This is a genomic window from Cytobacillus sp. Hz8 (genome assembly GCF_042263505.1).
In the GTDB taxonomy this organism is placed as follows: domain Bacteria; phylum Bacillota; class Bacilli; order Bacillales; family Cytobacillaceae; genus Bacillus_BE.
The window spans coordinates 1-115,343 of sequence record NZ_JBHKFI010000006.1 but is presented as its reverse complement, the minus strand read 5'-3'; the positions used below and the strand labels follow the sequence as shown (position 1 = coordinate 115,343).

Annotated in this window: 112 protein-coding genes, 1 pseudogene and 1 riboswitch (1 of these 114 running past the window's edge); of the genes and pseudogenes, 82 read left to right on the top strand and 31 right to left on the bottom strand. The window is 36.2% G+C overall.

The genetic code is table 11. The annotated features are described in order from the left end of the window. Together pflB and ACE38V_RS09895 are read right to left on the bottom strand one after the other, a co-directional pair. A protein-coding gene (gene pflB / locus ACE38V_RS09900; protein WP_375841085.1) for a formate C-acetyltransferase crosses the window boundary here: on the bottom strand, window positions 1-1,735 show its 5' portion. Its footprint begins 491 nt before the window's first position; the window shows 1,735 of its 2,226 coding nt (coding positions 1-1,735); the start codon lies at window positions 1,733-1,735; its stop codon lies beyond the left edge, outside the window. A 371-nt stretch (window positions 1,736-2,106) separates the two neighbouring features. Then, on the bottom strand, window positions 2,107-2,559 hold the full coding sequence (locus tag ACE38V_RS09895; protein WP_375841083.1) for a cupredoxin domain-containing protein: 453 nt from the start codon (window positions 2,557-2,559) through the stop codon (window positions 2,107-2,109). Window positions 2,560-2,780: 221 nt separating this feature from the next. Between ACE38V_RS09895 and ACE38V_RS09890 the strand changes: the two genes are divergently transcribed. Then, on the top strand, window positions 2,781-3,050 hold the full coding sequence (locus ACE38V_RS09890; RefSeq protein ID WP_375841081.1) for a hypothetical protein: 270 nt from the start codon (window positions 2,781-2,783) through the stop codon (window positions 3,048-3,050). Between the two features lie 105 nt (window positions 3,051-3,155). Here ACE38V_RS09890 and ACE38V_RS09885 read toward each other — a convergent pair whose 3' ends face one another. Beyond that, window positions 3,156-3,398 carry a YkuS family protein gene (locus tag ACE38V_RS09885; RefSeq protein ID WP_375841079.1) on the bottom strand — a complete coding sequence of 81 codons (243 nt, stop codon included), beginning with the start codon at window positions 3,396-3,398 and terminating at the stop codon, window positions 3,156-3,158. A gap of 104 nt (window positions 3,399-3,502) precedes the next feature. On the opposite strand from ACE38V_RS09885, the gene ACE38V_RS09880 reads away from it, so the two are divergent. After that, window positions 3,503-3,640 carry a YuzL family protein gene (locus ACE38V_RS09880; protein WP_375841077.1) on the top strand — a complete coding sequence of 46 codons (138 nt, stop codon included), beginning with the start codon at window positions 3,503-3,505 and terminating at the stop codon, window positions 3,638-3,640. A gap of 325 nt (window positions 3,641-3,965) precedes the next feature. Here ACE38V_RS09880 and ACE38V_RS09875 read toward each other — a convergent pair whose 3' ends face one another. After that, window positions 3,966-5,585, bottom strand: coding sequence for an ABC-F family ATP-binding cassette domain-containing protein (locus ACE38V_RS09875; RefSeq protein ID WP_375841075.1), 1,620 nt, complete (start codon window positions 5,583-5,585; stop codon window positions 3,966-3,968). A 354-nt stretch (window positions 5,586-5,939) separates the two neighbouring features. Here ACE38V_RS09875 and ACE38V_RS09870 point away from each other — a divergent pair, with 354 nt between their 5' ends. After that, entirely contained in the window at window positions 5,940-6,074 is a 135-nt protein-coding gene (locus ACE38V_RS09870) for a hypothetical protein (protein WP_375841074.1), read from the top strand. Between the two features lie 176 nt (window positions 6,075-6,250). Here the strand turns inward: ACE38V_RS09870 and ACE38V_RS09865 are convergent, their stop codons facing one another. Beyond that, window positions 6,251-6,859 carry an SCO family protein gene (locus ACE38V_RS09865; RefSeq protein WP_375841073.1) on the bottom strand — a complete coding sequence of 203 codons (609 nt, stop codon included), beginning with the start codon at window positions 6,857-6,859 and terminating at the stop codon, window positions 6,251-6,253. A 307-nt stretch (window positions 6,860-7,166) separates the two neighbouring features. Then, window positions 7,167-8,651: an aldehyde dehydrogenase family protein gene (locus ACE38V_RS09860; RefSeq protein ID WP_375841072.1), complete on the bottom strand. Its 1,485-nt coding sequence runs from the start codon at window positions 8,649-8,651 to the stop codon at window positions 7,167-7,169. Between the two features lie 245 nt (window positions 8,652-8,896). Here ACE38V_RS09860 and ACE38V_RS09855 point away from each other — a divergent pair, with 245 nt between their 5' ends. Continuing rightward, a complete protein-coding gene (locus ACE38V_RS09855; RefSeq protein ID WP_375841071.1) occupies window positions 8,897-9,610 on the top strand; it encodes a response regulator transcription factor in 714 nt (237 codons plus the stop codon). On the opposite strand, the gene ACE38V_RS09850 is transcribed toward ACE38V_RS09855, so the two are convergent. Continuing rightward, on the bottom strand, window positions 9,595-9,756 hold the full coding sequence (locus ACE38V_RS09850; protein WP_375841070.1) for an anti-repressor SinI family protein: 162 nt from the start codon (window positions 9,754-9,756) through the stop codon (window positions 9,595-9,597). The two genes, ACE38V_RS09855 and ACE38V_RS09850, sit on opposite strands and share 16 nt — an antisense overlap. A 184-nt stretch (window positions 9,757-9,940) precedes the next feature. Here ACE38V_RS09850 and ACE38V_RS09845 point away from each other — a divergent pair, with 184 nt between their 5' ends. From ACE38V_RS09845 to ACE38V_RS09820, 6 genes are all read left to right on the top strand, one after another. Then, the gene (locus ACE38V_RS09845; protein ID WP_375841069.1) at window positions 9,941-10,312 is read left to right on the top strand and encodes a hypothetical protein; all 372 of its coding nucleotides are present in this window, start codon (window positions 9,941-9,943) and stop codon (window positions 10,310-10,312) included. A 1-nt stretch (window position 10,313) separates the two neighbouring features. Further along, window positions 10,314-10,415, top strand: coding sequence for a YjcZ family sporulation protein (locus ACE38V_RS09840; protein WP_375841068.1), 102 nt, complete (start codon window positions 10,314-10,316; stop codon window positions 10,413-10,415). 22 nt (window positions 10,416-10,437) lie between these two features. Next, window positions 10,438-10,557, top strand: coding sequence for a YjcZ family sporulation protein (locus tag ACE38V_RS09835; protein ID WP_375841066.1), 120 nt, complete (start codon window positions 10,438-10,440; stop codon window positions 10,555-10,557). Between the two features lie 132 nt (window positions 10,558-10,689). Then, on the top strand, window positions 10,690-10,899 hold the full coding sequence (locus tag ACE38V_RS09830) for a YozQ family protein (RefSeq protein WP_375841065.1): 210 nt from the start codon (window positions 10,690-10,692) through the stop codon (window positions 10,897-10,899). 37 nt (window positions 10,900-10,936) lie between these two features. After that, on the top strand, window positions 10,937-11,098 hold the full coding sequence (locus ACE38V_RS09825) for a hypothetical protein (protein WP_375841064.1): 162 nt from the start codon (window positions 10,937-10,939) through the stop codon (window positions 11,096-11,098). A gap of 120 nt (window positions 11,099-11,218) precedes the next feature. After that, window positions 11,219-11,470 (top strand): cold-inducible protein YdjO-related protein, encoded by a 252-nt coding sequence (locus tag ACE38V_RS09820; protein WP_375841063.1) that lies wholly within the window; start codon window positions 11,219-11,221, stop codon window positions 11,468-11,470. Between the two features lie 332 nt (window positions 11,471-11,802). Here the strand turns inward: ACE38V_RS09820 and ACE38V_RS09815 are convergent, their stop codons facing one another. Then, entirely contained in the window at window positions 11,803-12,003 is a 201-nt protein-coding gene (locus ACE38V_RS09815; protein WP_375841062.1) for a hypothetical protein, read from the bottom strand. A gap of 178 nt (window positions 12,004-12,181) precedes the next feature. After that, window positions 12,182-12,361, top strand: a riboswitch (Lysine riboswitch). 121 nt (window positions 12,362-12,482) lie between these two features. Between ACE38V_RS09815 and ACE38V_RS09810 the strand changes: the two genes are divergently transcribed. Continuing rightward, window positions 12,483-13,910 (top strand): amino acid permease, encoded by a 1,428-nt coding sequence (locus tag ACE38V_RS09810; protein WP_375841061.1) that lies wholly within the window; start codon window positions 12,483-12,485, stop codon window positions 13,908-13,910. Between the two features lie 93 nt (window positions 13,911-14,003). On the opposite strand, the gene yhfH is transcribed toward ACE38V_RS09810, so the two are convergent. Then, entirely contained in the window at window positions 14,004-14,138 is a 135-nt protein-coding gene (yhfH, locus tag ACE38V_RS09805) for a protein YhfH (RefSeq protein ID WP_375841060.1), read from the bottom strand. Between the two features lie 265 nt (window positions 14,139-14,403). Between yhfH and ACE38V_RS09800 the strand changes: the two genes are divergently transcribed. The 7 genes from ACE38V_RS09800 to ACE38V_RS09770 all read left to right on the top strand — a co-directional run bounded on the left by ACE38V_RS09800 (window position 14,404) and on the right by ACE38V_RS09770 (window position 20,615). Continuing rightward, window positions 14,404-16,557 carry a PAS domain S-box protein gene (locus ACE38V_RS09800; protein WP_375841059.1) on the top strand — a complete coding sequence of 718 codons (2,154 nt, stop codon included), beginning with the start codon at window positions 14,404-14,406 and terminating at the stop codon, window positions 16,555-16,557. 122 nt (window positions 16,558-16,679) lie between these two features. Next, window positions 16,680-16,883, top strand: a complete 204-nt coding sequence (locus ACE38V_RS09795; RefSeq protein WP_375841058.1) for a DUF1657 domain-containing protein — start codon at window positions 16,680-16,682, stop codon at window positions 16,881-16,883. Window positions 16,884-16,961: 78 nt separating this feature from the next. Then, window positions 16,962-17,168 (top strand): DUF1657 domain-containing protein, encoded by a 207-nt coding sequence (locus ACE38V_RS09790; protein WP_375841057.1) that lies wholly within the window; start codon window positions 16,962-16,964, stop codon window positions 17,166-17,168. Window positions 17,169-17,182: 14 nt separating this feature from the next. After that, the gene (locus ACE38V_RS09785) at window positions 17,183-18,043 is read left to right on the top strand and encodes a DUF421 domain-containing protein (RefSeq protein WP_375841056.1); all 861 of its coding nucleotides are present in this window, start codon (window positions 17,183-17,185) and stop codon (window positions 18,041-18,043) included. 199 nt (window positions 18,044-18,242) lie between these two features. Next, window positions 18,243-18,971, top strand: coding sequence for a LysM peptidoglycan-binding domain-containing protein (locus tag ACE38V_RS09780; RefSeq protein ID WP_375841055.1), 729 nt, complete (start codon window positions 18,243-18,245; stop codon window positions 18,969-18,971). Between the two features lie 162 nt (window positions 18,972-19,133). After that, window positions 19,134-19,706: a YkoP family protein gene (locus ACE38V_RS09775; RefSeq protein ID WP_375841054.1), complete on the top strand. Its 573-nt coding sequence runs from the start codon at window positions 19,134-19,136 to the stop codon at window positions 19,704-19,706. A gap of 84 nt (window positions 19,707-19,790) precedes the next feature. Next, window positions 19,791-20,615 carry a metallophosphoesterase gene (locus tag ACE38V_RS09770; protein ID WP_375841053.1) on the top strand — a complete coding sequence of 275 codons (825 nt, stop codon included), beginning with the start codon at window positions 19,791-19,793 and terminating at the stop codon, window positions 20,613-20,615. Window positions 20,616-20,666: 51 nt separating this feature from the next. Here ACE38V_RS09770 and ACE38V_RS09765 read toward each other — a convergent pair whose 3' ends face one another. Further along, window positions 20,667-20,918 (bottom strand): sigma-G-dependent sporulation-specific acid-soluble spore protein CsgA, encoded by a 252-nt coding sequence (locus ACE38V_RS09765; RefSeq protein ID WP_375841052.1) that lies wholly within the window; start codon window positions 20,916-20,918, stop codon window positions 20,667-20,669. Window positions 20,919-21,402: 484 nt separating this feature from the next. Between ACE38V_RS09765 and ACE38V_RS09760 the strand changes: the two genes are divergently transcribed. Further along, a complete protein-coding gene (locus ACE38V_RS09760) occupies window positions 21,403-21,606 on the top strand; it encodes a YbxH family protein (RefSeq protein ID WP_375841051.1) in 204 nt (67 codons plus the stop codon). Window positions 21,607-21,642: 36 nt separating this feature from the next. Here the strand turns inward: ACE38V_RS09760 and ACE38V_RS09755 are convergent, their stop codons facing one another. Both ACE38V_RS09755 and ACE38V_RS09750 read right to left on the bottom strand, forming a co-directional pair. Then, window positions 21,643-21,834: a hypothetical protein gene (locus tag ACE38V_RS09755; protein ID WP_375841050.1), complete on the bottom strand. Its 192-nt coding sequence runs from the start codon at window positions 21,832-21,834 to the stop codon at window positions 21,643-21,645. A 125-nt stretch (window positions 21,835-21,959) separates the two neighbouring features. Then, the gene (locus ACE38V_RS09750; RefSeq protein ID WP_375841049.1) at window positions 21,960-22,292 is read right to left on the bottom strand and encodes a winged helix-turn-helix transcriptional regulator; all 333 of its coding nucleotides are present in this window, start codon (window positions 22,290-22,292) and stop codon (window positions 21,960-21,962) included. Window positions 22,293-22,442: 150 nt separating this feature from the next. On the opposite strand from ACE38V_RS09750, the gene ACE38V_RS09745 reads away from it, so the two are divergent. The 3 genes from ACE38V_RS09745 to ACE38V_RS09735 all read left to right on the top strand — a co-directional run bounded on the left by ACE38V_RS09745 (window position 22,443) and on the right by ACE38V_RS09735 (window position 24,164). Next, the gene (locus tag ACE38V_RS09745; RefSeq protein ID WP_375841048.1) at window positions 22,443-23,210 is read left to right on the top strand and encodes a DODA-type extradiol aromatic ring-opening family dioxygenase; all 768 of its coding nucleotides are present in this window, start codon (window positions 22,443-22,445) and stop codon (window positions 23,208-23,210) included. A gap of 129 nt (window positions 23,211-23,339) precedes the next feature. Continuing rightward, window positions 23,340-23,642: an iron-sulfur cluster assembly accessory protein gene (locus tag ACE38V_RS09740; protein ID WP_375841047.1), complete on the top strand. Its 303-nt coding sequence runs from the start codon at window positions 23,340-23,342 to the stop codon at window positions 23,640-23,642. An 81-nt stretch (window positions 23,643-23,723) separates the two neighbouring features. Further along, window positions 23,724-24,164: a peptidylprolyl isomerase gene (locus ACE38V_RS09735; RefSeq protein ID WP_375841046.1), complete on the top strand. Its 441-nt coding sequence runs from the start codon at window positions 23,724-23,726 to the stop codon at window positions 24,162-24,164. 60 nt (window positions 24,165-24,224) lie between these two features. Here ACE38V_RS09735 and ACE38V_RS09730 read toward each other — a convergent pair whose 3' ends face one another. Together ACE38V_RS09730 and ACE38V_RS09725 are read right to left on the bottom strand one after the other, a co-directional pair. Continuing rightward, the gene (locus ACE38V_RS09730) at window positions 24,225-25,760 is read right to left on the bottom strand and encodes a solute symporter family protein (RefSeq protein WP_375841045.1); all 1,536 of its coding nucleotides are present in this window, start codon (window positions 25,758-25,760) and stop codon (window positions 24,225-24,227) included. 2 nt (window positions 25,761-25,762) lie between these two features. Further along, window positions 25,763-26,113: a DUF485 domain-containing protein gene (locus ACE38V_RS09725; protein WP_375841042.1), complete on the bottom strand. Its 351-nt coding sequence runs from the start codon at window positions 26,111-26,113 to the stop codon at window positions 25,763-25,765. Window positions 26,114-26,600: 487 nt separating this feature from the next. Between ACE38V_RS09725 and ACE38V_RS09720 the strand changes: the two genes are divergently transcribed. Further along, on the top strand, window positions 26,601-27,134 hold the full coding sequence (locus tag ACE38V_RS09720; RefSeq protein WP_375841041.1) for an HD domain-containing protein: 534 nt from the start codon (window positions 26,601-26,603) through the stop codon (window positions 27,132-27,134). A gap of 47 nt (window positions 27,135-27,181) precedes the next feature. On the opposite strand, the gene ACE38V_RS09715 is transcribed toward ACE38V_RS09720, so the two are convergent. Continuing rightward, entirely contained in the window at window positions 27,182-28,225 is a 1,044-nt protein-coding gene (locus tag ACE38V_RS09715) for a lactonase family protein (protein WP_375841040.1), read from the bottom strand. Window positions 28,226-28,453: 228 nt separating this feature from the next. On the opposite strand from ACE38V_RS09715, the gene ACE38V_RS09710 reads away from it, so the two are divergent. Together ACE38V_RS09710 and ACE38V_RS09705 are read left to right on the top strand one after the other, a co-directional pair. Then, on the top strand, window positions 28,454-28,858 hold the full coding sequence (locus ACE38V_RS09710) for a hypothetical protein (protein WP_375841038.1): 405 nt from the start codon (window positions 28,454-28,456) through the stop codon (window positions 28,856-28,858). Window positions 28,859-28,871: 13 nt separating this feature from the next. Next, window positions 28,872-29,159, top strand: coding sequence for a YxcD family protein (locus ACE38V_RS09705; protein WP_375841037.1), 288 nt, complete (start codon window positions 28,872-28,874; stop codon window positions 29,157-29,159). 73 nt (window positions 29,160-29,232) lie between these two features. Here the strand turns inward: ACE38V_RS09705 and ACE38V_RS09700 are convergent, their stop codons facing one another. Further along, on the bottom strand, window positions 29,233-30,114 hold the full coding sequence (locus ACE38V_RS09700) for a VanW family protein (protein ID WP_375841036.1): 882 nt from the start codon (window positions 30,112-30,114) through the stop codon (window positions 29,233-29,235). Window positions 30,115-30,327: 213 nt separating this feature from the next. Here ACE38V_RS09700 and ACE38V_RS09695 point away from each other — a divergent pair, with 213 nt between their 5' ends. From ACE38V_RS09695 to ACE38V_RS09685, 3 genes are all read left to right on the top strand, one after another. Further along, window positions 30,328-31,104 (top strand): hydroxypyruvate isomerase family protein, encoded by a 777-nt coding sequence (locus tag ACE38V_RS09695; protein WP_375841035.1) that lies wholly within the window; start codon window positions 30,328-30,330, stop codon window positions 31,102-31,104. A gap of 15 nt (window positions 31,105-31,119) precedes the next feature. Next, window positions 31,120-32,007 carry an NAD(P)-dependent oxidoreductase gene (locus tag ACE38V_RS09690; RefSeq protein ID WP_375841034.1) on the top strand — a complete coding sequence of 296 codons (888 nt, stop codon included), beginning with the start codon at window positions 31,120-31,122 and terminating at the stop codon, window positions 32,005-32,007. 100 nt (window positions 32,008-32,107) lie between these two features. Further along, window positions 32,108-32,860 carry an exodeoxyribonuclease III gene (locus ACE38V_RS09685; protein ID WP_375841033.1) on the top strand — a complete coding sequence of 251 codons (753 nt, stop codon included), beginning with the start codon at window positions 32,108-32,110 and terminating at the stop codon, window positions 32,858-32,860. 55 nt (window positions 32,861-32,915) lie between these two features. Here ACE38V_RS09685 and ACE38V_RS09680 read toward each other — a convergent pair whose 3' ends face one another. Next, on the bottom strand, window positions 32,916-34,469 hold the full coding sequence (locus ACE38V_RS09680; protein WP_375841032.1) for a glycosyltransferase family 2 protein: 1,554 nt from the start codon (window positions 34,467-34,469) through the stop codon (window positions 32,916-32,918). Window positions 34,470-34,609: 140 nt separating this feature from the next. Beyond that, window positions 34,610-35,542 carry an endonuclease I family protein gene (locus ACE38V_RS09675; protein WP_375841030.1) on the bottom strand — a complete coding sequence of 311 codons (933 nt, stop codon included), beginning with the start codon at window positions 35,540-35,542 and terminating at the stop codon, window positions 34,610-34,612. 150 nt (window positions 35,543-35,692) lie between these two features. Between ACE38V_RS09675 and speD the strand changes: the two genes are divergently transcribed. From speD to ACE38V_RS09655, 4 genes and pseudogenes are all read left to right on the top strand, one after another. After that, entirely contained in the window at window positions 35,693-36,502 is an 810-nt protein-coding gene (speD, locus tag ACE38V_RS09670) for an adenosylmethionine decarboxylase (RefSeq protein WP_375841028.1), read from the top strand. Window positions 36,503-36,951: 449 nt separating this feature from the next. Continuing rightward, window positions 36,952-38,943 carry an acetoacetate--CoA ligase gene (locus ACE38V_RS09665; protein WP_375841027.1) on the top strand — a complete coding sequence of 664 codons (1,992 nt, stop codon included), beginning with the start codon at window positions 36,952-36,954 and terminating at the stop codon, window positions 38,941-38,943. A gap of 234 nt (window positions 38,944-39,177) precedes the next feature. Beyond that, window positions 39,178-41,418, top strand: a complete 2,241-nt coding sequence (locus ACE38V_RS09660; protein ID WP_375841025.1) for an AAA domain-containing protein — start codon at window positions 39,178-39,180, stop codon at window positions 41,416-41,418. Between the two features lie 132 nt (window positions 41,419-41,550). After that, window positions 41,551-41,964 (top strand): annotated as a pseudogene (locus tag ACE38V_RS09655) (ATP-binding cassette domain-containing protein); the annotation flags it as partial. 178 nt (window positions 41,965-42,142) lie between these two features. Here the strand turns inward: ACE38V_RS09655 and ACE38V_RS09650 are convergent. Continuing rightward, window positions 42,143-42,523 (bottom strand): cytochrome-c oxidase, encoded by a 381-nt coding sequence (locus ACE38V_RS09650; RefSeq protein ID WP_375841024.1) that lies wholly within the window; start codon window positions 42,521-42,523, stop codon window positions 42,143-42,145. Window positions 42,524-42,731: 208 nt separating this feature from the next. Between ACE38V_RS09650 and ACE38V_RS09645 the strand changes: the two genes are divergently transcribed. The 5 genes from ACE38V_RS09645 (at window position 42,732) to ACE38V_RS09625 (ending at window position 49,676) form a co-directional block, all read left to right on the top strand. Then, window positions 42,732-43,982 carry an ATP-binding protein gene (locus ACE38V_RS09645; protein WP_375841023.1) on the top strand — a complete coding sequence of 417 codons (1,251 nt, stop codon included), beginning with the start codon at window positions 42,732-42,734 and terminating at the stop codon, window positions 43,980-43,982. A 1,147-nt stretch (window positions 43,983-45,129) separates the two neighbouring features. Beyond that, entirely contained in the window at window positions 45,130-46,620 is a 1,491-nt protein-coding gene (gene dacB, locus ACE38V_RS09640) for a D-alanyl-D-alanine carboxypeptidase/D-alanyl-D-alanine endopeptidase (RefSeq protein WP_375841022.1), read from the top strand. Window positions 46,621-46,802: 182 nt separating this feature from the next. Then, window positions 46,803-47,825, top strand: a complete 1,023-nt coding sequence (desA, locus tag ACE38V_RS09635; protein ID WP_375841021.1) for a Delta(5) desaturase DesA — start codon at window positions 46,803-46,805, stop codon at window positions 47,823-47,825. 122 nt (window positions 47,826-47,947) lie between these two features. Beyond that, the gene (locus ACE38V_RS09630) at window positions 47,948-49,057 is read left to right on the top strand and encodes a sensor histidine kinase (RefSeq protein WP_375841020.1); all 1,110 of its coding nucleotides are present in this window, start codon (window positions 47,948-47,950) and stop codon (window positions 49,055-49,057) included. 19 nt (window positions 49,058-49,076) lie between these two features. After that, on the top strand, window positions 49,077-49,676 hold the full coding sequence (locus ACE38V_RS09625; RefSeq protein ID WP_375841019.1) for a response regulator: 600 nt from the start codon (window positions 49,077-49,079) through the stop codon (window positions 49,674-49,676). A 254-nt stretch (window positions 49,677-49,930) separates the two neighbouring features. Here the strand turns inward: ACE38V_RS09625 and ACE38V_RS09620 are convergent, their stop codons facing one another. Together ACE38V_RS09620 and ACE38V_RS09615 are read right to left on the bottom strand one after the other, a co-directional pair. After that, window positions 49,931-50,128, bottom strand: a complete 198-nt coding sequence (locus ACE38V_RS09620) for an alpha-isopropylmalate synthase regulatory domain-containing protein (RefSeq protein WP_375841173.1) — start codon at window positions 50,126-50,128, stop codon at window positions 49,931-49,933. 11 nt (window positions 50,129-50,139) lie between these two features. After that, window positions 50,140-50,928: a hypothetical protein gene (locus ACE38V_RS09615; RefSeq protein ID WP_375841018.1), complete on the bottom strand. Its 789-nt coding sequence runs from the start codon at window positions 50,926-50,928 to the stop codon at window positions 50,140-50,142. 147 nt (window positions 50,929-51,075) lie between these two features. Here ACE38V_RS09615 and pepF point away from each other — a divergent pair, with 147 nt between their 5' ends. Further along, window positions 51,076-52,866: an oligoendopeptidase F gene (gene pepF, locus ACE38V_RS09610; RefSeq protein WP_375841017.1), complete on the top strand. Its 1,791-nt coding sequence runs from the start codon at window positions 51,076-51,078 to the stop codon at window positions 52,864-52,866. Between the two features lie 176 nt (window positions 52,867-53,042). Beyond that, window positions 53,043-53,960 carry a class I SAM-dependent methyltransferase gene (locus ACE38V_RS09605; RefSeq protein WP_375841016.1) on the top strand — a complete coding sequence of 306 codons (918 nt, stop codon included), beginning with the start codon at window positions 53,043-53,045 and terminating at the stop codon, window positions 53,958-53,960. A gap of 60 nt (window positions 53,961-54,020) precedes the next feature. Here the strand turns inward: ACE38V_RS09605 and ACE38V_RS09600 are convergent, their stop codons facing one another. Beyond that, window positions 54,021-54,302, bottom strand: a complete 282-nt coding sequence (locus ACE38V_RS09600; RefSeq protein WP_375841172.1) for an acylphosphatase — start codon at window positions 54,300-54,302, stop codon at window positions 54,021-54,023. Between the two features lie 1,030 nt (window positions 54,303-55,332). Here ACE38V_RS09600 and ACE38V_RS09595 point away from each other — a divergent pair. From ACE38V_RS09595 to ACE38V_RS09580, 4 genes are all read left to right on the top strand, one after another. After that, window positions 55,333-58,032 (top strand): glucosaminidase domain-containing protein, encoded by a 2,700-nt coding sequence (locus ACE38V_RS09595; protein WP_375841015.1) that lies wholly within the window; start codon window positions 55,333-55,335, stop codon window positions 58,030-58,032. 182 nt (window positions 58,033-58,214) lie between these two features. Next, a complete protein-coding gene (locus ACE38V_RS09590; RefSeq protein ID WP_375841014.1) occupies window positions 58,215-58,409 on the top strand; it encodes a DUF2281 domain-containing protein in 195 nt (64 codons plus the stop codon). Window positions 58,410-58,872: 463 nt separating this feature from the next. Next, window positions 58,873-60,753: a molecular chaperone HtpG gene (gene htpG, locus ACE38V_RS09585; RefSeq protein ID WP_375841013.1), complete on the top strand. Its 1,881-nt coding sequence runs from the start codon at window positions 58,873-58,875 to the stop codon at window positions 60,751-60,753. A gap of 312 nt (window positions 60,754-61,065) precedes the next feature. Further along, on the top strand, window positions 61,066-61,869 hold the full coding sequence (locus ACE38V_RS09580) for an HAD family hydrolase (RefSeq protein WP_375841012.1): 804 nt from the start codon (window positions 61,066-61,068) through the stop codon (window positions 61,867-61,869). Window positions 61,870-62,661: 792 nt separating this feature from the next. On the opposite strand, the gene ACE38V_RS09575 is transcribed toward ACE38V_RS09580, so the two are convergent. Next, window positions 62,662-64,158 carry a S8 family peptidase gene (locus ACE38V_RS09575; RefSeq protein ID WP_375841011.1) on the bottom strand — a complete coding sequence of 499 codons (1,497 nt, stop codon included), beginning with the start codon at window positions 64,156-64,158 and terminating at the stop codon, window positions 62,662-62,664. 377 nt (window positions 64,159-64,535) lie between these two features. On the opposite strand from ACE38V_RS09575, the gene ACE38V_RS09570 reads away from it, so the two are divergent. The 5 genes from ACE38V_RS09570 (at window position 64,536) to glgA (ending at window position 71,690) form a co-directional block, all read left to right on the top strand. Continuing rightward, window positions 64,536-65,540 carry a glycoside hydrolase family 15 protein gene (locus ACE38V_RS09570; protein WP_375841010.1) on the top strand — a complete coding sequence of 335 codons (1,005 nt, stop codon included), beginning with the start codon at window positions 64,536-64,538 and terminating at the stop codon, window positions 65,538-65,540. A 486-nt stretch (window positions 65,541-66,026) separates the two neighbouring features. Beyond that, entirely contained in the window at window positions 66,027-67,967 is a 1,941-nt protein-coding gene (gene glgB / locus ACE38V_RS09565; RefSeq protein WP_375841171.1) for a 1,4-alpha-glucan branching protein GlgB, read from the top strand. Beyond that, window positions 67,957-69,102 (top strand): glucose-1-phosphate adenylyltransferase, encoded by a 1,146-nt coding sequence (locus ACE38V_RS09560; RefSeq protein ID WP_375841009.1) that lies wholly within the window; start codon window positions 67,957-67,959, stop codon window positions 69,100-69,102. Before glgB ends, ACE38V_RS09560 begins: the two co-directional genes overlap by 11 nt. Window positions 69,103-69,126: 24 nt before the next feature. Then, window positions 69,127-70,233 (top strand): glucose-1-phosphate adenylyltransferase subunit GlgD, encoded by a 1,107-nt coding sequence (gene glgD, locus ACE38V_RS09555; protein WP_375841008.1) that lies wholly within the window; start codon window positions 69,127-69,129, stop codon window positions 70,231-70,233. A 14-nt stretch (window positions 70,234-70,247) separates the two neighbouring features. Further along, the gene (gene glgA, locus ACE38V_RS09550) at window positions 70,248-71,690 is read left to right on the top strand and encodes a glycogen synthase GlgA (protein WP_375841005.1); all 1,443 of its coding nucleotides are present in this window, start codon (window positions 70,248-70,250) and stop codon (window positions 71,688-71,690) included. Between the two features lie 52 nt (window positions 71,691-71,742). On the opposite strand, the gene ACE38V_RS09545 is transcribed toward glgA, so the two are convergent. Further along, window positions 71,743-72,492 (bottom strand): glucose 1-dehydrogenase, encoded by a 750-nt coding sequence (locus tag ACE38V_RS09545; RefSeq protein ID WP_375841004.1) that lies wholly within the window; start codon window positions 72,490-72,492, stop codon window positions 71,743-71,745. A 187-nt stretch (window positions 72,493-72,679) separates the two neighbouring features. On the opposite strand from ACE38V_RS09545, the gene ACE38V_RS09540 reads away from it, so the two are divergent. The 7 genes from ACE38V_RS09540 (at window position 72,680) to ACE38V_RS09510 (ending at window position 79,839) form a co-directional block, all read left to right on the top strand. After that, window positions 72,680-73,423 carry a prolipoprotein diacylglyceryl transferase gene (locus ACE38V_RS09540; protein WP_375841003.1) on the top strand — a complete coding sequence of 248 codons (744 nt, stop codon included), beginning with the start codon at window positions 72,680-72,682 and terminating at the stop codon, window positions 73,421-73,423. Beyond that, window positions 73,416-74,825: a radical SAM protein gene (locus ACE38V_RS09535; protein ID WP_375841002.1), complete on the top strand. Its 1,410-nt coding sequence runs from the start codon at window positions 73,416-73,418 to the stop codon at window positions 74,823-74,825. The genes ACE38V_RS09540 and ACE38V_RS09535 overlap by 8 nt, the downstream gene beginning before the upstream one ends. Window positions 74,826-74,850: 25 nt before the next feature. Next, window positions 74,851-75,120 carry a hypothetical protein gene (locus ACE38V_RS09530; protein WP_375841001.1) on the top strand — a complete coding sequence of 90 codons (270 nt, stop codon included), beginning with the start codon at window positions 74,851-74,853 and terminating at the stop codon, window positions 75,118-75,120. A gap of 496 nt (window positions 75,121-75,616) precedes the next feature. Beyond that, window positions 75,617-76,384 (top strand): 3-hydroxyacyl-CoA dehydrogenase, encoded by a 768-nt coding sequence (locus ACE38V_RS09525; protein WP_375841000.1) that lies wholly within the window; start codon window positions 75,617-75,619, stop codon window positions 76,382-76,384. A gap of 58 nt (window positions 76,385-76,442) precedes the next feature. Further along, window positions 76,443-77,594, top strand: coding sequence for a thiolase family protein (locus ACE38V_RS09520; RefSeq protein ID WP_375840999.1), 1,152 nt, complete (start codon window positions 76,443-76,445; stop codon window positions 77,592-77,594). A gap of 548 nt (window positions 77,595-78,142) precedes the next feature. Beyond that, complete coding sequence (locus ACE38V_RS09515; RefSeq protein ID WP_375840998.1) at window positions 78,143-79,048, top strand: ADP-ribosylglycohydrolase family protein; 906 nt, start codon at window positions 78,143-78,145, stop codon at window positions 79,046-79,048. A gap of 98 nt (window positions 79,049-79,146) precedes the next feature. After that, window positions 79,147-79,839, top strand: coding sequence for a Crp/Fnr family transcriptional regulator (locus tag ACE38V_RS09510; RefSeq protein WP_375840997.1), 693 nt, complete (start codon window positions 79,147-79,149; stop codon window positions 79,837-79,839). 32 nt (window positions 79,840-79,871) lie between these two features. Here the strand turns inward: ACE38V_RS09510 and ACE38V_RS09505 are convergent, their stop codons facing one another. Then, complete coding sequence (locus ACE38V_RS09505) at window positions 79,872-80,120, bottom strand: hypothetical protein (protein WP_375840996.1); 249 nt, start codon at window positions 80,118-80,120, stop codon at window positions 79,872-79,874. A gap of 377 nt (window positions 80,121-80,497) precedes the next feature. Here ACE38V_RS09505 and ACE38V_RS09500 point away from each other — a divergent pair, with 377 nt between their 5' ends. From ACE38V_RS09500 to ACE38V_RS09480, 5 genes are all read left to right on the top strand, one after another. After that, the gene (locus ACE38V_RS09500; protein ID WP_375840995.1) at window positions 80,498-80,872 is read left to right on the top strand and encodes a hypothetical protein; all 375 of its coding nucleotides are present in this window, start codon (window positions 80,498-80,500) and stop codon (window positions 80,870-80,872) included. Continuing rightward, on the top strand, window positions 80,872-81,375 hold the full coding sequence (locus tag ACE38V_RS09495) for an aminodeoxychorismate lyase (protein ID WP_375840994.1): 504 nt from the start codon (window positions 80,872-80,874) through the stop codon (window positions 81,373-81,375). The genes ACE38V_RS09500 and ACE38V_RS09495 overlap by 1 nt, the downstream gene beginning before the upstream one ends. Before the next feature lie 704 nt (window positions 81,376-82,079). Continuing rightward, entirely contained in the window at window positions 82,080-82,967 is an 888-nt protein-coding gene (locus ACE38V_RS09490) for an NAD(P)-dependent oxidoreductase (RefSeq protein WP_375840993.1), read from the top strand. A gap of 387 nt (window positions 82,968-83,354) precedes the next feature. After that, a complete protein-coding gene (locus ACE38V_RS09485; protein ID WP_375840992.1) occupies window positions 83,355-83,741 on the top strand; it encodes a VOC family protein in 387 nt (128 codons plus the stop codon). Window positions 83,742-83,989: 248 nt separating this feature from the next. Next, window positions 83,990-85,570: an acetate--CoA ligase gene (locus ACE38V_RS09480; protein WP_375841170.1), complete on the top strand. Its 1,581-nt coding sequence runs from the start codon at window positions 83,990-83,992 to the stop codon at window positions 85,568-85,570. Window positions 85,571-85,650: 80 nt separating this feature from the next. On the opposite strand, the gene ACE38V_RS09475 is transcribed toward ACE38V_RS09480, so the two are convergent. Further along, a complete protein-coding gene (locus tag ACE38V_RS09475; protein WP_375840991.1) occupies window positions 85,651-85,836 on the bottom strand; it encodes a hypothetical protein in 186 nt (61 codons plus the stop codon). Window positions 85,837-86,034: 198 nt separating this feature from the next. Between ACE38V_RS09475 and ACE38V_RS09470 the strand changes: the two genes are divergently transcribed. Continuing rightward, the gene (locus ACE38V_RS09470; RefSeq protein WP_375840990.1) at window positions 86,035-87,075 is read left to right on the top strand and encodes a DUF2332 domain-containing protein; all 1,041 of its coding nucleotides are present in this window, start codon (window positions 86,035-86,037) and stop codon (window positions 87,073-87,075) included. A 138-nt stretch (window positions 87,076-87,213) separates the two neighbouring features. Here the strand turns inward: ACE38V_RS09470 and ACE38V_RS09465 are convergent, their stop codons facing one another. Continuing rightward, the gene (locus ACE38V_RS09465; protein WP_375840989.1) at window positions 87,214-87,396 is read right to left on the bottom strand and encodes a spore germination protein; all 183 of its coding nucleotides are present in this window, start codon (window positions 87,394-87,396) and stop codon (window positions 87,214-87,216) included. A 397-nt stretch (window positions 87,397-87,793) separates the two neighbouring features. Here ACE38V_RS09465 and ACE38V_RS09460 point away from each other — a divergent pair, with 397 nt between their 5' ends. Continuing rightward, complete coding sequence (locus ACE38V_RS09460) at window positions 87,794-88,300, top strand: GNAT family N-acetyltransferase (protein WP_375840988.1); 507 nt, start codon at window positions 87,794-87,796, stop codon at window positions 88,298-88,300. A 113-nt stretch (window positions 88,301-88,413) separates the two neighbouring features. Here ACE38V_RS09460 and ACE38V_RS09455 read toward each other — a convergent pair whose 3' ends face one another. Next, a complete protein-coding gene (locus tag ACE38V_RS09455; protein WP_375840987.1) occupies window positions 88,414-88,866 on the bottom strand; it encodes an AraC family transcriptional regulator in 453 nt (150 codons plus the stop codon). Between the two features lie 372 nt (window positions 88,867-89,238). Here ACE38V_RS09455 and ACE38V_RS09450 point away from each other — a divergent pair, with 372 nt between their 5' ends. The 6 genes from ACE38V_RS09450 to ACE38V_RS09425 all read left to right on the top strand — a co-directional run bounded on the left by ACE38V_RS09450 (window position 89,239) and on the right by ACE38V_RS09425 (window position 96,826). Then, window positions 89,239-90,504 (top strand): MFS transporter, encoded by a 1,266-nt coding sequence (locus ACE38V_RS09450; RefSeq protein ID WP_375840986.1) that lies wholly within the window; start codon window positions 89,239-89,241, stop codon window positions 90,502-90,504. 355 nt (window positions 90,505-90,859) lie between these two features. Next, window positions 90,860-91,288: a pyridoxamine 5'-phosphate oxidase family protein gene (locus tag ACE38V_RS09445; protein ID WP_375840985.1), complete on the top strand. Its 429-nt coding sequence runs from the start codon at window positions 90,860-90,862 to the stop codon at window positions 91,286-91,288. Window positions 91,289-91,490: 202 nt separating this feature from the next. Beyond that, entirely contained in the window at window positions 91,491-93,143 is a 1,653-nt protein-coding gene (locus ACE38V_RS09440) for an AMP-binding protein (RefSeq protein WP_375840984.1), read from the top strand. Between the two features lie 14 nt (window positions 93,144-93,157). Continuing rightward, complete coding sequence (locus ACE38V_RS09435; protein WP_375840983.1) at window positions 93,158-94,705, top strand: acyl-CoA carboxylase subunit beta; 1,548 nt, start codon at window positions 93,158-93,160, stop codon at window positions 94,703-94,705. A gap of 335 nt (window positions 94,706-95,040) precedes the next feature. Next, window positions 95,041-95,244, top strand: a complete 204-nt coding sequence (locus ACE38V_RS09430; protein ID WP_375840982.1) for a hypothetical protein — start codon at window positions 95,041-95,043, stop codon at window positions 95,242-95,244. A gap of 337 nt (window positions 95,245-95,581) precedes the next feature. After that, window positions 95,582-96,826, top strand: coding sequence for an MFS transporter (locus ACE38V_RS09425; protein WP_375841169.1), 1,245 nt, complete (start codon window positions 95,582-95,584; stop codon window positions 96,824-96,826). A 195-nt stretch (window positions 96,827-97,021) separates the two neighbouring features. On the opposite strand, the gene ACE38V_RS09420 is transcribed toward ACE38V_RS09425, so the two are convergent. After that, window positions 97,022-97,594, bottom strand: coding sequence for a TetR/AcrR family transcriptional regulator (locus tag ACE38V_RS09420; RefSeq protein ID WP_375840981.1), 573 nt, complete (start codon window positions 97,592-97,594; stop codon window positions 97,022-97,024). Window positions 97,595-97,826: 232 nt separating this feature from the next. On the opposite strand from ACE38V_RS09420, the gene ACE38V_RS09415 reads away from it, so the two are divergent. The 9 genes from ACE38V_RS09415 to ACE38V_RS09375 all read left to right on the top strand — a co-directional run bounded on the left by ACE38V_RS09415 (window position 97,827) and on the right by ACE38V_RS09375 (window position 109,736). Then, complete coding sequence (locus ACE38V_RS09415) at window positions 97,827-98,453, top strand: FMN-dependent NADH-azoreductase (RefSeq protein WP_375840980.1); 627 nt, start codon at window positions 97,827-97,829, stop codon at window positions 98,451-98,453. Window positions 98,454-98,938: 485 nt separating this feature from the next. Further along, window positions 98,939-99,601 carry a 7-cyano-7-deazaguanine synthase QueC gene (gene queC / locus ACE38V_RS09410; RefSeq protein WP_375840979.1) on the top strand — a complete coding sequence of 221 codons (663 nt, stop codon included), beginning with the start codon at window positions 98,939-98,941 and terminating at the stop codon, window positions 99,599-99,601. Between the two features lie 2 nt (window positions 99,602-99,603). Further along, window positions 99,604-100,086: a 6-carboxytetrahydropterin synthase QueD gene (gene queD, locus ACE38V_RS09405; protein ID WP_375840977.1), complete on the top strand. Its 483-nt coding sequence runs from the start codon at window positions 99,604-99,606 to the stop codon at window positions 100,084-100,086. Continuing rightward, window positions 100,079-100,807 carry a 7-carboxy-7-deazaguanine synthase QueE gene (gene queE / locus ACE38V_RS09400; RefSeq protein WP_375840975.1) on the top strand — a complete coding sequence of 243 codons (729 nt, stop codon included), beginning with the start codon at window positions 100,079-100,081 and terminating at the stop codon, window positions 100,805-100,807. The genes queD and queE overlap by 8 nt, the downstream gene beginning before the upstream one ends. Window positions 100,808-100,856: 49 nt before the next feature. Next, window positions 100,857-101,423, top strand: coding sequence for a GTP cyclohydrolase I FolE (gene folE, locus ACE38V_RS09395; protein WP_375840974.1), 567 nt, complete (start codon window positions 100,857-100,859; stop codon window positions 101,421-101,423). Between the two features lie 665 nt (window positions 101,424-102,088). Beyond that, window positions 102,089-103,120, top strand: coding sequence for a Wadjet anti-phage system protein JetD domain-containing protein (locus ACE38V_RS09390; protein ID WP_375840973.1), 1,032 nt, complete (start codon window positions 102,089-102,091; stop codon window positions 103,118-103,120). Next, window positions 103,093-104,607, top strand: a complete 1,515-nt coding sequence (locus ACE38V_RS09385) for a replicative DNA helicase (RefSeq protein ID WP_375840972.1) — start codon at window positions 103,093-103,095, stop codon at window positions 104,605-104,607. Before ACE38V_RS09390 ends, ACE38V_RS09385 begins: the two co-directional genes overlap by 28 nt. Next, on the top strand, window positions 104,594-105,337 hold the full coding sequence (locus ACE38V_RS09380) for a DUF6063 family protein (protein WP_375840971.1): 744 nt from the start codon (window positions 104,594-104,596) through the stop codon (window positions 105,335-105,337). Before ACE38V_RS09385 ends, ACE38V_RS09380 begins: the two co-directional genes overlap by 14 nt. After that, the gene (locus tag ACE38V_RS09375; RefSeq protein ID WP_375840970.1) at window positions 105,321-109,736 is read left to right on the top strand and encodes a hypothetical protein; all 4,416 of its coding nucleotides are present in this window, start codon (window positions 105,321-105,323) and stop codon (window positions 109,734-109,736) included. Before ACE38V_RS09380 ends, ACE38V_RS09375 begins: the two co-directional genes overlap by 17 nt. 360 nt (window positions 109,737-110,096) lie before the next feature. Here ACE38V_RS09375 and ACE38V_RS09370 read toward each other — a convergent pair whose 3' ends face one another. Then, the gene (locus tag ACE38V_RS09370) at window positions 110,097-110,447 is read right to left on the bottom strand and encodes a tRNA-binding protein (protein ID WP_375840969.1); all 351 of its coding nucleotides are present in this window, start codon (window positions 110,445-110,447) and stop codon (window positions 110,097-110,099) included. A gap of 249 nt (window positions 110,448-110,696) precedes the next feature. Between ACE38V_RS09370 and mug the strand changes: the two genes are divergently transcribed. Next, window positions 110,697-111,227 carry a G/U mismatch-specific DNA glycosylase gene (gene mug, locus ACE38V_RS09365; RefSeq protein WP_375840968.1) on the top strand — a complete coding sequence of 177 codons (531 nt, stop codon included), beginning with the start codon at window positions 110,697-110,699 and terminating at the stop codon, window positions 111,225-111,227. 55 nt (window positions 111,228-111,282) lie between these two features. Here mug and ACE38V_RS09360 read toward each other — a convergent pair whose 3' ends face one another. After that, window positions 111,283-111,414 carry a hypothetical protein gene (locus ACE38V_RS09360; RefSeq protein WP_375840967.1) on the bottom strand — a complete coding sequence of 44 codons (132 nt, stop codon included), beginning with the start codon at window positions 111,412-111,414 and terminating at the stop codon, window positions 111,283-111,285. A 550-nt stretch (window positions 111,415-111,964) separates the two neighbouring features. Here ACE38V_RS09360 and ACE38V_RS09355 point away from each other — a divergent pair. The 4 genes from ACE38V_RS09355 to ACE38V_RS09340 all read left to right on the top strand — a co-directional run bounded on the left by ACE38V_RS09355 (window position 111,965) and on the right by ACE38V_RS09340 (window position 115,175). Next, complete coding sequence (locus ACE38V_RS09355) at window positions 111,965-112,789, top strand: transporter substrate-binding domain-containing protein (protein WP_375840966.1); 825 nt, start codon at window positions 111,965-111,967, stop codon at window positions 112,787-112,789. A 56-nt stretch (window positions 112,790-112,845) separates the two neighbouring features. Beyond that, window positions 112,846-113,508: an amino acid ABC transporter permease gene (locus ACE38V_RS09350; RefSeq protein ID WP_375840965.1), complete on the top strand. Its 663-nt coding sequence runs from the start codon at window positions 112,846-112,848 to the stop codon at window positions 113,506-113,508. Window positions 113,509-113,526: 18 nt separating this feature from the next. Then, complete coding sequence (locus ACE38V_RS09345) at window positions 113,527-114,270, top strand: amino acid ABC transporter ATP-binding protein (protein ID WP_375840964.1); 744 nt, start codon at window positions 113,527-113,529, stop codon at window positions 114,268-114,270. A 308-nt stretch (window positions 114,271-114,578) separates the two neighbouring features. Beyond that, complete coding sequence (locus ACE38V_RS09340; RefSeq protein WP_375840963.1) at window positions 114,579-115,175, top strand: HAD-IA family hydrolase; 597 nt, start codon at window positions 114,579-114,581, stop codon at window positions 115,173-115,175. Window positions 115,176-115,343 lie beyond the last annotated feature (168 nt).

The window sequence follows — 115,343 nt, the reverse complement described above, 5'->3', positions numbered from 1 at the left end:
TATGTTTACGAAGCTTTTTCATGAAGCTCTTAACAATTCCTACAGCGATGCTATCTACGCGATCATCGTTGTTTCCGTATTTAGGGAAGTCGCCTTCAATTTCGAAATCAACTGCAATACCGTTTTCATCGCGGATAGGTTTAACTTTTGCATACTTGATTGCGCTTAATGAGTCAGCTACAACGCTGAGTCCTGCGATACCAGTTGCCATTGTACGAAGGATCTTTGTATCATGAAGAGCCATTTCAATGCTTTCATAGCTGTACTTATCATGCATATAGTGAATGATATTTAAAGTGTTGATGTAAAGTCCAGCCAACCAATCCATGGATTTATCAAATTTTTCCATAACTTCATCGTAATCTAATACATCAGAAGTAATAGGGGCATATGCTGGTCCAACTTGAATTTTATGTTTTTCATCAACATTACCATTGATTGCATATAATAAAGTTTTTGCAAGGTTCGCACGAGCACCGAAGAATTGCATTTGTTTACCGATTTCCATTGCGGATACACAGCAAGCAATTCCGTAGTCATCGCCATATTCTGGGCGCATGATATCATCGTTTTCATATTGAATTGAGCTTGTTTCAATCGAAACATTCGCACAGAATTTCTTAAAGTTTTCAGGTAGGCGAGAAGACCAAAGAACTGTTAAGTTTGGTTCTGGAGCTGGTCCTAAATTGCTTAATGTGTGTAAGAAACGGAAAGAGTTCTTCGTTACAAGAGCACGACCATCTTCGCCGATACCACCGATTGATTCTGTTACCCAAGTTGGGTCACCACTGTAAAGTTCGTTGTACTCAGGAGTACGAGCAAATTTTACAAGGCGAAGTTTCATGATGAAGTGGTCAACGATTTCTTGAACTTCTTGTTCAGTTAAGACACCATTTTGTAAGTCTCTTTCAATGTAGATATCTAAGAAAGTAGATACACGGCCTAAGCTCATTGCCGCACCGTTTTGTTGTTTAACTGCTGCTAAATAACCAAAGTATAACCATTGGAAAGCTTCTCTTGCATTGGTTGCTGGTTTAGAAATGTCGAAACCATATGAAGCAGCTAATTGTTTAAGTTCTTTTAATGCGCGATATTGTTCACTTAATTCTTCACGAAGACGGATAACATCTTCAGACATTACATCGCCAGTGACAGCGAAGTCTTTTTGTTTTTCTTGCATTAAGAAGTCTACACCGTATAATGCAACACGACGATAGTCACCGATGATACGTCCACGACCATAAGCATCTGGAAGACCAGTGATAATACCCACGTGACGAGCAGCTCTCATTTCTGGAGTATAAGCATCAAATACACCTTGGTTATGAGTTTTACGGTAGTCAGTAAAGATGCGTTCAACTTCTTTATCAAGTTCAAAGCCATATTCGGCAAGAGCTTGTTTTGCCATTCTTGTTCCACCGAAGATTTGAAGTGAACGTTTGAATGGTTTATCAGTTTGGAAACCAACAACTTTTTCAGTTTCTTTATTTAAATAACCAGGGCCATGAGAAGTAATGGTTGAAACGATTTCAGTATCAGCATCAAGAACGCCGCCATTTTCACGTTCTTTTTTAGATAGTTCTAAAACTTGTTTCCATAATTCATTTGTAGCTTCAGTTGGTCCCTCTAAGAAAGAATCATTACCTACATAAGGAGTAAAGTTTTTTTGGATGAAGTCACGTACGTTAACTTCTTCTTGCCAAGGTCCATTAATAAAACCTTTCCATTGTTCCATGTTCATACACCTCTATAAATGGATTTTGTAATCTATCTGTTTACATTTAAATCTTAACTCGATTATAACAGATTGCATGTGATAAAAATCACATTAATTGTGAATAAATGAACAAATTATGTGAAAGAATTATGAACACTTGATATAAAAGGGATTTCAAGTGTTCATAATAATCATTATAAATTTATCAGAAATACTAATAATTGGATAAAATAAATCTGTACTATAATTATTTTGATAAAAAGCCAAACTGTTATATAATATAAATCACCATTTATATCTCTTTCTTCATCATAATAGAAAAAGACATAGTTTTCATCAATTTCTTCGTGAAAATGATGAAAACTATGTCGGATTGACACAATTTCGCCTTAATCGACCACAATATAGCCAATCATAGGGCCGTGTTCTTGTGAATCATGGTGTGTTAAACAAATAAGTCGATATATTCCTTCTTTTTTAAATTGAACTTCTAGAACAGTTTCTTCTCCTTTTGAAACCGTCCCTTTATAATCCGTTCCTTCTATTATAAAAGGGTGTTCTTTGCCATTGAATCCTAATAAACGCAACCGAACTTTTTCCCCTTTTTCTACAAAAATCGTACCGGGATCCCAACGGTAGGACTCAAGTTCCTTACCATCCGCTGAAGTTGTTTTGAATTCGGTTGTTACAATATGGTATTCTTGAATTTCTTTATCTTCTGTGTTGTTAAAGGCTGTGACAGAGTCAGAACTAAAATAAAACCAGCAAGACAAGAAAATTATGGCGAAAAAAGCGACTATTGACATAATAACTGTCCTTCTTTTAAAAACCAAAAACATCATTCCACCTCCAATAAGTTGTCCACTATTAACCTATGCAGAAATTGGGCAAAACTGTCCAAATCCCGATAAAAAGCCAATTATATACTTGATATTTTCTTAAAAAAGACTTTACGCAATCTTCATAGTAGATTCATATTTTTCCTATAAAGTGAAATTGAGGTGAAAATAAGAAGAAATTTTTAAAAGAAGATTTGTTTTTTAAATAGGAAAGGGGGAAAACAATGAAGAGAATATTGGTTTTATTTTGCTTGGTGTTTTTATTCTTTTTATCAAGTTGTTCGCAGGCGACCCCAGAAAACTCATCTTACTTTAATTCACGAGAAACTAAGATGGAAGTAAGTACGCTATTAAAGGAAGGAAATGAAATGGATATGATGACGAGTATAAATCCACAAGTAACAAATAATCACCTTTTACAAAAAATGGGTAGCTCCGTTATAGAAAACAATTCAGTTTTATCAAAAGAATTGAACGACATTAGTAAGAAATAGCTGACTCAAAAAGATTATCTACCAACCGTTTTCAAAATGCTTTTTATTTTTATAGATACCTGATAGAAATAACCTTAATATTTGAGTCAGCAGGAAAATGGTCTATTAGCTTAATTTGCTTTCGACTTGCTGACAAACATCTTCTGCTGATAAACCGTTAGCATCGATTACAGATGCAGTAGTGGAGATTGTTTGCATTCCCATAATATTAGAATCAACCCCTGTAACCACACAACAGTCGCAGTCCTTTACATCTTGTTCAGACTTTAATTCAACGACGTCATAGCCTTTTTGCCGTAATGCATCTTGAACATTTGTTAATGATTGCTCTACACCAATTTTCGCCATCATACACACCTCCTCCGAAATTAGCATGTGTTTTTAACAAGAATTTATTCCCAAAGTATAAAAGCAATAATGGAAAGAAAAAGTAATCAAAGGAGGTGTATTTAATGTCAAAAAGAAAGAAAGATCCATCTACTATTGGTTTAGGTTCCTCGCAAGTGGAAGGGCAAGGGACGACAAATATGGAAATCGATGGAGTAAGCAAGTCTTCTGCTAGGAAGAAAACGAAAAAGCAGGACGTGTAGTTGCGTAAGTTAAGAAGCGTAATCCGGCTTTAGGGTAGCCGGATTATTATTATCGCTTTCGTGTCAAAAAGCAGAGTTACAAAGTGAGAAGGATCATAATTTGTGGGAAGTTGCAAGGAGGGGTAAAAATGCAGAAAAAGCATTGCTTAGTTTGTTAGTTCGAGATTAGAGGAGCTGATAAAAAAGTGAATGTAAAATTTTCCTAATTACAACGTCAAAAAACAACCAATTCCAATTATCACTTAAAAACTCCCACCAACCAAAAAAGAACCCCAAAAAGCCACTCTCTAAGAGTAACTTTCTGAAGTCCATAAATATTAGTAACCTATAAATACATCTCTGCAACCTGCTTTTGTAGCTCTTCATTATCCAAATACTCGTCATAAGTCATCGTTTTATCCATTAGACCAATAGGCGTGAGTTCCATAATGCGATTTGCAATCGTTTGGATAAATTGATGGTCATGTGATGAGAACATAAGCGAACCTTTGAAATGGATGAGGCCATTATTCAACGCTGTGATGGATTCTAAATCTAAGTGGTTGGTCGGTTCATCTAATAGAAGAACATTCGCTCCGCTTAGCATCATCTTTGAGAGCATGCAACGAACTTTTTCTCCACCGGATAGAACACTTGCTTTTTTAAGAACTTCTTCTCCAGAGAAGAGCATTCTTCCTAAAAATCCGCGTAAAAAGCTTTCACTATCATCTTTTGGTGAAAATTGACGGAGCCAGTCTACCAAAGTCAAATCGCAATTTTCAAAGAAACTGGAGTTATCCTTTGGAAAATAAGCTTGAGAAGTGGTTACCCCCCATTTAAAGGTGCCGCTGTCTGGTTCCATTTCCCCCATCAAAATTTTAAAAAGCGTCGTTTTCGCAAGCTCGTTTGTACCGACAAGGGCGATTTTATCATCCTTATTCATTACGAAGCTGATATTATCTAACACTTTTTCACCATCAATTGTTTTCGTTAGTCCCTCAACACGAAGCAGGTCATTCCCAATTTCACGATCTGGGGTAAAGCCAACATAAGGGTATCTGCGAGAGGATGGTTTTATATCGTCTAAGTTAATTTTATCAAGTAGCTTTTTCCGAGAAGTGGCTTGCTTAGACTTGGATGCATTCGCACTAAAACGAGCAATGAAGGATTGAAGTTCCTTGATCTTTTCTTCTTTTTTCTTATTGGCATCTTGCGCCATTTTCAATGCTAATTGACTGGATTCATACCAGAAATCATAGTTTCCAACGTAGATTTGGATTTTCCCAAAGTCTAAATCCGCGATATGGGTACAAACTTTGTTCAAAAAGTGCCGGTCATGGGAAACAACAATGACGGTATTCTCGAAGTTAATTAAGAATTCCTCTAACCAGCCAATTGCTTTAATGTCTAAGTGGTTAGTCGGCTCGTCAAGGAGTAAAACATCTGGTTTACCGAATAAGGCCTGAGCAAGAAGTACTTTCACTTTTTCTGCCCCAGAGATATCGGCCATTTTTTTCGTGTGAAGATCTTCTCCAATCCCTAAGCCTTTTAAAAGAATGGCAGCTTCGGATTCGGCTTCCCATCCGTTTAATTCAGCAAATTCTCCTTCTAATTCTGCAGCACGCATGCCATCTTCATCGGAAAAATCTGCTTTCAAATATATGGCATCTTTTTCTTGCATAACCTCATACAATCTTGTATGACCCATGATGACAACCTTTAGAACTTCTTCCTCTTCATATTCAAAGTGATTTTGTTTTAAGACTGCGAGACGTTCATTAGGTCCTAATTGAACGCTACCCGTTTGAGGTTCAATTTCTCCTGAAAGGATTTTTAAAAAGGTTGATTTTCCAGCACCATTTGCACCAATGAGCCCATAACAGTTACCAGGTGTAAATTTCATATTGACTTCTTCAAAAAGCTTGCGGTCACCATATCGTAAACTTATATCATTGACAGTAATCATGTAATATCCTCCAAAAAAACAATATCTGTTTGATTATAACATTCAACGGGGTCAAAGTGGAATCTTTTTGGAATGCATTCATAAATAAGGTTGATGAAAAAAATTAATTATGGGAGGATATTCCAAGTTTGAAAACGAATATTAACATGGAAGGAGGTAGAAAATTTGGAAAGGGAAAACGTTATGGTTAAAGCCTGAAAAATAGGAATGTATTATATTGACAAATTTCGTCAAGCTTAAAAATGATGTCGATATTTTTCTAGATAAATTTATCATTTGTTCATACTTTATTAATAATTGTAGGATACAATGAATTTAAATGAAAAGAGTTTGTTCAATAAAGGAGTTTTTATGATGCCAAAAAAACAGCTCGTTGATTTAGTGAATCGATTAAAAAATTCAGGAATACAAATAGGATTTACGAAGCCAAAAGCAAACATTTTAAATATTCTTCAACCAGCACAAAAACTATCTTCGTCACCAAATTAACTTTTATAAATCAAGGGAAAAGATGAGTGATTTCGATTACTCATTTTTTTTATTAAAAAACATCCACTTAAAATCAAAATCTGTTTTTAAGGTGGATGTTTTTATTCTGTGATTATTCATTATATTTCTGATAAACAGCTATCTAAAAAGAATGAATATACAAGTACCTTGGGTGATTAATCAATATCTTTCATGATTTTATCAAAAACATCTTTTCGATTAAATTTATCGCCCATTGGGAACTTTTTAATATAACGATTGTTTTCATCTACAAGATAGACAAAAGTTGTATGGATGAAGAATCCGTCACCTGGGTCACGAAATTGAAATTGAAATGGTTTTCCGATTCTTTCAACTTGTTTAATATCTCTGCGGATATGATTCCGGTCACCGGTGAGAAGAATCCAGTTACCGTCATCCTCAATATTAAAATCCTTCATATATTTTATTAGTCTATCAGGTGTATCACGATATGGATCAATTGAAATGGTCAAGAATTGAATTTTATTACCATAAACCCCCGCTTTAATTAGATCATTTCTAAGAAGATTCATTTTCTGTGTTGTCGTTGGACATAGATCAGGACAATAAGTATAAGCAAACTCAACGAGTTTTAGCTTTTTATCAGATTTTGCAAAATCATAAACCTGATTATGCATGGTGACAAGCTTAATGTCATCAGGTATTTTTGCCATTTGATCGCGAATGACAAAGAAAGAAATACCCGCTGCAACCCCAATTGCCACTATAATTGAGCAAATGATATAGATCTTTTTCATGTTCATATGGATTCCCTCCCATAATAAAGATAAATAATAACAGAAGAAAATCATATGGACAATATGTGAACATATTAAACTATGCAAAAGAAGCGAGAACCTTTGAAAAGTTCTCGCTTCTTTTGTATTTAAAAACGCAGACTAGATGCACTTGTGCTTCGTGGAAATACGGTGAAATTCAACAAAAGCAAATGCTTCTGTTGGGTCTCACCTTTCTCCTGCTTCTACAGGAATACATGTGTATTCACCTGCTTATTCATTTTAAGTTAATTAACTACAAGGTTAGAGAAAATAGCCAATGTTCAAACACTTATTAATTTGTTGCTATCCAAACGCTTTTAACTTCAGTGTAGTTGTTTAGTGCGTATGAACCCATTTCACGACCCATACCAGATTGCTTATAGCCACCGAACGGAGAAGCCGCATCAAAGGCGTTGTAGCAGTTAACCCAAACTGTACCAGCCCGAAGATTATTGGCAATATAATGAGCTTTCGTTACGTCCTGAGTCCAAACACCTGCAGCAAGTCCATATTGAGTATTGTTTGCCCGAGCAATCAATTCGTCTAAATCTTCATATGGTAATGCGGAAATAACAGGGCCAAAGATTTCCTCTTTAGCAATCGTCATTTCATCACGGACATTGGCAAAAATGGTAGGGGAGACGAAATAGCCCTCTTCCCGAGGATTAATTCCACCAATAAGTAGCTCTGCTCCTTCATTTATTCCTTTTTCAATATAGCCAAGTACTCGATTTTGTTGTTCAGTAGAGACCAGTGGTCCGATTTCTGTATCGGGTTGTGCACCTGCCCCTTGTTTTATTTTTTTTGCATGACTCACCATATCGGCAACGACGTAATCAAATTGTTTCTTTTGGATAAATACGCGGGAGCCAGCGCAGCAAACTTGGCCTTGGTTAAACATAACTCCGTTAAGCGCTCCAGGAATTGCTTTGGATAAATCCGCATCCGGTAAAATAATATTTGGGGATTTACCGCCTAATTCTAGTGTAACCCGTTTCAGTGTTTTTGCTGCTTTTTCCATTATGAGTTTTCCGACTTCAGTTGAACCCGTAAAAGCAATTTTATCGACAAGTGGATGATCCACTAAAGGTTGACCAGCTGTTTCCCCAAATCCTGGGACAATATTAATAACTCCAGTAGGGAATCCAGCTTCTTCAATTAATTCGGCAAGATATAGGGCAGATAGAGGGGTTTGTTCTGCTGGTTTTAACACAACTGTACATCCTGTAGCAAGCGCCGCGCCAAGTTTCCACATCGCCATTAATAGCGGGAAGTTCCATGGAATGATTTGTCCAACAACACCAACTGCTTCGTGGCGAGTGTAATTAAAGAATGGGCCATTTACCGGAATGGTTTGACCGACGATTTTCGTTGACCAACCGGCATAGTAACGCATATGTTCTATTGCTAAAGGTACATCAGCAGCTGTTGTTTCCCTGATTGGCTTTCCATTATCTAATGTTTCTAATAATGCCAGTTCATCTTTATGCTCTTCCATTAAGTCTGCGAGCTTATACATAAGTCTTGAGCGTGCGGCAGATCCAATTTTAGACCAAGGACCTTCATCAAATGCCTTGCGAGCAGCCTTTACCGCTTTATCTATGTCTTCAGCTCCAGATTCAAAAACAACCGCTAATACTTCTCCAGTGGCAGGATTATACGTTTCAAAAGTCTTTTGTGAAGCGCTTTCAACAAATTTCCCGTTGATATAAAGCTTTTTCTTTCCAGCTAAAAACTTTTCCAATCTTTCACTCACTTGCACTGCAACTTGACTCATCTAATTCCTCCCTAAAAATAGTATTATATGTAACTCAAAAGATGGAAGGTGTAAACTCTAGGAAGTTTACAATTTTATCCTAACATTAATAAAAACTGGGAATCAATGAAAAATAGAGTAAATATTCTGATAATAAGCGACAGCGTTTTTCGACAAGTAAAAATATTGTTAAATTATCAGAAAAATTGCAGGAAATTCATTTTTTTATCGTAATATAAAATTTACTGAAAGTTAGGAGGATAAAAATGATAAGCGACAAAATACTTATCGTGGATGATGATGCTGATTTAGTCGAAGTCATAAAACAGTATCTATTAATAGAAGGTTTCAAAGTTGAATGGGCATCCGTTGGAACGAAGGCTATTACGTTCATCGATGATTTTCAACCAGACTTAATCATTTTAGATGTGATGATGCCTGGTTTCGACGGTTATGATACTTGCCAAGCCATTAGAACAAAATCAAACGTGCCAATCCTATTTTTAAGTGCCAAAGAAGAGGATATTGATAAGATATTGGGCTTAAGGATTGGTGGAGATGATTATATGACCAAGCCATTTAGTTCAGGAGAATTGATCGCACGCATCAAGGCTCATTTACGAAGAGGACGAATGATGTCTCAATCTTTAGAGACTCGTGTGAGAAATTCTTTATTAGAGTTTCCAGGGCTGTCCATCGATTTGCAAAGTTGTGTTGTAAAAGTAGATGGAAGACCTGTGAATCTTCCTGTTAAGGAATTTCAATTGTTAAAGATTTTTGCAGAGAATGTAGAGCGAGTATACAGTGTTGAGCAATTATTTCAACTCATTTGGGGAGAGGATAGTCTAGGTGATAACCGAACAGTAATGGTCCACATTAGCAATTTACGAAAAAAAATTGAACCGAATCCGGCAAAGCCAAAATATCTACTTACCGTAAGAGGGATTGACTACAAATTTAATGGTCATTTAACAAACTGATGTGGTTGTCTAATAAATTGTAATATATCCTCTTTAGCCAATCCTATTTGTTTTGATTCTGTAATAAGCTCTACCCATTCTGGATCGGGAGAATTTGTTTTTTTGGTAGAGATGGCTTCTTTAGAGTTTTTTTGAAACTGGTTCATCTTTTCGTACACCCGCCTTCATTAATTGTTGTCATTTAAGTATATTAAAGTTCGTTCTATAACTTTCATTCAATTTTATTTAAAGTTTCATTAAATATTTTTAAATAGTCTGAAAAAATTATTTTATTGCACCTAAAATTGGTGATGGATTTGTTCCATTTTAATGAGGTAGGTGATTTTTTTTATGCTGCCAAGGTACCATATTACTCGTTTAATTGAGAAAAATAATTTTTGGATATTAAATGAGAGGATTTCAATTGCTGAGCAAAAGCATGTTTTAATTGCGGTTATTAATATTAAAACGAAAAATGCGAGCACGATTGAAGCTATTTTGAAGGCTTATGGAGAGATAAGGAATTGGAACTTTAGAGGTTTTCTTGTTCCAATCGAAATCGAAAGAAAAGAGAAGGATATTTATCTGATTTTTCAACAGACAGGGATTGTTTCCTTTGGAAGGATTCATTTTTTTATACAAAACTTTTTTATTGGATATGAGCCCATACCAAAACACCTTTACCCACATACAATACGGATAGATGTCATGGGAGGTGGATAACATGAGTGCAGGTGTAGGATACGGCGGCGGCTTCGCTTTAATTGTAGTTTTGTTCATTCTTTTAATCATTGTGGGTTCCGCATATGTAGGTTGGGGATTCTAAACTAACGAAAGGAAGTGCTTATATGCCGTACGGTTATGGATATGGTTGTGGCTATGGCGGTGGATATGGATACGGCGGTGGCTTTGTTTTAATCGTCGTCTTATTTATCCTGTTAATAATTGTTGGAGCTGCATGGCTCTAATTTGAAAATAGTAATGAAATGGAAACCCTTTGATAAATGATGATCAAAGGGTTTTTCTATCTGTACCTCTTCGTATGATATTTCCTTTTTTGTATAAAATAACATTATTCCAACATGAAAGGGGCTGCTGTTTTGAAGGGGAAAAATCAAAACAATGACTACCCAGTTGCAAATCGAGTGTATCAATCGGAAGATTATCAACGGAAGGACGAGGTATCTTCAGGTTTAGCGACAACCCATGAGCAAGTGAGCGATACCTTTACAGAGGGTGAAATTCAATCGGTAATAGAGAACGTAAATGGAAAGGAAATGGGAATACCAAGAAAGGGCTCTGAAGAATAATGTAATAACAAGAAAATGGAAAGGAAGGTGATGGAAAATGACGCCAAGGGATGCCCAGGATGATATGAGTCAATATCAAATGCCTGAAGCCTTAAGAGAAAAAAGACACGCGAGCTACCGAGTAGGCTATAATGCTACCACTGGCAATCAAACTCCAGGTGAGCCTGATTTAGGTAAACGTTCTGATTTAAAAAATTAGGAAGAAGCAGTCATAGGACAAGCTTCTTTTTCATTTGCTCCACTTTTCGAGGGATTCAATTCCGATAGGCGGCATAGGTTGGAATTTATAAGCATATCATTATAATTGGATGAATTAGTAATGTTTTTCCTTATTTTGGTTTATACTATTAGTAGAGGTTTTGAAGCTAATAAGGGGGCGTTGTCGATTTTTTTTAATAAAAAAGGTCAAGATGATAAACCGGAAATGATCATGATGGATGTTGAAGTATATTCTTGTTTGGATGAAAATTGTAAAGGATGGATGAGAAAAGATTTCGCCTCTAATGATTTAAGATGTCCGCTATGTGGAAATGAAACTTCCGTGGAGATACGAGAACTTCCGAAAATTTAATGGAATTATTTTTTTGATTGAACCCACCAGGAGCTTTATAGCTTTGGTGGGTTTTTAGTGTTATAAGGGAATGGGGAGTTTCCATTTATCATAAAAGCTCTAATATCAGGCTATTAGCTAGCAAAGAGACAGAATATAAATTCAAGTGAAGAGGATAGAGGAATCATTTTTTTGACCTTCCATTTTTTTATCAACTACCTTAATACAAGATATTGCAATCTAATTTAAGCTGTATACGTCAATATTTGTACGAACATATTCACTGCAAAATTTATGATAAAATTCTATTTAGGAACGAACAAAAGTATAATGAAACATTTACTAAGCCCCGTCTACAAGGCATTATTTTCATTCTGCTGTCCCAATTCTTTTTTCGTAAAAATAGCATTAGCTTCCTCTAGGTTTTTGTGGGCATTGACAGAATCTCCGGCGATTGCTTTTAGATTGGGAAAATGCCCATCGGTATCGACGGTGAAATTTGTTTCCTTTGGTGCTTTTGTAAGAAATTTCTTTTCATCAGACCACGCAACCAATTTATTCACTCCTTTTGTTTATTAAGTTTATTCTCTCACCATTTTTGGATTTTCATGGAGGAAATGAGTGGAAATAACGTTATATTTTACTTTTTTAGAATACTTTTATTCATTGACAATGCCCCGCCTTTCTAGTAAGCTAGCCTCGTAACTGAATTGATAATTCCTCATCAGCTAAAGATGAGTTAGAGGCGCAATGCATTAAGAGTATGTTAAATGAGAGTCAGAGAGCTCTAGGACTTTAACAAAAAGGAATCATTGCCGAAGCACTAAGAATTCTCTGATGATTAGTAGCTGGGTCTGTCTTTGAATAGGAGCAGAACTGTCATAGCTTTTGTTATGATGAACTATCCATTTCCCCTGATGCGGCAGTTTAAAAGTACACCGTTAAGTGGTGTGCTTTTTTGTGCTTTTACAAATCATTGAATATTATCTCTAATTTCTAAAGCTCGAGGAAAGAAACGAGAGGAGTACTATAGATGGGTCAAAATAAAAAATTTGGACTGTGGATACTTACAGCTTTGGTTGTTGGGAACATGGTGGGATCAGGGATATTTATGCTACCGCGATCCCTTTCTGAGGTGGCGAGTCCCCTTGGTGTGTTGGGAGCTTGGTTATTAACCGGTTTGGGTGTTTTAGTGACTGTTTTAGTATTTGGAAATCTGGCGATACGAAAACCGGAGCTTTCAGGTGGACCGCAAATTTATGCAAAAGAATTATTTAAACCAGGTTCTAATGCGTCTACCCTTTCAGGGTTTATGGCAACCTGGGGGTATTGGATTGGTAACCTTGCAGGAAATATTGCGATTATTACTACCTTTGCAGGCTATCTATCCACTTTTTTCCCAATCATGACAAGTAGTGCAGAGCTTTTTAAAATTGGATCATTTACTTTAAAAGTAGGGAACGCCATTACTTTTTTAGTTTGCACATTGTTATTATGGGGTACAACAATGATTATTTTACATGGGATGGAAGGGGCAGGAAAGTTAAATTTCGCAGCAACAGCGGCAAAAGTTATTGGTTTTCTCTTGTTTATCATTATTGGTTTGTTTGCTTTTCAAAAGGCAAATATTCTTCCATTAGCTGCAGCAAGAGTAGATGATGCAGGGAATAGTATGAGTATTTTTTCTCAAATTAATAAAGCAGCGATTACGACGCTTTGGGCATTTGTTGGGGTTGAATCAGCGGTTGTTTTCGCCCCGCGTGCTAGAAAGCAAATTGATGTAAAAAGAGCATCGATTCTTGGACTTTTCATAGCGTTAGCAATTTATATTGGCATAAGCACCCTTGTGATGGGAATGCTGCCACAGGATCAATTAATTGCCTCTGATAAGCCGCTAATTGACGCGATTGAAACGATTTTAGGACCAATTGGAGCAAAATTATTGGCTGGACTTGGTCTGATTAGTTTATTTGGCTCTTCTCTTGGTTGGGTCATGTTAACTGGGGAAATCCCTTTTCAAGCAGCAAAGCACGGGATTTTTATTCCTCAGTTTGGAAAAGAAAACCAAAAGGGAATTCCAAAGTTTTCTATCATTGTTACAAATATGATTGGACAATTATTTATTTTTTCTACGGTCTCCAATTCTATTTCCCAGGCCTTTGATTTTATTATTTATATTGCAACCTTATCTTATCTTGTTCCATATTTCATATCTTCAGTGTTCCAGCTTAAATTAGTTGTCACAGGAGAGACGTATCATAATAGTAAGAAGGCAAGATGGATGGACGGAATCATCGCATTCTTGGCTACGATTTATTCAGTTTGGGTCATTTATGCAGGGACGGCCGATATTAAGATATTTACTTTTGGTGTCGTTTTAATTGCAAGTGGCATTATCTTTTCTCGTCAAGTGTTGAAAAAGGGGAATGAAAAGATGAAGAAGGAAAATTCAAAAGTTTAATCCACATAAATATAAAAAGAAAATGAGCCTCTTTCAGTGAAATGAAAGGGCTCATTTTCTTGTGTTCATAGGCATAAAAATTTCGTCCAATCTTTACTCGGATTTTTTTGCAAGACAGCGTTCACATTCTAAAAGGTATGATTCTGCTTGTTCTTCAATGGGCTGACCACACTCAGGACAAACCTTTTTTGGTAATGTGCGGAAAAACTCAACTGGACTCTGAATCATTTGTAAATCCCCCTTTGTTTTTATAATACAGTTTTTATTATTCCCTTCTGTTATAGTACAGTATACACGATTAATTTTTATTTGTGTAGACTTTTTTTGAAAATTTTCAAAAAAAATCTAATCCTTAATTTGAAGATGACAAACTTGAATAGATATGAAAGAATAATCCTATTCAAAATGAATTTATGAAGATTTTTCTTCCATATAGAGGCAGTTTCCATTACAATCATAGTAGAAACTATTGCGATAACTGGGGTGATCGTCAATGAATGAGCTCGTGTTTTCTTATAATCCTTTATTATTATTAACTGCAATTATTTTGACTTTTATTTCATCTTATACAGCGATAGATTTATTTACATTAATTGATTCTTCAGAAAGAAATAAACGTTTTTTATTTTTTGGTGGATCCTTTTCTTTAGGAATTGGAATCTGGGTGATGAATTTTATTGGGGTTTTAGCTTTGAGTCATTTTGATTCTATCATTTATAATATCCCGATTATTATTCTATCTGTTCTGTTTGGAATTTTATTAACGTGTTTTGCTTTCTATTTTGTGATCAATCGTCAGGTTAATCTGCTTCATTTAATTATTGGCAGCTGTTTTATGACAGCTGCGGTCTTTTTCATATATTTTATAGGTATGTATGGAATGAATGTTCATATCGTCTTTCATTCACTCCTGCTAGTAGTTGGGGGAATACTCATTTTTTGTTCTTCTTTTTTTGTTCTTTGGATGCTCTTTCATTCCAAAAGCTTTCTAAACTCTCATCAAGCATGGTTAAAGCCAATAAGTGCAATTATCAGTGCGGGGTCCATTATCGAGTCCCACTTTTTATTAATCAAATCATCCACTTTTTATAAGAAAGATAACTTTTTGAATAGTTCACAGACAACTGAGATCATGTATTTTGTGTTAATGCTTCTTATGATCATTATTTCGGGCATCGTTATTTCCAGTACAATCAAGAGTAAACGCTGGGCTGTATCCGATATGTATCTTAAGGATATCCAATTTGCCTTAGATGAAGCGGCCATTGTCATTATTACCAATCCTAAGGGAGTTATTATATATGCTAATGAGAAGTTTGAGGAAATTTCCAAATATAAAAGAGAAGAAATTCTTGGACAAACTCATCGCTTAGTGAATTCAGGCTACCATAATAAAGAATTCTTTCGTGAGATGTGGGATAAGATCTCAGCAGGAAAGGTTTGGAAGGGAGAAATTCGTAACCGAGCAAAAGATGGGAGCTTTTATTGGGTGAACACAACGATAGTCCCTCTTTTGAACGCAAAAGGGAAGCCTTATCAATATGTTTCCATTCGGACGGATATAACGAAAAAGAAAGAGAATGAGGAAAGTTTAAAAAATACCTTAAAAGAAATCAGTGATATAAAATTCGCTTTAGATCAAGCTTCCATTGTAGCTTTCACAGATGCATTGGGAGTCATTACAAATGTAAATGCTAAATTCTGTGAAATATCCGGTTATACACGTGAAGAGTTAATCGGGAAAAATCACAATATTCTTAATTCTGGGTTCCATACTAAGGCCTATTTTAAGGAGCTATGGAAAACAATTGGAGAGGGTTATGTTTGGAGAGGGGAAATTCGGAATCGGGCCAAAGATGGTCACAATTACTGGGTCGACACCACGATAGTCCCTTTTCTAGATGATGCAGGGCGCCCTTATCAATATCTAGCTATTCGAAGTGACATTACGGAAAAAAAGAAAACAGAGGAAATTCTGCATCGGCAGGACAAGCTCGCTGCAGTGGGCCAATTAGCAGCAGGCGTTGCCCATGAAATTCGTAATCCTTTAACCTCTATGAAGGGCTATGCAGAGTTTTTACTTGATACGGAAGTGGATGATCAGCGAAAAGAATTTATCGATATTATTTTAGATGAAATTGACCGGGTCAATCAGATCGTCGAGGATTTCATGGTGCTTGCTAAACCGAAAACAGCTCAATTGGAAGAAAAAAATATTATTCCGATTATCCAAAATGTGCTATCACTATTAGAGTTTGAAGCACGGAAGAAGAAAGTGGAGGTTTTTTTTGAAGCGGATCATGAAATTATCATGATTGAATGTGATGAAGATCGTTTAAAGCAGGTTTTTCTTAATTTTATCAAAAATGGAATAGAAGCGATGCCAAATGGCGGGCAATTAACTGTTAAAGTCAATATCCATGAAAATCAAGTTCAAATCTTGATTCAAGACACTGGGGTAGGGATTCCTCAGGAAAAATTAAAGAATATAGGAGAGCCATTTTTTACTACAAAGGAAAATGGCAATGGGCTCGGACTTATGGTGAGTTTTAAGATAATTGAAAGCCATCATGGTAAGGTATTCATTGAGAGCGAACAAGATAAAGGAACCACCTTTAGTATTATTTTACCAACGAAAACAGCCTAATGTTTAAGGTAAATAATCGCTTTTGGAAAAAATTACAATTTTATTCTTGCACATTGAACCCATCTTTTTAGAAATAATATGTTCTGTACGATGTACATTATTATTGAAAAGAGGGAAAATACATGACAGTTGGATCACAAGTAAAACAAACGATTGCAGGTTTGAAAAGTGCACAAGCAAATTTTGAAACCTTCGCCCTAGGAACGGAAAATAAAAATGCAAAGCAAATTTATCAACAGGCTGCTAAGCAAACTCAGTCAATTATTGACAGTATTCAACCACGTTTGCAAGAAATTGAGCAAGAAGAACCACAATATAAACAATAGTTGAATAAGACCGATGAGAAGACTCTAGTCCTGAGTCTTCTTGTTACCTATTACGGAATACATAAAGGAGAATAGGACATGACAATTGCTTCAAATGTGAATCAATGTATTGCAACTTTAAAAGGAATTGAAGCGCAATTATCAAGTCTTGCCATGAATGCGCAAGTGGATGAGGTTCAAAAGGTATTTCACGAGACAATGCTTGTCATTCATGAAATCCAAAGAGACATGAATAAACGGAAAACGGAACTTGAATTAGAAGAGCCGCAATATAAACCATCATAGATAGAGGTGATGAGATGTCAGATTGGTATGAGGTTACCCTGCGATCCTTTCTTTATTTGATTACTTTACTTATCATGACAAGAATCATTGGGAAGAAACAGCTATCTGAATTATCCTTATTCGAATATATTTCAGGAATCACAATGGGTAGTATTGCAGGAGAAGTCATATTAGGGTTAGATGGCAATATCTTTCATGGAGTTTTGGCCATAGGAATTTTTGGAATTGTGACCGTATTGGTGGATATTTTAACGATGAAAAGTAAAAAAATGCGTGAGCTTATTGATGGAAGAGCAACTGTATTAATTAAAGATGGTAAAATCATGGAAGATAATCTAAAGAAGGAAAAATATACCATTGATGAATTAACCTCCCTTCTAAGACAAAAAGATGTTTTTCGAGTGGCTGATGTCGAATTTGCCGTCCTTGAACCTAAAGGCGACTTAAGTGTCCTTCTAAAAAGAGAAAAGCAACCGCTTACACCAAAGGATATGAATATGTTAGTTGCAGAAGAGAAAGAACCGCACACTGTTATTATGGATGGGGCTATCCTTGATGAACCACTATCTGCCTCTGGTAAAACAAGAAAATGGCTAACTCAAGAATTAGATAAATTGGGTGTCACTCTTGATAATGTTTTTTTTGCACAAATTGATTCGTACGGTGAGCTGACCATTGATATATACAATGATAAATTAAAGGTTGCAAGTCCAGTGCAAAGGCCATTACTTCTTGCGATGATGAAAAAATGTCAGGCAGATTTAGAGCTATTCGCTTTAAGTACGAATTCTGAGCAAGCCAAACAAATGTATAATAAAAATGCTGAAAAATTGACGGAATGTATTAGACGGTGTAAGCCATTTTTAACCTCTTAACTAAAAAAGCATATTTGGAAGAGCATCCATAATGATGCTCTTTTTCTAATATATGGTACAGAAAGCAGCTGTAGTAATAGAACTGTAACATATCTGTTATATGCGTCATGGAATTAATATATGCCTGTTCTTTAAATGAAATATATATTTGCTATGATTAATCTTGAGATAGCGAAACAAGAATCGGGAGGTTTTTCAAGTGAAGAAAGCTTTACTAGCGATTTTGGCAGCCGCTACCATCACCAGTTCCTTTGCAGTGTCGGCACAAGCAGCAGAAGTTACAGTGAAGAAAGGAGACACACTCTCTGGTTTTTCAAAGAAATATCATGTCTCTGTTTCTGATTTAAAAAAATGGAACCATCTAAAATCGGATAAAATTATCATAGGTGAAAAATTAGAAGTTTCACCAGTTCAAAGATACATAGTAAAGTCTGGGGATACGATTTCCGGCATTGCTAAGAAATATCACGTGTCTTCAAGTTCTATCATGAAATGGAATAAATTAAAGTCTGATAGAATTTATCCTGGACAAAAATTGATTGTGAATTCAAGTCAAGTAATCACTGTATCAAAAGCTGCAACAGCAACTTCTGCCAAAAAAGCAACAGCAACAAAAACCGCTGTTACAAAAAAATCATCTAAAGAAATTGTAGTGACAGCAACTGCTTACACTGCTTCATGTAAAGGATGCTCCGGGTTAACAGCGACAGGTTTTAACCTTAAGAAAAATCCTAATGCCAAAGTCATTTCTGTAGATCCAAAAGTGATCCCATTAGGCTCTAAAGTATATGTGGAAGGCTACGGCTACGCTCGTGCTGAAGATACTGGTGGTGCCATTAAAGGAAAGAAAATTGATGTCTTTGTCAAATCAAAAAAACAAGCACTTCAATGGGGACGAAAAAAAGTTAAAATAAAAATCGTCAATTAATCCTCATTTTTCATGAACAAAACTCCAGCAGTGAATCTGCTGGAGTTTTTTAGTGGAATTTGTTTGTTACAGTCAGAATGGTAATGGAAAACAAATCTGTCCTTGAATAATGACAAGTTTCTCAGGATAGAGTAACTATGAAAGGAGTTGAAAATCATTGACATGAGCCTTCGTCCTTTAATAATTATTCTATGGAACATGTTTGATCCCATTTACTTCTTGTTTACTCGGCTACACTATATTCCATCAACAACTGAGAAACCGTGTGTTTTTCGTGTACGCATCACGAAATATCGTGGCAAGGATGTAATCCTCTCCGATGGAACATCAATTAAAAAGAACGATCTACTCTTAAAAATTCATCTTCATAATTCAAAAATTCTCAAGGAATCTTTAATTATTCGTCATTCACTGAAAAAGGGAAGAATGATTTATAAAATGGTTTTGAACTCCATGCCAATGCTTGCTGAATACATTGAAAAGCATCCAAAGCGAACAGATATAAAAGGAATTATCGGTGTCACAACCATTAATAAAGGAGTAAAAACATTGGGATTTGATCTTGTATTTCCATCAAATAAATTTTATCAAATTATGAAAAGATTGATGCAATTTCCTATTTATTTGCTTTCGTCTTCATCCTTTTCCATTGAACAGTTAAAGAAAAGTAAACCAGTTTATCTTTTTATGTCAAAAGATAAACTTAGTCATAAATACTTAAAATTTAAAGTCTAATCAAATAAAAGGAAAAGGGAAATTCTCCATCAACTCCCACTATCCAATCCCCCCAACACCTAATATACTTTAAAGGGAGGGGGGATGAACGTGTTATTTTTTTGTTTGATTGCAGCCATTCTACTTTTCAGTCTACTCTTGTTTAGGGCATATCAAAATACAAAAGATGTTGTGATAAATACGATCACAATGTTCCATTCAAAAATCGAGCTGAACCAAAATCATTTCACCATTTTGCACTTATCCGATATCCATCTTGAAAATATATCCATCACTCCAGAAGAACTGTATGAAAAAATTTCCAATCAAAAGATCGATTTCATAGCCCTAACTGGAGATTTTCTTGACCGTAAAAGAAGTATTCCCAAAATAGTTCCATATCTAAAAGTATTAAAAAAAGCAAATCCAACATATGGAATCTTTGCAGTATTTGGGAATCATGATTATTTCTTACGAACGGCGAATTTTCAACGTTTGCAGCAAACACTTGAAGAAAATGGTTGCCATACTTTGAGGAATGAACATTTGTCACTTGAAATTAATGGAGAACTAGTCAATATTATTGGAATTGATGATTATAGCACGAACCGAAGTGATATTCAAAAGGCCTATAAAGAATTGCCAAAAGGATACAACTTAATCATTACACATGATCCAAATATCGTGTTAGATCTAGAAGATTATCATTATGATTATCTATTATCCGGCCATTTCCATGGGGGACAAATTCATTGGCCGAAACCTTATCATTTATTGAAAATGGGTAAACTTGTCCGTAAAAACATGGTTAAAGGATTGCATTATCATGATGGAAAGCCTTTTTATATTAGTGAAGGTTTAGGGCAAACAGGGGTTAATATCAGGGTTGGAAGCAGACCTGAGATTACTATCCATGATATTTCCGTGTAAAAAAAAAGAGCAGGTTATGAGAGATATGACAACCTAGCTCTGTTTTTTTAATCATATTAATAATTCATATACCTCATTTAGCTGATATGCCCTTTTCCTATCATTTACCTCATTTGCATGTTTAATTTCATCAGGCAAGATTTTATTTAAAAAGGCAATTTCTTCTTCTTGTAGATCACGGATAAATTCATCCTCTGAATGATAGGAATATTTTTGGATTCTTTTGTAAATATGTTGGGATATTGAATCACGATCCATGTAATTTGATAAAATTTCCCTTAAATATCCAAGCGTACGGTCCATGTTTATCTACTCCTCAAAAAAGTCTTTGATGGCTTTCTTATACTTAAAAAAAGTATAAATTGGCAGCAATGATGAAAATTCGACGTAGAAGCCAATTTTAGGAATAAAGTATAAGCGCAACTACGCCTCTGTCTTCGCCTGAAGGCTTGCCAATCGGCGAGTTTTCTTTATCTGCATGGTTGGTTTGAAAATAAGGATTTTCTTCTGTTGGATCCTTTGTGTCAAGATTGGTTTTAATGACAAGCCTTGGTTCAAGTGAAGGTTAAGCTATGATCCGGTCATTTAATGAATCAAAATCTGGAATTGATTTTTTTCCAGAGCTTTGTGGCTCCATCATCTACACCTCCTCATTTTAGATTGGGAAAAACAATCAGAAATATGTATCACCTGACAAGTTGCAGATAAGGAAAATTTTGCATAAATGATTTTGCTGCAGAAAGCTGATAATAAAGATGATTGGATATGAGTGATGGGGGAGAGTCAAATGGGTGCAATTGAAAAAAATGGGCTTCGTTTTGAACCAGAGTATAGTGTCATTAAACAAAATGGGGCCATTCATGTTTATCGGGAAGGGAAATTTATTGAGGAAATTTCATTTTCTTTTCATGGGAAGTTTCCAGAACTAGGGAAAATCGAACAGCTAGTTGAGGATTATTGTGAGAAGCATGAAATAAAAAAGGAACCTTGAACCTGATTAGGGATTAAGGTTCCTTTTAGTTAGGAATTATCTTTCATAAGGGTAATCAATATGAATGCCATCTATGGATGCCGGCCTATTTTGAATATGTTCTAGTGATTCCATATAGGAATGAAATTCCTGAATTAATTGTTTAGATGCTCCTTCTTTTAAATGCCAATTTCCTGGTTCATCGACGAAATATGGACTATCCATAAAAGTTGGACGAATCCTGGGCAAGAGTCTCACCTCACTTCCTCATCAATTACTTGTAGTATGAGGCAAAAATGGTTTTGACATTCTTCTTATTGACAGTCTTTTTGTAATGATCCATTACATGCATTTTGCAAGATTTACGGCTGGATTTAGTGACTATTTTCAAGGCTGTCAGTGGAAATCCATTGGTTAGACCATTTTTCAAGTTCACGAAGAACCGGCTCAAGTGATCGCCCTTTTTCCGTTAAGGAATATTCAATTCGCACGGGCGTTTCTGGATAGACATCCCGTTTGACAATACCTTCCTTTTCTAAACTTTTTAATCTCTCCGAGAGTAATCTTCCGCTGATAGGAAGAGAAGATTCAATATGGCAAAACCGTTGCGGTCCAGAAATTAATTGATAAATAATGAGTCCTGTCCATCTCTGACCAAGAATATTCATGGCCTTTTCAAATCTAGGACATAATAAATGATGTTTCATTTGTTGCAACACCCCTTACTCTTTTATTATATATGAAATAATAGTGAAGTAACAAATTTATTAATAGGAAAAAACTTATTTGACATAAACTATTAATAAAAGTATATTTACTTACATAAAGTAAGTAAATGATTTTTGGGGGATGGAAACATGTTACCTTCTTTATTTTTAGCACATGGCTCACCCATGTTAGCGATAGAGGAAACAGAATATACAAATTTTTTGAAGTCCTTAGGGCAAAAATATCAACCAAAGGCTATTGTCATATTTAGTGCCCATTGGGAAAGTGAGCTGCATTCAATTTCTTATACCAATGATGGATATGAAACCATTTATGATTTTTATGGTTTCCCTGATGAACTTTATGCAATCAAATACCCAGCTAAAGGTTCAAAGAAAATTGCTAAATTAGTGGAAAAAAGATTTAAAGATGTAGGAATTCCGCTTCAAAGGGATACCTCTAGAGGATTGGATCACGGCTCGTGGACCCTTCTCTCAAAAATGTATCCTCATGCGGATATTCCTGTCATTCAACTTTCAATCAATCCTTTCCTAATTCCTGAAGCTCAGTATATGATAGGTGAGGCATTAAAAGGGTTGGGCAGAGAGGATATACTAGTCATCGGTAGCGGAGTAACGGTTCATAATCTACGAATGGTAAATTGGAATCAAACCACTCCAGAACCTTGGGCAGTGAAATTTGATGATTGGTTAATTGAAAAATTAGAAAAAAAAGAGCTCGCAGATTTATTCCAATATCACAAATTTGCACCGAATGCGGATTTTGCCGTTCCACGTCCTGAGCATTTCGTTCCCTTTTTTATTGCATTAGGCAGCGGATATGGTTTGGAACAAGCAAAAGTTATTCATCGAAGCTATGAATTTGGTTCACTTAGTTATCTATGCTTTGAATTTTAAAAATATCCATGTGTATCTAAGTAATTGAGATTGTTTTATCAATTTAGGATATCCAGATTTTCATTTTTTCATGATTAATGAGATAATGATACAGTAAAATTGCAAGTAAGAGGTAAAGGAGAAGACTTCATGAAAGTGAAAATGAATCGTAATGCAGCCAAAGTGTTGGCAAAAATGCTAGAGAGTGAAGCAGCGAAAGGGAAAATGATTCGTGTATATGTAACAGAAAAACATGGCGATCATGCACATTATGCAATAGATTTTGATACTCCTAATGAACATGATGAGATTGTTAAAACGGATAAGGGAATTGAAGTTATTCTTGATAAGAGAGATCCATTCCTTGATGGCGTATGGATTCAATACTTTTATGTTCCACAAGAGGAGTTCGTTGTAACGAATCCTTCAATGGGACATCATCATCACCATTAATCAAAAGAGAAGTTTTACTTTTCTTTCTAAACATACTCATGTATGATAAACATGATTTTCGATAAAAAGGAGATGTGAAGAATGGCAAAAAAAGGATACATACAAATGCAATCTGGAGATCGAATCGAATTTGATTTATTTCCTAATGAAGCACCTGGCACGGTGGCTAACTTTGAAAAATTAGCAAATTCAGGTTTTTATAATGGAGTTACCTTTCATCGTGTAATCCCTGGTTTTGTTTCTCAGGGAGGTGACCCAACAGGAACAGGTATGGGTGGCCCCGGTTATACCATTAAATGTGAAACAGAGGGAAATCCTCATAAGCATGTTGAAGGCTCTCTTTCTATGGCACATGCTGGGAAAGATACAGGCGGAAGCCAATTCTTTATTGTTCATGAACCACAACCACACTTAAATGGGGTACACACAGTGTTTGGCCAAGTAACAAAAGGAATGGAAGCTGTAAAAGCAATGAAAAATGGAGATGTAATGGAGAAAGTCGAAGTATTTGATGAAGAGTAATTATTCATGAATACATGTAAAAAACGAGATTGCTTTTTGAAAGCAATCTCGTTTTTGTGATTAGATTCCTTCGCGATAACCAGTATTGGCGCGAACTTCCACTTCGGCAAAACGCTTGGCATCGGCCTTTCGTGAAAGTACAGTGCCTATAAAGGCCCCGATAAATCCAACAGGAACAGAAATGATGGCAGGATTTGTTAATGGGAATATTGGCTCGCCAACAAATATTGCTGCCCCTTCCACTGGAGAGAAGACATTTGGACTTAAGATGACGAGAATTAATGCAGATAATAAGCCTGTTACCATACCAGTAATGGCACCAGCTGTATTGAATTTCTTCCAATAAATTGTATAAATGATGATTGGGAGATTTGTACTAGCTGCTATACAGAAAGCGATGGAAACAAGGAAAGCAACGTTCATTTTTTGAGCAAATAAAGCAAGCAGGATAGAAAAAACAGCTACGCCTACAGATGCCCAACGAGCAGCTAACATTTGTTGTTTTTCTGTTACTTTTCCTTTTTTAATAATTTGACCATAGATATCATGGGCAAATGCGGAAGCTCCTGATAAAACAAGTCCTGCAACAACGGCAAGAATGGTGGCAAAGGCAACGGCTGACACAAATGACATTAAGAAATCTCCACCTAAAGCTTTCGCCAGTAGGGGCGCAGCCATATTTCCAGCCGCATTAGCACCAACGATGGTATCTGCTCCAACAAATTTTGCAGCTCCGAAGCCGAGGAAAATCGTCATAATATAGAAGATCCCAACAATCCAGGTAGCCCAAATGACAGATGAACGAGCTGTTTTTGCATCACGAACGGTAAAGAAGCGCATTAAAATATGAGGTAAACCAGCTGTACCCAAAACGAGGGCAATCATAAGTGAAATCGTATCAACCGGATTCTTGTATTTGACTCCTGGATTGAGGTATGCCTCTCCTAATGGTGTAGCCGTTTTCATATCACTAAACATGTCAGCAATATTAAAATTGAATTTTAATAGTACTAAGAATGAAATAATAACGGTTCCAGCCATTAATAGAATGGCTTTAATAATTTGCACCCAGCTTGTTGCTGTCATACCTCCGAATAGTACGTAAATCGTCATCATCACACCAACTATTAAGACGGCCATCCAATAATCAATTCCAAATAAAAGTTGTATAAGTGCACCTGCACCAACCAATTGGGCAATCATATAGAAAATAACAATAGTGAGTGTACTTACTGCAGCCGTGGCTCTTACCTTCTTAGCGTCGAATCTGGAGCTAATCATATCAGCTATGGTATATTTTCCGAGATTTCTTAATGGTTCTGCGACGAGATAAAGAACGACTAAATATGCTACTAAATAACCTATACTGAAAAAGAAACCATCAAAGCCCGTAAGAGCAATCGAACCGGCAATTCCTAGAAAGGAAGCAGCTGATAAGTAATCTCCTGAAATGGCAATCCCGTTTTGCCAACCTGTTAAGCCTCCACCTGCCGTGTAGAATTCATTAGCCGTTTTCGTTCTTTTAGCTGCTAGATAAGTAATATAAAGAGTGATTCCAACAATAATTAAAAATAAAACAACGACCGTTGTATTCAACCCTATTCACCGCCCTTTAGATGATTCTCATTTAAAACTTCTTTTGCTGCTTCATCGAATTTGGCAGCCTTTTTAACATAAATTCCGCATAAGATCCAAGTTAAAATAAAAAGTGAAAGCGCATACAACCAAACCCAAGAGATAGAGCCAAATGCCGGTTGATGTAAGATTTTTGTGTAAGATGTGAGAATGGGAAGCAAGATGTAAACCGCGAGAAAAAAGATCGTGAGGGGAACAATAAATTTTGCTTTCTCCTTTTTTAATTGTTGGTACTTTTCGCTACTGGCAATTTTTACGAAGTCTACCTCATTCCCCTTTTTTGCAGAGTTTACAGATTCTGCAATATGTTGCATTGAAACATCCCCTTTCTAATTTCGAAATATTTTACATTTTTAGAATATATTGAAATGTATCATAAAGTCAAACAACTTTTCACAAAATCTCCAAAAAAAATTCACATATTGTTCTTAATATACTGTTTATAAATATTGCAAAATAATAAAGTTCCTATAGGGAATTCGTATTATATAATATTTTGCACGTTAGAAAAAATGTTTGTGGTACAAGGTATGGATAAGGAGATCATTTTTGTGAAAAAATAAATCTTGTCTGTATGACAAGGAACGTGGTTTTCAATGTGTTTGTATTGTAAAATAGAAATTTAAGATTTATAAAAAATGATAAACGAAATAGATGTTAGAAAATCTAACATAGAAAATGAAAATTTCCAATATTCTTCCCTTATACCTATTGAAATCTATAAAAAATCAGGCTATTATACAAATTAAATAAAAATACGGAAGGAAATATTACGCAAATATCAATAAGGGGGAGGATTTGATGAGAGATGTAACATTATTGGATATTTTTGAACATCATATTGCCCAAAAATATTTAAATCGTTCTGGTCTTTCACATGCAATTGCTGTCAGTTACCATGCTTTTAACTTAGCGAAGGAATACCATATTGATGTGGATGTGGCAGCTAAAGCGGGATTGTTACATGATATTGGTCATTACTCCTGGTATAAAAATGGGAAATGGGACTACGATTTATATCGCAGGAATGATATTCATCCGATTAAAGGGGCGGAAAGAGCCCATAAACTTCTAATCCGACTTGGGGAAAATCCAGTAAAAGCCAAAGAAATTTCCTTAGCGGTACTATTTCACACTGATTCCTTTTTACCAACGAATCAAATCAGGCGCACAACCCTTCAGCAAATTGTTAAATGGGCAGATGAAAAGGATGAAGAGGAGGGAGGATTGCATCATTATCGGACCATACATTACGAAAAGGCAAGACAAAGTATATTGCGTTTAGATGAATGGATTGATAATGAGCAAGCATTGAAAATCAAAAATATCCATTAAGATTAGCAAAAAGGGGTGAGATATTTGAATCTCATCCCTTTTTGCCCTTATAAAAATTTGACACAAACCGGATCTGGAACTATTACATCTGACTGTAATAAGGTTAACAATCCAGTCTCTTCCTCTCTAGCAAACAGGACAAGATTACTTGATTCTTGATTGGAAGCAATCAAGAAATTTTCGGTAGGATCTAATACAAAATCTCGCGGCCAATGTCCTTCTGTAGAGATTCTGTCGATAAAAGTCAATTCGAACGTTTCCTCGTGTACCTTAAAAACCGCAATACTATTGTGTCCACGATTCCCAGCGTAAACAAATCTTCCATCTTTCGAAATGTGAATAGCGCTTCCTTGATTGTTTTCATGATAATAAGAAGGAATGGTGGAGAGGGTTTGACGAATAGTGAAAAAGCCACTTTCAGAATCAAAGTCTAACACCAATACTTCAGAACTAAATTCTGTCATTACATAGGCGATACTTTGTGATGGGTGGAAAACAAGATGACGTGGACCACTTCCTGGTTTAACTGATAAAACATTCTTTTCTTCTAATTTGTTGTTTTCCAATGAAAAGGTAATAATTTTATCCGAACCTAAATCCGTCGTGACCACAAAGCGTTCATCTGGTGAAAAACTAGCATAATGCGCATGAGCTTTTTCTTGACGTGGGTCAGGACCTGTTCCCTCAAATTGAATGACTGAAGCAAGAGGCATAATTTCACCATTTTTTTGGAAAGGATAAACTTCAATCGTACCCTTATGATAATTAGCAGACAGAAGGGTGTGATTTTGTTTATCGACACTGACATGGCATGGAGGCGAACCAACAGATGTTTGATTATTTACCTTGGATAATCTCCCTTGTGAATCAACATTAAAGCTAAAAACTCCTCCATGATCACCATATTTTCCAACAGAAAAAAGGAGGTTTTTACTCTGATTAATGGTTAAATAGGTTGGGTTTTCAATTGTCGCCGCTACCTTCACATCCATGATTTTTTTTTCCTTAGTATCAAGCAAGAAGGAATAGATACCTTCACTTTTTCCTTTTGTATATGTACCTACATAGCCAATAAATTTCGTATCTGTCATGATTCATGTCCTCCAAAGAAGTGAAATGGTTTCTTTCCTATCATAAAGGAAAATGAAAATAAATCCAAGCAACTGATATTGAAAGACACTTAGAGTTACTTTAGAAACATTTCTTATAAAATGTTTAGGAAAATGATAAAAAAATGAAACTCTAGGTCTTTATATTCGTATAATAATCATTCCCCAAAAAATTCATAATTTTTTCCGAGAAAGAGGAGGATTTTTTTCATGTTTAAAAAGATAATCACAGCTATCTTAACTTGTACCATTCTATTTTCACCGCTGGGGAGTAGCTTGGTACATGATCAACAAACGGTAAGTGCAAAGGGATATAAATCGGGCATTAAGAAATTTAATGGCGGATCAAATTTTCAATTTAACAAAAAACAAAGTACAACTATCAACAAGAAGAATAGCTACTTTAATAATAAAAGTACAACCTCAATGAAAAATCGCGGCTTTATGAAAGGGATGCTTTATGGTGGACTTTCTGGCTTCCTTCTTGGTGGATTATTAAGCCATTTTGGGCCATTTGGGGCAATGCTAGGTTTTGGTGTTAACCTCATTGGTATTATTCTTTTATTCGTTATCATTCGTTTCTTGTTTACTTCGATGAGACGAAAACGTTATTAAAAAGGAGAAAAGAATGGAATCATTTGTTATTTCAGAACAGGATATTATCAACGCCATTTGTTTATATATCGCTGGTAAAAGGCAGATTTCTCCACAAGAGGTAGAAGTGGAATTGATGTACGATGATGATTATGGATTTTCAGCAGAGGCATTTGTGAACGGAAGAAAACAAGTGCTTATTACTCAAAATTTGATTGAAGCACTTCGACATTGGCTTGACCAAATTCTAAATATGGATCCCTTTTCACCAATTGAACTCCAATTGGACGATGAGGAGGGAATTATTGCACTTGTACGATAAAAAAAGATCAACTCAAATTTAGGGAAGTCCCTTTGTTGAGTTGGTCTTTTTTGATTAAAGAGTCTGTATAATTTTATGCCCCTGGTACCTTTCTTGGTTTAAAATTAATGGAATCGGAAGAATAAATACTAATGCTCACTTTTCCGTTTGAGGCTTTTGTGCGAATCAGGATGGGTTGATTGTATTTATTCTGAAAACTAAAATCGGGTCCATACCAGCTGACAGTGGCGTCTCTTCCAGGAGGAACATATGGAACCTGCTTACTATGGGAATAACGTTTGATGATTTTTAATCCCGCATTATCAACCGCATTAAATAAAGTAGAGGATACTTGACAAATCCCTCCGCCAATTCCCTCAGATAATTCACCTTTCACAATGACTGGAGCTGACATATAGCCTTTTTTGACTGTACGAATGCCAACCACTTTATTGAATGAAAAAGTTTCACCTGGAAACACAATATAATTATTAATGGCACTTGAAGCTAAATGAATATTATTCGATCGTGCGGAATTAATCGCATTGTAAAAGGTTGCATAATGACCAATTTGTTGGAAATGAATTTGAGATAACAACTCACTGTCCACCCTAGGGTAGATGGTTTGAACTGGAACCTCAAATTGACTTGAACCTTTTGAAAAATAATAGTTATAAAATTGTTCGTAGAACTTAATGCGGTTTAATTGGATTCCAGCTTTTTCCTCAATTATTTGGCCATGTTCATTTAAACTTGCATTTTCTGGAGCACGGTAAACGATTTTCTCTATTTTATTAGCTAAGTCTTGGAGCATTTCTAATTGAGTAAAGGGCTGAGGGTGCCCTTGATACGGAATTGAGAAAAAAGTGCGATTGACAGAAGTAATCGGTGTATGATCTTGGGTAATCAATAAGCTATCATCTACATCAGGTGTATTGGCAAATAGTAAGATGGCTGAAAACCATAATAATTTCATTTAATCATTCAACCTCCCATCGTTAGCTTTTGCAAAACACTCATTAGTATGAATTAAATTTACAAAATTCACGTGATTTTAGAAGGAAAATGAATCTAGCAAATTTTTTCTTTGATGATATACTTGAATCATATGGGAAATGTTTATTTTTTTAAATATAAAATACAGAATATTTAGTTATCTTTCTGTAATATAGAGATTAAGGAGAGAAAAATGAACCAGTTTGCAGTTAATATCTCAACTATTTTTACGGAATTCCCATTTATAGAGCGATTTCAAAAAGCAAGGGAGGCAGGGTTTTCTTTAGTGGAATGCCAGTTTCCTTATGCATATCCACTTAATCAAATACGATCTGCATTAAAAGAAAACAATCTAACACTTGTTTTGATTAATCTTCCTCCTGGTGATTGGGAAGAAGGAGAGAGGGGGATTGCCATTGATCCAAACAAGGTGGAGCTTTTCCGCGAATCCGTTTTAACTGGAATTGAATTTGCCAAGACATTGCATGTATCGAGGTTGCATTGTATGGCTGGAATTTTTTTAAACAAATTTGAGAAAAAGGTGGCTCGCAGCACTTATATAGAGAATTTGAAATTTGCTGCTCAAAAATGTAATGAGTTCGAGCTGACACTTTTAATTGAACCAATCAATCAAGAGGATATGCCTAATTACTATTTATCTGATCTTCAGGATGCAGCTGATATCATCGAAGAAGTGGGGGAGCCAAATCTTAAGCTTCAATTTGATTTTTATCATATCCAGAAAACAAAAGGAAATTTGCTTTCCAATTTTGAAAAATACTTTGAAAAAATTGGACACGTTCAGATTGCTGATGTTCCAGGACGACATGAGCCGGATACAGGGGAGATTCACTACAAAAGAGTATTAGAATATTTAGAGGAACAAAAATACGAAGGTTATATTGGACTTGAATATACGCCTAAGAGTTCCAGTTTAGAAAGCTTTGAATGGTTAAAAATCTATAAATAGTGGAGGTTTCGAGGAATGAAAATTGGATTTATTGGGACAGGAGTCATGGGGTCAAGGATGATTATCCGCTTGCTTGATGCCGGTTTTAACGTCTTGATCTACAATCGTTCCCAACAAAAATTGGAGCCACTCCTCGCTCGTGGGGCAAAAGGTTCAAAGGATATTGCCGCACTTGCTGAGGAATGTGATTATATATGTACATGTCTTTCTATGCCAAAAGATGTACTGGATGTCTATTCAAATGCAGGGGGCATCTTAGAAAACGCAGGTCCTGATACAGTTTGTTTAGACTTTACGACAATTGGGGTAGAAACCAGTCGGAGCATTTATCAATTGGCAAAAGAAAAGAAGATTCATTATCTTGATGCTCCTGTTAGTGGTGGACCAGAAGGAGCAGAACAAGGTTCATTAACGATTATGGTTGGCGGGGAACGAAGTGATTATGAAAGGGTTTATCCTATTATTGAAGTATTAGGCTGTAACATTGAATTTTTAGGCGAGAGCGGCTCGGGAAGCGCTGCTAAGCTGATTAATCAGTACTTAGTTGCGGTTCATTCGGTCGCTGCTTCCGAAGCGATGGTGGCGGGGGCAGCATTTGGCTTAAATTCAGATCAACTATATCAACTATTAAAGGTGAGCTATGGAGATAGCCGTATGCTAGAAAGACATATGGAGCAATATGTTTTAGAGCGCCAGTTTGAACCAGGTGGAGCGGTGAAATATGTACATAAAGATGTTGTATTAGCGAATCAATTATTTGAGAAGACGGGAATGGAACGATATTTAGGACAATATGCTGAACAAGCCTTTTCTTTGGCAATGGAACAAGGGTTGGCGAATTTGGATATGTCCGCCGTAATTCAACCTCTTGAAAAGACTTGTCGGGTTATTGTGAAAAAATAGGTTATTCTCCTTATTCATGCTAAATAAGTGATTTTTCGAATATGAATTGGTATAGTAAAAAAGAAATCATTTTTATACAGGCAAGGAGAAATTTCAATCTATGAAACTAGTATCTTGGAATGTGAACGGGCTAAGAGCGTGTGTTCGTAAAGGATTTTTAGATTATTTTCACAAAGTCAAAGCTGATATTTTTTGTATACAAGAAACGAAACTACAAGAGGGGCAAATTGATTTAGAATTAGATGGCTACCATCAATTTTGGAATTATGCCGAAAAAAAAGGTTACTCCGGAACGGCTATATTTACGAGGGTTAAGCCCATTTCAGTCAGTTACGGAGTTGGTGATCGGGAAGAGGAAAGAGAGGGGAGGATTATAACTCTTGAATTTGAGGATTTTTCCCTCGTAAATGTATATACCCCTAATTCACAACGAGATTTGGCCCGCCTTGATTTTCGCCTCGATTGGGAGGATGAAATTCGTTCGTATTTGCTAGGATTAGACCAGAATAAGCCAGTTATCCTATGCGGCGATTTAAATGTTGCCCATCAAGAAATTGATTTACGCAATGCAAAATCAAATCAAGGAAATTCTGGATTTACGGATGAAGAACGGGAAAAGATGACCAGATTACTTTCTTCCGGTTTTATCGATAGCTTCCGATATTTTTATCCGGAAAAAGAGGGAGCTTATACCTGGTGGTCATATATGAACAAGGTACGGGAAAGAAATATCGGATGGAGAATTGACTATTTTATTGCCTCAGAGAGATTTGCATCTAAACTGAATGGCGCAGAAATTCACACTGATATTTTAGGGAGCGATCATTGCCCGATTGTTTTACACCTTCAATAAAAAGTGAAAAAACTCGCGTTTCATTTTAGAAAAGGCGAGTTTTTGGTGTAGGGAATTAATGAATCTTAAAGCCAATATTGGAATGAGCCGTTGTATAAAAGGAAAAGTTGCGATTATCATAATGAAGCTGATTTTCATTGAGCTTCCGAATATTGATTTTGCGATAATCATTGTATCGTAAAAACACGATATAGTTTGAGGTAGGAAACTGATTCAATAGATCCACGCTGACGGCAAATTTTCCATACCCATTTTTATCCACCTGAACAGGGAGGGAGTATTCTCTTGTGACTTCCTCTCTGTCGCGAATCAAAACATCTGTAAAGTTATCAATATGATCCCCATAGGCTTGAAACTCTAAATTGTAATCATGATTGGAAAAATACCCCTTTTTATAAACAGCAAGCATCGGCATCCGAATGAGCCGGTGTTCCCCTTCCAAAACTGGTGTAATCATATAAGGGAGTTGATCCTTGATTACAAAATCCTTGATTTTTTCGTTTTTATTCCATTGATAAAGCTCAGCGATTTTATTTGCTTGACCTTTTTTTATAAGTTCGTATGCGGCTTTATTAATTGGCTCAAAAAAGTTGTCTGAAAACTCATATCGTAAATCTTCAGTGGTTTTGAGAATTTCCTTGAACTTTTGCAAGTAAAGGTCTTTCAACACCGTTTTATGGAAGTGGTTGGTATTGAAAAGCCGGCGTATCGAATCAAATTCGTATAAACGATTAAGAATGACCTTTTCCTTTTCGACCTCTAGATTTTTGCTTTTCACATATTGAATTACCTTAATATTGCTATCGGTTTTCTCCATAATGTTGGTCTGCTTCGTTAAAGACTGATTATTATCCGAAAGCCGATTTAAATAATAAATCACATTGCAAGTCGTTGAAATGGTCTCACAATGAATCAAAACATCGATAAAAAACTGTTTATCTTCTGCAAACTTCATCTCCGGAAAAGTTAACTGATTGTCCTTTATGATGGCTGATTTCATCATGCGTGAGCGTGGACCTAAATGCTGAAAAATATGTGGAATCGAAAAAGGAGAAACATTTCTCCGTTCTTTGCATGATTCGTGCTCACCGACAATTTTTTTGCTATTGTTCTTCACTTCGATTGTTCTTCCTACGGCGTAATCATCACCGGTTTCTTCTAGGATTTCATACAAGACTCTAAGCCCGTCTTCGGCAAGCCAATCATCTGCATCTAAAAAAGTCATATAATTCGCTTGAGACAATTGAATTCCCAAATTACGCGGTGCTGCTGGTGTTCCTGTGTTTTCTTTCAAAAATACTACTTTTATGTTAGAAAAATGATTTGCATAATCCAGCAAAATACTGCGTGATGCATCGGTTGAACCATCATCGACTAAAATATATTCAACATTCTCAAAACCAATCGTTTGCTGGCGGACAGAATCAATGGTTTTATGTAGATTGCTTTCAGCATTGTAAACTGGGGTGATGACGGAAACTAAGGGTGTTAAGTCATTTTCGCCGGTTGGTCCTTTATGAATGTAAAAGCCTTCTTTATTATATTTGAACTCGATTTGATTTTCATTTTTTGATATTTTTTTACGCGTGAATCGTTTAAAATTAAACATGTTCATTACCCCAATTTTCTCTAAACTCTTTTATACGTTCATTTATTACCCATTTTTTTCATTTTTATGTGTGAAATTGGAGGATTTATAGATTTATTTCAAAAGAAAACACCCTGCACGGATAGATGCAGGGTGTTTTCTTATAGATGAAATTTAATTTCTTCAATGAGTTCGGGAAAATCAATAAACGGATTTCGATTTCCTTGAATTTGAAAAATCGCTTGATTGCGGTGTTTTTCATGTAATGTAACTGGAAACTTTTGATGCCAGTCTGTTAGAAGAGGAATGCTAATTTGTACGCGAAAAGCCTTGCGAATAGATTTGGGATAACGCAAAAGGAAATACAACATTGCCCTCGCAACGGCTCCTTTCCCGTTCTCAGGCTCAAAACGACCATTGCTCGTAACACCACAATGATTATGAATTTTTTCATTCTTAGAGTCGGGATCATAAAACTGGAAATCTTCAAACGGATAGTTTGAACGTGCTATATTGCATTCAGGCTGACAAATAAAAAGATGATGCAAATCGCCCTTCATAGGTTCCAATCCCCCAAACCAAGATTGTGGTACAATATGCTCGGTATTCAGTTTTAGCTTTGATTCAATCATTTTTAATTCTTTGACAAGCTCATATTCTTTTTTATGAATACGCTGCAAGCATCGTTGAAATTCTTCATAACGTTGTCCAATGGTCACATAATCTTCCAAAATCATAGATTTTGGATCCTTCGTATCACCGGTATAGATGCTACTTACCGTTCCATCTGGTTGTAAATCTACCCATGTATATAAGTATAAATCCTTACTAATAAAATAAGGAACACGATTTTTATGTGTTTTATCAATGAGTTCATGATATTGAAAAAATAGATGATCCTCTATTTCTGCTTTTTGAATTTTGTGATAATAATGTTTCATATCAAAGAGGTCCTGTTTTTCGTTATAATATAGAACCTCATCCTCTGTGATTTTTCGGCGATTTTCTCGAAGAATGGTTAATTGTTTATTTAAGTTTAATAAATCAGTTGAATCCTCCCAAAGTGTTTTCACATTTTTGTTCTTTTTGGTCATTCAAAATTTCTCCTCAAGTAAACGTTCAGCTATTTTTTTCATTATATCAAATTGAACGATGAGCAGATAACAAAAATAATTCATCCGAAATTGGTAAAAATATTAAGAAAGGAAAATTAGAAGGTCAAAAGATATAAGGGGAAATGAAACATGACATTGACTCCGGAACAACGCATAGAATTACATGGGTTTAATAATTTAACGAAAACCTTAAGCTTCAATATGTATGATATTTGTTACACCAAAACAAAAGAAGAGCGCGAAGCTTACATTGATTATATTGATGAACAATATAACGCAGACCGCTTAACAAAAATTCTAAAAAATGTTGCCGAAATTATCGGAGCTCACGTTTTAAATATTGCAAAGCAAGATTATATCCCTCAAGGAGCCAGTGTAACCATGCTGGTATCAGAGGGGCCAGTTGTTGAGGTACCGTCAGAATCCTATGAAGAATCACCAGGTCCCCTTCCGGAATCAGTTGTTTTTCAACTGGATAAAAGTCATTTAACGGTCCATACCTATCCAGAATATCACCCAGATGAAGGAATTAGCACCTTCCGCGCCGATATCGATGTATCGACATGCGGAGAAATTTCTCCACTAAAAGCGCTTAATTTCTTAATTCATTCCTTTGATGCAGACATCATGACCATTGACTATCGCGTAAGAGGATTCACAAGAGATATTCACGGAAAAAAGTTATTTATCGATCACGAAATCAGTTCCATTCAAAATTACATTCCTGACGAGGAAATTGAACTGTATGATATGATTGACGTCAACATCTACCAGGAACACATCTTTCATACAAAATGCAAATTAAAAAAGTTTGATTTAAACAATTACTTATTTGGTTACACAAAAGACAAGCTCAAGCTACATGAAGTCCGTGAAATCACAGAAAGATTGAAGACTGAAATGGATGAGATTTTTTATGGAAAGAATATTGGGGGATAAAGGATATTTCTGAGCCACCATAGGGATTTGATGGTGGCATTTTTATTTGGCAGGGGTAAGAAGTTCTGGATGGAATCGGCGAATTCATGAAGACCAGAAATAACTAAACTCAACAAAAATAAAATAGTGTTTCTAGAAAAAAATGCTCTCTGAAAGCAAACAACTAGGAAACTTCTCTCAATTTAAGTAATTGATCGAAAAAATCCAATAAGAAACAATTTTGAGAATAAAACGCTAAGAACTGAAGCTATACAGTTTAAGGAAAACCGAATCTTGGCAAATACCCTTCAATTTAAAATTGTCTGAACAAATATTGAAAGAAGGATTTTCACATTATCTTTAAAGTCCCTAAAAAAAGTTCTTTATCAGAAAAGGAAATTCCTGCAATTATATGGAATAGAGTATATATTATGGAACAAATATACATATCAAAAGGGGAGGACTGTTTATTGAAACCGGTAACAGAAGGGAAATTGCTTTGGAGTCCGACAGAGGAACAAATTAAGCAAACGAGTCTTGTGAATTTTATGAAATGGGTAAATGAACAACAGGGCACAAAGTTTGAGACTTATCAAGATTTGTGGAAATGGTCGGTTTTGGAGTTAGAGGATTTTTGGGAGTCAGTTTGGAAGTTTTGTCAGGTAAAGGCATCTGCACCATATTACTCCGTCTTAAATATGCGACAAATGCCTGAGGCGAAATGGTTTCAAGGGGCAAAATTAAATTATGCTGATAATGTCTTTAAAAATTATAAGGAAGACAAGACAGCATTATTTTTCCGTTCAGAACGGGTTGCAAAAAGAGAAGTCTCTTGGAAGGAATTACGTGAAAAAACGGCATCCATTGCCAATTCTCTTAAATCCATGGGCGTCAAACCTGGGGATCGCGTGGTAGCGTATATGCCGAATATTCTGGAAACGGTGATTGCCTTTCTTGCTTGTGCAAGTATTGGAGCGATATGGTCTAGCTGTTCCCCTGACTTTGGTGCAAGTAGTGTGGTTGATCGCTTCAAACAAATTGAGCCTGTCGTACTTTTTACCATTGATGGATATCAATATAATGGCAAAACCTTTAATTGTCTGCCAGTTGTTACGAAGCTTCAAGAAGAACTTACATTCGTCAAACATACCATTCTTGTTCCTTATTTAAATCAAATAACACCAATTGACACTCTGCAAAATTTCACCTCTTGGGACTCGCTTCTTTCAAATGAACAAGAACTCCAATTTGAACAAGTACCTTTTGATCACCCTTTATGGATTTTATATTCATCTGGCACAACCGGACTTCCGAAACCAATCGTCCAAGGCCAGGGTGGGATTTTATTAGAACATCTAAAAGTGGTCAACCTTCAGCAGAATTTATCTGCAGAGGATGTCTTTTTTTGGTATACGACAACTGGCTGGATGATGTGGAATTTTCTCTTAGGAGGATTGCTCGTTGGCTCGACAATCGTTTTGTATGATGGAAGTCCATCTTATCCATCGATTGATATCTTATGGAGTTTAATAGAAGAATCTGGTACGACCTTCTTTGGTACAAGTGCAGGATATATTAGTAGTTGTGTGAAGGCAGGGATTATTCCTAGGGAAACCCATAATCTATCTAAATTAAAGGGAATTGGTTCCACAGGTTCTCCATTAATGGCAGAAGGTTTTTCGTGGACCTATGCAAACGTTAAGGAAGATTTGTGGCTGGTATCGACAAGTGGAGGAACGGATGTTTGCACAGCCTTTGTTGGTGGATGCTCCATTTTACCCGTTAGAGCAGGTGAGCTGCAAGCCCGTGCCTTAGGAGCAAATGTTCAGTCCTTTGATGAAGAAGGAAATTCTCTTGTAAATGAAGTTGGGGAACTAGTGATAACAGCACCGATGCCATCAATGCCGTTATTTTTCTGGAATGACGAGAATCAGGAGCGCTATCTTAATAGCTATTTTGATATTTTCCCCGGAATATGGCGCCATGGGGATTGGATTAAAATCGATGAAAAGGGGAGCAGTGTGATTTTTGGACGCTCCGACTCCACTATCAATCGTCAGGGGGTTCGCTTAGGGACAAGTGAAATTTATCGTGTGGTCGAAGGGCTAGAGGAAATACTTGAGGGCTTAGTGATTGATTTGGAAATGCTCGGAAGGAACTCGCATATGCCATTATTTGTTGTTCTAAAAGAAAACGCATATTTAGATGACCAACTCAAACAGAAGATTAAGAATGAAATTCGCCATAAAATTTCGCCGCGTTTTGTTCCAGATGAAATTTATGAGGTGGAAGAAATACCGAAAACCATCAGCGGCAAAAAGTTAGAGGTGCCAATTAGAAAAATCTTGCTTGGTTTTGAAGTCGAAAAGGTGGCAAATCCAGACTCGATGTCGAACCCACATACCCTTCATTATTATCAAAAGCTTGCTGAACAACTAAATCAGGAGCATCAAAACAAATAAGTAAATGGGAATATCTTTGGATCTATAATTTAGAAAAAGAGGAAATAACAGAAATAAAAATAGAACTCTTTCTAAGCAAAATAGGGTTGTTTTCTTTATGAAACACCCTATTTTTTTAGTATCATATCATGTATATTTATCATGCAAAATAAATTTTCTCTAAAGAAGGATTCATGAAAATCCCACCTTATTAGAAAAAACTGATTTAAAAGCGTTAGCAAGAAAGGATCCATCATGACTTCAACCCTTTTCTTAATTAAATCATGGCAAAAAGCGTTACAAATAGAAATTTCGTATCTAAAGAAATATGGTAGTTCTCGCTATCATCTTTTCAATGGACGATTAGTTAACCAACAATTAACTTTTACTTATTATTTTGATAGTAATGAAAGGATGAACATTCCAAATGGATCGAGTGTAAGAATCCTTTGGGGTTCTATCAAAGCAGATGGGAAAGTCCTCTCCTCTGAAGGTGAAGGTATGATGGTCTCTTTAGAAGAGTCACTAGGAGATTTGGTAGAAGAGGCTTATCTTCAACATGATCCTTGGGAACTGTTAGAACATTTAAGCGATCGTCTTGAGGATATGAAGAAAAGCAAACAGAAACGAGTCAGAATGAAGAAACTTATCAACCCTATTATGGAGACCAAACATCCAACAGACAACATCAAAAACAGTTTACATGAGCTCATCCTTCGTTCAAAGTACAACCCCGTCACCTATGTTTGGGGTCCACCAGGAACAGGAAAAACGTATACCCTTGCACGAGTGGCGGCGAATAAATATTTAAAAGGGAAGCGTGTCTTAATATTATCGCATAGTAACCAAGCGGTTGATGTCTTAATGTCGGAAACGACAGCTTTTATTGAAAAAAAAGGAAAGTTCCATGAGGGCGACATCCTTCGTTATGGTTCACAAATGAGTGAAATGATCTTAAAGCATGAGGGGCTCACCGCCCATCAACTTTTAAAAAAGCACTATCCAGAGTTGGCTTATGAAAATGAACAACTTTCAAATGAACGTCGTTTATTAAAAAATGATTTAACTCAGTCCTTTAGCATTCGTGATTCAGAACACTTGCTGAAATTAGAAACAAAGCTTGCAAGGCTGATGGAGAAAATAAGGCAAAAGGAATTAGAATTTGTCAAAGAAGCAATGATCATCGGAACCACATTAGCGAAAGCAGCTAGCGATCCAGCTATCTATGAAAATAATTTTGACCTTGTTATTTTAGATGAAGCGAGCATGGCCTATGTTCCACAAGCGGCCTTAGCAGCTTCATTAGGGAAAAGAGTTATTATTTGTGGAGACTTTAAGCAGCTGCCTCCGATTGCTTCTTCTAACCATTTGTTGGTGAATCAATGGTTGAAAGAGGATATTTTTCATCATTCAGGTGTGGCGGATTGGGTCAAAAAAGGTAGTCTTCATCCCCAACTGTTTCTTTTGAAAGAACAAAGAAGGATGCATCCCGATATTTCTTCTTTCACCAATAAATATATCTATCAATCATTTGTTACCGATCACAAAAGTGTTACAACAACCAGAAATCATATTACAGAAAGCTCTCCGTTTTCAAATCAAGCTGCTGTTTTTCTTGACACCAGTTATATGGGAAACTATTGCATCACTGCAGGTCAAAGTCACTCAAGAATAAACCTTTGGCAGCTTTTCCTTGGATTTCAATGCATTCAAGAGGCATATATGTCCGGGAATCGCTCTATTGGTTATGTCACCCCATATCGTGCACAGGCAATATTTATGGAGAAATTATTATTCGATCTATATCAGGTGGAGTTAGCAACTGCAGATATCATTGCCGCAACGGTTCATAGGTTCCAGGGGAGTGAACGCGATGTGATGATCTTTGATACGGTTGATGGTGATCCAGAGGGACGGGCAGGTATGCTTTTAACAGGAAAGGATAGTGAAAGACTCATAAATGTTGCGATTACGAGAACGAAAGGGAAGTTCATTCATATAAGCAATGGCTCATTTGTTCAACAGCATGTCTATCAATCGAAAGCATTACGAAAACTGGTGGAACATCAAAGGCAGGAAAATCAAGTGATTTGGCCGCGTGATATTGGCAAATGGATTAAGTATCAGCATCCACGTCTTCAATGGATGTATGCTAGGAAGCTCGAGCCTGTTCAACAGGATATTCAATCTGCCAAAAAATCAATCGTGATTTCCATTGTGAATACTGGTGGACTTTCAAATGAATGGTTGAATATCATCCATCTTCGAAATAGAGAAGTAAAGCTAACCTTGATTGCATCAGAAACAATCCCAGCTATTCAACATAATCAACTGGTCCTTCAAAACTTTCCATTTCCCTTTATTTGCATTGATGAACAAATATTATGGCTTGGAACTCCATTAGATGAAACAGAGAATATTCGCCCTCCCTTTGTCGCTGCGAGATTAAACTCAAAGCTGATTAGTGAATATTTTCTCAGACAAATTCAAAGTTAATTTTACGGGACAAGCACGGATCAATTATAAGATTCGTGCTTTTTTTTGAAAAAATGACATTTGTCACCTCATTTTCATGACATCACTTACTAAAAAGTATTTACATTCCTTTTACAATAAAAGCATGCAAAAATGGAGGTGTTTTCATTGAGTGTCGTAGTGAATGTTAAGAATGTGTCTAAAAGCTTTCAAAGGAATCAAGCAGTTAATGATATTTCCTTTACAATCCATAGTGGAGAAATCGTGGCGTTGCTTGGACCAAATGGGGCTGGAAAAACTACAACAGTATCCATGCTTCTAGGTCTATTAAAGTAGACAAATGGTGAAGTTCAACTTTTCAATCAACAACCTAATCATATAAAAGTCCGGCAAAGAATCGGAGCCATGCTCCAGGAAGTAAGTGTACCAGAAGGGTTAAAGGTAAAAGAATTGTTGGAACTCATTAGAGCTTATTATCCAGCTCCTTTAAAGTTGGAGGAATTAATTTCAATTACAGGATTAACAAATCAAGAATTAAAAATGAGGGCTGAAAAGCTTTCATGTGGGTAAAAAAGAAGATTAAGTTTTGCTTTAGCTGTTGTGGGCAATCCGGATAGTCAAAGGAAATAAATAACAATGGCCATGATAACCGTCTGGCCATTGTTTTAATTTAGGGTGAAAATTGATTTATCAGTACAATAGGAAATGTAGCCATTTTACGAAGCACCCATTTTTTTAAATATCCTTATAGTGTTTCGTCTTTTGATTTTAAATGAATAAGAATATTTAAACCAAATAGAATTATGGCTATTACTAATACCGTCCCGCCCGCAGCAACTACTGAGACAAAGTCTTCATTTTCATTGACAACAAAGGCTAAGCCAATCATCATGACGGGAAGTGCGATATTATGCAGCCAAAAATGGGTTTTTGCAAGGACGGTTGTAGCCAATTTTGGAAAAAGATGATAAATAATACCAGCAAGCGTTAATGCAGTCCAACCTAATAAATTGATATGAGTATGAACTGGTGCTAATGTATAGGAATGAGCGATGGACATATAAAGTCCAATGCAAATTCCAATTATAAAATAGACAACGGAAATTTTGATAAGGCGAATACCCATAACAATATCACCTCCTTTATTTGAAGATGTATTTCCTTAAATTATATGTATGGTCTATATAGTGGAATGACATTTTTACCGAAAATTTATCAATCTAAAATATTTTTGTTAGAAAAGAAAGAAAATTTGTAATATTGCCAAGATATATACAGAACCCTTACAATAGAAGAAGGAACTTAGTCCCAAAAGTTACATGGAGGATGCTTGAATGTGGATGCTGAATGGCCTATTAATCAATCTATTGTATATTCTCATCTTTATTTTAGTTTGTAATATGTTTTTGTGGTATAAATATAAAGTTTTTCGATTTCCTACTAAGAAATGGTCGATCTTCTTTGTGTCATCGGCACAAATTATCATCTGTTTACTTCAGTCTGTTCCAGTTGATCATGGTTTTATCTATGATTTACGATTTATTCCTTTTTTGTTGGGAGGACTATATGGGGGCAAACGAGTAACGATTGGGCTTGCTTCATTCCTTCTTATCACCCGATATTTCTTAGGTGGCAATGGATTTTCGGTTTCCTTAATAATCACGATTTTTGGAGCTGCTATCATTATGGGGATTCACCATATGTTCTTAAAAAGCTCCTTAAAAATGAAAATCGGGTTGGTGACTCTATTATCCTTTGTATATTCTCTCTTTGGCTATCTGACCCCATCCATTATTTATGGATTTCATGGAATAAAATATTTTCTTATTTATGCCTTAGTCCTAACCATTTCGACATTTTTTGTTTCTTATCTGATAGAAATCTTAAGAACGACGCATATTTTGCATTTAGAAGCGCTGAAATATGAAAAGATGGAAATTGTGAGCCATTTAGCTGCCAGTATCAGTCATGAGGTTCGTAATCCATTGACGGCAGTTATTGGATTTCTGCAATTGATACATGAGCATGACCAAGTGAGCAAGGATTGTAAGGTTTATGCAAATTATGCAATTGAAGAGGCGACAAGGGCATCGGATATTATAAATGATTATTTAACTTTTGCTAAGCCTCATTCTGAGGAAGAGTGCTTGATGAATATTGAGGACGAAGTGAAAAAATGTGCGGAAATTCTTCGTCCTTTAACCTTAAAAGAAAATATTGTGGTTGAAAAATCCTTTACCCATCATGGGAAAATTAATGGGGATCCTCATAAGTTTCATCAGGTGCTGTTAAATATTATTAAAAATAGCATTGAAGCTATGCCAGATGGGGGAAAACTCACGATCGGTACTTCAGAAACAAATGGATACATTCGTATTCAAATTACCGACACGGGCCATGGCATGAAAGAAGAGCATTTAGCTAGACTAGGGGAGCCTTATTTTTCTCTAAAAGAACATAAGGGAACGGGGCTTGGAATGATGGTTGTTTTTAAGATTGTTGCCAGCATGAAGGGAATGGTGAAGGTAACCAGTCAATTGCATTTTGGAACAACCATTACATTAAAGTTTCCGAGTATTACGTAAGAATCGTTAAAAGCCCAGCTTATTTAGTCAGCATGTAAAAGTGTCTTTTAACTTGATGAGTTGATACATCAATTTTGCCTTTCGACCTTTTGAAGTGTGGCGATTGATTTTAGGGCGTAAGCATTTTAAAAATTGTCGATCACAATAACAGATTGGATGACCTTTCTTAAGACACCGATCATGATAATAACAACAAGCATCCACATCATTAATAGGTTTACCAGGACCACTACAGCCAGGTCCGCACCATCTGTATCCAGGGAAGACACAAAGAGAAAAGTGTTTTCTCCTGTGTTTATAATGGGACATATCTTGACCCCCAATCATCATTTTCTATTAATTTATGCTTGTCTTTTCATTGATGATTTGGCAATAACCTATGAGAAGAGAGAAGAGGAAGCTGAATACTCTCAGGCTTCCTCTTGGACTTAGTTTGATGGATGTACTTTCACCTTATCGAAATAGAATTCAGTCGCTATTTTTTTATTCGTGACCACGGAGACGTCGATTTGCTGTTTGTTTGAAGGAGAATATCCAGCTTCAAGGTTTGCCAGTTATCAGAAAGCTGTATTGGTTGTGATACGGTCTCTTTTAAGAAAGTACCTCGGGCGTCCGTTTCTGAGATTTTTAAAAGGACTTCTCCTTTTCCTTTTAAATCAACAGAAACGAAGTTTTTTCCCTACCCTTGATATTTTGCGGGGTGAAAACGAATCCTTCGTTTTTTTTATTTCCTTGATTTTTCACCGTATATCTAGAATCATCAGTTGATTTATGTACCTCTGATCCGATTCCAAAAAACTTATACTCCGTTTTTTCAGCAGCGTATCCGAAGCTTACTGTCAGGAAAAACAATATACAAAAACTAATCATATCGAAAAATTCTTTTTCATTCTTTCATCCTCTGTTAACTTCTGCAACTTCTACCTTTTGAAAAAGACTTTCTTCCATCTCACCACCTCCTTGGACATCGATAAATCCATATACTCGACTACATTCCTTACATCGTTAATGTTACACAAACTGATAAATCATACATAAAGAAGGATGGAATTATAAAATGGGAGTTTTTGTGGAGAATATAAATAATCGAAAATGATTTTTGGTTCTAATCTTAAAAAAGTTAAAAGTATGAAAAGAGGTTCATTATTTGAAAAATAGATTCCATTTTATTATCTGTTTTCAGCTCCTGTTGTTTTTTAGTTTTATTCCAGTTAATGCAGTTAGTGAAAAACAGGCTAAACCAGTAGCATCGACAGGTAGTTGGAAGGAGGAACTGGACCAACTCATTCAAACGAAACCAACTTTAAATGGGGCGTCTATAGGTATAAGTGTTCGTTCTGGAATAACAGGAGAACTATTATATCAGCATCAAGGTGCAGATCGCTTTATCCCAGCCTCCAATTTAAAGCTTATAACGGCTGCAACAGCATTATCAACGCTTGGAGAAGAACATACCTTTTTTACTGAACTACATACAGATGGAAAAATAAGAAACAATCAGCTTCATGGAAATCTATATTTAAGAGGACGAGGAGATCCAACAATATTATTTCAGGATTTTCAGAGACTTGCTAAAGAGTTGCATCAAAAAGGCGTGCACGAAATAGAAGGAGACATCATCGGGGATGATACATGGTTTGATGATATTCGTTATTCTATAGATTTACCTTGGAGCGATGAGGGGACGTATTACGGCGCACAAGTATCTGCATTAACAGCTTCACCTGATCAAGATTTTGATGCAGGAACGGTGATTCTTACCATTTCTCCAGCAAAGTGGATCAGAGGGAGAGCAAAAATAACTGTTTCTCCAGAAAATCATTATGTCAAAATCATAAACAAGGCAAAGACTGTTTCATCCGATCATAAAACGACTATCAAAATCCATAGAAAGCATGGCTCAAACGCAATTGAAATAATCGGGAACATTCCGATAAAACGGAAGTCAATCAAAGAGACGATTGCGGTTTGGAATCCGACCCAATATGCCCTTTCATTATTTAAGCAAGCTCTATATAAAAACGAAATCAACATTAAAGGAAAAATAAAGGTTGAAAAAACACCTGTCAAATCACAAATTCTTGCAACTCGAGAATCAATCCCTTTAAAACAATTGCTTATCCCGTTTATGAAATTAAGCAATAATGGTCATGCGGAAATTTTAACAAAGGAAATGGGAAGGATGGTTCATAAAGAAGGGAGCTGGAAGGCAGGAATAAATGTAATGCAAAATGAATTACATCAATTTGGTGTCCATCCAGAGAATCTCATTCTTCGTGATGGCTCAGGTATATCCCATATTAATGCGATACCGCCGAATGAGATAACGCAATTACTCTATTCAATTCAAAAGGAGAAATGGTTCGATTCCTTTAAAAACGCTTTACCAGTGGCGGGTGAAAGTAAAAGAATGGTTGGAGGAACGTTAAGAAATCGGATGAAAGCCTTCCCCTTAAAGGGAAATGTTTTTGCGAAGACGGGTTCTTTAACATCGGTTAGCTCATTATCCGGCTATGTGTTAACTCAAAGAGGGGATACTCTAATCTTTTCCATTCTAATGAATCAATTAAAGGACGAATCAACTGGAAAAGTGATTGAGGATGAAATCATCCAGATTCTCTCTAAACTGAGCTCATAATGATCATACAATTTTAAGAAACATACAAAATGAGGATACTCTTAAGTACCATGAGAGGGTCCTCATTAGTCATTTAAAAGGAAAACATGACATTTATCATATAACGTTCATGACATGTATGTCTACAAAGCTATCGACCACTGAAGTATATTTAGTACAACAAAGAGGAAGGGAAATAACCGATGACAAAACAAAAACAAATCGCATTGCGGAAGCAAATGTCGCCATATGAGAAAACGAATACAAAGAAAAGTATATGGCAAATGGTCAATACAATAATTCCTTTTATTTTATTATGGATGTTAGCTTATTATTGCTTATCAGCTTCAGTTTTCTTAACAATTCCCATTTGTATTGTAGCAGCTGGATTTTTGGTGAGAATTTTTATCATTTTTCATGATTGTTGTCATTATTCTTTTTTTCGCCATCGAAACTTGAATAATGTAATCGGTACGATTACCGGAATTCTTACCTTTTTCCCTTATCGTCAATGGCAGCATGATCATGCTGTCCATCATGCAACAAGTTCGAATCTTGATAAAAGAGGAACTGGAGATATCTGGGTTCTAACTATTAAAGAATATGTTTCTGCTCCAATAGGAGTAAAAATTGCTTATCGATTATATCGTAATCCCCTTATTATGTTTGGATTAGGACCTATCTATCTTGTTTTACTTAAAAATCGCTTTAATCGCAAAACGGCAAAGTTAAAGGAACGGATAAATACCTATATGACAAACCTTGTCATCGGTTTGGGCATCTTCCTATTAGGGAGCCTACTAGGTTGGGGACCATTTTTAATCATTCAAGGGATAATCATCTATGTTGCAGGTGTTGCCGGGATTTGGCTATTTTACGTTCAACATACTTTTGAAGATTCCTATTTTGAAGAAGATGAATACTGGGATTATGTGAAAGCAGCAGTGGAAGGGAGCTCCTTTTATTACTTACCGAAAATGCTGCAATGGCTAACTGGAAATATTGGATATCATCATGTTCACCATTTAAGTCCAAGAGTGCCCAATTATCAGCTGGAAGAGGCACATAATCAGACAATTCCTTTACAAAATGTGCCCACCATTACATTAAAAACATCATTAAGCTCTTTAAAATTTCGACTTTGGGATGAAACAAACCATAAATTTGTCGGATATCAAGCGGTTAAGGAGTTTGATATAAAATCTAAAAAACGGGTATCCTTTTAGCAGAATCAGTCGAATTTATTGAACTTCAAAAAATAGTTCGACCTTAAAAATTATTTACGATAAAATGCTATAAAGGGAATTTTGCTGATTTGATTTTTGAATAAATATTATTGGGGTTAATAATGAGAAGAAAATGGATGATCCTTCAAAAGCATTCAGGGATTTCTCCCTATATTTGGAGTGTTTTTAGTATATTACCGTTTTATTTTGTGTTTCAATCTTCGACAACGAAGGAAATTATTATTGGGATTACTTTAACGATTTTGTTTTTAATTTTTTATCGGTTAGCTTTTATTTCAAGAAAATGGTTTGTTTATATATGGACTGGGATCCTCATAGCAATATCGTTAACCATGTCCATATTATATAACTTTGTATATTTTGCCTTTTTTATTGCCTATTATAATGGTTATATTAAAAATCGTGTTGCCTTTTTAACGCTATATATCATTCATTTGGTCTTTACTACGTTCTCGATTAATTATCATTTTGTGCTCCAGGATACAGAGTTTTTTAAGCAATTACCTTTTGTCATAATTATTTGGATTAGTGTGATTCTTCTCCCATTCAATCTTTATAATCGGAAAAAACAGGGCAAGCTTGAAGAACAGCTGGAAGATGCAAATAAACGAATATCGGAATTAGTGAAACAGGAGGAAAGGCAAAGGATTGCTCGAGATTTGCACGATACGCTTGGCCAAAAGTTATCCCTGATTGGCTTAAAGAGTGAATTGGCACGAAAGCTGATCGATAAGGATCCTGAACAGTCAAAGGGAGAGTTAGCAGATGTTCAGCAAACGGCAAGAACGGCGTTAAAAGAATTACGAACCCTTGTATCGCAAATGCGTGGAATTAGAATTAAGGAAGAAATGAAGAATGTTCAGCAACTATTAGAAGCAGCTAATATTGAAGTAACTCATTCTGATATGAAAATCAGCAATCTCTCCATTTTTCTCGAAAATATTCTCAGTCTTTGCATAAAAGAAGCAGTTAATAATGTCGTAAAACATAGTCAGGCTTCCCGATGTACGATTCAATTTGAACAGGATGAAAATGAGATAAAAATTATTGTTCAGGATAATGGGAAAGGGATTCCTGAAGAGGAAGAAATAAAAAAGGGAAACGGATTGTTAGGAATGAAAGAGCGGCTTGAGTTTGTAAATGGCAGTCTAGATATTTGTAATCAAGCTGGTACAACTATTACTATGAGGGTACCAAATATCGCCAAATAAAATGAAGGGTGGAGTTCAGATGATTCGAATCGTTATTGCCGAGGACCAACGAATGATGCTAGGCGCACTTGGATCATTGCTTAATCTTGAAGAGGACCTCGAAGTGGTTGGAAAAGCAAGCAACGGTAAGGAAGCTGTTTCCCTCGTTCACCAACTCCATCCGGATGTTTGTATCATGGATATAGAAATGCCTGAAAAAAGTGGATTAGATGCTGCAGAAGAGTTAAAGGGATTGGATTGCAAAGTCATTATCTTAACAACTTTTGCAAGGACGGGTTACTTCCGGAGAGCGATTAAGGCAGGAGTAAGCGGTTATTTATTAAAAGATAGCCCAAGTGATGAACTGGCAAGTACGATTAGAAGTGTTATTTCAGGAAGGCGAATCTATGCACCAGAATTGATGGATGATGTATATAATGATGAAAATCCGTTGACCGATCGAGAGAAGGAAGTGCTCGAGCTTGTCGCAGATGGGAAGAACACAAAGGAGATTGCGGATCAATTAAGGATTAAGACGGGTACAGTGCGAAACTATATTTCAACTATTTTAGATAAACTTGAAGTTAAAAATCGAATTGAAGCCATTACACAATTCAAGGAAAAAGGATGGTTCAAATAGGGACAGCGATCATTCCATCTAACAAGCGAAATTGGATTATGATTTCTAGATTTTTATATTTACCAAGTCAATATATGTTTCTCTTGAAAATTTGAGTGATACATTTTAAAAATACGAACTATTTGTTTAATCTAGGAATTAGTTTAGTAACAGTATAGAAAGTAATGGTTTTCGATAAAACAAAATGGGCATGAACGGTTGGATGGGGTTCATATCCATTTTGCATTAGGTTACATAATATAATTATAGTAAATTTACTGTTTAATTTTTAAATATTTTCTACCTGTGACCTTCAAACGATTTATCGTATCGATATAGGCATTGGCACTGGCAACAATGATATCCACATTAATGGCTCTTCCTTGAACAAAGGATTCTTCATTACGAACTTTTACAAAAACTTCACCGATAGAGTCCTTTTCTTTAGAAATCGAATTAATTTTATAATCGATAAGAACGTTCTTTAGTTTTTCTTTATTTTAGATGGGTTGTTGATTTTATAAGAAACAGGCAACTCGATAAGAAGTTCTTCATCATCGACGTCTTTTCCTTTTGGTAATTTCTTTTTGATGATTTTTCCGTCGAATTCAATGATTTCACCTGGAGTGAGTTCGAATTTTTTCAAGGTCTTGGAATGGGAGCAGAAGGCAAGTCCCACTTCAATCGGTTCTTCCTGTTCGATGATGACATCCTGCAAAACAACTACTTCATCATTTTCTTCGTTAAAATGATTCCAACTTAGGGCAAATTGCTTGACGACAGCGGTAAAATGAACTTTTTCCTCTGGAAGCACGAGTTTTGGTGCTTTCTCTTTCTTATCTTTTGCCTGCTTTGATGGTGCTTTTTTTTCTGAGACAGGTTTCTCGTTACCTTTCGTTTCCTTTACAGGTCCAGTTATTTCCTTTTTTGTGTTCTCAAGATTAGAGGAAATTCCTTTACTAAAGCTTGGTGATTGCATTTCTTTTAAATAGGCAGGATGAATGCAGCTTAAATGGCCATCCTGAAATTTGATCACGATGGTATCATATTCACCCGTTATTCCATAAGCTTCATAACCTTTAATGATGACAAGCCTTTGCTGGTTTGCTTCCTTGTACCAAAATTGTGTTTTCACCTCTTTCGTTGTCGATAAGCCCCATTCACGAACCTTTTCTGCATAATGGGCATCGTCAATAAAGGTGATAAAATCTCCTTTTGGCGGGAGATATAGCGTGTTTTGAGCATTTTCTATATGTGGTAAAGTGTTGGCCATATTTTCACTGCCTTTCTGTTTCAATTAATATTATCGACTCTTGAACCTTGAAGGGTTTAGGATAAGACATAGGAAATATATTTAGTATAATAAGTTTATCATGCCAATGGAAATTTTTACTCAACCTATGAAAAGGAGTTTTTGTATATGAAAATCTACCAGTCAAGAAGCGAAGTGCCCAAAGAAGAAAAATGGGATCTCACGGATCTTTATATTGATTTTAACAAATGGGAACAGGATTATCAGCAAATTGCTGAAATTGGGAAAAAATTAAAAGCCTATGATGGAAATATACATGATGGTTTTTCCCTCTGCCGGTATTTGGAAATGAGCGAAGAACTGGAATTTTTACTCAACAAGCTTTTTGCCTACGCAATGCTTTTGGCTGATGAGGATACACGCGAGACAAAGGCGCAATCCTTACTTGACCGTGCCCGTCAGCTCAGTGTCAAGGTGAATGCCTCTACCTCCTTTTTTATGCCATTTTTATTAAGCTTAGAAGAAGACACTTTGAAAAAATACATAAGAGAGGAGCCTAGTCTTCAATATTTTGAAAAGGATTTATTGGAATCTTTTCGCTATAAGCCACATGTCTTAAGTAAAGATCAGGAAGGGATCCTTTCCCAGCTTGGAGAGGCACTTTCCGCACCTAATAAAACGTATGGAATGATCAATAACGCAGATATTCGCTTTGGTGAAGTAACGAATGACAATGGGGAAAAGGTTGAATTAACGAGAGGAATGTATTCGAAATTAATCGAGGATGAGAATCGAAAGAAGCGTAAGGAAGCTTATAAGGCTTATTATCAGCCATATGTTCAATTGAAAAATTCGATAGCTTCAACACTGAGTGCGGCCATTAAAAATAATGTGACACTTGCAAGACTCAGAAATTATCCTTCCGCACTCGAAAAAGGATTGTTTGGGGATCGAGTGCCGAAGAAGGTTTATGTAAATCTCATCCAGACGACAAAGAATCATCTTGAACTCCTTCATCGCTACACAGAGATTCGTAAAGAAAAGCTTGGCCTTAATGAGCTGCGGGCTTATGATATGAGTGTTCCGTTGGTGAAAGGGGTAAAACCTGTTATTACTTATAACGAGGCATATGCAACCATGCTTAAGGCATTAGCCCCACTTGGGGAAGAATACCTCAACATTTTAAAGGAATTCCGCAATGGGAGGTTTCTTGATGTGCGTGAAACACCAGGAAAACGTTCAGGTGCCTATAATCTTGGGGTTTATGGCGTTCATCCTTTTATTCTTTTAAATCATCATGATGATCTCGATAGCTTATTTACATTAGTACATGAATGTGGTCATGGGGTGCATAGCACACTTAGTTCAAAACATCAGCCGCAAATTTATGCAGGCTACAGCATCTTTGTGGCGGAAGTGGCTTCTACGGTGAACGAGGTTCTCCTTATTCTCTATTTATTAAAAACAGAAACCAATCCATCTATACGTAAGCACTTACTTAATCATTTCATTGATCAATTTAAGGGAACGTTTTTTACTCAGGTTATGTTTGCTGAGTTTGAAATGATAACGCATGAAATGGTCGAACAGGGAGTACCGCTGAATGTAGAGGTATTCAATCAAGTGTATGAAAGATTATTTAGAGAATATAATGGGAACGAACTGGTTTTTGAGGATGAAGTAAAATATGGATGGTCACGGATTCCGCATTTTTATCGTCCATTTTATGTCTATAAATACGCAACGGGATATGCTTCAGCCATATATATAGCCACAAAAATATTTGAAGGAGACCAACAAACGCTGAATGCCTATATTAAATTTTTAAAGAGTGGAAGCTCGGATTATCCATTGGAATTATTAAAAAATACAGGGGTTGACTTAACCGCCCGAGAACCGCTTGATAATGCATTAACGAAATTTGGCGAATTAATAGAAGAATTTGCACAACTTCCATAAACTCAGTTCTGGCCTACAAAAGAATAATATATAAATTGCAAAAAAAACATATTGACAAATATTGATATTTGTGTTATAATGAAATTTTATTTGACTGATAGCTACTTCTGCTTTAATATAACTCTCTAGAGAAAAAACTCTAGGGAGTTTTTTGCTATTTGAAAGGTGGAGAGCTGATGGAGAATTACGAAGAAAGTTTAACGGCATTTGTTAGCTGTTTTGCTCGATCTTATCATGCGACAAATAGTGTCAAGCCAATTTTTAACGATTTTGCTGCAAAGAAGCTTTTAAGACCAGAAGAAATCAGCTTTTTGACAAGTATATGGACGAAAGCAATTTACTTTTTCGATCCAGAAAGGGCTGCATTTTTTTGCAATGAAGAGGAAAAATTAAATTGGGTGATGAATACACAATGTGTGCCCCAGCTTGTTAGTCGAGCAAAATACGCAGAGGATCAGCTTCTTATGGCTATTCAACGCGGTGTTAGACAATATGTGATTTTAGGTGCTGGGTTGGATACGTTTGCATTAAGGCAGAAGAATTTTCCACAGGATTTTCGGATTTACGAAATAGACCTTCCACATACACAAACCTTTAAAATCGAGCGGTTAAAGGAAATGGGAATAAGCATTCCAGATAACTTGAAGTTTGTTCCTGTTGATTTTTCAAGTGATTCTTTGCAGGATGAATTGAAAAAGGCGGGGTTTGACGAGCAGGAATGGAGCTTTTTTAGTCTGCTAGGGGTGTCCATGTATTTAGATAGTAAGGATTTTCTTCAGCTGTTAACTCTTGTTTCGAAGATTTCTCCAAGGGGGAGCTCATTTGTTTTTGATTATCTGGACGAGACTGCCCTTACCCAATATGCTTCAAAGAAAATGCTGCAAATGAGAGAAATGACAGCTCAAACAGGGGAGAAAATTAAAACAGTCTTTGATCCACTAAAGTTAGATTATGAAATTCAAGCGACCAATATGTTATTGTATGAAAATCTTTCACCTGAACAAATAGAGGAATTATATTTTTGGAATCAAGATAACGATTTACATGCGTTTGATCATTTTCATTTCGCTCATCTCGTTAATAACAAAGAGTAAATCTTAATTATCCATGTCTTTGAAAACACAAAAGCAGGAACCGACTGATTCCTGCTTTTGTTAATATTTTATTGTGAAAGAATGATAGATATTCTTTTCTTCGATTCGCTTTATTTGGATGTCGACCACTTCGGAAAAGGGATTGCCTTCGCGCAATTCATTTACAAATTGATTTAAATGATGGTCTGTCCCGCTGGCGATAATTTCAACACCGCCATCATCCCGATTTTTTGCCCATCCTGTAATTTCATACTGCACCGCTTTCATTTGCGCGAAATATCTGTATCCTACCCCTTGGACACTACCAGAAACGATAATGTGTAACTGGTTCAAATCATTCACCTCTAATTCATTGTTGAACATCAATCCTAGACTTCTACATTAATCGTCCCATAAACCATTTAAAATTGCAACCAATGATGAATTCTATAAAGTATTTATCCCACTCTTAACGGACATTTTGACTCCCACTTCAAGATTCTGAGAATACGAAGAAGATAAGTGGGAGATCAACTGTCCGTAATGGTCCGACGACGGACAGGAGGTCCTAGTCAGGCGAAAGCCACAGGACGTGGCGTTATTGAGCGTGATAAGTGAAATAAGATTTTTCTTTGGGCTTCAGCCCTTAGAAAAATCAATCAGGCTTTGCGTGACTAACCATCAGTGGGGGATGAATGGCAGACTAAAAGCGCGACGTCAATCGCTACGTCTGCACGCTTCACGTCCTGTGCGTCGAAAACCCCCACTGATGGAAGTTTCACTTTATAAAGGTTTACACAATCTGTATTTTAATTACATTATATCAGGAAAATTTATTTTCGCTAATATCAATTTTGTTTAAAAGAGAATTTCTTTTTGTTAAAAAAGAAGGAGAAATTCAGCCTTTTTGTCAAAATCGAAGATCAATCAGCTTTGATAAGGCTATGATAACGATTTGATTACAGATATTTCATTTCATTATTTTAAGTAATTCTGCTATTTAGACAGGAAATTTTGTAAAAAAATTTCGCCATACGAAGGATACCCTATTAAGCCTATTGAAGATACTAGGAGAATTTGATAGAGTTGTAATGAATGAGATAAAGAGGGAGGGATCAAAATCATAGAAAGTGAGAAGGAAATAGTACTTAAAAATACGTCCTGAAATCATTTGGTTTCTCGTATTTGAAAAAGCCTTTTGAGCGGAAGTTAGTCCAATTGGTTTTTTCAAGATATCAAAGCCTTCAACAATTCTATATGTATGAAAGTTACTACTGTTTTATAACTTTACTCACAAACACAAGCTTAGCTTTGTTATTTTAACATGCTATACTGTTATGCTTGATCAAGAATTCGTTGAAAAGGCTAAACGTTATGGGAGGTCCTTTTTGTTGTGATTAAAGTCAAAAAAACAAGTGTGTATATTCTAATTCTTCTATTAGTCATGCAGTATCTTCCTGTTAAAGCAGCTGCAGAAACTAGCTTGCCAGATTCTGTGGAGCAATCAAATGTTGAAATAGCATTTGCTTTTTCACAAGAAGTGGGTGGAGAGATCCCACTCTATCAAGAGCAAGCTGAAACGAGTACAGTGTTTACGCAAATTCCTGATGATTCAGAGGTAACAATCCTTGACAAAGGGACGGAATTTACGAAAGTATCTTATAAAGAAAATCAAGAGAAAATATGGATTGGTTATGTTTGGAATGATCGATTAGTTGATGCTTCTTTAGCGGATAAGTATCGTAATGAACGACTGAACCAGCCTGCTGAACAAAATCAAGGAACAGATAATGAAGCAATTGAAGAACCAATTGTTCCTGAAGATGAAACTAGCACTATTCCGGATCAAGAAAATCCTTCCCAACCTTCAGATGAAATAGGAACGGAAGAAGAGCAACCAGTTAAGCAGTTTCAAATTCTCGCGACACAAACAACTAATGGAATCGCTCTAAAGGATCCAACTCATGTTTATGAGAGTCCTTCTACTAGCTCTACTATTTTAAAAAGCTATGATCAAGGAACAATATTAAAATTTAAAGCCTTAGCTGGATCTTGGTATGAAGTTACAGTGTATGTTAATGGAACGGCCAAAACTGGCTATATCCTTGTTAGTGATACAGAGAGTATTGTGAGCGTTCAGGAAACACAAGTGGGAATCGGTATTCAAAACCCAACCAAAATATATTCAAAGGCAACCACAAATTCGGAGCCAATTAAAGAATATAATCAAGGAACTTTGTTGAAATATAAGACTTTTTCAAAAAACTGGTATGAGGCAACCGTATACGTAGGTGGAATCCAAACAACCGGTTATATCCATGCAAGTGATATTACTCAAGAAATACAAGGGATTGCTTTAAAAGATCCAACCCATGTTTATACCAGTGCTTCCACAAGCTCTAGTATTCTTAAAAGCTATAATCAAGGAATCATCTTAAAGGTGAATACCTATTCTGCAGATTGGTATAAAGCGACTGTTATTGTGAATGGATCAGCCAAATCTGGCTATATCCGTACGGCAGATCTTCAATTTGTTGTCCAAGCCCAAGAAACTCTTCATGGTATTGGAATGAAGAGTCCAACGAATATCTATACCAAAGCTTCCAAAACTTCAAAGGTTTTAAAGGCCTATGCGGAAGGAACCATCTTAAAATATCGAACTCTATCAAAAGACTGGTATGAAGCTACTGTGATGGTCAAAGGAACTGCGAAAAAGGGATACATATCTGCAAATGATGTCCAAAATATCGTCCTTGATCAAGAAACGCTTCGTGGAATTGGAATGGAAAGTCCAACTAAAATCTATTCAAAAGCAGCAACTAGCTCATCTGTTTTGAAAAGCTATGCTCAAGGAACAATCCTCAAATACCGTACTCTTTCAAGGGATTGGTACGAGGCAACGGTGATAATCAGTGGAAAAGCAAGATCTGGTTACATTCATGCTGCGGATGTTCAGAACATTGTAGCGGTACAAGAGTCATTAAGAGGAATTGCTGCTAAAAGTCCGACAAAAATGTATGCAAAAGCTTCTAAAAGCTCAAAGGTAATAAAATCCTATAATCAAGGGATTGTGTTAAAATACAAAACTTTATCGAAGGACTGGTATGAAGCAACAGTTGTTGTAAATGGGAAAAAAACAACTGTTTATATCGCGAAGGGTGACGTGGAAACAGCAACTTCCACTCCGACTACGCAATATGTATTAGGTTTATTGAAAAGCGTGAATGTTTATTCCTATGCGTCCACGAATGCAAAAGTACTTCGATCCTATGGAAAAAACAACGTGTTAAAAGTAAAAACTTTTACTTCTTCTTGGTATGAATGTACTTTCTATATAGATGGAAAGGAAAATATCGGTTACATTAAGAAGTCAGATGTTAGAGGTTCTTACTCAACTGTCCACTATGATATTAGCTTAGAGGATGCTATTAAGAAGCAATTAGGTTATAATCCACAAACCGATTTAAGTGGTTCATGGTCAAAAGCTTCAACAGATGATGTGAAATATTATTTGAATCCTCTTAATTTCCATATTGGGACCGATGCTTACTTTCAATTTTTGTTATTATCTTCTTATGCAGGAACTAATGCAACTGAAGTTAATCAAAAAATTCTAAGCGGTAAAGGAATTTTAGCTGGAAAAGCCAGCTCCTTTATTTCTGCTGCTAAGGAACACAAAATTAATGAAATTTACTTAATAAGTCATGCTTTATTAGAAACCGGAAACGGAACGAGTAGATTAGCTAATGGAATCACAGTCAATGGTAAAACCGTTTATAACGTATACGGAATAGGAGCTGTAGACAGTAATCCTGAAACGCAAGGTGCACAATACGCTTACGACCATGGTTGGACGACAGTTGAAAAAGCTATCATTGGTGGAGCAGAATTTGTTGCTGAAAACTATATTCATGCAGGTCAGGACACCCTTTATAAAATGCGGTGGAATCCAGATGCTATGGTGGATGGTGGCACACCACACCAATATGCATCAGATATTGGCTGGGCCGTTAAACAAACAGCTCGTATTGCGGAAATGTATGGACTATTATCAAAATATGCATTATTCTTTGATGTTCCAGATTATATATAACTATGAATTTACCCTAGCAGTTGCTAGGGTATTTTTTTCGGGATAAAAGGAAGAAAAGGGAGAAATAAATATCAATTCTGCTGGAATTAAATTTGTGAAGAATTTATTAAATTAATTTTAATAACAGTTTTCGTAAAATTTGCAATGCTATAATTATAGTAGAGTTAGTTAGGAGGGATATCATGGATGAAATTAGAGAGAAATTAATTCAAATGATTAACGAAATTCCTGTAAGTGACTTACCCCAACTATTAGAAACCGCAGAATATCTAAGAGACCATCATGGTAAAAGTTTTAAAGAAATGCTTATGGAAAACGAGAAAAAAATGGACCTCTGGGATAACGATATCGACGATGAAATCTATATGTATGTGTAGGTTATTCCAAATTGACGAGAATTGATCCCTTTACTTATATAATTTCAAATTGCAGATTCTACCTTAATATTGGCAGTGAATAATACGAAAGAACAAGGTTAGAGAGGTCATTTCTGATTGGTACAAACGAAAAATCCACCAGACAGGGGTGGGTTTTTTGTTCGTTTTTGGGGTATGAATGACAATAAGTGAAAGGAATTTTGCAATCAGTTGTTCATAAGGGCAATGAACGACAAATTAAACGATTAGTCTGTCGCCCTCCCAAACTCTTCATCAAAAAAAACTTTCTCCATCTCATATAAGAATAATCTTTAAACAAGTGAATCAATTGACACACTCGCAAGAATATGATATTAAAAAAATAGTTGTTAGCACTTGAGTTGAATGAGTGCTAAACAATATACGATCTTCTTCTATTTATGCTATCATTCTTATAGTTCAAGTTTTGAAAGGAGTAATTATAATGGCTAAAATGGAATTTCAAGCAGAATCAAAACGAATCTTGGAAATGATGATTAACTCGATTTACACCCATCGTGAGGTATTTCTTCGTGAATTGATATCCAATGCAAGTGATGCAATTGACAAAATTTATTACAAAGCGTTAACAGATGATATGCTAAGTTTTGATAAAGATAGTTATTACATAAAGGTAAAGGCTAATCAGGAGAATCGAACTTTAACGATTACTGACACTGGTATCGGGATGACTAAAGAAGAATTGGAAAACAATTTGGGGATTATTGCGAAAAGTGGTTCTCTTGCCTTTAAACGGGAAAATGAATTAAAGGATGGCTTTGATATCATCGGTCAATTTGGGGTCGGTTTCTATGCTGCCTTTATGGTTGCTGATGTAGTAACCGTTATAAGTAAACCATTAGGAAGCGAAGAAGCGTACAAATGGGAATCAGAAGGGGCTGATGGGTATACGATTGAACCTACTACTAAAGATTCTGTTGGTACAGACATTATTTTAAAAATCAAAGAAAATACAGAGGACGAAAATTATGATGAATACTTGGAGGAATCTCGCTTAAGATCTATCATCAAAAAGTATTCTGACTTTATCCGTTATCCAATTAAAATGGATATCACTTCAAGTAGACCAAAGCAAGACAAAGAAGATGAATTTGAGGACTATACAGAGGAACAAACAATCAACAGTATGGTACCAATTTGGAGGAAAAATAAAAGTGAGCTCACGGATGAGGATTACGAAAAATTTTATTCCGAAAAGCGCTACGGCTTTGATAAACCATTAAAGCATATTCATATTAGTGTAGATGGTACCATTCGTTATCAAGCGATTTTATATATTCCTGAAAAAATGCCATTTGACTACTATTCGAAGGAATACGAAAAAGGGCTTGAGCTTTATGCTAACGGCATCTTAATCATGAATAAGTGTGCGGATTTACTGCCTGATTATTTCAGTTTTGTTAAAGGAATAGTGGATTCAGAGGATTTATCTCTTAATATTTCAAGAGAAATGCTTCAGCATGACCGTCAATTAAAGCTAATTGCAAAAAATATAAACAAAAAAATCAAAAGTGAGCTGCAAAATCTGCTAAAGAATGAAAGAGAAAAATATGAGCTGTTCTATCAAGCATTCGGCAGACAGCTAAAATATGGTGTTTATAGTGACTTTGGTGCGAATAAGGATGTCTTGCAGGATTTATTAATGTTCTATTCATCCACAGAGAAAAAATTAGTGACTTTAGATGAATATGTTTCCAGAATGCCTGAAGACCAAAAATTCATATATTATGCTTCTGGGGAAACGAATGCAAGAATCGAAAAGCTCCCCCAAACAGAATTAGTCGCGGATAAAGGATATGAAATCCTCTATTTCACTGATGAAATTGATGAATTTGCCATTCGCATGTTGATGAATTACAAAGAAAAAGAATTCAAATCTGTTTCAAGCGGAGATTTAGGCATTGAAGAGGATGAAAATAAAGGATCATCAGAAACAGAAGAGAAGGAAAATAAAGAGCTTTTCGCTACAATGAAGGATATTTTAAGCGATAAAATCAAGGATGTTCGTGTATCAAAAAGATTAAAGACCCATCCAGTTTGTTTGTCTACTGACGGAGAAGTCACAATCGAAATGGAAAAGGTTTTAAATATGATGCCGGATAATCAAAATATTAAGGCGGATAAAGTATTAGAGATTAATACACATCATGAAGTTTTTCAATCTTTAAAGGATGCTTATGAAAATGATAAAGAAAAGCTGCGCTTGTTTACAAATCTTCTTTATAACCAAGCGCTCTTAATTGAAGGCTTACCGATTCAAGATCCAGTTGAATTTACAAATGATATCTGCAAAATGATGAAATAACCTTACACAAACGGCAGTTCTTGTATTCAAAGAACTGCCGTTTTTCTTTGACCTCTTTAGAAATAATTTGCAAGCTAAAGATATTTAGACATCTGTGAAAATGTGAGTAAAGTAAGAACCAGCAAAAACTTAAACCTTTAATGAGTTTGTCATATTCCTACTGCAAACAATGAATAATCAAAAAAATAAGTTGAAAGTGGATATTTTTTTAAATAAATGAAGAATATTGAGAATTTTCATTTATTCTTATTTTTTTGTGATGAAACATGTTAGAATAATGATATGGATAAAACATTAAAGTGAGGAACATACATGATTAAAGCTATATTTTTTGATTTAGATGATACGTTGCTTTGGGATCAAAAAAGCATTAAGGAAGCCTTTGTTGCGACCTGCAAGGTGGCAGAAGAACGCTATGGACTGAACCAAGATCAATTAGAAGAAGAAGTGAGGAGCGCCGCAAGATCGCTCTATTCCTCTTATGAGACTTATCCCTTTACCCAAATGATTGGCATTAATCCCTTTGAGGGAATGTGGGGGAACTTTTTGGATGAGGAAGAGAATTTTCGCAAACTAAAGGAAATTGTTCCGACTTATCGTAGTGATGCATGGACTCAAGGATTGCAAGCGCTGGGAGTAGATGATCCTGATTTTGGTTATGAATTAGGGGAACGCTTTCCTATCGAACGCCGCAAGCGACCGTTTGTATTTGAAGATACCTTTCAAACTCTTGATATGTTAAAGAACGATTATCAATTATTACTGCTTACCAACGGATCACCCGATTTACAAAATACGAAATTGAAAATTACCTCAGAGTTAGTTCCATATTTTGATAAAATAGTGATTTCTGGCGATTTTGGAAAAGGAAAACCGGATCCTGCTCTGTTCGAATATGCCTTATCACAATTGTCACTTCAACCTGATGAAGCAATAATGGTGGGGGATAATTTAATGACGGATATTCTTGGGGCCAATCGTGCAGGCATTAAGACTGTTTGGATTAATCGCCATCAAAAGGAACGAAATGAAGTCATCCCGAATTATGAAATCAAGCAATTAGAGGAACTCTATGGGATATTAGATGAGCTGAAAGAATTGATCCAAAAAGGCTAAACTTGTTTTATATAAAAGCCCAGCTGGACTGTAACGGGTTCCGTAACTATCCAAAACGTCAATTTACACAGGAAAATGCAGACCAAAAGGTAATCCTTTTTGCACTAGAAAATGTAGGACAAATGGTAAGGCTAGAGAAATTAAATAACATTAGAAATAGCAAGGGTTTATTCCCTTGCTATTTCTGCTTTTAATGGCTAATTCTTCGGATTGCGAATGACGAATAATGCTCATTAAGAAGTTTCCAAACCATTTTCGCCTTCTCCTTAACAATTCCGTGTAGGTATGAGAATTCATAGGCGGAGAATTTCCTGCTAATGTATAGAGAGGGAGCTTAAAAAGCCAATATAAGCGGATATATTCCGATTAATGGCTCTAAATAAGACAAAATACAAAGATTTGGATCATATAAACGGAAAAACTCCCCTTATTTTTAAGGAAATATGTGTATTTCCCAATTTAGACGGAATTTTACCGTTTATTTTTCATACACAGTAAAATCAACATTCCGTTCTAACAGAGGCTAACCTTTAATTTAAAAAACAATATTTTTCTGTATATCCATTTGCAAATAAAAATGTCGTGTATTTTGCTGCGGTTCACTGGATATTGTACCCCTACATTTTAATATACAAATTCTCCAATAATAATGATTGAAATCCCTTTATATCAACAAAAATAGACCTACAAATTACCATACAATTTGTAGGTCTATTTGCCTTACATTTTTAATGTTTGCGATAGTTAACGGAACCCGTTAGCTGGTTATGCTGGCCTTTTTGCTGCTGTTTACTATTTCACTTTAAATGTTCTAGAGACACTTTTTGTATCATAATTGTCGACTGTTGTGGTGGAAGTAAGCTTATAAGTTCCTTTATGGGAACGGCTGCTGACTTTTAATTGGTAGCTAGCTTCACCTTTTGCATTTGTATGGCGAGTGACAGACCAAGTTTTTCCTTTAGGCGGATCAATGGTAAGCTTGATTTTTCCTTTAATAATAGGTTGTTTTGTTTTTTGGTCTAATGCGACAAGTTTAATATACACCTTGTTTCCTGCATAATAGGTTGTCTTATTCACTGAGACGGAAGTAGAAAGTTTGCTTTTTGTGACGACTTCTTTCGGTAACTCCGGAGAGGGCACTGTAGTCATTTCACTACTTGTATTCTCTTGGTTCGTTAAGTTTTCTTTTATAGTTGGTGCTTGAATCAATCCATAGCCATAATAAATATCCTTCCCTTGTATGCCGATGTCAATGCTTGAGTCTCTGAGTTTTTCCCTTAATTGACTTGCTGACATTTCAGGATTTACTTCTTTGAGAAGGGCTAATGTGCCTGCAACATAAGGAGTAGCCATTGATGTCCCGCTCATTTTGACATATTGGTTATTTAAAAAGGTGCTTAAAACATTGACACCCGGTGCGGCAACCTCAATGCTATTTCCGGTAGCGGAAAAACTAGCCCGTATATTTTTCGAATCAACAGCAGATACTGCAATTGTAGAGTCATAACGAGCTGGATATTCAACGGTGTCACCCATTCCGTCTTTAGTTCCGTAGTTTCCACTTGCGGCAACTACAAGAATTCCGCTATTATATGCTTTGTCCACTGCTTGATGTAGTGCATAGGAATCATAAGCAGCTCCTAGACTTAAGTTGATAATATCCATTTTATTTTCTACGGACCAATTAATTCCTGAAATAATATCTGAAACATACCCGGAACCCTCTTCATCTAACACTTTTACTGCATAAATTTTGGCATCTGGTGCAACCCCAACCGTTCCAATGAGATTATTCTTGGCCCCAATTATCCCAGCGACATGGGTTCCATGACCATTATCATCGGTATAGAATTTGGTATAAGATGTAATTGCTACACCACCCGAAATTTGCAGATCAGTATGGAGGGAAATCCCAGTATCTAATACAGCCACTTTAACCCCTTTTCCCGTAATTTGCGAATTCCATGCAGCTTGCGCATGAATGGTATTTATGCCCCAATCCTGAACTTGTCCAGTTAATTTCACTTGTTGGTCTATTTCAACAGATTGTACTTCTTTATTTTTTTTAAGAGCAGGGATTGCAGTTTCTGGAACTTCTCCTGCAACTCCGGCTATATTATCAAAGGTTTCTTCGATTTTCCCATTTAATTTCGTAATAGCCTCATGATCAATTTCATTTTTAAAGACAATAATCACATTTTCTTTAGGAGCTTCTGCATGAGCAATTGGCCCAACTGATGAAAGAATGACGAATATTGACAAGGACGCTGTCACAAATTTATGAAGCATGTTTTGACCTCCTAGCCGATTTCAATTAGTAGATTCATGGATTGGTGGAACTTTCCTTTATAGGTAGAAAGTAAGAAATTATATATTAAATATAATCGATAGCTTCGTTACTTGGATATAAGAATAATTTAGGAAAAATTCCATTAATTATGATTAATATTGATCTCAATTGAGCGAAAAAAATGAGAAAACATATAGGCAAATGAATTATTTCTTAGTGTTGATTAGCAAAATATTGAAAACTTTCGTATAATACTAACACAAGCAGAAAATCGTAAGCGTTCTCAAGAAAGAATTATTTTTAATAAAAAGTTTGAAACCATGAATCTCAGTCCATAATGAAGATGTAATGAAAATTTGCAATGGGGTGTAAAGTGATGCATACGAATGAAGCCATTGAAGTAATCGACCGCATGCGGTTGCCAAATGGTGCCTATACTGCAAGTCTCTCACAGGATTACAGATACGTCTGGATTCGAGATGTCGTCTATACGGTCCTTCCGTTTATTCAAAAACCATCTGAACGATACGAAAAAGCATTTCATGCATTATTTGACTTATTTCGAGCTTATGAATGGAAAATTGATATTCATAGAAAAAAGCGACCTGTTTATCAATTTGAATATATACATTCCCGCTATTCAACAGATTTAAAGGAAATACCTGCTGAATGGGGGCATGCCCAGAACGATGCCATTGGGGCATTTTTATGGGGAGTGGGCGAAGGCTGGCGTTTAGGACAAAAGGTAATACGTGACGAAAAGGATCTTGAAATCGTGCAAAAGCTCGTAGATTATCTAAGATGCCTTGAATATTGGCAAGCTCCTGATAACGGGATGTGGGAAGAAAATATGGAAGTTCATGCATCCAGCATTGGTGCCTGTGTTGCAGGACTACAAGCCGTTAAGCTGCTTGTCCGTGTTGATGAAGAGTTAATCAAAAAAGGGGAGGAAGCCTTAAGAAAGTTTTTGCCAAGAGAAAGTGTTTCAAAGGAAACGGATTTGGCATTGCTATCCCTTATTTTCCCTTATTGTATGGTAGAAAGGGAGATGGCTTTGAATATTCTAAACCAGGTTACAACTAAGCTTGAGCGAAGATATGGTGTTATCCGCTATAAGAATGATCTTTACTATAATAATGGCAGTGAGGCAGAATGGTGCTTTGGACTGCCATGGTTAGGTCTTTGCTATTTAGAGCTTGGCAATCATGAGAAAGCGAAGGAATATTACGAGAAGACAAAAAGTATTATTCCTGAAAATTGGGAGGTACCGGAACTCTACATTGGGGGAGTAAATGTACCGAACGGAAATACTCCACTTGCTTGGTCTGTAGCCTTGTCGTATATTTTTATCACCAGAATGGAAGAGCAACTAATCAAATAACTAAATAGAAGTGAAATAAAGTGAAACTTCCATCAGTGGGGGTTTTTATTCATCCCCTACTGATGGTTAGTCACGCAGAGCCTGATTGATTTTTCTAAGGGCTGAAGCCCAAAGAAAAATCTTATTTCACTTATCGGACTTTTACGGACAGTAAGAGTGGGATAAACGAGACTAAATGAGGGTCTCGTTTTTAAATTCAGCGAAAATGGAATTAGAACCTATTATTGTAAGATAGTTCTTTTTAATGAGAAAATGAGTAAATTTCCCCAATCACATACAATTAGTGAAAACGATTTCACTCTAAAAATATAAAATCATTTGACTAAAAATAATATTTTTTAATATTTTGTTTAGAAATGACAAAATAAGACAATTTTCTTCAAAGGAATTTACCCATCGTTATCGAATTAAGAGAATATTAAAAAAATAGAGGAATAAAGACTCATTCATTATTCATCCTTACAAGGAGGGCTCAAAGTGAATTCCATGGTGATTAAGAATACAGACATTTCTCCGAGTGATTTTGAATTATATTTATTTCATGAAGGAACCTTGTATGAAAGTTATAAAATGTTGGGTGCTCACTTCATGACTCATCAAGGAGAAGATGGTGTCCGCTTCTCAGTTTGGGCACCCCATGCGAAGCAGGTGTCGGTAGTGGGTGATTTTAATCAATGGAATGGTATTGATCATCCTATGACACAAGTAAAGCTATCCGGAATTTGGGTTATATTTATTCCTAAACTGCAAGAAGGAACATTATATAAATATGAAATTATCACCGCTAATGGGGAAAGAAAATTAAAAGCGGATCCTTTTGCTTTTTACTCTGAAGTTCGACCACGTACCGCCTCTATCCTAAAAAAATTATCCAATTATGAATGGCATGATAAAAAATGGGTTCAACAAAGGGAGAAAGCGAACTCTTACAACAATCCGATGCTGATTTATGAACTTCACGCTGCCTCTTGGAAAAAGAAGGATGATGGCTCTCTTTATTCGTATCGTGAGCTCGCCGATGAACTGATTGATTATGTCATAAATTTAGGATTTACCCATATTGAGTTGATGCCTATTATGGAGCATCCTTTTGATCTCTCATGGGGTTATCAAGTAACGGGATTTTATTCGTTAACAAGTCGTCATGGATCCACAGTGGATTTCATGTATTTCGTTGATCAATGTCATCAGAAAGGAATTGGCGTGATACTTGATTGGGTCCCTGCTCATTTCTGCCGAGACGCTCATGGTTTAGGTCGGTTTGATGGAACCCCACTCTATGAACCGCATGAATCAAGTAGAGCAGACAGACCATTATGGGGAACTTATAGCTTTGACTTTACAAAGCCGGAAATCCATAGTTTTCTCATCTCCAACTGCATGTTCTGGATGGATCTTTACCATGTTGATGGTTTTCGCATCGATGCCGTTTCTTCTTTAATCTATTTAAACCATGATAATCCTCAGGAAAAGCCTTTGAAAAATCAATTTGGTGGGGAAGAAAATTTAGAAGCAATTGAATTTATCAAAAAGCTAAACATCGCAATCTTTAACAAATATCCAGGCGTGCTTATGATTGCTGAAGAAGCAACCGATCATCCGCTCGTTAGTGCCCCTACCTTGGTTGGCGGTTTAGGATTTAATTATAAATGGAACATGGGCTGGGTCAATGACTTGCTCAAATATATGAAATTACCTCCAACGGAAAGACATCACTATCATAATCTACTAACCTTTTCTTTTTTCTATGCATTCTCGGAAAATTTCGTCCTATCTTTTTCCCACGATGATGTTGTTCATGGAAAAAAATCCATGTTAAATAAAATGCCTGGAGACTATTGGCAGAAATTTGCTAATTATCGCTTATTATATGGCTATTTCCTCACCCATCCAGGTAAAAAGTTAATGTTCATGGGAGGAGAATTTGGTCAATTCGATGAATGGAAAGAACTAAAAGAATTGGATTGGCTTCTTCTTGAGTTCGAATCTCATGCAATATTGCATAAATATATAAAAACGATTCAACATTTTTACAGACATACGTCAAGTTTATGGAGATTGGACCATGACCAAGCAGGTTTCGAATGGATTGATGCTGATAATCACGAGCAAAGTGTGATTACTTTTATGAGGCATGGAAAACGCAAAGGCGATTATTGTATCGTTGTATGCAATTTTTCCACAAATGTCTATCATAATTATCGCATCGGCGTCCCATCTCTAGGTCACTATATTGAAATCATCAATAGTGATGAGGAAGATTTTGGAGGCTCGGGACAAATAAACGAACAACCTATCGAGGTTGAAAAAAAGCCATGGCATAATCAACCATACAGTATGAATATTACTGTACCACCTCTTGGAATGACCCTATTCATGAAACGAACAAAAAAGCGTCAAGGGAGAGTCAAACATTATGAGAGCTAAAAAATGGATTGCCATGTTACTCGCAGGAGGTCAGGGTTCTAGATTAGGAGAATTGACAGCAGGTCTTGCGAAGCCTGCTGTTCCCTTTGGGGGTAAATACCGTATCATTGATTTTCCACTAAGTAATTGCACTCATTCAGGAATTGATACCGTTGGCGTTTTAACTCAATATCAGCCACTTGTTCTCAATGACTATGTAGGGAATGGCCGCCCATGGGATTTAGACCGCAATGATGGAGGTGTGTCGGTGCTCCCTCCATATCAGGGAAAAGACGGAGGAGAATGGTATAAAGGAACCGCCAACGCCGTATACCAAAATATTCAGTACATTGACCAATACAATCCGGAATATGTGTTAATTCTTTCGGGCGACCATATTTATAAAATGGATTATAGCAAGATGCTTAAATATCATCTTGAAAAGGGAGCATCTGCGACGATTGCGGTCATTGAAGTTCCGTGGGCAGAAGCCAATCGATTCGGTTTAATGAATACGAATGAGGATGGGAAAATCCTTCAATTTGAAGAAAAACCAGCGAACCCCAAGAGTAATCTCGCTTCAATGGGTGTATATCTATTTGACTGGAAATTGCTAAAAAAATATTTAATTGAAGATGAACATAGTATTTTTTCATCAAATGATTTTGGAAAAGACATCATTCCGAAAATACTAAACGATGGCAATCAGCTATACGCCTATCTGTTTAATGGCTATTGGAAGGATGTGGGGACAATCGAAAGCTTTTGGGAAGCCCATATGGATTTATTAGATGAAGTTCCTGGCTTTGACTTAAATGATCCACAATGGCAGTTTTTTACAGGATCTGCAAATCATCCTCCGCAATATATTGCAGGAAATACTGAAGTTAGACAGTCTTTGATTAATGAGGGCTGTATGGTCCATGGAAAAATTGAACATTCTGTTTTATCCTTCAATGTTCAAATTGGGGAAAATTCAATCATTAAGGACTCGGTCATCATGCCTAATGTCAAAATTGGGCGCAATGTTATGATCCATAAGGCGATTATCGCTAGCAATATTTGCATTGTTGACGGGACTGAAATTGGCTCAAATTCTCCAGCTGCTGAAATTACTCTTGTGGGAGAAACGAATCAAGCTATTCCGACAAAATAAATATTTATTAAAGGGGCGATGTATTTGGAACAGGTTATTGGTGTGATAAATTTAGTAAATGAAAAACAGTATTTAAAAGAGCTAACTTCTCACCGATGTTTCGCAGCAGTTCCCTTTGGAGGTAGATATCGGCTTATTGATTTCACCTTGTCGAATTTTATCCATGCCAATATTAAAAAGGTCGCTGTCCTCACTAAGGATAACTATCGTTCTGTGATGGATCATTTAGGATCAGGGAAGGAATGGGATTTAGATCGCCGAAATGGGGGACTATTTATTCTTCCGCCTGTTCATCCAGATGAAAATATTAAAGGAGACATACAGCAATTTAAAGACCACATTGAATTTTTTCTTCGTTCCAATGAAGATACTGTCATTATCTCCCCAGGTCATCATGTAAGTAAGGTGGATTTTAATGAAGTAGTAGATATTCATCGAGTAGGTGGAGCAGATATTACGGTTATTTATAAGAATTATGACGGGGAACCGGTAGAGAAACCGATTTATCATAAATGCCAACTCAATACTGAAGGAAATGTCACCAATATTGAATTATTTACGATCCCAAAACAAGGGGACCCTGTTTGTTTAGAAACTTTTATCTTTAAAAAAGAAGTGTTGATTAACATGATAAATCAATGCTACGAAAACGGAGAGTATGATTTCATCAAGGATGCGATCAAAGCCAATCTTGCCCGTTTAAATGTAAAAAGCTATCAATATCGTGGATATTTGCCGTTTATTCATTCTATTTCAAGTTTTTACCAGAGTAATTTGGATTTTCTCCATCCGGAATTAATTAATGAGTTCTTTTACGAGGGCTGGGATATTTATACGAAAGTGAAGCATGAACCACCTGTCAAATATTCAGCCACTTCAAGGGTCAGCAATTCCTTAGTGGCCAATGGCTGTAGTATAGAAGGGACAGTTGAAAATAGTATTATTTTTCGGGGAGTAAAGATACATAAAGGGGCAGTCGTTAAAAATTGTATTATCATGCAAAAAAGTGAAATTGAAGAAAATACGTATCTTGAGAACATTATTACCGATAAACAAGTGAAAATTTCAGCGAATCTTGTCATGATAGGAGGAGAAAATCCTCATGTCTTGAAAAAAGCAGATATTGTATAGTGGAGGAACCAACCATGAACGTTTTGTTTGCAGCATCGGAATGCGCTCCCTTTATTAAAACTGGAGGATTAGGGGATGTGATTGGGGCGCTCCCCAAGGCATTACAAAAAATTGGGGTTAATGTCAGTGTTATTTTACCAAAGTATGGAGACTTGGATTCAAAATTTAAAAATGAGCTAGAATTGAAAGCAGTTATTGAGGTTCCGGTTGGATGGAGGAAACAATATTGCGGAATTGAAATGCTGATTTATCAGGGAATTTCCGTTTACTTTTTAGATAATGAATATTATTTTAAACGGCATGGAAGTTATGGATTTTATGATGATGGGGAGCGCTTTGCTTTTTTCTCGCGCGCTGTCCTTGAAGCTCTTCCTCATTTAGAACTTGAATTTGATTTCATTCATTGCCATGATTGGCAAGCAGGACCCATTCCTGTCTTATTGAAGGCTCATTTTAAATACCACCCTTTTTATCAAAAGATAAAAACGATTTTTACTATTCATAATTTACACTATCAAGGTGTATTCCCAAAATCTGTTTTAAGTGAGCTTCTTGATTTAAGTGAATTGTACTTTCAAATGGATGGGTTGGAATATCATGGGAACGTGAGTTATTTAAAAGCAGGACTGGCGTTTGCTGATGCCATTACCACAGTAAGTCCGACCTATGCGAATGAGATTCAAAATCCATATTATGGAGAGCATCTGGAGGGATTTCTTCGCAAACGGAGCGACAGATTAATTGGAATTATTAACGGAATTGATCAGGAGGCATATAATCCTCTAACAGATCCATTTCTTTTTTCTCCCTTTAGTCATTTTGAAGGAAAGCTTGTAAATAAGAAAAGTCTACAAGAAGAATTACATCTTCCTATTAATGCAGAGATCCCCATTATCTCCATCGTTACAAGATTAGTGGAACAAAAGGGGATTGATCTTATCCTTCATGTTTTTGAAGAAATCATAAAGCAAAATGTTCAAGTCATTCTACTTGGTACAGGGGAGGAACGGTACGAACACGCATTTCGCGAGCTTCAATTGCGTTATCCTAACCAAGTCTCCAGTAATATTTTATTCGATGAGGGACTTGCACATCGAATTTATGCGGGGTCTGATCTCTTTCTTATGCCATCTCAGTTTGAACCATGTGGGATTGGACAATTGCTCGCCTTTCGATATGGGGCTTTGCCACTTGTACGTGAAACGGGAGGATTGAAGGATACCGTGATTCCATATAATGAGTTTTACAATCAAGGGAATGGCTTCAGCTTCACAAATTATAATGCCCATGACATGCTTTATACGATTGAACGGGCTATTTGGTTTTATCGTTTTCAACCGAAGAAATGGAGAGAACTTTCCGAAAGAGCAATGAAGTTGGATTTTAGCTGGGAGGCATCCTCAAAGAAGTATAAAGAACTATACGAAACTTTAATTCCTTTAAATGTTCATCAATAAATTAATCCGAGACGAGTTTTGCTTGTCTCGGATTTTTTAAAGAGGAAACAAATTATTCTTCATAAATCATTTTTCGGGTCATTCCACCATCAATTACTAAATTAATTCCTGTCACAAAATCATTATTAGGATCGGTTAAATATAAACATGCCTTTGCAATATCAATAGGCTGTCCTACTCGTCTTGAAAAATGTTGTTCATGGTCAATCTGTTTTAGCTTTGAATAATCTCCAGTTTCGATCCATCCAGGAGAGATGGCATTAACCGTAATGTGATAGGGACTTAAAGAAGCTGCAAGAGCATGGGTTAATGCTACTATTCCACCCTTTGTAGCCGCATAGGCTTCAGAATTAGGTTCAGACATGATGGCACGTGTTGAAGCAATATTGACAATAGATCCTCCGTTCGGATTATCTTTTATATATTTTGCTGCTTCTTTTGAAGCAAGGAAAACACTTCGAAGATTGGTATGGATTGTATCCTCCCATTCATCAATCGATAATTCAAAAAATGGTTTAAACATTCCTTTACCTGCATTATTGATGAGTATATCTATTTTTCCGTATTGATCAGTGGTGATTTTCATTAAGTTAATGATGTCTTCTTCATGACGAACATCTGTTTTTACAAAAAAAGCATCACCGCCATTTTCAGTGATTTCTGTGAGAACTTTATGAGCGGCTGCCTCATCGATATCTGAGAGAATAACCTTACTACCAAGTTTTGCAAAAGCACGAGCAATTTCGGCCCCAATTCCATTGGCTGCACCTGTAATAATCGCAACTTGTTCGTTACTCTTCATACGCTTACCTCCACAAATCATTATGTACCATAAGATTATACCATTGATAGAGGTGTAAAGCTTATTTTCCTGCATTCGTTTGTTAAAATTACTCAATATAGGGAGAGCTTAGAAAAAATCTAGGTAATGTTTGTATTATTCTGATAATATAAATATATCTCTAGGCAGTACAGAAAGGGGAGGAGTCATGACATTTCCTTTTTACATATTTGGGATCCAGCCCCATTTATTATTTGAATCCCTCGCCTATTTCATTGGCTTTCGTGTTTATCTTTATACCAGAAACAAAGAAAGGATTCCTCTTGATAAAGCGATGTGGGTGGTGGTTGGTGCTATATTAGGGGCTGCTTTCGGTTCAAAAATTCTATATTGGTTTGAAGATCCTAGTGAAACGATAAGAAATTGGAATAATATCTACTATTTAATGGAGGGAAAAACCATCGTCGGTGGACTACTTGGTGGTTTAATCGGTGTTGAGTTTGCGAAAAAATTCATTGACTGGACTCGTTCAACAGGGGATGACTTTGTCCTACCTCTTACCGTTGGAATGATGATTGGGCGAATAGGATGTTTTTTAACCGGATTGAGCGACCACACATATGGAGTAGCCACAACTTGGGTTACTGGCGTAAATTTTGGAGATGGTGTGAATAGACATCCAACACAACTCTATGAAATTATTTTTCTCGCCATCCTCCTTTATATATTGTTAAAGGTAAAAAAGAATCAGTATAGCTGGGAAGGACTGCTATTTCAGCTATTTATGCTAGGCTACCTAAGTTTTCGCTTTATCATTGATTTTATTAAACCGACGCCACATTCTTATCTCATCCTGAATAATATTCAAATCGCAAGTTTAATAGGAATGATTTATTATATTTGGCTGATTCGAAGAAAATATTTAATGCAAGGGAGAGAGATTCATGCCTAATCGTCCTTATTTATTTTATGAATTAACAAATAGCATCTGCTCAACCTGTCTTCGAAAGGTCGAAGCAAAGGTCATTATTGAAAATGAACGGGTTTTTCTTATGAAAAACTGTTTACAACATGGTCGTGAGAAGGTGTTGATCTCGACAGATGTGGATTATTTTAAATGGTGTAGGGAGTTCATCAAACCAGCGGAAATGCCATATCGCTGGAATACGTCGATGAAATATGGCTGTCCTTACGACTGTGGACTTTGTCCTGATCATGAACAGCATAGCTGTTTAACTTTGATTGAAATTACGGAACGCTGTAATTTAGAATGTCCCATTTGTTACGCAGATTCTTCCCCGCAAAAAGGAACATTTCGAAGTTTAACAGCAATTGAGTTTATGTTGGAGGAAATAATTAAAAATGAACGTCAAGCAGATATAGTGCAAATCAGTGGAGGAGAACCAACGATTCATCCACAGTTTTTTGAAATTCTCGATTTAGCAAAATCAAAGCCTATTCGTCATATTATGGTGAATACAAACGGACTTCGAATTGCAAGGGATAAAGAATTTGTTCGCAGACTAGCCACATATGCTCCGGGATTTGAAATTTACCTGCAATTCGATAGTTTTAAAAAAGAAGTGCTGGAGGAATTGAGAGGAGTAGATTTAAGAGAAATCAGACAAAAAGCAATGGATCACTTGAATGAATTCAATATTTCAACCACACTGGTGGTCACGTTAAAAAAGGGATTAAATGATCAAGAGGTAGGGGACATCATTCAATATGGACTTAAGCAGCGTTGTGTACGTGGAGTGACATTTCAACCGATTCAGGCGGCAGGCAGACTTGAAGAATATGATCCTGCCGTCAATCGCTTAACAGTCAGTGAGGTACGCCAAATGATCATTGAACAATCTGAATTCTTTCATGCTAAGGACATCATTCCTGTTCCCTGTCATCCCGACTGTCTCGCTATGGGATATGCTTTAAAACTAAATGGAAATGTCACGCCGCTAACAGGACTCGTTGATCCTAATGTTTTGTTAGAAGGGGCAAAAAATACAATTGTTTTTGAACAGGATGAATCGATGAAAGAAATGGTTTTCCAATTGTTTTCTTTAAATCATTCACCGGATTCATCCGCTTCTTCCTTAAAGGATTTATTATGCTGTTTGCCGAAAGTATCGATTCCTTATGAAATTGGCTATGACAACGTATTCCGTGTGATTATCATGCAATTTTTAGATGCTTATAACTTTGACGTACGTTCGGTGAAAAAATCTTGTGTCCATATTGCTCATCCTGATGGACGTATCATACCTTTTGATACGTACAACTTATTCTATCGTGATGATAAAGAACTTGAGATTAAAAAAATCCAAGAAGAGATTGAGCGATTTTCATTCTGAAGTTGTTAAGGGAGGTGGATCCTATTTGAACAAAAAAAATGGAGATAAGGGGAATATTGGAGAACTATGGCTTGGGATTATCATCTCAGTCGCGATTTATCTTGTTGCATTTGGACTCCTTTTTTCCGCAATAAGCTTTTTTGGAATCGTCTTAGCACTCATCGCATACATCGTTTCAATTACCTTGGCTTTTGTAAAAGGGAAAACAAGGCTTGGCCAGGGGATGCTAATTGGAGCGGGGGTTGTCTTTTTAATTAATGCCGCCTGCTTTGGGTATATTTTTACTTCTCTGTGATTTAAAGAGAATATATTAGGATTTCTTAAAAGAGACGATTTGAAATGATGAATAGGTGATAATATTTCGAAAAACCGGCGCGTTTTAGTGAAACGTGCCTAATATGATTGATAATTTATTGGTGAGTGAATGGGGAGAAACTTTAGTAAATTGCTTGAATATTTTAGGGAGATGTCATTTTTTTAGATAGTTCGCACACCTTTGTTGCAGGCTTAATAAAAAGATATACATTGCCTACATGAATTTATATTTAAAAAACTATTTATTCACAAATTAAGTTTAAACAACAAGCTTTCCATATAAACAAGATTGGATTGAAAAATAGACAGAATATTGTTATTATTTAAAATATGGAAGCGCTGTCAAAACATACTCTCGTATATCCATTTAGTCACCTCGTTAGTAATCATTCCATTCCTAACATGAGCAAAACCACATACTTTTAAATATCATTTAATAAGCTATTATGTAGCATGTTTAAGAAAGGAGAGAAAATATGAAGATGAATCATCTTTATGCATTAGTAACAGGAGGAGCATCGGGTCTAGGTGAAGCGACAGTTCGTAATATTGTTAAAAATGGCGGTAAAGTTGCTATTCTTGATCTTTCTGACGCTAAAGGAAATCAAATTGTTGAGGAATTAGGAGAAAACGTGATATTGATTAAAACAAACGTAACAAGCGAAGAAGAGGTTCAGCAGGCAATTGATAGAGCCGTCACACACTTTGGTTCTATCAATGCAGTCGTTAACTGTGCAGGAATTGGAATTGCAGAGAAGACTGTGAGTAGAAATAAAGCTCATTCATTGGATCATTTTAAGAAAGTGATTGAAGTGAATTTAATTGGCACCTTTAATGTTATTCGACTTGCAGCAGAGAAGTTTGTGGAAAATGAACCGAATGAAGAGGGAGAACGTGGGGTAATCATTAATACTGCTTCTGTAGCTGCCTTTGATGGACAGATTGGACAGGCAGCATATAGCGCTTCTAAAGGAGGAGTAGTGGGTATGACACTTCCAATTGCCCGAGATCTTGCTAATTTTGGGATAAGAGTAGTTACCATTGCTCCGGGTCTAATTGAAACACCTTTATTTGGTTCCTTGTCAGATCAAGCAAGAACAGCGTTGGAATCACAAGTACCGTTTCCATCAAGGCTTGGTCGCCCTTCAGAATACGCCCAACTTACCCAGGCTATTTTCGAGAATGTCTTACTGAATGGTGAAACCATCCGTTTAGATGGCGCCATTCGAATGGCACCAAGATAAAGGTTTGTTCGTTGAACGTAATAGATAAGTATAATAGTAAAAAATAGGAGGAAAGAAAATGAGAGAGGTAGTGATTATTGAAGGAGTACGTACACCAGTTGGAAGACGAAAAGGAATGTTAAGTCAAATCCGCCCGGATGAGTTAGCAGCAAAGGTGTTAAAAGAATTAGTAAACCGTGTAGGAATCAAGCCCGGACAGGTTGAAGACGTCATTCTTGGGTGTGTTTCTCAAACTGAAGAGCAAGGAATCAATATTGCCCGCACTGCACTGTTAATGGCTGATTTCCCGATTGAGGTACCGGGAACGACTTTAGACCGACAATGCGGTTCTGGTCAACAGGCTATCCATTTTGCTGCACAAGCCATTTTAAGTGGAGATATGGAGATTGTCATTGCGGGAGGGGTTGAAAGTATGTCAAGAGTCCCACTCGGCTCAACCCGTCAACATTCCGATTGGAGTGAAGAACTTACCTCTCGTTATGAAATGATTCATCAAGGACTTTCAGCTGAGAGAATTGCTGAAAAGTGGGGATTTTCTCGCAGACAGTTAGATGAATTTTCATTAGAAAGTCATAATCGTGCACTCAAAGCACAAGAAGAAGGACATTTTCATCGTGAAATTTTACCATTAGAAATAACTTTAGAGGATGGCACAACTACTATTGTACAACAGGATGAGGGGCCGAGAATTGGTTCATCTATTGCAAAACTCAGCACTCTTAAGCCCGCATTCACTCAGAATGGAAAGATCCATGCTGGCAACTCAAGCCAGATGAGTGATGGAGCTGCTGCAGTCTTGCTTATGTCAAGAGAGAAAGCAGAAGAATTAGGATTAAAGCCAAGATTTCGCATCACTGCGCGCTCCGTTGTGGGATCTGATCCAACACTAATGCTAACTGGTCCCATTGAAGCAACTAGAAAAGTGCTTGCGAAAGCAGGTTTAACAATCGAAGATATGGACACTTATGAAGTAAATGAGGCATTTGCACCAGTGCCATTAATGTGGCTAGAGGAAATCAATGCGGATCCGAAGAAACTCAATCCGAATGGTGGGGCGATAGCTTTAGGACATCCACTAGGCGCAACGGGAGCTCGTCTTATGATTTCCATGATGCATGAATTAGAAAGAACAGGTGGTCGCTATGGACTTCAAGCTATTTGTGAAGGTGGCGGCATGGCAAACGGAACCATTATTGAAAGAATCATCTAAATAGGGCAAGCAACAAAATAAAAGAATCATATTCTTTTACTTTGTTGCTCTTTTTTTTGGTAATCACTGCAGCAAAGTATAGATGAATAACTAATAATAATAATTAAAAAGTACTTTCACATAAGCTGATGCATAGAGTAAATACGATTTGTCCAATATCCTCTAATTCATCATCATGTATAAAATCTAGAAAAATATGTTGGTAACAAATTATTAAGAATATTGATGGAAAGAGCGACCAGTAATAAATTTGAATGGGTTTAGTAATCCTCAATACCATTATTTAGAAACTTCCCTTCAAACCAAGATGACCAAAAATATCAAAAGGTTTAGATGAAGAAATGTAGACATTTTCTCCAAGGTAATCATGAACGAATTTGATTATTTAATTTTTTTTTAAGCTGCATGTTAAAATAGAGAAAAGTCACTCAAGTTTCAATAATGATATAAAAAATAAAGCTTGCTATTTTCATGTTTTTAACTTTGATTGAAACTAAATCATACAAAAATGAAATGTCATTATTTTTTATCATAAAAGGATGATTGAATTGTTAGATAAAATAAAAGGTGGTCTTTTTGGTGTTGCGATTGGGGATGCGCTTGGAGGGACGACAGAATTTATGACGGAGGAAGAAATAAAAAAGGAATATGGATGCTTAACGGAGATGTTGGGTGGCGGGGTCTGGAACTTAGCACCAGGTGAAGTCACTGATGATACCGCGATGACAATAGCAGTTTGTAAGGGAATTATCTCTAATCCAATTGATCCTATTTCTGAAATTGGCAACGAATTTCTTCATTGGTATGATACAAAACCGAAGGATATTGGGAACACCATTCGTGAAGTGTTGCGTCAATATAATGGTGACTGGTTTCAAACTTCTAAAAATGTAAACATTCAACTAAATGGAATGAGTGCTGGAAATGGAACTCTTATGCGTACACTACCTGTTGCTCTTTCATATCCTTCTTTGCCAAAAATAGATGAGATTACAAATCTTCAATCGAAAATGACCCATTATGATGATGAAACGTCAAGTATATGTCAGTTGTATAATAAAATAGCCTTTCAGCTTTTAAATCAATATCCATTGAAAGATGCAATCGAAACTGTAATTAGAGACACTAAATTTTTCACCATTTTTAAGAAAAAGCCAAGCGTCCCTTCGGATGGCTATGTAGTTAATACTTTTTATTGGGTTCTGTATTATCTATATCATTTAGATGATTTTCGTGAAATTGCGATTGCTGCAGCGAACAATGGAGGCGATAGCGATACAATTGCTGCCATTGCCTGCGGTCTTAAAGGAGTAGAAATTGGTTATGAAAGATTACCAGATGATTATAAACATAAAATAATTTTAAAAGAAGAGTTAAGTCAGCTTTCAATGCAATTGCACCTAATTAGAGAACATTTCAGGAAATCGAAAATCAAAGAAGACAAATATGAATAATCTATTTGTGCTATAATTCGCAATAAAAGACTGCTATATAGGCACAATTCAATGGAATTTCGATAAAATAGACTGGGAAAATAAGGTCGTGATCTCTCATGAAAATGTTGGATGATGAATCGGAAATAATGGAATTATTACCTTTTTATTCACATCTAAATTTAGATGAACAAGAGCTTGTAAAAATCTCTATTACTAATCAACTTTTTGCCAAAGGAGAAAGGTTATCAGAATTTCATGAAGAATGTTATGGGCTGATTTTAGTTCATTCTGGAAGAATAAGAGCCTATATTATGTCCCAAGATGGAAGAGAAATTACCCTTTTTCGATTAAAAGAAAAGGAGATTTGTATTCTTTCAGCGTCCTGTCTTTTTAAAGATTTGCGTTTCCCTTTATTTTTTGAAGCGGAAGTGGAAAGTTCGATTTATATCATTCCTTCCAAAGTGATAGAGTTTATCAGTAAAGAAAATATGGTTTTGAAAGATTTTTTCATCAAATTACTCGCAAAACGCTTCTCTACAGCTTTATGGGTCATGGAGCAGGTGGTTTTTGGAAGTTTATCATCAAGAGTAGCGCGGTTTCTTTTAGATCAGGCAGATATTGAAAAAAAATTAACTTTAGGCATCACGCATGAACTGATTGCCAAAAATATAGGCTCCGCAAGGGAAGTAGTTAGCAGAATGCTGAAATATTTTGAAAATGAGCATCTGATAGAAACCCATCGAGGAACTATCTTTATATTAAATCCCGATAAATTAAGAATAATGGTGAATGAAAGTGAAGATGCTTAATTAGGCATCTTCACTTTCATGAGTATATAACTCTATAATTCTTCTTTGATATAGGCAATCATTTTTGGAGTCATATATGGAATTATGAGGGGGAGCATATTAGGCATTAAGGCTTCCATCGTAAAATGAGCTAAATCTGAAATCTTTAAACCAAGATGATTTTTGATATTAGAATCACGTAACTGAACTTGGCAGCAAGAACATAAGGCAACCACTGTATCGGCATGTGCCTCAATTGCTTCAACCAATTTTTGATCTAAACCCCCAAAGTTAGCAACCATTTTAGTTTCCTCCGTAACATGAAAGATTTTTATTGAATTCAATATGAAATAGGTAGATAGACTATTTGTTTCTCTATCTTTAGTATCGTTGTAAAAAATATCAATCTCAGTGATTTTGTCACCATCAACTCCATATTTTGTTACAGGTTTATAACAGTTTTGAACGGACGAAAGAGGGAGCCAAAGTGGTTATAGAAAGGGAGTTTTGACCTTTTAGAACGATGGATTATAAGAGATTATGCCTAAATCTCAATTTTTAATAATGAATGAAAACCTAACTTTTGACGTATTTTTTTGTTTTAAAAAGAAATGTTTAACTAATTGTAGTATAATACTAACTTGCGAGGTAAAAGTTTTAAGAGATGGAGGATTTCATAATGATTGGATGGACATTAGCCATTCTATTTGGTATTTCAGCTGTGTTGCTAATTTTTTCTTTAGTGAAATTTAAGCAATCATCAGGTCATGAACAAAGAGAAATTGATTCTATTTATTTCTCAATGATGGAAGAGACGAGTAAGCTACAAAATCATATTCGTAATCTAGAGCTCGATGTGGAAATTCTTTCTCAAAAAGCTGATAATAAAGTCATTTCATCAGAAGAGCGACTTTTGATGCGCGAGCTGTTAGATTTATATAAAAGAGGCTACTCCTTCAAAAGTATTGCTACAGAAAAACAATTAGATGAACATGAAGTTGAACTTTTGTTGGCTCCTTATAAATCTTCGAAGAAAGAAAGGAGTGCCAACTAATGAACGCTAAGTTGATTTCCAGTTTTGCAGCAGGACTATTGCTATCATCAACTGTACTTGGCGCGGTTTACTTATCTGATGTTGAAGGTGCAACCAATAAATCTAGTAAAACAAAAGTAGTGGAGCCTTCTGAAAAGGAAATGAAAGACAAGCTAACCACTGCAGGTTATATGATTTATACAAAGGATGAATTGAATAAAATCCTTAAATCTACTAAATCAGAAGCAGTGAAGAAGGAAGATTCTAATTCGAAAACTGATTCTAAGTCCGAAGATACAGGCAAAGAGAAGATTATATATCGCACGTTCTTATCCGTATCAAAAGGGATGACAAGCTATGATGTCGGGAAAGTTCTTGTAAGATCAAAAATTGTTGATAACGCATTTGACTTCTCAAAACGAGTGGAGAAGAAGGGGCTTGCCAACAACTTACGGCCAGGAACGTATCGAATTGATAGCGATATGACCGAAGACGAAGTTATTGCGGTTGTATTCAAAAAATAAAAGAGTAAAAAGGAATGGATGTGACTAATGGGTTCGGTTCAGAGGTAGAAAACTGTAATTCGAAGTCTAATTCACAGAGCAATTCTTAATACTTTTATCAATAAATTAGCAATTGACAAGGCAATGGATTTGGTTCCATTGCTTTTTTCTTAGGTTTGTATTCGATTTTTACTTAATTAGAAATTTTTTCAAGGATAAGTTAATTTTTATGTTAAAATAATTTGAAAGATTCAATCGAACCTTGGCAAAATTAATTACAGGATGTCATTAAAATGGATTTAAGTATCAAGTGAACCAAAATTGATGAAGCAGAAATTTTGTTTAACATTCAAAAAGAAGTATTCATTGATGACTTAAAAAGATAGGAGGACCACGAAAATAGCCCTGTCAATGAGCCTGTTGAAAAATTAATTGATAAAATAAAGAATTATTCACATTACACAATTTGGCTTGAGGGTAACATTATTGGTGGTTTAGATATACATGCCAAGGAAAACAATAGATATGCATTATATCTCCTATTCTTATCTAAAGAATATCAAATCAGCCTTTGACAAAGTAGCTACAGAATGCAGTAAAATCAATAACAATTATCATCTTTTCAAAGATTGATTCATAATTTGTCTATATTGCAGGCAATACCAAAAGTAAAGTAGCTAATGTTGTTACCCATATAAAATAAGATGAATGGAGGACATGCAAAAATGACGCAAGAAATCGGCTTTATCGGATTAGGAAATATGGGGCAGCCCATGGTGATGAATCTTTTAAAAGCAGGCTTTAAGGTAAAAGTTTATAACCGTACACCAGAAAAAGCAAAGGAAGTCGTTGCGGCTGGTGCGATTCAGGTCAATCAATTGGCTGATGTTGCTGAACCTGGCGGGGTGGTCATTACAATGGTTTCCAATGATCAAGCATTAGAGGAAATTGTTTTTCATGAAAAAGGATTCGGGAAAAAGCTAACTCATGGCGGAATTCATCTTTCCATGAGCACGGTAGCACCGGAAACATCTCGCAAACTCGCGGCTTTCCACCAAGAGCAGGGGAGTTATTATGTAGCATCTCCTGTGTTCGGTCGACCTGAAGCTGCTGCTGAGCAAAAACTATTTATCCTTTCTTCAGGGAGGAATGAGGCAAAATTAAGAGTGACGCCTATTCAAGAAGCACTAGGTCAACGTATATTTGATATTGGAGAGGAACCAGGGAATGCGAATGTCATCAAACTTGGTGGGAATTTTATGATTATGGCAGCGATGGAAGCAATGACAGAGTCCTTTAATCTCGCTGAAAAGAATGGCATCGACCGTGAATTGGCTGCCGAGATTTATGCTTCTACTTTATTTAATTGCACCGTTTACAATGGCTATGGTTCCATGATTGGCAAAAGAAACTTTGAACCTGCGGGTTTTAAGCTGGCACTTGGGTTAAAAGATTGTAATCTCGTCCTTGAAGAGGCAAACGCAAAGCAAAACCCAATGCCAATTGCAAGCCTTTTGCATGACACGTTGCTAGCATCTGTTGCAAAAGGGAGAGAAAACCAAGATTGGTCTGCATTATCAAGAATTGCATCAGAAAATGCAGGCTTAGAATAATAAAATAGAATGGGAAAAGATACGGACAGCAAAAGATTAAGCTGTCCGTATTTTATTTATAATAGTAATTCCATCATTATTTTTTCGGGAGTTTTTTCAGTGAAATTTATTATTTTTGGTGCCGCTAGTATCTTCATGACGTCTCAAAGTATAGCGTTTTATCACTTCCTAGCAAGAGTCGCTATCACTATTTTTTCACAAAACATCTCATCATCTTTCAACGAATACGAGAGATATACAAATTTTAAGTTACCAACAATAAGTGGATTGAACTTCACACAACATCAGACGGACAAATAAGTTTATCTTAAGCGACTATGGGAAAAAATAAAATTGTTACTTTGCATCACATATCATTAATAGAATAAAGATTGGAGTGTGGTTGAAATGATTAATAAGGTTGGACAAATTATGCTATATGTTAATAATCAAGATGAAGCTGTTCGCTTTTGGACAGAAATCGTTGGATTCATAATCATTTCTGAAGAAAATAATGATCAAGGAATGAGATGGATTGAAATAGCTCCTTCCAAGGACGCTGAGACTACCCTTATCCTTCATAATAAGGACTTTGTAGCAAAGATGGAGCCTGGATTAAATTTAGGAACTCCTTCTTTGATGTTCTTTACTGATGATTTAGATCAGCTTTATCAACATTTAATAAAGCAAAAAATTAAAGTTGGGCAAGTGGTGAGTATCCCTGGTGGGAGAGTTTTTAATTTTGCCGACTTTGAAGATCACTATTTTGCTGTTATGGAAAAAGGAAATAACTAGTACCTGATTATATCATCTAATGGTAATAAAAGACTTATGCAGGTTGAATTTCATAAGTCTTATTTCTTTGCTAACGATTATGTCAAAGAAATGGTAGATTTTTTTGAAAATATTATAAATTTTAATTAAAAATTCATATTAAATTAGTATCAAGTACTAACACTAGATGTTATAATATGCTATAAGGTCACTTTAAAAAATAGTGTAACCTGTATGTATAATACCTAAGGAAAAGAAGGATGACAGATTTGGACTTAAAAACTTTAATTGCACCAGAAGTTTATAATATTGCGGATGAGATTGATCAATATTTTTCAGAGAAGCCTGCTCTTATACTTGATCAAAAATCAGGGGAACCAACGACAATCACCTATTCTGGATTAATAAAGAGGGCAAATCAGTTAGCCAATGGGTTGACAAGTCTAGGATTAACAAAAGGTGACAGGGTCGTGGTCATGACAACACGTCTTGTTGAATCATATATCATCTATTTAGCTTGTTTGAAAGCAGGCTTAGTGATAAGTCCCTCTTCTGAATTACTCCGTGCAAAGGACTTAAGCTATCGATTGAATCATTCAGAGGCAAAAGCAATTATTGCTTACCACCCATTTGTAGCAGAATTTGATCGTATAGAGGATGAAACTCCATTTGTTCAATATCGGATCGCTTTCGGTCAAGAAGTTCCTGGTTGGATGCGGATGGAAGATTTAATGGAGGGAGAACCAGAAACCTTTTCAACAGTCAAAACAACAAAAGAGGATTTTGCTTATCTTGCTTACACATCCGGCACAACAGGATTTCCAAAGGGAGTCGTGCACAGTCATGGATGGGGTTATGCCCATTTAAGAACAGCTGCATCAAAATGGCTGAATATTAGTGAAACTGACGTCGTATGGGCAACTGCTGCTCCGGGATGGCAAAAATGGGTATGGAGTCCGTTTTTATCTATTTTGGGATCCGGCGCAACTGGATTTGTTAGCAATCGAAAATTCAGCCCACACAAATATTTACAACTACTACAAGACTATAAAATAAATGTTTTATGCTGCACACCAACTGAATACCGGATGATGGCTAAATTAGAGGATATTCAATCATTTGATCTTTCTCATTTACATACAGCCGTTTCAGCTGGTGAAGCTCTTAATAGAGAAGTAATTGATGTCTTTAAAAACACATTTAATATTCAAATTCGCGATGGCTATGGACAAACGGAGAGCACGTTATTAATCGCAAACTTAAATGTAGATTCCAGTAAAATTGGTTCTATGGGACAACCTCTATTAAAAGATTTTATTGCTATCGTGGATCAGGAAGGAAATCCGCTTCCTGCAAATGAAGTTGGAACCATTGCTGTTAGAAAGGACTTTCCTGCTTTATTTAAGGAATATTACAAGGACGAGGTCAAAACAAATGATTCATGTCGAGGACAGTATTTTCTTACAGGGGATCGAGCATCAATGGATGAAGATGGTTATATCTGGTTCCAAGGTCGGAATGATGATGTCATTATTAGTTCAGGCTACACGATTGGACCATTTGAAGTAGAAGATAGCCTGATGAAACATGAAGCAGTTAAGGAATGTGCAGTTGTTGCCTCTCCAGACCCAATCAGAGGAAATCTTGTGAAGGCGTTTGTTGTACTAAAAGAAGGTATTACAGGCAATGACCATTTGGTAAGAGAACTTCAACAATTTGCGAAAAAATTGACTGCTCCATATAAATATCCAAGAATCATCCAATTTATAAATGCGCTTCCTAAAACTGATTCAGGAAAAATTAAGCGAGTGGATTTACGGAAATACACAGGAAAAATCTCTCTTGATTAATCCCTCAAAATTCAAAGAAAAAATAAGCTTCTAATCTGAGATTAGAAGCTTATTTTTTTCTCGAATATTATTCGCTTTGATCAATTAGATTGTTTGTTCCTGTTCCTCCAAAGCAATGAAAAAATGAAAAGGACAATACCAATTGCAGCACCAATCAATTCATCAATTAACCATTCACCTGTCCGAAAATAATGAATCAATAAAGTTCCGCCAAAAATTAAAATAATCATGAGTGCAAGTCGAATTAATTCACGGTTTATTGTCATAACATCACCACATTTTTTTAAAATTTGATATTTTCTTATGTAAAGTCTACCATAAAAGTATATTTTTGTTACTATTTCGTTTAGGTTAGAATATCCGTATCATATAAAACTTCATCCAGATGAACTTCAAATAAAGGGGATTATAAGATCAGATTGATGGACAAAGGAGAATTTGAAGGTATTGAATGGGGGGATTTTATGTTAAAGGAACTGCCTTTATCTGAGAGGTTTATTCGTTTTGCACAATATGAATGTCATGACTCTAGTGAATTATATGAATTTCTTTCTCGTAAAATTGCAAAAGATCAGGATTTACTAGAAATATGTAAGACAGCAAAGAAGGGGCAGCCGATTCCAAATTTATTCTTTGGCGCTGTTCATTATCTTCTTTTAAAATATCAGAATCATCGATTGAAAGATTATTATCCTAGTATTGTGACTGAAACGAAGCCTTTTACTGAATCTTTTAAACCTTTTAAGGAGTTTTGCCTCCTAAATATGGCTGAAATAGTGAGAATTTTACAAACGAAGATCGTGCAAACGAATGAAGTAAGAAGATGTGCCTATCTCTATCCGGTTTTTAGCCTAATTTATGAAAAAACAAATAAGCCGTTAGCTCTCTTGGAGATTGGTACAAGTTCAGGACTTCTTTTGCTCTGGGATCAATATTCCTATTCCTATAATGAAAAAGATATTGTTGGGAATCCTGATGCCAACTTTGTGATTACTTCAAAGAATATTGGACCTGACCCACTTCCTGTCCAACCGACTTCACCACCAGTGTCCGCAAGAATAGGATTTGATTTAAACCCGATCAATTTAAAAGATTCAGAAGCCTATTTATGGCTTAAGGCCCTTATTTGGCCAGAGCATCAGGAAAGATTATCAATGTTTGAAAAAGCTGCAGAAATTGTCACAAACCATCCAATTCACCTCATACATGGGGACGGGATTGTTTTATTGGATGATTACATTCATAAAATCCCAAAAGAACAAATTCCTGTAATATTTCATACACATGTAGCCAATCAATTGGCTCCTGAAACAAAAAATTTGCTTCTAAATAAGATTAATTCAATTGGAAAGGGAAGAGATGTATTTCATCTTTATAATAATATTCGCGATCGCTATCTTCATCTAGAAGCCTATTTAGATGGAACAGAGTATAAACAAATCATTGCGGATACTGATGGACATGGGAGATGGTTTAAATGGTATCCAAACGGCCTTAATCTCTGATCATAATCTGTTGAAAAAAGCGTATCCTCTTGGGATACGTTTTTCAGTGGAAAGAACAATTATGATATAAATTATGTTTGTGTGTCATCTTTATTTTTAACTAAGGAATGATTCAAACTCCGTATTCGTTGGTAAATTTTATACCTTTGTAAAATTAATATTTGTAAAAGAATTTAAGCACGCATCGCCAAAGTTAAAATTGCCACCGATAATCACATTATTGGAAGTATGGCTATTCTGATAGGTTACCCCAAAGTTGATATTGGCATTATTTGTTAGGGATCGCACCTTAAATTGACTAATATTGATGGAATTTCCCATTTCCGTCACCATCCTTAATCCATTTTATTTATGTGAGGTTTAAATGATTGTCCATTAGCCTATGACTTGATAGTCTAAAATCTAAAGTTGATAAGCTTCATTTGGTTTTCAATACATTTCTTATGTATATTTATTTTAAAACAAGAATTTAAAGAGTTAACAGATAGAGATGGATCTATCCCAATATAAGTGAGAAAAACGTGTAACTCTTTATAAGGCTCAACCGATTTATAAAAGTACAGGAAAATAAAGGGAGAATGAATTGTTTTAAAAAAAATTAGATGAACATATCACGCTCCAATCTACTCATTTGTTAAATTTCCAATTGAATATTGCAATAATTTGCAATTTATCTAAGAATAGAGATATATTCTGTAACCAAAAATGAGGGATTTATGTGATACGACTTGCAAATGAATCAGACGCTGAAGTAATCGTGAATTTACGAAAAGAAATTATTCTATCAGAAGAAACAACAAAGTTTTTTGCCTCTTCAAAGATGGAATTGCCTCAAAATGACAGTAAGCTAAGAGAACAGATTAAGCACAGCAATAGAAAAGGTAATCTTATTATAGTGGCAGAAATGGATGGAGAGGTCGTCGGATATTTAGTTTTTACTCGTAACGAAAAGGTTCGACTAAGACATACAGGGACAATGGGGGTTGGTATTAGAGAAGAACATTGCAATCAAGGGATTGGTACAGAGCTAATCGAATTCCTAATTGATTGGGCCAGAAAGCAAAACAATCTTGAAAAAATCTGTTTATTCGTCACTTCCATAAATGATCGAGCAATCAAAGTGTATAAACGAATTGGTTTTATCGAAGAAGGACGACAAAAAAATCAAATAAAATATGAAGATGGCTCTTATGGAGATGATATATTTATGGCTTATTATATGTAGAAAAGGATTCTTTATCTTTAAAAGGACTGTTTTCACTATATTTGAAAAATGGGTGCAGCTCTGTGCGAAGCACCCATTTTTTTAATAGAGCTGTTTTCTTTATTGAAAATTTTCTAAGCCTGTTTAACTGGAACGCATAATTCGCAATATCCATTAGCTATCATTTCAAAAGTATATCTTTCAATAATCGGTTTCTGCTCCATTTGAAATTCTCCATTTTGTAGGAGTAGAAGTATTTCTGCCCATGCTTTTTGAATATCTGTTGTCGTATGTTTAACTCTGTAAATAAGATATTCTCCCCCGATAAGCTCCCCCTCACAAATCGAATCATCAAGTTGATAATCCGGAGAAATGACGATGCATGCATCATAACGACAATTTTCTGGAAGGGTCGTTTCTGGATTATCCTGCGGAATTCCCAGGATGATGGCTGATTTTAAAAGTTTTTTCTCCTCCGCCCATTTTTTAATTTTATCCATGGTCTGAATATTTGCAGGCCCATATTGCCCCATTTGACGTACATAGGCAATACGATAGGTTGGAAGGATTTCAACTGTCTTATTCATACTTTCAATCTCCTTTCTTTAAAATAGAACTACTACATAAAGAATCCTATGATGATATAAAAAAATTCGCAAATATTTTTTTAAAATTTTGATTTTTCAAGATGACTTTGATTTTTCATTTGACATAAAGCATCTGAAACGTTTCGGCAACTTTACTCATTAATACTTTAAGATGGTATAAATGACTGCAGTGATGAAGATTGAGATAATAGCCAATTTTAGGAATAGCAACTACAACTCTGCCTTCGAATAAAGGTTTTCCAATCGGCGAAGTTTCTTATTTTGGAAGAAACAGACTTTTTTACTATGTTCATCAATATGGTAAAATATGCTAGAATATATAGAAAAATGAATTAAGGTGAGGGACTTTTTATGAAAATGAGCACCCTGCATATAAACGTGAGAATTCGGGTTCTCGATGTATTTTTGCACGGTCTATCAAACTCCATGTTTTTTCCATTTATGAGTATCTATTTTGCTTCACACTTTGGTGCAAAACTAACCGGGATTTTAATGATTTTCACTGTTATTTTTGGTTTTGGTGTTGGCTTATATGCCGGTTATTTTTCAGATATCATAGGCAGAAAGAAAATCATTCTTGTAGCATCGATAACAAGATCCCTTGGATTACTTTTCATGGCTTTAGCGAATACAAACCTATTTCAATCTACGGCTTGGACTTTTTTAGCTTTTATTATCGTTACGGCCTCCTCTAGTATTGCTGAACCTGTTGCAGAAGCGATGCTAATTGATGCCACGACGAATGACAATCGAAAGCATGTATATGGTTTTATGTATTGGTTTAATAATCTCGCAATTGTGATTGGAGCGGTAATTGGCGGCTTTTATTTTACTACGCACTTATTCATAATTTTGTTGGTTTCTTTTATGATTTCCTTTGTTTCTGTCATTCTGATTTTCTGTTTTATTTCAGACACTTACAAACATGCAGGAAAAATCACCAATCAAAGTTGGATGTCAGTTTTTAAGGACATTGGCACACAATATAAAAGGGTGAGTATGGATAAAGTGTTTATGATCTTTACGCTGGCAACTCTACTATTCTTTACTTTAGAATTTCAAGTTTCGAATTATATCGGCATTCGTCTGGCCAAAGAAATACACATTCAAAATTTAATATCTATAAGTTCTTTTCATCTTCAAGTAGATGGTACACGGATGCTCGGGTTATTAAATGCGGAAAACACAATGATCGTTGTTACCTTGACCCTGATTGTGGGGAAAATGATGAGTCGATATAAAAATATCAATGTCTTAATCTTCGGACTCTTATTATATACATTTGGAACCTTTGTAATGGGATATAGTAATGCCCCATGGTTCCTACTCGCTGCTGGTTTCTTTGCAGCAGTTGGAGAAATTATGTTTTGGCCGGTACGACAATACTATTTAGCAGATTTGATTCCGGAAAATACGAGAAGTTCTTATATGGCGGTGAATTCCATTGTAGGGAATGGAGGTTCCATGTTGGCCTCCCTTTTTATCACTATTGGCGCATTTGTCTCGCCAGTCGTCATTAGTGGATTGTATATTGTGATTGGGTTGCTTTGTATTTGGTTGTTCAAACTCGCGATTTCCATGATAAAAGAAAGAGAAAAAGCAAAAAAGTTTGCTTAAGTTTTTACTGTTATAACTTAATAGAAAGAAAAATGGCGAATGGAAATCCTCCCATTTGGGAGAAAAGATCGAGGGAATCGAGTATATTAATAGGCCTTCAGCTTATTTTTTAATGTTCAATATCGACAATCATATAGCAATCATTCAAACTAATGATGGAAATTACTTTCTTCCAGGAGGAGGTATGGAAGAAACGGAAACACACGAAGCATGGTTTAATGAGAGAAGCATTTGAAGAAATGGGGTAAAAAAAAACGATTTTTACACCCATCCTATGCGTTTTGTCATTGAAGTATCAACTAACAAAAGGTAAATTGACAAAGGTAGGATAATAATTAGGAAGGGTGTGTCATGGATGGATGAAGATAAAATAAAAGAGGAGATACAGACAATTTTAGCTGAGCGACGGTTAGGGATACTAAGTACGATGAAGGGAGATCAACCGTATTCCCGATTTATGATGTTTAGAAATGAAGGGTTTCGATTATATACCATATCTAGTAAAAAAACAGAAAAGGTTCAAGATATTCTCAATAATCCTAAGGTCCACATCCTTTTAGGGTTTAAAACAGAAGGATTCGGCAACCCATACTTAGACATAACAGCAATGGCGACCCTAGAGGATGAAAAGGAGCTAAAGGATCAACTGTGGCATGAAAACTTTTTAAAATATTTAACGGGTCCAGATGATCCAAATTATATTGTCATTCGTTGTGAGCCCAAAACGATACGATTAATGAGTCATCCTGATTTGGATGGACCATATACTTTATCCTTTAATTGAATAAGTGAGTTAAGAAAAAAAGCGATCTATTGCATTGCTATTGAGAAACGATTATAATAAAATAGATAATTCTGAAAAATAAGAAAATATTCTTTGGTTATATTTTCTTTTAAAAATAAAGCTCCTAGTTATGGAGTTTTATTTTTAAAGATAGATACTAACCAGTCAGTTTGTTTTTGAAAAAAGCAATGGAGGTATGGAAATGGTTGAACAAGTTCGTCCTTATTGGCCAGAAAGCTTACCAACAGAGTTGCGTTATTTACATGGAGAACAATCGCTCTATGATTATCTACAAGAGCATGCGAATCATCGGCCTGATGAAATAGCGTATCTTTTCTATGGCAAAGAGATCACTTGGGGAATGCTATTGAATCAGGTAAACCGCTTAGCAGGCTATTTTCAGCAAAAAGGCATAAAGCAAGGCGACTGTATCGCATTATTTATGCAAAATTGTCCACAGTATATTATTTCCCATTATGCGATTTTACAGCTTGGCGGTACGGTTATCCCACTCAACCCTATGTATAAAGCAGATGAATTAGCCTACTTTTTAAAGGAAGCACCGATAAAAGGAATCATATTAAGTGACGATTGCTATCTTGAGCTAGAAAAAGCGGGAATTCCGGAAAATTTTTATTTTGTCATCACCACAAGCTATCAGGATTATTTGCCAGATACTCCAGCTTTGCCGATTTGTTCGGAATTAACTCTACCAAAAAAACGGATAGAAGGTGCGGATGATTTCCTCGCTATTATTTTAAGCAGCCAGCCGCTGGAAAAACAAGCATCCATAGATTTAGACAAGGACATCGCGTTAATGGTTTTTACATCAGGTACAACGGGACGTCCTAAAGGAGCTCAACTCACTTATAAAAATGCCTTATTTAAGACAGCCGCTGTGGCACAGGCCAATGGAATCACTCAAGCAGATCGCCTTATGGCCTGTGCGCCGTTAAGCCATATTGCAGGAATGATCATGGGCGTAAATATTCCTATTTATGCGGGTGTCCCATGCGTATTATTTCTCCGTTTTGATCCAATAGCTACTGTTCAAGCGATTGAACGGTATCAAATTACTACTTGGTACAGTATTGCACCCATGAATGCGGCGGTTCTACAAATCCCGAACATAGAAGAAAGAAATCTATCAAGCTTAAAACATAATATGGCTACAAGCTTTGGATTACAGGTAACAGAAGAATTGGCGACAAAATGGAAAGCGGTTACAAAAGGATGTATCTTGTATGAAGGCGCCTATGGATTAAGCGAGACCCATACCTGTGATACCTTCATGCCAAAGGAAAACATTAAATACGGTTCCTGTGGAATCCCCATTTATGAGACCCACATGAAAATTATCGATCCCGTGAATGGTGCTGAAATGCCAGTTGGTCAATCTGGGGAAATTATTGTGAAAAATCCAGGAGTCTTTCAAGGCTATTTAAATCGACCAGAAGCAACTTCTGAAACCTTAAAGGATGGTTGGGTGTATACAGGAGATATTGGCTACTTTGACGAGGATGGTTATCTTTATTTTCAGGGTCGAGTGAAGGAAATGATTAAATGCTCAGGCTATAGTGTCTTTCCTGAGGATGTCGAAGTTCTCTTAAACAATCATTCTGCCATTCAGCAATCCGCTGTAATCGGAGTACCTGACCCCATCAGAGGAGAAACGGTCAAGGCATTTATTGTTTTACAAGATTCCTATAAAGGGAAAATTTCAGAATTCGACCTGATTAGCTGGTCAAAAGAACATATGGCGGCTTACAAATACCCAAGATATATTGAAATCATCGATCGATTGCCCACAACGCCTTCAGGAAAAGTGCTTCGAAAACTACTAAAAGAAGAATGAGTGAGGGACGAAGAATGGGTACAATTCAAAAATTAACAAATGAATTAATTGAGAAAAGAGAGGTAGCCCTTCTTGGCGGGGGACCACAGAAAATCGAAGCACAGCATCAAAAGGGACTTCTAACAGCAAGAGAAAGAATTGAAAAGCTTGTGGATTCCGGAACCTTTCGTGAATTTGGCAGGTTGAATACTTCAGACATTCCGGGAATGGAAAAGAAGGGCTATGGAGACGGACTTATAGCCGGAATAGGAAAAGTTAATGGCAGACCGGCTGTAATCGAAGCGGGAGATAAAACAGTTTTTGCTGGAACTGAAGGAAATGTTCATCTCCGTAAATCGAGAAAAATACACGAATTTGCCATTAAAAATGGTCTCCCGATGTTCTTTTTAAATGAAGGAGGAGGTCTGCGAATGCCAGATGGAATGGGCTCAGATGGAATCAGTGATAAGCTTTTTCCACGTGAATTGCTGACTCATCATCGCCAAACCCCGATGATGTCAGCCATTTTAGGAGATAGTTTTGGTGCTCCAACGTGGGTGGCAGTGTCTTCTGATTTTGTCACACAGCTTCAGGGAACCTGCATGGCCATTGCCGGGCCGAGAATGATTGAGCTTGCAAATGGGCAAAAAATGACTCCTGTAGAGCTTGGTGGAGTAGATATTCATCATAAATATACAGGTCAAATTGATCATGATGGGGTAACAGAGGACGAATGCATCGAAGCTTTGAAGGCATTTTTTGAATTTATGCCGCAAAATGCCAATGAAAGACCAGCAATGAGAATAACAAATGATGACCCTTATAGACAGGTGGATGAGGTGCTCGCCATTTTACCGCAGCAAAGCAATCGTGTCTATGATATGAAAAAAATCATCCATTTGCTTGTAGATGATGGAGAATTTTTCGAATACCAAGGGAAGTTTGGCCGAGCTCTAATAACTGCATTAGCTCATTTGAATGGGCATGTAGTTGGAATCATTGCCAATCAACCAAATCAATTCGCCGGAGCTCCAGGACCGCAGGAATGCCAAAAAGCGACTGAATTTATTTGTTTGTGTGATTCCTATCATATTCCATTAATTTTTTTACATGATACCCCAGGCTTTCGTATAAGCAGCGAGGCAGAAAAAGCACAAATGCCAACGCGAATCATGGTATGGAATCAAGCATTAGCCTTATCAACTGTTCCGAAAATATCCGTTATCATTAGAAAAAGCATCGGTGCCGCTTATGGGAATATGTGTGGTCCAGGAATGGGCAGTGATATAATTGTCGCTTGGCCAACAGCTGAAATCAATTTTACAGGACCAGAAGTTGGCATAAATGTTGTCTATGGCCGAGAGCTCTCGCAAGCGGAGGATCCAAAGGAAATGCGAAAGCAGCTTTTACAGCATTGGTCCTTTGATAGCTCACCCTACAAAGCAGCTGCCAAGCATTTAATTGACGATGTGATTCCGCCTTTCGAAACGAGAAAATTTTTGTCTCAATCATTGGAATTCCTTCTTACTACAAAACGGGAAAAAAGTGAGCGCAAGCTGGCAAGTTGGCCGACGGGAATTTGAGTGAATTGGAAATAAGAGCTTTGCCTCTTTCTATTAGCTTCATTATCTTCCTATGAAAAATTTTTGGGGTGCCAACATCTGTTTTTTGATGAATAGCAATATTTTTCTTAACCTTATATAATGAAGCGGTATTTCATTATATGCAAAAAGTCTAAACGTTCAATAATCATTCACTGACTATTCAATTAAATTAAGTATTATCATGATAAAATAAAAGAGAAGATAAAGAAGAAAATACCGATTTTGTTCCTCCTTTAAGTAAATACGGTACCCTACAAACGCCTAAAAAATGATTATGTATTCATGAATCAGAAAAATTTTTGGGGGGTTTAAAAGTGGGAATAAGAAAAACTCACAATGCGATTGAAATGTCTGATTTTGAAGTAGGCGCTGGCATTTTCTTTGGAGCTGCACTAGGAGTCTTAACGGGTATGGTTACAAATATCGATATTGCGGTTGCTGTTTGTGTTGGAACTGGGATTGGGTTCATGATCGGTGTGTTGATTCCTTCAATAAACGATAAAAAGAAAACCTCATAATGATTGGATTATAATTTTGAAAATGTCCAATATCCTGGGCATTTTTTTTATAGAATTTATTTTTAATCATTTTCCTACTTATTTTAATGGAAAAAAATCATATGTTATTCTCTTTTCGATTATCATTATGAAAGTGGAAAGGGAGTTCAACTTTATTATCCTCAAAGGAGTCTTCCCCCACAAAAGGGTAATATTGACAACAAAGTATGTGCCGTTTATAGTTGATGGAGGCCCCTTTACTTCTATTCAGAATACTCCATGCTACTCCCATTTACTGCCTCTTTCAAAAAAAAATTTACATACTATAAAGAGAAAAGGTTGTGAAAAAATGACCTCAATGTCAACAACTGAACAAGGTAGTTGGAAGAAGAACATTATTCTCTTTTTAAGCAGTCAGACAATTTCTCTATTTGGTTCGTCACTTGTTCAGTATGCAATCATGTGGTATATCACACTCCATACTAAATCGGGGGTGATGATGACGATTTTTATCATTTGTGGTTTCATCCCTACTTTTCTATTATCTCCGATTGCTGGAGTTTGGGCAGATCGCTATAATCGGAAAATATTGATTATGCTATCCGATGGTTTAATTGCTTTGGCTACATTGCTTCTCGCAATTGTCTTTTTACTTGGATATGATGCGAATGGGCTATTATTTGTCATGGCAGCCATTCGTGCGCTTGGAACCGGAGTACAAACTCCTGCGGTTGGGGCTATTTTACCGCAAATTGTGCCTAAAAAAAATGATATGCTGACGAGGGTGAATGGAATAAATGGAAGTATTCAAGCAGTCATCATGTTTGTTTCACCAATTATTAGCGCTGCTCTATTAACGACGGTTTCCCTTGAAAGTATTTTCTTTATTGACGTCATTACTGCCGCTATCGCAATCCTAACCTTGCTGCTCTTTTTCCATATACCATTACATGAAAAAGCTAAAGAATTTCAAAAAACAAGTTATTTTTCAGACTTAAAGGAAGGAATCATTTATATTCACCATCATCGATTCCTAAAAATTTTCTTTCTCTTTTTTGCGATTTTCTTTATTTTAATGGCTCCAGCTGCCTTTTTAACCCCCCTGCAGGTCACTCGAAGTTTCGGTGAAGATGTTTGGAGGCTGACAGCAATTGAAATTGCGTTTTCTGTTGGAATGATGGTAGGCGGCGGAATCATTGCGTCTTGGGGAGGATTTCAGAATCGGATACATACGATGACCTTTTCAAGTATTCTAATGGGAGTTTGTACCTTTGCTCTAGGCGTTGTTCCGAATTTCTGGATTTATCTAGTGTTCATGGCTATTTTCGGAGTGGCCATGCCTATTTTTAATACGCCAACTACTGTTCTGATTCAGGAAAGAGTGGAAGAAAATTATTTAGGACGAATATTTGGTGTATTTGGAATGATTTCAACCTCCATGATGCCGATTGGGATGCTTATCTTTGGACCAATAGCAGATATGATCAAGATTGAGTGGCTTTTAATCTTAACGGGACTGTTGATGCTTGTGCTTACCGTATTTTTGGGAAAAAATAATATTTTACTTGAAATCGGAAAACCATTAACAAATGAAGGAAAATAAAGGAATAGAGAAAACGACTCATCCCATGAAACTCTGTATCATGGTTTTTACATTGAGTAAATTTCTAATTTTAATATCAACAAAGGGGTTTTTTTACAATTGAAGTTTTCTGATTTGAACAGAAACAAATATAAGAGATTAACAAAAGAACCGCTAATGCCTTCATACTAAATGGGCTTTAGCGGTTCTTTTTCATTAAACCGTTTCTTTATAATAATCCCTTAGTCCATTTTCTAAAACAGGGACTAATTGCTCAACAAGTTGCTCAGCAGGGATTTTCCGTCCATCCTTATTCCAATTGTATGCTGCCCCATAAATACCCCAACTTAACGCGGTGGCAATCGATTGATATTCCTCCTTGCCATGATGTTTATTTTCTAGTAAATGTAAAATCACATTTTGTAATTCCTCAATCATCTTTGACTGAAAATGTTCCCCTAATGATTGATAGTTTCGTCGACAGCCCTCACTTAACTCCTGATGATATTGACACATTACAAGTAATAGATTTCCAAGTGAGCGTTTGTTCAATAATTCATGACAATAAAGGCGTTTCTTCAAATTTTCGCGAAATCCCTCTAATAAGGTTGAATCCAACAAATCATACTTATCTGTAAAATGCATATAGAATGTAGCCCGATTAATCGTTGCTTTTTCAGTAATATCCCGAACAGTAATATTTTTAAAATCCTTTTCCTGAATGAGATCAGTAAAGGCATCAAGGATGAGTTGTTTTGTTCTCACAACTCTAGGATCGCTTTTTCCCATTAATGGTTCACCCCAAATTAAAATATTTCAGAATAATATATTTATAGCCAATTGTTAAATAACATATATTTTCTTAAAAGTGTTGCTTATCCTACATATCTTACAAATTGATGATTGAAAGGTATTATTCAATATTTTATCATGAATTTTGCAACGCGTGTTGTTTAAACGATACATGTTAGTAAAATGGTCACAATAATTCTTTTTTAGACCTAAGCGGGAGGAAATTTCAATGTCAAACGTACTATTTATTAAGGCCAATTCACGCCCGACCGATCAAGCGGTCAGTGTTCAACTTTATGAGTCTTTTCTTAAAAGTTATCAAGAAACTCATCCAGAAGATGTTATTACAGAACTTGATTTATTTGCAGAAAATTTATCCTACTATGACAATGATAAAATCAATGGTATGTTTAAGCTAGGAAGAGGAATGGAATTAACAAAGGCAGAACAAACTGCAACTCAAATTGTTACAAAATACCTAGATCAATTCCTTGCAGCAGAAAAGATTGTATTTGCTTTCCCATTATGGAACTTCACAGTACCAGCTGTTCTTCATACGTATTTAGACTATTTAGGTCAAGCGGGTAAAACTTTCAAATATACAGAAGAAGGTCCGGCTGGTCTCCTAGCAGATAAAAAGGTTATGCTTTTAAATGCAGCTGGTGGCGTCTACTCTGAAGGACCTGCTCAATCCGTTGAAATGGCTGTTCGCTATGTCCAAACTATTCTTAATTTCTGGGGAGTGCAGGATGTAACAACTGTGATCATCGAAGGACATAATCAATTCCCAGATCGCGCTGAAGAAATTATTCACAATGGACTTACGAAAGCAGCAAAACTTGCTGTTGAATTTTAATAAGTGATTCGATGTTGGCCGGGTTCCAGGAATGGAATTCGGCTTCTTTGATTTAAGTGATGATCTTGTTCATGAGGGATCGAATAAATGATAAAGTCAAAAAAAGGAAACGGCTTAATATAGATATGTGAGAGAAGTTGAAAATAAATTTTGAATGCTAGAAAATATCAGTGGAATCCTTAACTAATGAAACCGGAAAAGTTTCTATATAAGAACAAAATGGAGAGTCTGTTTTTTCAAGTTGTATTGAAGAAAAGCAGCCTTCCCAACCCGTTGGCAGAATATTTCTATTGCAATAGAACAAACTCCATAAATCTTTGAAACAAAAAGCTTCTAACAAAATAATGGATTATGTTATAATATATCGCGTAAATAATAAAATCCGCATACGCGGTGGAGGTTCTAGCACCCCTCTTTAAAAAAACTAAGAAGAAGCTGTACTTCTATCTTGGAGTACAGCTTTTTCATTTGGAAGGAGTTTTATTGTGTTAAAGAACGAAAAAGCAGTGGTGGTTTTTAGTGGTGGTCAAGACAGCACGACTTGTCTATTCTGGGCAATAAAGCAATTCAAAGAGGTTGAGGCTGTCACATTCAACTACAACCAAAGGCATATTACAGAAATTGAATGCGCCAAAAATATTACGAAAGAACTGGGTATCAAGCATCATATTTTGGAAATGTCCCTTTTAAATCAATTAGCACCAAATGCTTTAACAAGAAATGAGATCGAAGTGAGAGATGGAGAAGAAGGAGAATTGCCGTCCACCTTCGTACCCGGAAGAAATTTATTGTTTATGTCTTTCACAGGGGTTTTAGCGAGTCAAATTGGTGCAAAGCATATCGTGACAGGGGTTTGCGAAACGGATTTTAGCGGCTACCCAGACTGTCGCGACATTTTTGTGAAATCCTTAAATGTTACCTTGAATCTTTCCATGGATCAGCAATTTGTCATTCATACACCCCTCATGTGGATTAATAAAGCAGAAACCTGGGCATTAGCAGATGAACTGGGGGCATTCGATTTTGTTCGCGAAAAAACTTTAACTTGCTATAACGGCATTATCGCCGATGGATGTGGGGAGTGCCCAGCATGCAAGCTTCGTAAAAAAGGACTAGAGGAATACCTACTAGTTCGGAAGGAGCGATAAACATGTATGGGTTTCGCATCGTAGATAAACTGCAAAAAATTGATGAAGATATTCAGAGAGATCAATTAAAATATCATCAAAAACGAGTCATGATCAGCAAGGAATTTACCTTTGACGCTGCGCATCATCTCCATGATTATGAAGGAAAATGCAAAAATTTGCATGGACATACCTATAAAGTGATTTTTGGTATCAGCGGCTTTCTGGATCATCGTGGATTAGCTGTTGATTTTGGCGACATCAAAGAGATATGGAAAAAAGACATCGAGATTTACCTAGATCACCGTTATTTAAACGAAACGCTGCCACCGATGAATACAACGGCTGAAAACATGGTTGTCTGGATTTATGAAAAAATGGAGCGAGCCTTGAATCAAGAGGATCGCAAGCAGCAATACAACAAAGCAAGAGTGGAATTTGTACGTTTATTTGAAACTCCCACAAGTTATGCTGAAGCAAGACGGGAGTGGATGGAAAATGAGTAAAATTCCTGTAATGGAGATATTTGGCCCGACGATTCAAGGAGAAGGAATGGTCATCGGACAAAAAACAATGTTTGTTCGTACCTTAGGTTGTGATTATTCCTGCTCATGGTGTGATTCTGCCTTCACCTGGGACGGTTCGGGAAAAAAGTTAAGCAAACAAATGACGGCAGAGGAAATTTGGCAGAAGCTCTATACACTTGGTGGTGATGGATTTTCGTTTGTAACGATATCAGGAGGAAATCCTGCACTATTAAAAAATCTAAATGAACTCATCCATTTATTAAAAGAAAAGAACATCCAAATAGGTTTAGAAACACAAGGGAGCAAATGGCAGGACTGGTTTATCGATATCGATGCCTTAACGATCTCGCCGAAACCGCCAAGCTCGAAGATGATAACGAATTTTGCTACACTTGATTCCATCATTCTTCAGTTGAAAGAACAGGAGAGGTTGAAGAATACGAGTTTAAAAGTGGTAATTTTTGATAAACCCGATTACGATTATGCGAAAAAGGTTCATCTGCGTTATCCCGATGTCTCCTTTTTCCTTCAGGTTGGAAATGATGATATCCAAACAATGGACAATCAACAACTATTAAGTCAATTAATAGCGAGATATGAATGGCTCATTGAAAAAGTAATGGCCGATCATGAATGGAAAAACGTAAAAGTTCTACCTCAGCTGCACACGTATGTTTGGGGAAACAAACGAGGTGTTTAAAGAGGATCTGAAGACTAGTTTAATAGCAACAGGGCAGGGGGAAATGAAATTGACAAACATCAATCAAACACAAATCGAAGAAGCCATTCGTTTAATTTTAGAGGCGGTTGGTGAAGATCCAAACAGAGAGGGATTACTCGAGACACCAAAGCGTGTTGCCAAGATGTACGAAGAAATATTTTCTGGATTAACCATCGATCCAAAGCAGTATTTTGAAACAATTTTTAACGAGGATCATGAGGAGCTTGTCTTAATAAAAGATATTCCATTTTACTCCGTATGTGAACATCATCTCGTCCCATTCTATGGAGTTGCGCATGTCGCGTATATCCCTCAAAACGGACGTGTGGCTGGGCTAAGCAAATTCGCCCGTGCAGTTGAAGCAATTGCTCACCGACCTCAATTACAGGAACGAATTACCTCAACGGTTGCTAATACGATAATGGAAACACTAGAACCATATGGTGTGATGGTGATCGTAGAAGCAGAGCACATGTGTATGACCATGCGTGGTGTGAAAAAGCCAGGTGCCAAGACTGTTACTACTGCGGTACGAGGTACATTGGCAGAGGATAGCCAAGCACGAGCGGAGATTTTGAGTTATATCAAAAAGTAGTTTAATCAACACAACTCATTTGTTTAAGAATGGGTTGTGTTTTTTTAGATTGTTAATATCAAAGTTGAAATCTAAGAGTTTCATAAAATTAGCTTAAGAAGTGATTCTATCACATCATTTACCGAGATTAAAGAAAACAATTTGATGTGATTATACCTAATTAGAGTGCAGAAACTAATGATAGCGAGAATATGGACCGAAATACCGTAATAGTAATGGGAGAAAAACGAAGACCCTTTTTGATAATACGGAAATATGTTAAACTAAAGATCCTTGGCAGGGGCAATATATTCATTTGATGGAAGATAGCAGCTAGACGGAAACTGAGGATTTTCGTTTGGCTCTATCTTTTTTTATAAAATGAACCGATTATACCTACTGAAACCTGTCTTACAATGAGACCGTATGAGTATAAAGATAAGACTTTATCATTCATATTTTGGAGTTTCTATTTTTTAGTGAATTTATCCATTTCTAGAAATAAGCAACCCAATGAATTATCAAGATTAGGAAAATAAATCGACTGACTTTTCATATCCTCTATTTTACATATTTTTTTAAAATAACAGCCTTGGACCTTTCTAATATTTTCATACTGCGTGTTCTGATTAAATCTAGTACAATTAGAATTAACAAAGAATGAAAAAAATAGGAGTGCATAACTGTTGGATGAAAGCAAAAGAATGTTGGCCACCTATAAGAAAAAAACAATCAGTCTATCAGAGCTTGAACTTATGTTTAAGCCATTAATTCATACATATGAAGAATTTGCCAAGATCATATTACAATTAGAGGATACTGAACTTTTAATGATGGTGAAAGCAAAAGGCCGGACTCATCGAACACCCTCTTTAGCCTTTCAGTATCGCATTAATAAGAGTGAATTAACTGGGGATTATCATAAAGAATTGCAGCATTATCGCCTTCTTTTTCACACTTCAATTAATATAGATGAATATTATCGTGAGGATCCAGCTATTTGGAAGGAACATTTGCCTTTTATCAAGAAGGTTGATGATTACTTAAAGCGATATTCTTTTCCACAGGAATCTGTTCCTGCTCCAGAACGAAGCTATGAGATAGTGGGAGATGAAAAATGGATTGTAGAAAAAGGGGGAAAGGAAATTCTTGAGAAAATCGGACTGTTTTCACAATTAAACATCATTCCTGTTTCCGAACCCCTCATGTTTGCAATCAATCCCACACAAATTAATGAGAAATCTCAATTCCATTTGATTGTCGAAAATAAAACCACCTATCAAGGCTTGTTACCTACCTTAAGAAAGACCTCTTTTTCTACTTTAATCTACGGATGTGGGAAAGCAGTGATTAAAAGTATTGAACAGTTTCCGATGCAATATCCGATTTCAGCTGACCATCACTTCTTTTATTTTGGCGATGTGGACCGAGAAGGAATCTCGATATGGTCATCTTTGAATCAGAAACAGGAGGCTGTCCTTGCTCTTCCATTTTATTTAGCTTGTCTTGTAAAAGAACCTGCGACGGGAAAGGAATATCAAAAGGAAAGAAGTACAGCTATCAAACAATTCATCACTCATTTTCCCAAAAAACATCAGGAGCAAATTCTTAGCTTGCTGCAAAATGGAACCTATTACCCTCAAGAAACGTTAAAAACAAAGGAATTACAAGAGATATGGAGGGAAGCGGATTGGACAAGCTTGATATCCAAGATATAACAAACGGCTATCGGGAACGGGTTAGAAGGCTTGCTCTATTCGACCCCTTATATGAGCTCGATCGTAAGAGAGAACAGGACCAAGCGGAGCACATGATTGATATGAAGGGGCTCGGGCTCTTAACCTTGCTTTTCTTTTTTGAACAAAAGCTGATGAGACAATATAAGACGGGGGCTAAGCATTTAGCCAGATTCTTAAAAGAGCTCACCGAATCCCAATATTGCCTTGATGAAGCAGATTATGAACGAATCGCGAGAACTATTATTCAGACCTTCCGACCAACAACAGGGAGAAAGAGAAGCTATTCCTTTTTCAACTGGGAGGTGAATCAGGAGGAGGTCATTGAATACTCCATCCTCAAAGCCAATAATTTTGATATAAAAACAAACTCTCAATATTATACCCTTGATGAAGACGGCCTGGAATTAGTATTTGCAACTAAAGAGTTTTATAGTGAATTTCAGCTTTCTATTAATCAATTAATGTTAAGAAAGCAATTAGACAAAGGAGAATTTAAAGGGGCCCTTAGACAGATTAATGAAATGCGGATTGATGTTGAAAGCTTGGAGGAAAGAATGACAAGGCTCAAGCATGAGATTCAACGAAGCATTGTCTCAGAGGAGACGTTTGAACGATATAAGCAGCTGCTGGAGGATATTTATGGTCGGCTGGCAAGAGAGGATGAAGAATTTAAGGAGCTGCGCCAATTTGTGAAGGAAACCAGAGAACGCCTTTTCTCCAAGGATGTTCATAAAAAAGAAAAGAAGACATACGATCTCATTTTGACGATTACAAGAGAACTAGAATCAGTCCACTATCATCATTCCCGACTCTTAGAGCAAACCTTTGCCTTGAAGAATACGACCTTAATTACGGCGCAAGAATCCCTCTACTACACGGGGATTCAAGCCTTTAACTTTGATCAAGATATAGTTTCAACCATCATCTCAACCCCACTGCCTTTAGAAGCAATGGCTGGTGTGCTTCATCCCTTTTTCAAAGTTGAGGAAAATGAAACTTGGTCACCGTTAACGGTATTAGCGGAGCAAAACATTACTGAGGATCGTGCAGAAAGGGTCGAACAAAGCTTTATTTCGGTGAATCAGAGAGAAGAAAACAATCCATATCAAAAAGGTTTAATGAAAAAATACAAAGAACTGATGCAGTTCTTTTTGCATGCCTATGAATTAAATAGAGGAAATACACTCTCCCAGTTTATCGATTATCTTGATGAAATCGAAAGATCAAGCTTGTATGGGCACCGATATTTTTATGATTTTTGGCTGATTCTCCATCAACGCTCTCCCATTATCAAGGGAGAGATGGATGAAGAGGAAGGAAAGACACTTCTCGGAGAGGCACTTTCCCTTTTAGAAAATAGGAGCTTGACCGTTCGTGAAGGAGTTGGAGTATTGAATCGGCATGAACGGTTTTCGATTCAAGAGCTAATCATAACAGTAGAGGGTGAAGATGATGAATTACTCTGAGCAAACAGTCATCAGGGCTTTTCAGATTTATACAAAACTAGCAAAAGATGGAGTAGCTGATAAGGAAGCTGTCCAGCAATATCGGGCAGATGATGAAATTCGTGGGCTTCTTGATGCCTATAGCCGCGAAGTCGATTGTGTGATTGTCGGTACTAGTGAGCAACTCTTTCTCATCCCCAAAACCAGACTCTCTCCTTTTCATGTCAGCAACGAATGGATAAAACGGCGTTACTTGCGGTCAGGGGCGACAAATGGCGATATTTATCTTCTCTATTTCTCAACGATCATCCTATTTGGATGCTTTTACGATTCGTATCAAAGTGGAGAGCCAACTAGACAATTCCTACGATTGGATGAGTGGGTCCGCTTTATCCAAGAGCGAATCGACCAACTGAAAACTCATGATGAGGAAGAAATCAAACAATTAGAAAAAGAATTTTCCTATAATTGGAGTTTAATTATTGAGAAATGGGAGGATATGGACGATATTAAGGAAACAGCAAAAAAACAAACTGGAAACACGATTAGCCGCTTTAGTTTCATGGATACCGTAAAGCGTTTTCTCAACGATCAGGAATTAATTCAAGAAATCGGAAATGACGAGATAACATTGACCGAAAAAGCGAAAACCATCATTCAGCGCTATTTTATGGAAGTAGAATACAATAAAGGAATTTTTGAATTTATTTATGGATTTGAAAGGAGGGATGAGGATGCCTTCTATCAGTAAAATTCGTCTAACCAATATCGTCTATGAAGAGGGAAACAAACGCTATAATGATGAGCTATTTTTATTTGATGGTCATAATGGGGCCCTTCTTCTCGAAAATGGCGGTGGGAAAACCGTCTTCATTCAGACTGCCTTACAAGCGATATTGCCTCATACCGATTTAGCGAATCGAAAAATCAAAACCACATTAATGCTCGAAAATGCCCCGGCACATATTGCGATTGAATGGATTACCAATGATCAGCCTAGAAGATATGCTGTGACGGCAGTTTCTCTTTTTACAACCAAGCAAGGACTCGACTCCTTGCGATATGTCTATGAATATGACGCAAATGACCCGAATGGAATAGAGGGAATTCCTTTTGTTCGAGACGGAAGAGAAGGGAAACGGACTGCTGAGCGCGGAGAAATGCAGGATTATTACAGTCATATGCGCGACAAAACCTTTAGTGCCAGAACCTTTCACACCATCAAGGAATATAAAACATTTCTTGAAGAGCAATATCACATTATCTCTGGCGAATGGGAAAGCATAGCCAAGATTAACAGCTCTGAAGGTGGAGTAGAAGCCTTTTTCGATGAATGTAAAAGCACTAATCAGCTGTTTGACAGGCTGTTAATTCCAACCGTTGAGAGTTCAATTGTTGGCCTTGAATCCACTTTATTTGCTGATATGTTTGAACAACAGCACGCTAGCTTTAAAAATTATAAAAAGCTGAAAGAAACCATTGAAGAAAATAAACAAATTGAACATCATTTAGAGAAATATGCCGGAACTTTTGAGAAACTTCATCAACGTGAGATAGAGTATCTCAAAACGAAGCAACATGCCAAGGGGACTTGGAACAAAATATTAAACGAGAAGCAGCAATTTTCAAAAGAGCATACCCTAGTTATAGAAAAATTAGAGGAATGGAAAAGGAATCAGGTGCTTTATCAAGTCAAAACCTCCTCTTATGAAATTTTTTCCGAAGAACTCGTTTTGCAGAGGCTTGAAACAGAGTATAAAGAAGCCTTAGCGAAGGCGACAGAAAAAGAAGAAAGCTTACAGCAACATAGAAAGGATTACTATTCGCTAAAATTGGCTGCATTGAAGCTTGATCGAAAGGAACAAGCTGATGCGTTACATCAAATTGAAGAGGAGATAGCCAAATACGAGCAAACCTTAGAGGTGCAGGAGTACGAGGATCAGTTAATCGAAGCAAAACAAGCCTTGCTTGGTTGGTATTTGTCACAGATAGAAAGAATAGAAAAGGACAAGCAGTCTCAAATCTATCAATTAAATCCCCTGCTTAACCAATTACAACAAACGAAGGAATCCATAGAGAAATTAAGAAAAAAGGAAACAAATCTTCGAGAGCTTCTTTCCAAGCATTCGGGGATCATCCATTCCAGAGAGCATGATGTAGAAAGACTAAAACAGCTATTGCTTTCTAATCCGGAACAAGAAGAGGTTCAAGTAGAGCTGATTCATTGGCAAGAACGAGCGCAATTTCTTGATGAAGCTATCATTCGCCTGAAGCAGGAAGTAAAACAGCTCATGATGCAAATACAGGAAGCAGATGAACGTAAGGAGAATCTTCAAAAGGATTACAATTTAGCCAAGACGGATAAAAATACGATTGAATATGAGCTTTCCACAATGAAGAAAGCTCAGGAAAATCTAATGGAAAGACTAACCGCATTACGGCCTCAATGGATTAAAATGGAAAGCATCTATCACTCTCAAAATTCGATTGAATCATTCATGCTGGAAACCATCGATCTTTTAATGAGGCAAAAGGACGCCCTTTTGCATAAAGAACGTGTTGCCTACCGTTTTGTTGATGACTATGGCAACCAAAATACCTTCTTTAGTGATGCTTTTCTTGAAACACAGCTCTCTTCCTGGAAAAATCAAGTAGATTATTTAGTGACAGGAGTAGAGTATCTCGAAGGCCTAGATGGGAACATGAAGGAAAGGATTAAAAGCTATCCATTATGGCCCATTACCTTAGTAACAACCAATAAATCGAAGCCAAAGGTTATCGAAAAGCTGAACCATCTAGCTGATCAATTACAATTTCCGATTACAGTGATCACAACAGAAGAAGCATTGTCCATTCATCAACAAGAGAACAACCACTCTTGGATTGCCCCAGATCACTGGAACAAAAACATAGACGCCAATTTTTTTCAAGAATGGAAAAAGCAAATCGGCACTTACGCAAAGGAATGCAGTCAGCAAAGAATTGAGAAGGAAGGAGAAATCAAACGATGGGAAGATGGATTGAACGCCTTCAATCATTTTCTTCACACATTCCCTTATGAGCAAATTACTCAGTTGAACGAAAAACTTTCAAAGCTAAAAAATCAGCTTGAAGAATATTCCGCCAGTATTCAAAATCAAAAACAACAGATTGATGAACAGCGTTTAAAGATGTCGCAACATCAAAGATCCATCGAACAGCATCATGAAGAAAAGCAAGGACTGGAAGGAAAAATCGAAAAGGGAATTCAGTATCTTCAATTTGAAAAAGAGATTGAAGAGGAGAGAAAGAAGGAGAAGGAAGCCAAGGAGCAGTTGTTTGAATTAACGAGATTTCAAATGAAAGTCAATCAGGAATTGCCCTATTTAGAAGATGAAGTTTCACAATTTCAAGCTCGCATAGCCGATCTAAATGCTGAACTCCGAATCCTAGCACAAGATGAAGACTATCAATCCCTGAAAGCATTCACTCCAAGCTTTACAAACGAAAGCAAGAAGAACATTCAGGATCAAATCCGCTCTTTAGAAATGAAAATAAGTGAAATCAATGTTACCCAAGGAGAATGGCTAGCAAAGCAAGAAGCAACTAGAAAGACCATACAGCGGTTGGACACACAGATGAAAGAGCTCTTAAATGAGCATAGAGAAATAGATGAAGAAAGAGATTTTCCTAGTGACGGAAAATCATTCATGCAAACACTATGGAATCGCATCACTCAAATGGATAAGGAGGTCGAAATCCTAACGAGTGACCTGCAGCGAAAAATGTCACGCATGGATAAGCAAAAAGGAAAATGGGAAACAAAAAATGAGCAATTTAAAGAAGACTTTCCTGCCCAAGATATCCTGATGTTCAATCAACCATTAGTGGAAATAAGGGATCAATTAAATGCAGAAAAAGAAGCTCTTGATGAACGAAAAGCCTTCATCGATCAAGAGTTAGCAAGAATGGAGAAGGAACTAAAATGGATTGAAGAAGCAAAGTATGGGCTCGAGCTATTCGAGGAAGGCCATCATTTTACTGCTCCGGACATTCAGGCAATTTCCTTAAGTACCGAAGAATCGATTCATTTTTCCTATAATCGAAAAAAATTCGTTAAAGCCATTACAGACGAATTGAAGAAAAACCAAGAGTTAGTAGAATTGGAAAGCAAAGAAGTCGAACATGCGAAGCGTCAATTCAGGGAATTTTGTCTGAAATCTATTTCAGATATCAAATTGCAGCAGATGGCAATCAATGGGGTCGAGCATAAGCAAGACTATGAGGAGATCCTCGATTTCAAAAAGAATATGATCATCCGAATTGAAAAGAGCTCCCGTTATGCCAATGAACATATTCGTCAAAGCGATGAGGATGTACAGCACTTTATCAATTCAATCCATTCACATCTTCTCACCCTTGTGGAGGAGCTTAAGCAAATTCCTAAGAAAACAAAGGTGAAGGTGCTGGATGATTGGAAGCAAATTTTCTCCTTTACCATTCCGGAATGGGGGGAGGAGATTGGCAAGATGCGTATTCGGGAATATATCGAGTGGATTTTGCAGCAATTAGAGTCTGAGCAATTCTTAAACGAACAAGGAATTCAGGATGACGGAAAGGTCCGAAAAGAAATCGAAATGTGGCTCCAATCCAAACAGCTTCTGCAAATGGTTATGAATAACGAGGTCATGAAGGTAAGCTGTCGCAAAGTGACAAATGATAATAAAGTAACCACCCGCTCCTATTCCTGGGAGCAAAGCAATATTTGGTCCGGCGGAGAGAAATGGAGCAAAAACATGACTCTTTTCCTTGGAATCCTTAATTATGTCGCAGAAAAGAAAAAACATATTCAAGCGAACATGAAGCATCATCGAGCTGTCATCCTCGATAATCCTTTTGGAAAAGCGTCCAGCGAGCACGTATTAAGTCCTGTTTTTTTTGTCGCCGAGCAGCTTGGCTTTCAAATCATTGCTCTTACAGCCCATGCCGAAGGAAAATTTCTTCAGGACTATTTCCCTGTCATCTACAGCTGCCGCTTAAGAGCATCAACTGATGCAAACAAAAAGGTTATGACAAAAGAAAAATGGCTCCATCATGCGTACTTTGAGGATCATGAACCAAAAGCGATGGAGCGGTTAGGTGAGACGGAGCAGATGGTGTTGTTTGAATAACCATCCGGGACGGTTTTTTGAGAAATTTCAATCATAAGGAGTTTTATGGATAAGTCTTCATCTCTTTATTGGGATAAAGACTTTTTTTGTGCTTTATCCATATAAAAAAGCAACAAAACATTTCTCTGTAAAAACGGAAAGAAATCCGCAATTTACCTATTTGAGTATGAATCTTGTTGTTTTTCAATTAAATATTTATAACAGAAGATTATCTAAAGATAATTATATAAGGTGCTTGATTTTCAAAGAAAATTAGAGTGAGGAAACGACGAAAACGCAGGGATTCCATGAGCCCTGCGTTTTATCTAATTCTATTATTTGATATAATAAATTATAAATTACTCTATGTACAAAATTGATCTAACCAAGTCTTGTGCCATTTGGAATTGGTTTTTCAGGCTGGGCTAAAACGGGAACAATGCCGTCTGCATAACCGATATCAAAGAGCATGCCTTCTGAAAGCTCACCCGCCATTTTTCTAGGGGCTAAATTGACAACAAATAATGCTTGCTGTCCCTCAATCTCTTTCGGATTTTCTCGTTCACCCTTCATTCCTGTTAAAATAGTTCTTGTAAAGTCACCAAAGTCTACGGTTAATTTTATGAGCTTTCTAGAATTTTCAACATCCTCAACTAACGTAATCGTCCCCACTCTGATATCCACCTTTTCTAGTTCATCGATGGTAATAGTAGGTTTGACAGGTGCTACCATACTTGCTTCCCCCTTATAATAGGATTCAATAAGATGTACTTAAAAACGATTAATTTTTGATACGCCTTTATTATACCTTGATGTTCATACCAAAATGATGTTTTCGCTGTATCATTTAACAGATATTTCACAAAAGGAAAAAAGTTCCCTTTGATTTAGGTTAAGATAAAATAGGAGAGAATCATGTTTCATACAGATTAAGTATCACCTCATTCTTGTTATTTTTGAAGAAACGAAAGGAGCTTCGTCATGCAGCCAATACCTGATCATCTTAAGAAAAACCTGAATATCCTTTTTGTCGGCTTTAACCCCAGTATTCGTTCGAGTGAAACAGGATATCATTACGCCAATCCCAACAATCGCTTTTGGAAAATATTATTTGAAGCGGGAATTACTCCAAGGAAAATGGAACCATCAGAAAATCACCAATTACTCGAACTTGGCTACGGACTAACCAATATCGTCTCAAGACCGACTAAAAGTGCAGATGAAATTACAGCTGAGGAATATCTTAAAGGAAGAGAGGAACTAAAGGAAAAGATTCTCTATTATCAGCCAAGGATTGTGTGCTATGTTGGAAAAGGGGTTTATCAGCAATTCAGTTTGAAAATGAACATCCCATGGGGAAAACAAGAAGAATCCGTCGTGAATGGGACAATTGATTTTGTTGCCCCGTCTTCGAGTGGATTAGTGAGGATGAAGTTTGATGAGATTGTTGGGATTTATAAAGAGCTCAAGGAACTTATCTCGCATTCTTTTTTGGAAAATGAAAAGACATGAATTCATCGAAAAAGAATTCATGCCTAAGTTTGATATTTTATTTCATGATGTTTGATTATTTCTTATCGGCATTCTTTTTATTATCATTTACTTGTCTTGAAGAGAACAATGCTTGTTGTCTTTCATTAAATTGATTCACCATAATTTCTCGTTTAAACATGATTTCTCGATGCTTTTGAGGATCCATATATACATTTCTCCCTTCACCAAAAATCAACGCAAAATGAAAGCGCTTACTATAGTATATTCAGTAATCTTTATTTGAATACTGTTATATTTCTAAAATAAACAAAAATATTTAGTTTTCTATTTCAAGTAAAAGTAAAAGGACCAAACCCAAGTTTAATAAGAGATGAAGATATTTCCAAAAATAACCTCAATGTATTGATCATGCTTGAGGATCTGTTCATAATAATGAATTCCTTGTGTAAAGTCCTTTTCTTACTAAAAATATTGCCCCTTAATAAGTCCACTTAAAATACTACTTATTACATTTCATACTCTTATATTAAAAGACAATATTAGCACTCACAAAATATCAATAAAGGAAAACAAGGTCATAAAATGTAGGTTTATAGAATAGAATATTTAGCAACATGCTTGGTCGATTTTATAGGAGCTATATAACGTCGTATCAATAGGAATATATACCATAATATTCCAATTATCCAACCAATAGATGAATTCAATTTCCATTTAAACAAGCTATCAAATTAAATAAAAGGGGTGTTCTTCTTATGAAAAAACTGAATATTTCGTTATTTATACCTCTAATAATGATTATCCTTACTGCCTGCGGTTCAAATGAAGATGCAAAAAAGAATGGTGATAGCAAAGATTCATCGAGTTCTGGGGCTAAAAAGGAATATCATTTGATTGAAGATGGGAAATTAACCTTTGCAGCATCTGGAGAATTTAAGCCATTTAGCTATATGGAAGGCAATAAGATGGTTGGATATGATATTGCAGTTGGGGAGGCGATTGCTGAAAAATTGGGGTTGGAGCCAAATCCACAAAAAGCCGCATTTTCTGGTATTGTGACTGGAGTCGTGGAAGGGAGATATGATATTGCAGTGGCGAGCCATACGATTACAGAAGAGCGGTTAAAGCAAGTTAATTTTACAACTCCTTACTATTATTCCGGACCGGTAATTTATACAAGACCTGATAGCAATATCCATTCTGCGGATGATCTCAAGGGAAAAGAAGTATCTGTTGCTAGAGGAACTTCATACCTTGAAATTGCCCAACAATATACGAAAAATATTCCTCAGGTTGATAGTGATGTTGTTGCCTTACAATCACTTGCGAGTGGTCACCACGATGCAGTTATTACGGATGATATAACCGGTCAAAATGCGATTGATAGTGGTCTTAAGATTGAAAACCGCGGCTACTTAGGTGTGAGTGAACAGGGGATAGCTGTTAACAAAGAAAATAAGGCATTACTCAATGCCGTCAATCAAGCCTTACAAGAAATGCTTGATAGTGGGGAATTAGCAAAGCTTGCTGAAAAATGGAATGGCGTGGATATCACTAAGAAACCAGAGAAGAATGAATAAAAACAAAAAATGTGTGCAGCGAATGCACACATTTTTCCTTAAAAGGGGTGGTTAGATTGCCTAATTTGCAGCATTTTCTTAATGTATTCACGAGTAGCTATGAAATTTTTTTGAATGGATTATGGATTACATCGAAATTATCTATTGTTTCCTTATTGATTGCCTTAATCATCGGGATCTTTTTTGCTTTAATCAAAATTTCAAACATTCGCATTTTAGCATGGATAGCGGATGCATATATCTGGATTGTGCGAGGGACTCCTCTAGTAGTACAAATCTTTATTCTATTTTATGGATTAACTAACGTCCTCGTCATTCCAATGTTTTGGGCAGGAGCCGCGGGTCTTGCCTTTCATAGCGGTGCCTATATTGCAGAAATCATCCGAGGTGCCATTCAGTCGATAGATAAAGGGCAAAAGGAAGCAGCAATGTCACTCGGCATGTCCAAAAGACTTACAATGCAAAGAATTATTTTTCCGCAAGCCCTTCGTCGGTCACTACCAGCCCTTGGAAACCAATTTATTATCGGGATCAAGGATTCCTCTCTTGTTTCCTTCATTGGCATGCAGGATTTATTTGGAGTTGCGAGCACCATGGGTTCCAACAATTTTGATTTTCTCAGCTACTACTTAACAGTTGCCATCTATTATTTATTAATCGTTCTCATTCTCATTTATATGGTAAGACTTTTTGAGAAAAGATTAGCCATTAGTGATTAATCGAAGGGAGGGAAGTCTATGAGTGAAAAAGCAGAAATGATTAAGATTGAAAAATTAAATAAATACTTTGGTGCTTTACACGTATTGCGAGATGTTGATCTCACTGTCCATGAAAGTGAAGTGGTTGTTTTAATTGGCGCCAGCGGTTCCGGGAAAAGCACTCTCCTTAGATGCCTTAATTTTCTTGAGATAAAGGATAGCGGAGAAATCTACATCAAAGGGAAAAAAATGAATGTAAAGAAAGATAACTTAAATCAGGTAAGGGAAAAAGTCGGGATGGTATTTCAACATTTTAATCTCTTTCCGCACAAAACTGTTTTAGACAATATCATTGAAGCACCTATTCAAGTCAAAAAAATATCAAAAGAGCTGGCAATCGATGAGGGGATGGGATTACTTGAAAAAGTGGGCTTAAGTGATAAATTCAATGTCTATCCTTCCAAGTTATCCGGTGGACAAAAGCAGCGAGTTGCGATTGCTCGTGCGCTTGCGATGAAGCCTGAAATCATGCTATTTGATGAACCGACCTCAGCGCTTGATCCAGAGTTAGTTGGAGAGGTACTCGCTACTATAAATGCACTTGCAAAGGAAGGAATGACCATGGTGATCGTGACCCATGAAATGGGGTTTGCTCGCGAGGTTGGAGATGTTTTGGTTTATATGAATGATGGAAAAATTATCGAGACTGGCACTCCAAGTGAAATATTTTATAATCCTAAGGAAGAGCGGACTCGAGTATTTTTGGATTCGGTATTAAAGTAAAAAATAATTTGAATAATCCAGCCTTATAAACAGAAATTCTATAAGGCTGGGAATATTTTGAAATAAATTCATTCTAAGATGCTTAAATAATATAGTAGGAAAAAAATTACATAGGATAAAATAGCATGCAAAAGATTGTGTTTCAAATTGTGAAAGGAATTTTTGTCAGTACCGTTTGTACATACTTTAATTAAAAGGGGAATCATATTGACTTGGTTCCAGATTATCTTTTGGATTATAATAGAAGCTCACCAATTAATAAAATAACAGGTTCTAACTTAGAAAATCATATTAAAAGGGTGGTTTAATTGAATATATTATGGGATTTTGATGGAACATTATTTGATACGTATCCTGCTTATACAAACACACTTTCTAAAGTATTGGGTGAAGCAGTAGATAAACAGGAAATCTATGAAAAGTTAAAAATTTCGTTTCCGCACGCCATTGAGTACTTTAATATTTCCAGTACACAGAAAGAAGAGATAGATAGATTAAAGAAAAAATTATCTCCAATAGAAATGAAACCATTTGAAGGTGCAGAAGAAATCTTAAAATTTGCCAATAAAAATGTCATTGTTACACACAAGGAGAGGGCAGGTGTTATTGCTATCCTAAAATACTATGGATGGGAAGAATACTTTGCCGATATGATTACGATTGACGATGGCTTTCCTCGTAAACCTGACCCATTAGCATACTCTTATTTGCACAAAAAACATAGAATCGACCTAGTTATCGGGGATAGAGAATTGGATTTATTACCCGCAAAAGAATTAGGTATTTCGACCTGTATTTTTCAAAGTCAAACGGATGTAGCCGATTATCAAATAAAGGACTACAGTGAATTTTTTCATATGGTTCTTCCGTTAGCCAAGCAGTCTCTAAACCAATATAAACTGTAAACTTTTGGTTCCTTAAAAAAGCAGAGGATTGAACTGCACCTCCAATTGTTAGACACTATCTAACAATTGGAGGTGCAGTTTTTATATGACTAAATATACAAGTGATATAAAATTAAATATTATTCAAGGCTATAACCCGAAAGTAATTTCTCAAAAAGAATATGCCAA

Bases quoted from the DNA above. Each gene is read 5' to 3' on its own strand.
- ACE38V_RS09605 (WP_375841016.1), top strand. From the start codon at position 53,043: ATGGAGAATTACGAAGAAAGTTTAACGGCATTTGTTAGCTGTTTTGCT.
- ACE38V_RS09675 (WP_375841030.1), bottom strand. From the start codon at position 35,542: ATGACCAAAAAGAACAAAAATGTGAAAACACTTTGGGAGGATTCAACT.
- ACE38V_RS09845 (WP_375841069.1), top strand. From the start codon at position 9,941: ATGCTGCCAAGGTACCATATTACTCGTTTAATTGAGAAAAATAATTTT.
- ACE38V_RS09860 (WP_375841072.1), bottom strand. From the start codon at position 8,651: ATGAGTCAAGTTGCAGTGCAAGTGAGTGAAAGATTGGAAAAGTTTTTA.
- ACE38V_RS09520 (WP_375840999.1), top strand. From the start codon at position 76,443: ATGAGAGAGGTAGTGATTATTGAAGGAGTACGTACACCAGTTGGAAGA.
- ACE38V_RS09475 (WP_375840991.1), bottom strand. From the start codon at position 85,836: ATGACAATAAACCGTGAATTAATTCGACTTGCACTCATGATTATTTTA.
- ACE38V_RS09500 (WP_375840995.1), top strand. From the start codon at position 80,498: ATGATTGGATGGACATTAGCCATTCTATTTGGTATTTCAGCTGTGTTG.
- ACE38V_RS09800 (WP_375841059.1), top strand. From the start codon at position 14,404: ATGAATGAGCTCGTGTTTTCTTATAATCCTTTATTATTATTAACTGCA.
- ACE38V_RS09760 (WP_375841051.1), top strand. From the start codon at position 21,403: ATGGGTGCAATTGAAAAAAATGGGCTTCGTTTTGAACCAGAGTATAGT.
- ACE38V_RS09440 (WP_375840984.1), top strand. From the start codon at position 91,491: ATGGTTGAACAAGTTCGTCCTTATTGGCCAGAAAGCTTACCAACAGAG.
- ACE38V_RS09690 (WP_375841034.1), top strand. From the start codon at position 31,120: ATGAAAATTGGATTTATTGGGACAGGAGTCATGGGGTCAAGGATGATT.
- ACE38V_RS09505 (WP_375840996.1), bottom strand. From the start codon at position 80,120: ATGGTTGCTAACTTTGGGGGTTTAGATCAAAAATTGGTTGAAGCAATT.
- ACE38V_RS09645 (WP_375841023.1), top strand. From the start codon at position 42,732: ATGTGGATGCTGAATGGCCTATTAATCAATCTATTGTATATTCTCATC.
- ACE38V_RS09770 (WP_375841053.1), top strand. From the start codon at position 19,791: ATGAACGTGTTATTTTTTTGTTTGATTGCAGCCATTCTACTTTTCAGT.
- ACE38V_RS09485 (WP_375840992.1), top strand. From the start codon at position 83,355: ATGATTAATAAGGTTGGACAAATTATGCTATATGTTAATAATCAAGAT.
- speD (WP_375841028.1), top strand. From the start codon at position 35,693: ATGACATTGACTCCGGAACAACGCATAGAATTACATGGGTTTAATAAT.
- ACE38V_RS09695 (WP_375841035.1), top strand. From the start codon at position 30,328: ATGAACCAGTTTGCAGTTAATATCTCAACTATTTTTACGGAATTCCCA.
- ACE38V_RS09885 (WP_375841079.1), bottom strand. From the start codon at position 3,398: ATGGCGAAAATTGGTGTAGAGCAATCATTAACAAATGTTCAAGATGCA.
- ACE38V_RS09545 (WP_375841004.1), bottom strand. From the start codon at position 72,492: ATGAAGAGTAACGAACAAGTTGCGATTATTACAGGTGCAGCCAATGGA.
- ACE38V_RS09735 (WP_375841046.1), top strand. From the start codon at position 23,724: ATGGCAAAAAAAGGATACATACAAATGCAATCTGGAGATCGAATCGAA.
- ACE38V_RS09785 (WP_375841056.1), top strand. From the start codon at position 17,183: ATGTCAGATTGGTATGAGGTTACCCTGCGATCCTTTCTTTATTTGATT.
- ACE38V_RS09425 (WP_375841169.1), top strand. From the start codon at position 95,582: ATGTCAACAACTGAACAAGGTAGTTGGAAGAAGAACATTATTCTCTTT.
- ACE38V_RS09795 (WP_375841058.1), top strand. From the start codon at position 16,680: ATGACAGTTGGATCACAAGTAAAACAAACGATTGCAGGTTTGAAAAGT.
- ACE38V_RS09525 (WP_375841000.1), top strand. From the start codon at position 75,617: ATGAAGATGAATCATCTTTATGCATTAGTAACAGGAGGAGCATCGGGT.
- ACE38V_RS09630 (WP_375841020.1), top strand. From the start codon at position 47,948: ATGAGAAGAAAATGGATGATCCTTCAAAAGCATTCAGGGATTTCTCCC.
- ACE38V_RS09700 (WP_375841036.1), bottom strand. From the start codon at position 30,114: ATGAAATTATTATGGTTTTCAGCCATCTTACTATTTGCCAATACACCT.
- ACE38V_RS09890 (WP_375841081.1), top strand. From the start codon at position 2,781: ATGAAGAGAATATTGGTTTTATTTTGCTTGGTGTTTTTATTCTTTTTA.
- queD (WP_375840977.1), top strand. From the start codon at position 99,604: ATGTATGGGTTTCGCATCGTAGATAAACTGCAAAAAATTGATGAAGAT.
- ACE38V_RS09710 (WP_375841038.1), top strand. From the start codon at position 28,454: ATGTTTAAAAAGATAATCACAGCTATCTTAACTTGTACCATTCTATTT.
- ACE38V_RS09895 (WP_375841083.1), bottom strand. From the start codon at position 2,559: ATGATGTTTTTGGTTTTTAAAAGAAGGACAGTTATTATGTCAATAGTC.
- ACE38V_RS09625 (WP_375841019.1), top strand. From the start codon at position 49,077: ATGATTCGAATCGTTATTGCCGAGGACCAACGAATGATGCTAGGCGCA.
- yhfH (WP_375841060.1), bottom strand. From the start codon at position 14,138: ATGATTCAGAGTCCAGTTGAGTTTTTCCGCACATTACCAAAAAAGGTT.
- ACE38V_RS09810 (WP_375841061.1), top strand. From the start codon at position 12,483: ATGGGTCAAAATAAAAAATTTGGACTGTGGATACTTACAGCTTTGGTT.
- ACE38V_RS09790 (WP_375841057.1), top strand. From the start codon at position 16,962: ATGACAATTGCTTCAAATGTGAATCAATGTATTGCAACTTTAAAAGGA.
- ACE38V_RS09680 (WP_375841032.1), bottom strand. From the start codon at position 34,469: ATGTTTAATTTTAAACGATTCACGCGTAAAAAAATATCAAAAAATGAA.
- ACE38V_RS09740 (WP_375841047.1), top strand. From the start codon at position 23,340: ATGAAAGTGAAAATGAATCGTAATGCAGCCAAAGTGTTGGCAAAAATG.
- ACE38V_RS09435 (WP_375840983.1), top strand. From the start codon at position 93,158: ATGGGTACAATTCAAAAATTAACAAATGAATTAATTGAGAAAAGAGAG.
- glgA (WP_375841005.1), top strand. From the start codon at position 70,248: ATGAACGTTTTGTTTGCAGCATCGGAATGCGCTCCCTTTATTAAAACT.
- ACE38V_RS09850 (WP_375841070.1), bottom strand. From the start codon at position 9,756: ATGAACCAGTTTCAAAAAAACTCTAAAGAAGCCATCTCTACCAAAAAA.
- ACE38V_RS09470 (WP_375840990.1), top strand. From the start codon at position 86,035: ATGTTAAAGGAACTGCCTTTATCTGAGAGGTTTATTCGTTTTGCACAA.
- ACE38V_RS09370 (WP_375840969.1), bottom strand. From the start codon at position 110,447: ATGGTAGCACCTGTCAAACCTACTATTACCATCGATGAACTAGAAAAG.
- ACE38V_RS09720 (WP_375841041.1), top strand. From the start codon at position 26,601: ATGAGAGATGTAACATTATTGGATATTTTTGAACATCATATTGCCCAA.
- glgB (WP_375841171.1), top strand. From the start codon at position 66,027: ATGGTGATTAAGAATACAGACATTTCTCCGAGTGATTTTGAATTATAT.
- queE (WP_375840975.1), top strand. From the start codon at position 100,079: ATGAGTAAAATTCCTGTAATGGAGATATTTGGCCCGACGATTCAAGGA.
- ACE38V_RS09490 (WP_375840993.1), top strand. From the start codon at position 82,080: ATGACGCAAGAAATCGGCTTTATCGGATTAGGAAATATGGGGCAGCCC.
- mug (WP_375840968.1), top strand. From the start codon at position 110,697: ATGCAGCCAATACCTGATCATCTTAAGAAAAACCTGAATATCCTTTTT.
- ACE38V_RS09495 (WP_375840994.1), top strand. From the start codon at position 80,872: ATGAACGCTAAGTTGATTTCCAGTTTTGCAGCAGGACTATTGCTATCA.
- ACE38V_RS09765 (WP_375841052.1), bottom strand. From the start codon at position 20,918: ATGGACCGTACGCTTGGATATTTAAGGGAAATTTTATCAAATTACATG.
- desA (WP_375841021.1), top strand. From the start codon at position 46,803: ATGACAAAACAAAAACAAATCGCATTGCGGAAGCAAATGTCGCCATAT.
- ACE38V_RS09775 (WP_375841054.1), top strand. From the start codon at position 19,134: ATGAGCCTTCGTCCTTTAATAATTATTCTATGGAACATGTTTGATCCC.
- ACE38V_RS09355 (WP_375840966.1), top strand. From the start codon at position 111,965: ATGAAAAAACTGAATATTTCGTTATTTATACCTCTAATAATGATTATC.
- ACE38V_RS09650 (WP_375841024.1), bottom strand. From the start codon at position 42,523: ATGGGTATTCGCCTTATCAAAATTTCCGTTGTCTATTTTATAATTGGA.
- ACE38V_RS09450 (WP_375840986.1), top strand. From the start codon at position 89,239: ATGAAAATGAGCACCCTGCATATAAACGTGAGAATTCGGGTTCTCGAT.
- ACE38V_RS09855 (WP_375841071.1), top strand. From the start codon at position 8,897: ATGATAAGCGACAAAATACTTATCGTGGATGATGATGCTGATTTAGTC.
- ACE38V_RS09745 (WP_375841048.1), top strand. From the start codon at position 22,443: ATGTTACCTTCTTTATTTTTAGCACATGGCTCACCCATGTTAGCGATA.
- ACE38V_RS09445 (WP_375840985.1), top strand. From the start codon at position 90,860: ATGGATGAAGATAAAATAAAAGAGGAGATACAGACAATTTTAGCTGAG.
- ACE38V_RS09750 (WP_375841049.1), bottom strand. From the start codon at position 22,292: ATGAAACATCATTTATTATGTCCTAGATTTGAAAAGGCCATGAATATT.
- ACE38V_RS09420 (WP_375840981.1), bottom strand. From the start codon at position 97,594: ATGGGAAAAAGCGATCCTAGAGTTGTGAGAACAAAACAACTCATCCTT.
- ACE38V_RS09535 (WP_375841002.1), top strand. From the start codon at position 73,416: ATGCCTAATCGTCCTTATTTATTTTATGAATTAACAAATAGCATCTGC.
- ACE38V_RS09825 (WP_375841064.1), top strand. From the start codon at position 10,937: ATGACGCCAAGGGATGCCCAGGATGATATGAGTCAATATCAAATGCCT.
- ACE38V_RS09375 (WP_375840970.1), top strand. From the start codon at position 105,321: ATGCCTTCTATCAGTAAAATTCGTCTAACCAATATCGTCTATGAAGAG.
- ACE38V_RS09415 (WP_375840980.1), top strand. From the start codon at position 97,827: ATGTCAAACGTACTATTTATTAAGGCCAATTCACGCCCGACCGATCAA.
- ACE38V_RS09590 (WP_375841014.1), top strand. From the start codon at position 58,215: ATGGATGAAATTAGAGAGAAATTAATTCAAATGATTAACGAAATTCCT.
- ACE38V_RS09870 (WP_375841074.1), top strand. From the start codon at position 5,940: ATGCCAAAAAAACAGCTCGTTGATTTAGTGAATCGATTAAAAAATTCA.
- ACE38V_RS09570 (WP_375841010.1), top strand. From the start codon at position 64,536: ATGCATACGAATGAAGCCATTGAAGTAATCGACCGCATGCGGTTGCCA.
- ACE38V_RS09880 (WP_375841077.1), top strand. From the start codon at position 3,503: ATGTCAAAAAGAAAGAAAGATCCATCTACTATTGGTTTAGGTTCCTCG.
- ACE38V_RS09615 (WP_375841018.1), bottom strand. From the start codon at position 50,928: ATGGCCAACACTTTACCACATATAGAAAATGCTCAAAACACGCTATAT.
- ACE38V_RS09380 (WP_375840971.1), top strand. From the start codon at position 104,594: ATGAATTACTCTGAGCAAACAGTCATCAGGGCTTTTCAGATTTATACA.
- ACE38V_RS09660 (WP_375841025.1), top strand. From the start codon at position 39,178: ATGACTTCAACCCTTTTCTTAATTAAATCATGGCAAAAAGCGTTACAA.
- ACE38V_RS09685 (WP_375841033.1), top strand. From the start codon at position 32,108: ATGAAACTAGTATCTTGGAATGTGAACGGGCTAAGAGCGTGTGTTCGT.
- ACE38V_RS09715 (WP_375841040.1), bottom strand. From the start codon at position 28,225: ATGACAGATACGAAATTTATTGGCTATGTAGGTACATATACAAAAGGA.
- ACE38V_RS09540 (WP_375841003.1), top strand. From the start codon at position 72,680: ATGACATTTCCTTTTTACATATTTGGGATCCAGCCCCATTTATTATTT.
- ACE38V_RS09865 (WP_375841073.1), bottom strand. From the start codon at position 6,859: ATGAACATGAAAAAGATCTATATCATTTGCTCAATTATAGTGGCAATT.
- pepF (WP_375841017.1), top strand. From the start codon at position 51,076: ATGAAAATCTACCAGTCAAGAAGCGAAGTGCCCAAAGAAGAAAAATGG.
- ACE38V_RS09725 (WP_375841042.1), bottom strand. From the start codon at position 26,113: ATGCAACATATTGCAGAATCTGTAAACTCTGCAAAAAAGGGGAATGAG.
- ACE38V_RS09465 (WP_375840989.1), bottom strand. From the start codon at position 87,396: ATGGGAAATTCCATCAATATTAGTCAATTTAAGGTGCGATCCCTAACA.
- ACE38V_RS09360 (WP_375840967.1), bottom strand. From the start codon at position 111,414: ATGGATCCTCAAAAGCATCGAGAAATCATGTTTAAACGAGAAATTATG.
- ACE38V_RS09575 (WP_375841011.1), bottom strand. From the start codon at position 64,158: ATGCTTCATAAATTTGTGACAGCGTCCTTGTCAATATTCGTCATTCTT.
- ACE38V_RS09705 (WP_375841037.1), top strand. From the start codon at position 28,872: ATGGAATCATTTGTTATTTCAGAACAGGATATTATCAACGCCATTTGT.
- ACE38V_RS09510 (WP_375840997.1), top strand. From the start codon at position 79,147: ATGAAAATGTTGGATGATGAATCGGAAATAATGGAATTATTACCTTTT.
- ACE38V_RS09455 (WP_375840987.1), bottom strand. From the start codon at position 88,866: ATGAATAAGACAGTTGAAATCCTTCCAACCTATCGTATTGCCTATGTA.
- ACE38V_RS09580 (WP_375841012.1), top strand. From the start codon at position 61,066: ATGATTAAAGCTATATTTTTTGATTTAGATGATACGTTGCTTTGGGAT.
- ACE38V_RS09875 (WP_375841075.1), bottom strand. From the start codon at position 5,585: ATGATTACTGTCAATGATATAAGTTTACGATATGGTGACCGCAAGCTT.
- ACE38V_RS09560 (WP_375841009.1), top strand. From the start codon at position 67,957: ATGAGAGCTAAAAAATGGATTGCCATGTTACTCGCAGGAGGTCAGGGT.
- ACE38V_RS09835 (WP_375841066.1), top strand. From the start codon at position 10,438: ATGCCGTACGGTTATGGATATGGTTGTGGCTATGGCGGTGGATATGGA.
- ACE38V_RS09345 (WP_375840964.1), top strand. From the start codon at position 113,527: ATGAGTGAAAAAGCAGAAATGATTAAGATTGAAAAATTAAATAAATAC.
- ACE38V_RS09820 (WP_375841063.1), top strand. From the start codon at position 11,219: ATGTTTTTCCTTATTTTGGTTTATACTATTAGTAGAGGTTTTGAAGCT.
- htpG (WP_375841013.1), top strand. From the start codon at position 58,873: ATGGCTAAAATGGAATTTCAAGCAGAATCAAAACGAATCTTGGAAATG.
- ACE38V_RS09840 (WP_375841068.1), top strand. From the start codon at position 10,314: ATGAGTGCAGGTGTAGGATACGGCGGCGGCTTCGCTTTAATTGTAGTT.